Origin of the sequence: Massilia aquatica, assembly GCF_011682045.1 — a bacterium.
GTDB classification, from domain to species: Bacteria; Pseudomonadota; Gammaproteobacteria; order Burkholderiales; family Burkholderiaceae_D; genus Telluria_A; species Telluria_A aquatica.
Window position 1 is genome coordinate 1 of the sequence record NZ_VVIW01000015.1, and the last position, 112,849, is coordinate 112,849.

Annotated in this window: 107 protein-coding genes and 2 pseudogenes (1 of these 109 cut by a window edge); 69 read left to right on the forward strand and 40 right to left on the reverse strand. The window is 64.0% G+C overall.

Annotation, left to right across the window (positions count from 1 at the left end):
* On the forward strand, positions 1-245 hold a 245-nt coding region (locus F1609_RS34310), incomplete at its 5' end, for a hypothetical protein (protein ID WP_206752970.1).
* Here F1609_RS34310 and F1609_RS35560 read toward each other — a convergent pair.
* Both F1609_RS35560 and F1609_RS21910 read right to left on the reverse strand, forming a co-directional pair.
* Positions 237-551 (reverse strand): ScoMcrA-related endonuclease, encoded by a 315-nt coding sequence (locus F1609_RS35560; protein ID WP_502572663.1) that lies wholly within the window; start codon positions 549-551, stop codon positions 237-239. The two genes, F1609_RS34310 and F1609_RS35560, sit on opposite strands and share 9 nt — an antisense overlap.
* A gap of 3 nt (positions 552-554) precedes the next feature.
* A complete protein-coding gene (locus F1609_RS21910) occupies positions 555-848 on the reverse strand; it encodes an H-NS histone family protein (protein ID WP_167078790.1) in 294 nt (97 codons plus the stop codon).
* A gap of 103 nt (positions 849-951) precedes the next feature.
* Between F1609_RS21910 and F1609_RS21915 the strand changes: the two genes are divergently transcribed.
* The gene (locus tag F1609_RS21915) at positions 952-1,470 is read left to right on the forward strand and encodes an HNH endonuclease (RefSeq protein WP_196785477.1); all 519 of its coding nucleotides are present in this window, start codon (positions 952-954) and stop codon (positions 1,468-1,470) included.
* A 43-nt stretch (positions 1,471-1,513) separates the two neighbouring features.
* On the opposite strand, the gene F1609_RS21920 is transcribed toward F1609_RS21915, so the two are convergent.
* The 5 genes from F1609_RS21920 to F1609_RS21940 all read right to left on the reverse strand — a co-directional run bounded on the left by F1609_RS21920 (position 1,514) and on the right by F1609_RS21940 (position 9,233).
* The gene (locus F1609_RS21920; protein ID WP_167078792.1) at positions 1,514-2,743 is read right to left on the reverse strand and encodes a hypothetical protein; all 1,230 of its coding nucleotides are present in this window, start codon (positions 2,741-2,743) and stop codon (positions 1,514-1,516) included.
* 509 nt (positions 2,744-3,252) lie between these two features.
* Complete coding sequence (locus F1609_RS21925) at positions 3,253-3,870, reverse strand: hypothetical protein (protein WP_167078793.1); 618 nt, start codon at positions 3,868-3,870, stop codon at positions 3,253-3,255.
* Entirely contained in the window at positions 3,867-6,089 is a 2,223-nt protein-coding gene (locus F1609_RS21930) for a hypothetical protein (protein ID WP_167078794.1), read from the reverse strand. The genes F1609_RS21925 and F1609_RS21930 overlap by 4 nt, the downstream gene beginning before the upstream one ends.
* Positions 6,086-7,921, reverse strand: a complete 1,836-nt coding sequence (locus F1609_RS21935) for a phage integrase SAM-like domain-containing protein (RefSeq protein ID WP_167078795.1) — start codon at positions 7,919-7,921, stop codon at positions 6,086-6,088. Before F1609_RS21935 ends, F1609_RS21930 begins: the two co-directional genes overlap by 4 nt.
* Positions 7,914-9,233, reverse strand: coding sequence for a tyrosine-type recombinase/integrase (locus F1609_RS21940; RefSeq protein ID WP_167078796.1), 1,320 nt, complete (start codon positions 9,231-9,233; stop codon positions 7,914-7,916). The genes F1609_RS21935 and F1609_RS21940 overlap by 8 nt, the downstream gene beginning before the upstream one ends.
* Before the next feature lie 442 nt (positions 9,234-9,675).
* Between F1609_RS21940 and F1609_RS21945 the strand changes: the two are divergent.
* Positions 9,676-10,233 (forward strand): annotated as a pseudogene (locus F1609_RS21945) (3'-5' exonuclease); the annotation flags it as partial.
* A 33-nt stretch (positions 10,234-10,266) separates the two neighbouring features.
* On the opposite strand, the gene F1609_RS21950 reads toward F1609_RS21945, so the two are convergent.
* Together F1609_RS21950 and F1609_RS21955 are read right to left on the reverse strand one after the other, a co-directional pair.
* The gene (locus F1609_RS21950) at positions 10,267-11,157 is read right to left on the reverse strand and encodes a PAS domain-containing protein (RefSeq protein WP_167078797.1); all 891 of its coding nucleotides are present in this window, start codon (positions 11,155-11,157) and stop codon (positions 10,267-10,269) included.
* A gap of 276 nt (positions 11,158-11,433) precedes the next feature.
* Positions 11,434-12,045: a hydrolase gene (locus F1609_RS21955; RefSeq protein ID WP_167078798.1), complete on the reverse strand. Its 612-nt coding sequence runs from the start codon at positions 12,043-12,045 to the stop codon at positions 11,434-11,436.
* Positions 12,046-12,166: 121 nt separating this feature from the next.
* On the opposite strand from F1609_RS21955, the gene F1609_RS21960 reads away from it, so the two are divergent.
* Positions 12,167-12,577 (forward strand): Imm1 family immunity protein, encoded by a 411-nt coding sequence (locus tag F1609_RS21960; RefSeq protein WP_167078799.1) that lies wholly within the window; start codon positions 12,167-12,169, stop codon positions 12,575-12,577.
* Positions 12,574-12,705, forward strand: coding sequence for a hypothetical protein (locus tag F1609_RS35090; protein ID WP_267876804.1), 132 nt, complete (start codon positions 12,574-12,576; stop codon positions 12,703-12,705). Before F1609_RS21960 ends, F1609_RS35090 begins: the two co-directional genes overlap by 4 nt.
* On the opposite strand, the gene F1609_RS21965 is transcribed toward F1609_RS35090, so the two are convergent.
* Positions 12,692-13,891, reverse strand: a complete 1,200-nt coding sequence (locus tag F1609_RS21965; RefSeq protein WP_167078800.1) for an MFS transporter — start codon at positions 13,889-13,891, stop codon at positions 12,692-12,694. The two genes, F1609_RS35090 and F1609_RS21965, sit on opposite strands and share 14 nt — an antisense overlap.
* Before the next feature lie 58 nt (positions 13,892-13,949).
* Here F1609_RS21965 and F1609_RS21970 point away from each other — a divergent pair, with 58 nt between their 5' ends.
* The 3 genes from F1609_RS21970 to F1609_RS21980 all read left to right on the forward strand — a co-directional run bounded on the left by F1609_RS21970 (position 13,950) and on the right by F1609_RS21980 (position 15,756).
* On the forward strand, positions 13,950-14,918 hold the full coding sequence (locus tag F1609_RS21970) for a LysR family transcriptional regulator (RefSeq protein ID WP_187363100.1): 969 nt from the start codon (positions 13,950-13,952) through the stop codon (positions 14,916-14,918).
* Positions 14,919-15,039: 121 nt separating this feature from the next.
* On the forward strand, positions 15,040-15,327 hold the full coding sequence (locus tag F1609_RS21975; RefSeq protein ID WP_167078802.1) for a hypothetical protein: 288 nt from the start codon (positions 15,040-15,042) through the stop codon (positions 15,325-15,327).
* Between the two features lie 138 nt (positions 15,328-15,465).
* A complete protein-coding gene (locus F1609_RS21980; RefSeq protein ID WP_167078803.1) occupies positions 15,466-15,756 on the forward strand; it encodes a hypothetical protein in 291 nt (96 codons plus the stop codon).
* Positions 15,757-15,784: 28 nt separating this feature from the next.
* Here the strand turns inward: F1609_RS21980 and F1609_RS21985 are convergent, their stop codons facing one another.
* Positions 15,785-18,811 (reverse strand): bifunctional diguanylate cyclase/phosphodiesterase, encoded by a 3,027-nt coding sequence (locus F1609_RS21985; protein WP_167078804.1) that lies wholly within the window; start codon positions 18,809-18,811, stop codon positions 15,785-15,787.
* A gap of 233 nt (positions 18,812-19,044) precedes the next feature.
* Here F1609_RS21985 and F1609_RS21990 point away from each other — a divergent pair, with 233 nt between their 5' ends.
* Entirely contained in the window at positions 19,045-19,998 is a 954-nt protein-coding gene (locus F1609_RS21990; protein WP_167078805.1) for a sulfurtransferase, read from the forward strand.
* On the opposite strand, the gene F1609_RS21995 is transcribed toward F1609_RS21990, so the two are convergent.
* Both F1609_RS21995 and F1609_RS22000 read right to left on the reverse strand, forming a co-directional pair.
* Positions 19,910-20,596: a YceI family protein gene (locus F1609_RS21995; protein WP_167078806.1), complete on the reverse strand. Its 687-nt coding sequence runs from the start codon at positions 20,594-20,596 to the stop codon at positions 19,910-19,912. The two genes, F1609_RS21990 and F1609_RS21995, sit on opposite strands and share 89 nt — an antisense overlap.
* 36 nt (positions 20,597-20,632) lie before the next feature.
* Positions 20,633-21,613, reverse strand: a complete 981-nt coding sequence (locus tag F1609_RS22000) for a type II secretion system F family protein (protein WP_167078807.1) — start codon at positions 21,611-21,613, stop codon at positions 20,633-20,635.
* An 89-nt stretch (positions 21,614-21,702) separates the two neighbouring features.
* Between F1609_RS22000 and F1609_RS22005 the strand changes: the two genes are divergently transcribed.
* A complete protein-coding gene (locus F1609_RS22005; protein WP_167078808.1) occupies positions 21,703-22,407 on the forward strand; it encodes a glutathione S-transferase family protein in 705 nt (234 codons plus the stop codon).
* 17 nt (positions 22,408-22,424) lie between these two features.
* The gene (locus F1609_RS22010) at positions 22,425-23,045 is read left to right on the forward strand and encodes a glutathione S-transferase family protein (protein WP_167078809.1); all 621 of its coding nucleotides are present in this window, start codon (positions 22,425-22,427) and stop codon (positions 23,043-23,045) included.
* A gap of 73 nt (positions 23,046-23,118) precedes the next feature.
* On the opposite strand, the gene F1609_RS22015 is transcribed toward F1609_RS22010, so the two are convergent.
* The 3 genes from F1609_RS22015 to F1609_RS22025 form a co-directional block, all read right to left on the reverse strand.
* Positions 23,119-23,409, reverse strand: a complete 291-nt coding sequence (locus F1609_RS22015; protein ID WP_167078810.1) for a type II toxin-antitoxin system RelE/ParE family toxin — start codon at positions 23,407-23,409, stop codon at positions 23,119-23,121.
* The gene (gene relB, locus F1609_RS22020; protein ID WP_167078811.1) at positions 23,396-23,845 is read right to left on the reverse strand and encodes a type II toxin-antitoxin system RelB family antitoxin; all 450 of its coding nucleotides are present in this window, start codon (positions 23,843-23,845) and stop codon (positions 23,396-23,398) included. Before relB ends, F1609_RS22015 begins: the two co-directional genes overlap by 14 nt.
* Positions 23,846-24,103: 258 nt before the next feature.
* Positions 24,104-25,114 (reverse strand): GlxA family transcriptional regulator, encoded by a 1,011-nt coding sequence (locus F1609_RS22025; protein WP_167078812.1) that lies wholly within the window; start codon positions 25,112-25,114, stop codon positions 24,104-24,106.
* Positions 25,115-25,202: 88 nt separating this feature from the next.
* Between F1609_RS22025 and F1609_RS22030 the strand changes: the two genes are divergently transcribed.
* The gene (locus F1609_RS22030; RefSeq protein WP_167078813.1) at positions 25,203-26,351 is read left to right on the forward strand and encodes a M23 family metallopeptidase; all 1,149 of its coding nucleotides are present in this window, start codon (positions 25,203-25,205) and stop codon (positions 26,349-26,351) included.
* Positions 26,352-26,445: 94 nt separating this feature from the next.
* On the opposite strand, the gene F1609_RS22035 is transcribed toward F1609_RS22030, so the two are convergent.
* From F1609_RS22035 to F1609_RS35405, 3 genes are read right to left on the reverse strand one after another with little or no spacing between them, the layout of a single operon-like run.
* Positions 26,446-27,294 (reverse strand): CheR family methyltransferase, encoded by an 849-nt coding sequence (locus F1609_RS22035; RefSeq protein ID WP_370661658.1) that lies wholly within the window; start codon positions 27,292-27,294, stop codon positions 26,446-26,448.
* Complete coding sequence (locus F1609_RS22040) at positions 27,282-32,177, reverse strand: HAMP domain-containing protein (protein ID WP_167078815.1); 4,896 nt, start codon at positions 32,175-32,177, stop codon at positions 27,282-27,284. The genes F1609_RS22035 and F1609_RS22040 overlap by 13 nt, the downstream gene beginning before the upstream one ends.
* Positions 32,174-34,084 carry a putative bifunctional diguanylate cyclase/phosphodiesterase gene (locus F1609_RS35405; RefSeq protein ID WP_370661659.1) on the reverse strand — a complete coding sequence of 637 codons (1,911 nt, stop codon included), beginning with the start codon at positions 34,082-34,084 and terminating at the stop codon, positions 32,174-32,176. Before F1609_RS35405 ends, F1609_RS22040 begins: the two co-directional genes overlap by 4 nt.
* A gap of 506 nt (positions 34,085-34,590) precedes the next feature.
* On the opposite strand from F1609_RS35405, the gene F1609_RS22050 reads away from it, so the two are divergent.
* Positions 34,591-35,307: a helix-turn-helix transcriptional regulator gene (locus tag F1609_RS22050; protein WP_167078816.1), complete on the forward strand. Its 717-nt coding sequence runs from the start codon at positions 34,591-34,593 to the stop codon at positions 35,305-35,307.
* Here the strand turns inward: F1609_RS22050 and F1609_RS22055 are convergent.
* Positions 35,282-35,572 carry a helix-turn-helix domain-containing protein gene (locus F1609_RS22055; RefSeq protein ID WP_229421999.1) on the reverse strand — a complete coding sequence of 97 codons (291 nt, stop codon included), beginning with the start codon at positions 35,570-35,572 and terminating at the stop codon, positions 35,282-35,284. The genes F1609_RS22050 and F1609_RS22055 overlap by 26 nt on opposite strands.
* A 144-nt stretch (positions 35,573-35,716) precedes the next feature.
* Between F1609_RS22055 and F1609_RS22060 the strand changes: the two genes are divergently transcribed.
* Positions 35,717-36,304: an acyl-homoserine-lactone synthase gene (locus tag F1609_RS22060; RefSeq protein ID WP_167078817.1), complete on the forward strand. Its 588-nt coding sequence runs from the start codon at positions 35,717-35,719 to the stop codon at positions 36,302-36,304.
* A gap of 1 nt (position 36,305) precedes the next feature.
* Here F1609_RS22060 and F1609_RS22065 read toward each other — a convergent pair whose 3' ends face one another.
* The 3 genes from F1609_RS22065 to F1609_RS22075 all read right to left on the reverse strand — a co-directional run bounded on the left by F1609_RS22065 (position 36,306) and on the right by F1609_RS22075 (position 40,302).
* Entirely contained in the window at positions 36,306-37,334 is a 1,029-nt protein-coding gene (locus F1609_RS22065; RefSeq protein ID WP_167078818.1) for a hypothetical protein, read from the reverse strand.
* Positions 37,335-37,539: 205 nt separating this feature from the next.
* On the reverse strand, positions 37,540-38,220 hold the full coding sequence (locus F1609_RS22070) for a hypothetical protein (protein WP_167078819.1): 681 nt from the start codon (positions 38,218-38,220) through the stop codon (positions 37,540-37,542).
* 51 nt (positions 38,221-38,271) lie between these two features.
* The gene (locus F1609_RS22075) at positions 38,272-40,302 is read right to left on the reverse strand and encodes a prolyl oligopeptidase family serine peptidase (protein WP_229422000.1); all 2,031 of its coding nucleotides are present in this window, start codon (positions 40,300-40,302) and stop codon (positions 38,272-38,274) included.
* 255 nt (positions 40,303-40,557) lie between these two features.
* On the opposite strand from F1609_RS22075, the gene F1609_RS22080 reads away from it, so the two are divergent.
* The 4 genes from F1609_RS22080 (at position 40,558) to recD (ending at position 52,787) form a co-directional block, all read left to right on the forward strand.
* Complete coding sequence (locus F1609_RS22080) at positions 40,558-43,617, forward strand: CHASE domain-containing hybrid sensor histidine kinase/response regulator family protein (protein WP_229422001.1); 3,060 nt, start codon at positions 40,558-40,560, stop codon at positions 43,615-43,617.
* A 205-nt stretch (positions 43,618-43,822) separates the two neighbouring features.
* Positions 43,823-47,224, forward strand: a complete 3,402-nt coding sequence (gene recC, locus F1609_RS22085) for an exodeoxyribonuclease V subunit gamma (protein ID WP_167078821.1) — start codon at positions 43,823-43,825, stop codon at positions 47,222-47,224.
* On the forward strand, positions 47,221-50,862 hold the full coding sequence (gene recB, locus F1609_RS22090) for an exodeoxyribonuclease V subunit beta (RefSeq protein WP_167078822.1): 3,642 nt from the start codon (positions 47,221-47,223) through the stop codon (positions 50,860-50,862). The genes recC and recB overlap by 4 nt, the downstream gene beginning before the upstream one ends.
* Entirely contained in the window at positions 50,859-52,787 is a 1,929-nt protein-coding gene (recD, locus tag F1609_RS22095) for an exodeoxyribonuclease V subunit alpha (protein ID WP_167078823.1), read from the forward strand. Before recB ends, recD begins: the two co-directional genes overlap by 4 nt.
* A gap of 34 nt (positions 52,788-52,821) precedes the next feature.
* Here the strand turns inward: recD and F1609_RS22100 are convergent, their stop codons facing one another.
* Together F1609_RS22100 and F1609_RS22105 are read right to left on the reverse strand one after the other, a co-directional pair.
* Positions 52,822-53,850 carry a serine hydrolase gene (locus tag F1609_RS22100; RefSeq protein ID WP_167078824.1) on the reverse strand — a complete coding sequence of 343 codons (1,029 nt, stop codon included), beginning with the start codon at positions 53,848-53,850 and terminating at the stop codon, positions 52,822-52,824.
* A gap of 310 nt (positions 53,851-54,160) precedes the next feature.
* Positions 54,161-55,177: a sulfate ABC transporter substrate-binding protein gene (locus F1609_RS22105; RefSeq protein WP_167078825.1), complete on the reverse strand. Its 1,017-nt coding sequence runs from the start codon at positions 55,175-55,177 to the stop codon at positions 54,161-54,163.
* Positions 55,178-55,458: 281 nt separating this feature from the next.
* Between F1609_RS22105 and F1609_RS22110 the strand changes: the two genes are divergently transcribed.
* The 5 genes from F1609_RS22110 (at position 55,459) to F1609_RS22130 (ending at position 58,596) form a co-directional block, all read left to right on the forward strand.
* Positions 55,459-55,986: a GNAT family N-acetyltransferase gene (locus F1609_RS22110; protein ID WP_167078826.1), complete on the forward strand. Its 528-nt coding sequence runs from the start codon at positions 55,459-55,461 to the stop codon at positions 55,984-55,986.
* A 122-nt stretch (positions 55,987-56,108) separates the two neighbouring features.
* Positions 56,109-56,798 (forward strand): YcbK family protein, encoded by a 690-nt coding sequence (locus tag F1609_RS22115; protein WP_167078930.1) that lies wholly within the window; start codon positions 56,109-56,111, stop codon positions 56,796-56,798.
* A 67-nt stretch (positions 56,799-56,865) separates the two neighbouring features.
* Positions 56,866-57,348, forward strand: coding sequence for a hypothetical protein (locus tag F1609_RS22120; RefSeq protein WP_167078827.1), 483 nt, complete (start codon positions 56,866-56,868; stop codon positions 57,346-57,348).
* A 429-nt stretch (positions 57,349-57,777) separates the two neighbouring features.
* The gene (locus F1609_RS22125; protein WP_167078828.1) at positions 57,778-57,987 is read left to right on the forward strand and encodes an I78 family peptidase inhibitor; all 210 of its coding nucleotides are present in this window, start codon (positions 57,778-57,780) and stop codon (positions 57,985-57,987) included.
* Between the two features lie 81 nt (positions 57,988-58,068).
* The gene (locus F1609_RS22130) at positions 58,069-58,596 is read left to right on the forward strand and encodes a hypothetical protein (RefSeq protein WP_167078829.1); all 528 of its coding nucleotides are present in this window, start codon (positions 58,069-58,071) and stop codon (positions 58,594-58,596) included.
* A gap of 114 nt (positions 58,597-58,710) precedes the next feature.
* On the opposite strand, the gene F1609_RS22135 is transcribed toward F1609_RS22130, so the two are convergent.
* The 5 genes and pseudogenes from F1609_RS22135 to F1609_RS22155 form a co-directional block, all read right to left on the reverse strand.
* Positions 58,711-59,019: a hypothetical protein gene (locus F1609_RS22135; protein ID WP_167078830.1), complete on the reverse strand. Its 309-nt coding sequence runs from the start codon at positions 59,017-59,019 to the stop codon at positions 58,711-58,713.
* A gap of 69 nt (positions 59,020-59,088) precedes the next feature.
* On the reverse strand, positions 59,089-59,481 hold the full coding sequence (locus F1609_RS22140) for a hypothetical protein (RefSeq protein WP_167078831.1): 393 nt from the start codon (positions 59,479-59,481) through the stop codon (positions 59,089-59,091).
* A 245-nt stretch (positions 59,482-59,726) separates the two neighbouring features.
* A complete protein-coding gene (locus tag F1609_RS22145) occupies positions 59,727-60,062 on the reverse strand; it encodes a CCDC90 family protein (RefSeq protein ID WP_167078832.1) in 336 nt (111 codons plus the stop codon).
* A 127-nt stretch (positions 60,063-60,189) separates the two neighbouring features.
* Positions 60,190-60,277: pseudogene (locus F1609_RS22150) on the reverse strand.
* Between the two features lie 63 nt (positions 60,278-60,340).
* The gene (locus tag F1609_RS22155; RefSeq protein WP_229422002.1) at positions 60,341-60,553 is read right to left on the reverse strand and encodes a DUF3460 family protein; all 213 of its coding nucleotides are present in this window, start codon (positions 60,551-60,553) and stop codon (positions 60,341-60,343) included.
* 122 nt (positions 60,554-60,675) lie between these two features.
* Here F1609_RS22155 and F1609_RS22160 point away from each other — a divergent pair, with 122 nt between their 5' ends.
* From F1609_RS22160 to F1609_RS22175, 4 genes are all read left to right on the forward strand, one after another.
* Positions 60,676-61,104, forward strand: a complete 429-nt coding sequence (locus F1609_RS22160) for a hypothetical protein (RefSeq protein ID WP_167078833.1) — start codon at positions 60,676-60,678, stop codon at positions 61,102-61,104.
* Positions 61,105-61,137: 33 nt separating this feature from the next.
* Positions 61,138-61,944, forward strand: a complete 807-nt coding sequence (locus F1609_RS22165; RefSeq protein ID WP_167078834.1) for a transporter substrate-binding domain-containing protein — start codon at positions 61,138-61,140, stop codon at positions 61,942-61,944.
* 15 nt (positions 61,945-61,959) lie between these two features.
* Positions 61,960-62,625 carry an amino acid ABC transporter permease gene (locus tag F1609_RS22170; protein ID WP_167078835.1) on the forward strand — a complete coding sequence of 222 codons (666 nt, stop codon included), beginning with the start codon at positions 61,960-61,962 and terminating at the stop codon, positions 62,623-62,625.
* Between the two features lie 180 nt (positions 62,626-62,805).
* On the forward strand, positions 62,806-65,058 hold the full coding sequence (locus tag F1609_RS22175; protein ID WP_167078836.1) for a putative bifunctional diguanylate cyclase/phosphodiesterase: 2,253 nt from the start codon (positions 62,806-62,808) through the stop codon (positions 65,056-65,058).
* A 51-nt stretch (positions 65,059-65,109) separates the two neighbouring features.
* Here F1609_RS22175 and F1609_RS22180 read toward each other — a convergent pair whose 3' ends face one another.
* The gene (locus tag F1609_RS22180) at positions 65,110-66,786 is read right to left on the reverse strand and encodes an electron transfer flavoprotein-ubiquinone oxidoreductase (protein WP_187363101.1); all 1,677 of its coding nucleotides are present in this window, start codon (positions 66,784-66,786) and stop codon (positions 65,110-65,112) included.
* Between the two features lie 162 nt (positions 66,787-66,948).
* Here F1609_RS22180 and F1609_RS22185 point away from each other — a divergent pair, with 162 nt between their 5' ends.
* The 19 genes from F1609_RS22185 (at position 66,949) to F1609_RS22275 (ending at position 84,246) form a co-directional block, all read left to right on the forward strand.
* On the forward strand, positions 66,949-67,725 hold the full coding sequence (locus tag F1609_RS22185) for an SDR family oxidoreductase (RefSeq protein WP_126072629.1): 777 nt from the start codon (positions 66,949-66,951) through the stop codon (positions 67,723-67,725).
* 352 nt (positions 67,726-68,077) lie between these two features.
* Positions 68,078-68,812: a beta-ketoacyl synthase chain length factor gene (locus tag F1609_RS22190; protein WP_167078837.1), complete on the forward strand. Its 735-nt coding sequence runs from the start codon at positions 68,078-68,080 to the stop codon at positions 68,810-68,812.
* The gene (locus F1609_RS22195) at positions 68,805-69,578 is read left to right on the forward strand and encodes a lysophospholipid acyltransferase family protein (protein ID WP_167078838.1); all 774 of its coding nucleotides are present in this window, start codon (positions 68,805-68,807) and stop codon (positions 69,576-69,578) included. The genes F1609_RS22190 and F1609_RS22195 overlap by 8 nt, the downstream gene beginning before the upstream one ends.
* A complete protein-coding gene (locus F1609_RS22200) occupies positions 69,571-69,825 on the forward strand; it encodes a phosphopantetheine-binding protein (RefSeq protein ID WP_167078839.1) in 255 nt (84 codons plus the stop codon). Before F1609_RS22195 ends, F1609_RS22200 begins: the two co-directional genes overlap by 8 nt.
* 10 nt (positions 69,826-69,835) lie before the next feature.
* On the forward strand, positions 69,836-70,105 hold the full coding sequence (locus F1609_RS22205) for an acyl carrier protein (RefSeq protein ID WP_229422003.1): 270 nt from the start codon (positions 69,836-69,838) through the stop codon (positions 70,103-70,105).
* 5 nt (positions 70,106-70,110) lie between these two features.
* Positions 70,111-70,659 (forward strand): COG4648 family protein, encoded by a 549-nt coding sequence (locus F1609_RS22210; protein WP_167078840.1) that lies wholly within the window; start codon positions 70,111-70,113, stop codon positions 70,657-70,659.
* On the forward strand, positions 70,652-72,373 hold the full coding sequence (locus F1609_RS22215; protein ID WP_167078841.1) for an ApeI family dehydratase: 1,722 nt from the start codon (positions 70,652-70,654) through the stop codon (positions 72,371-72,373). The genes F1609_RS22210 and F1609_RS22215 overlap by 8 nt, the downstream gene beginning before the upstream one ends.
* Before the next feature lie 13 nt (positions 72,374-72,386).
* Positions 72,387-73,463: a class I SAM-dependent methyltransferase gene (locus tag F1609_RS22220; protein ID WP_167078842.1), complete on the forward strand. Its 1,077-nt coding sequence runs from the start codon at positions 72,387-72,389 to the stop codon at positions 73,461-73,463.
* 21 nt (positions 73,464-73,484) lie between these two features.
* Positions 73,485-74,210 (forward strand): glycosyltransferase family 2 protein, encoded by a 726-nt coding sequence (locus F1609_RS22225; RefSeq protein ID WP_167078934.1) that lies wholly within the window; start codon positions 73,485-73,487, stop codon positions 74,208-74,210.
* Positions 74,207-75,154: a lysophospholipid acyltransferase family protein gene (locus F1609_RS22230; RefSeq protein WP_167078843.1), complete on the forward strand. Its 948-nt coding sequence runs from the start codon at positions 74,207-74,209 to the stop codon at positions 75,152-75,154. The genes F1609_RS22225 and F1609_RS22230 overlap by 4 nt, the downstream gene beginning before the upstream one ends.
* The gene (locus F1609_RS22235; protein WP_167078844.1) at positions 75,144-76,697 is read left to right on the forward strand and encodes an HAL/PAL/TAL family ammonia-lyase; all 1,554 of its coding nucleotides are present in this window, start codon (positions 75,144-75,146) and stop codon (positions 76,695-76,697) included. Before F1609_RS22230 ends, F1609_RS22235 begins: the two co-directional genes overlap by 11 nt.
* Positions 76,690-77,124: an acyl-CoA thioesterase gene (locus F1609_RS22240; protein ID WP_167078845.1), complete on the forward strand. Its 435-nt coding sequence runs from the start codon at positions 76,690-76,692 to the stop codon at positions 77,122-77,124. Before F1609_RS22235 ends, F1609_RS22240 begins: the two co-directional genes overlap by 8 nt.
* Positions 77,121-77,723 carry an outer membrane lipoprotein carrier protein LolA gene (locus tag F1609_RS22245; protein WP_167078846.1) on the forward strand — a complete coding sequence of 201 codons (603 nt, stop codon included), beginning with the start codon at positions 77,121-77,123 and terminating at the stop codon, positions 77,721-77,723. Before F1609_RS22240 ends, F1609_RS22245 begins: the two co-directional genes overlap by 4 nt.
* Entirely contained in the window at positions 77,720-80,083 is a 2,364-nt protein-coding gene (locus F1609_RS22250; RefSeq protein ID WP_167078847.1) for an MMPL family transporter, read from the forward strand. Before F1609_RS22245 ends, F1609_RS22250 begins: the two co-directional genes overlap by 4 nt.
* Positions 80,076-80,618 carry a DUF3261 domain-containing protein gene (locus tag F1609_RS22255; RefSeq protein WP_167078848.1) on the forward strand — a complete coding sequence of 181 codons (543 nt, stop codon included), beginning with the start codon at positions 80,076-80,078 and terminating at the stop codon, positions 80,616-80,618. Before F1609_RS22250 ends, F1609_RS22255 begins: the two co-directional genes overlap by 8 nt.
* 3 nt (positions 80,619-80,621) lie before the next feature.
* Positions 80,622-81,803 carry a beta-ketoacyl-ACP synthase gene (locus tag F1609_RS22260; protein WP_167078849.1) on the forward strand — a complete coding sequence of 394 codons (1,182 nt, stop codon included), beginning with the start codon at positions 80,622-80,624 and terminating at the stop codon, positions 81,801-81,803.
* Positions 81,800-82,276, forward strand: coding sequence for an ApeP family dehydratase (locus F1609_RS22265; protein ID WP_167078850.1), 477 nt, complete (start codon positions 81,800-81,802; stop codon positions 82,274-82,276). The genes F1609_RS22260 and F1609_RS22265 overlap by 4 nt, the downstream gene beginning before the upstream one ends.
* Positions 82,277-83,020, forward strand: coding sequence for a 3-ketoacyl-ACP reductase FabG2 (locus F1609_RS22270; RefSeq protein ID WP_167078851.1), 744 nt, complete (start codon positions 82,277-82,279; stop codon positions 83,018-83,020). It begins immediately after the preceding gene.
* Positions 83,017-84,246 carry a beta-ketoacyl-ACP synthase gene (locus tag F1609_RS22275; protein WP_167078852.1) on the forward strand — a complete coding sequence of 410 codons (1,230 nt, stop codon included), beginning with the start codon at positions 83,017-83,019 and terminating at the stop codon, positions 84,244-84,246. The genes F1609_RS22270 and F1609_RS22275 overlap by 4 nt, the downstream gene beginning before the upstream one ends.
* Before the next feature lie 21 nt (positions 84,247-84,267).
* Here the strand turns inward: F1609_RS22275 and F1609_RS22280 are convergent, their stop codons facing one another.
* Positions 84,268-84,702 (reverse strand): Sbal_3080 family lipoprotein, encoded by a 435-nt coding sequence (locus F1609_RS22280; protein ID WP_167078853.1) that lies wholly within the window; start codon positions 84,700-84,702, stop codon positions 84,268-84,270.
* A 191-nt stretch (positions 84,703-84,893) separates the two neighbouring features.
* On the opposite strand from F1609_RS22280, the gene F1609_RS22285 reads away from it, so the two are divergent.
* Positions 84,894-86,489, forward strand: coding sequence for a methyl-accepting chemotaxis protein (locus tag F1609_RS22285; protein WP_167078854.1), 1,596 nt, complete (start codon positions 84,894-84,896; stop codon positions 86,487-86,489).
* 36 nt (positions 86,490-86,525) lie between these two features.
* On the forward strand, positions 86,526-87,587 hold the full coding sequence (locus tag F1609_RS22290) for a porin (RefSeq protein ID WP_167078855.1): 1,062 nt from the start codon (positions 86,526-86,528) through the stop codon (positions 87,585-87,587).
* 31 nt (positions 87,588-87,618) lie between these two features.
* Here the strand turns inward: F1609_RS22290 and F1609_RS22295 are convergent, their stop codons facing one another.
* Together F1609_RS22295 and F1609_RS22300 are read right to left on the reverse strand one after the other, a co-directional pair.
* Positions 87,619-88,911, reverse strand: a complete 1,293-nt coding sequence (locus tag F1609_RS22295) for a WD40 repeat domain-containing protein (protein ID WP_167078856.1) — start codon at positions 88,909-88,911, stop codon at positions 87,619-87,621.
* A gap of 100 nt (positions 88,912-89,011) precedes the next feature.
* Positions 89,012-89,572: a PAS and helix-turn-helix domain-containing protein gene (locus tag F1609_RS22300; RefSeq protein ID WP_167078857.1), complete on the reverse strand. Its 561-nt coding sequence runs from the start codon at positions 89,570-89,572 to the stop codon at positions 89,012-89,014.
* 153 nt (positions 89,573-89,725) lie between these two features.
* Here F1609_RS22300 and F1609_RS22305 point away from each other — a divergent pair, with 153 nt between their 5' ends.
* Positions 89,726-90,424 carry a CoA transferase subunit A gene (locus F1609_RS22305; protein ID WP_167078858.1) on the forward strand — a complete coding sequence of 233 codons (699 nt, stop codon included), beginning with the start codon at positions 89,726-89,728 and terminating at the stop codon, positions 90,422-90,424.
* 17 nt (positions 90,425-90,441) lie between these two features.
* Entirely contained in the window at positions 90,442-91,092 is a 651-nt protein-coding gene (locus tag F1609_RS22310; RefSeq protein WP_167078859.1) for a 3-oxoacid CoA-transferase subunit B, read from the forward strand.
* On the opposite strand, the gene F1609_RS22315 is transcribed toward F1609_RS22310, so the two are convergent.
* Complete coding sequence (locus tag F1609_RS22315; RefSeq protein WP_167078860.1) at positions 91,079-91,315, reverse strand: hypothetical protein; 237 nt, start codon at positions 91,313-91,315, stop codon at positions 91,079-91,081. The two genes, F1609_RS22310 and F1609_RS22315, sit on opposite strands and share 14 nt — an antisense overlap.
* A 62-nt stretch (positions 91,316-91,377) precedes the next feature.
* On the opposite strand from F1609_RS22315, the gene F1609_RS22320 reads away from it, so the two are divergent.
* The 13 genes from F1609_RS22320 (at position 91,378) to F1609_RS22380 (ending at position 104,194) form a co-directional block, all read left to right on the forward strand.
* Positions 91,378-92,019 carry a response regulator gene (locus F1609_RS22320; RefSeq protein ID WP_167078861.1) on the forward strand — a complete coding sequence of 214 codons (642 nt, stop codon included), beginning with the start codon at positions 91,378-91,380 and terminating at the stop codon, positions 92,017-92,019.
* A gap of 205 nt (positions 92,020-92,224) precedes the next feature.
* Positions 92,225-92,977: an alpha/beta fold hydrolase gene (locus tag F1609_RS22325; RefSeq protein WP_308609496.1), complete on the forward strand. Its 753-nt coding sequence runs from the start codon at positions 92,225-92,227 to the stop codon at positions 92,975-92,977.
* A complete protein-coding gene (locus F1609_RS22330) occupies positions 92,961-95,108 on the forward strand; it encodes an ATP-binding protein (RefSeq protein ID WP_167078863.1) in 2,148 nt (715 codons plus the stop codon). The genes F1609_RS22325 and F1609_RS22330 overlap by 17 nt, the downstream gene beginning before the upstream one ends.
* 17 nt (positions 95,109-95,125) lie before the next feature.
* The gene (locus F1609_RS22335; RefSeq protein WP_167078864.1) at positions 95,126-95,542 is read left to right on the forward strand and encodes a response regulator; all 417 of its coding nucleotides are present in this window, start codon (positions 95,126-95,128) and stop codon (positions 95,540-95,542) included.
* Positions 95,543-95,550: 8 nt separating this feature from the next.
* The gene (locus tag F1609_RS22340) at positions 95,551-96,699 is read left to right on the forward strand and encodes a methyl-accepting chemotaxis protein (RefSeq protein WP_167078865.1); all 1,149 of its coding nucleotides are present in this window, start codon (positions 95,551-95,553) and stop codon (positions 96,697-96,699) included.
* Between the two features lie 29 nt (positions 96,700-96,728).
* Positions 96,729-97,097, forward strand: coding sequence for a response regulator (locus F1609_RS22345; RefSeq protein WP_167078866.1), 369 nt, complete (start codon positions 96,729-96,731; stop codon positions 97,095-97,097).
* Positions 97,094-97,393, forward strand: a complete 300-nt coding sequence (locus F1609_RS22350; protein ID WP_167078867.1) for an STAS domain-containing protein — start codon at positions 97,094-97,096, stop codon at positions 97,391-97,393. The genes F1609_RS22345 and F1609_RS22350 overlap by 4 nt, the downstream gene beginning before the upstream one ends.
* Before the next feature lie 12 nt (positions 97,394-97,405).
* Positions 97,406-99,514: a chemotaxis protein CheA gene (locus F1609_RS22355; RefSeq protein ID WP_167078868.1), complete on the forward strand. Its 2,109-nt coding sequence runs from the start codon at positions 97,406-97,408 to the stop codon at positions 99,512-99,514.
* Positions 99,515-99,590: 76 nt separating this feature from the next.
* On the forward strand, positions 99,591-101,264 hold the full coding sequence (locus F1609_RS22360) for a methyl-accepting chemotaxis protein (RefSeq protein ID WP_167078869.1): 1,674 nt from the start codon (positions 99,591-99,593) through the stop codon (positions 101,262-101,264).
* A gap of 11 nt (positions 101,265-101,275) precedes the next feature.
* Complete coding sequence (locus F1609_RS22365; protein ID WP_167078870.1) at positions 101,276-101,806, forward strand: chemotaxis protein CheW; 531 nt, start codon at positions 101,276-101,278, stop codon at positions 101,804-101,806.
* A complete protein-coding gene (locus F1609_RS22370; RefSeq protein ID WP_167078871.1) occupies positions 101,807-102,637 on the forward strand; it encodes a CheR family methyltransferase in 831 nt (276 codons plus the stop codon).
* A 4-nt stretch (positions 102,638-102,641) separates the two neighbouring features.
* Positions 102,642-103,121 (forward strand): chemotaxis protein CheD, encoded by a 480-nt coding sequence (locus tag F1609_RS22375; RefSeq protein WP_187363102.1) that lies wholly within the window; start codon positions 102,642-102,644, stop codon positions 103,119-103,121.
* The gene (locus F1609_RS22380; RefSeq protein ID WP_167078872.1) at positions 103,118-104,194 is read left to right on the forward strand and encodes a protein-glutamate methylesterase/protein-glutamine glutaminase; all 1,077 of its coding nucleotides are present in this window, start codon (positions 103,118-103,120) and stop codon (positions 104,192-104,194) included. Before F1609_RS22375 ends, F1609_RS22380 begins: the two co-directional genes overlap by 4 nt.
* Here F1609_RS22380 and F1609_RS22385 read toward each other — a convergent pair whose 3' ends face one another.
* Together F1609_RS22385 and F1609_RS22390 are read right to left on the reverse strand one after the other, a co-directional pair.
* Positions 104,195-105,460: a M56 family metallopeptidase gene (locus F1609_RS22385; RefSeq protein ID WP_167078873.1), complete on the reverse strand. Its 1,266-nt coding sequence runs from the start codon at positions 105,458-105,460 to the stop codon at positions 104,195-104,197.
* Positions 105,457-105,840, reverse strand: a complete 384-nt coding sequence (locus F1609_RS22390; protein ID WP_167078874.1) for a BlaI/MecI/CopY family transcriptional regulator — start codon at positions 105,838-105,840, stop codon at positions 105,457-105,459. Before F1609_RS22390 ends, F1609_RS22385 begins: the two co-directional genes overlap by 4 nt.
* Positions 105,841-105,985: 145 nt before the next feature.
* Between F1609_RS22390 and F1609_RS22395 the strand changes: the two genes are divergently transcribed.
* Entirely contained in the window at positions 105,986-106,288 is a 303-nt protein-coding gene (locus F1609_RS22395) for a hypothetical protein (protein ID WP_167078875.1), read from the forward strand.
* Positions 106,289-106,308: 20 nt separating this feature from the next.
* Here F1609_RS22395 and F1609_RS22400 read toward each other — a convergent pair whose 3' ends face one another.
* Positions 106,309-106,641: an energy transducer TonB gene (locus F1609_RS22400; RefSeq protein WP_167078876.1), complete on the reverse strand. Its 333-nt coding sequence runs from the start codon at positions 106,639-106,641 to the stop codon at positions 106,309-106,311.
* Between the two features lie 203 nt (positions 106,642-106,844).
* Here F1609_RS22400 and F1609_RS22405 point away from each other — a divergent pair, with 203 nt between their 5' ends.
* Positions 106,845-107,567, forward strand: coding sequence for an SIMPL domain-containing protein (locus tag F1609_RS22405; protein ID WP_167078877.1), 723 nt, complete (start codon positions 106,845-106,847; stop codon positions 107,565-107,567).
* Between the two features lie 46 nt (positions 107,568-107,613).
* Here the strand turns inward: F1609_RS22405 and F1609_RS22410 are convergent, their stop codons facing one another.
* The gene (locus tag F1609_RS22410) at positions 107,614-108,915 is read right to left on the reverse strand and encodes a dicarboxylate/amino acid:cation symporter (RefSeq protein ID WP_167078878.1); all 1,302 of its coding nucleotides are present in this window, start codon (positions 108,913-108,915) and stop codon (positions 107,614-107,616) included.
* Positions 108,916-109,182: 267 nt separating this feature from the next.
* Between F1609_RS22410 and F1609_RS22415 the strand changes: the two genes are divergently transcribed.
* From F1609_RS22415 to F1609_RS22430, 4 genes are all read left to right on the forward strand, one after another.
* Complete coding sequence (locus F1609_RS22415; protein WP_167078879.1) at positions 109,183-109,506, forward strand: low molecular weight protein tyrosine phosphatase family protein; 324 nt, start codon at positions 109,183-109,185, stop codon at positions 109,504-109,506.
* An 85-nt stretch (positions 109,507-109,591) separates the two neighbouring features.
* The gene (locus tag F1609_RS22420; protein ID WP_167078880.1) at positions 109,592-110,779 is read left to right on the forward strand and encodes a hypothetical protein; all 1,188 of its coding nucleotides are present in this window, start codon (positions 109,592-109,594) and stop codon (positions 110,777-110,779) included.
* 72 nt (positions 110,780-110,851) lie between these two features.
* Entirely contained in the window at positions 110,852-111,361 is a 510-nt protein-coding gene (locus tag F1609_RS22425; RefSeq protein ID WP_167078881.1) for a hypothetical protein, read from the forward strand.
* Between the two features lie 20 nt (positions 111,362-111,381).
* Positions 111,382-112,563, forward strand: coding sequence for a hypothetical protein (locus tag F1609_RS22430; protein ID WP_167078882.1), 1,182 nt, complete (start codon positions 111,382-111,384; stop codon positions 112,561-112,563).
* 20 nt (positions 112,564-112,583) lie between these two features.
* Here F1609_RS22430 and F1609_RS22435 read toward each other — a convergent pair whose 3' ends face one another.
* On the reverse strand, positions 112,584-112,849 hold the 3' portion of the coding sequence (locus F1609_RS22435; protein WP_229422004.1) for a 3-hydroxybutyrate dehydrogenase. 517 nt of this gene lie beyond the right edge of the window; only the last 266 of its 783 coding nucleotides appear in the window; its start codon lies beyond the right edge, outside the window — the gene reads right to left on this strand; its stop codon occupies positions 112,584-112,586.

Consider the following 112,849-nt stretch of genomic DNA (forward strand, 5'->3'; position numbering starts at 1 on the left):
GATCATTCGAACCACTTCCAGCTTCAGGCTGGGATCGAATGTCTTCCGCTTTCTTGTTGCCATGTATTACTCCTCAGATGGTGGATTTTCCACCTATTGAGGTGTCCGAGCAAATTAGACCACAGCACCTTGAGTACCTGACGCAAGGCGGCGTTACGTTCCGACTTGTTGAATTTCTCCTGTTTTGCTTCCAGGAGCAGCATTTCGAAGTAAGCCGTAACGGTAGCGTCCACTTCTTACTGTGACCAGTCTTCGCCGATTCGGACGACGTCGAATCCGAGGCTCTGCAGTTTGGGCGCGACGGTGGCCTCGCCTCGGAAGAAATCTGCTGGTTTCAGTGGCCCCTCGCCTGGGTACTGGAATCCGAAAGCGGCTCCTACGATGGCCTTGGAATCGCAAAGCTCGCCGTTTGTCGGGTTTCGAACTAGGAAATCGCGCGACTTTCCAAACCCGTAGCGGGCAAGGAATCCAGTTCGGCCGAGTGACGAGAACTCATCCAAAGCACTTTGCACCGCCGATGGGCTCTGGAGGCGGGACAGGTCAGACGCCACGGCTTATTTCTTGATTCGGAACTGTTCCCTATCTTTGCCATCAAGCCAGCGCGGCGCGCGGCCACGGCCCGTCCAAGTCTCGCCCGATTCAGGGTTCTTAAATTGCGCGGCAACTGTGCCTTTGACTTTCGTGGCTTTCGCAGTGCGCGCGGAGGAGAGGTCGTCGACGGTTACGCCGTGCAGTTGCATCAGTTCCTTAATTTTCTTGATGGCGTCATCAATTTCATTTTTGCGGGCAGCTTCTGCCAACGATTGCAATTTTTCGATTTGTTCAACATACTCTGCGTAAGATGTCATGTTTTCTCCGAAAAATTGAATGGACTTAATTCTGCAAAAGAGTATATGTGCAATTTAACATGCCAGCGCCAAACCTATGCCAACGAAACGCCTTGAACGCCTTATGTTTGTCCAGGGCGGAAACTGCTTCTTCTGTAAATCATCGCTGGTCAAGGCCGACGCCAGTATTGAGCACCTCTTTGCCACCGCAAACGGTGGAGGCAATAATGAGGAAAACTGTGTTGTCTGCTGCAAATCGCTGAACGCAATCTTGGGGAGCATGTCGCTCAAAGAAAAAGTTCAGGTCGTCCTCAACCAGAAGGGCAACTTCAAGTGCCCAAGAGGTGTTGGCGCTGCCCAAGACGCGGCCGACGCAGCCATAGTCAAGGCCAAGTTGCCGCCCATCGTTTCGTCGAATGAGTCTGCCAGTAAGAGTGCCAGGCCCGACAACCTCGCACTTGTTGTCGCCAATCTTAAGCTGCGCGGCAACGCTAGACCCCGTACAATTAGAACGCTGACAACCAGCATTGCCACGATTTTTCCGAACGGGATAGCCGGAGACGAAATCGCAGCGATTATTCAGAAATTGCAGTCAACGGGGACGGTCACCCTCAACGAGGGCAAGCTCTCTTACGTACTTTGAGTCGCTGGTGTCAAGGTGGTGACCGCTTCAGGAACCAGGTTTCTCAGTCCGTCAACTGTCGGTTCAGAATTCTTAAAACGAAGTCGCCGCCGGTACCGCTGCCAGCAATCAACGCCCGCACATTCGCTTTCACCACGCTCTCATCCACTCCCGCATTGCCGGTCGCCGCCATCACGGCCGCGTAAGCGTCCAGCACGTCGATACCCGTAATGTCGTAACCCCAACCATTGGCGATACCACGTAGCGCTGTCATTCCGGCCGCCAGTGCAAACTCCGGCCGCTCCGCCGCATAGTCCCGCGCAGCCCGTATGAGCGTCCGCGGGTCTGACGGGCTTCGATTAGCTAGTTCGAGAGCAAGCTCAAAGAAGCCCGCATCCTTGGCTGCGGCAAACCATTTGCCTTCATTCCCCGGCTGGCTCGCCACCAGGTCACGCAAAATAGTCTCCCGTGGCTTACCCGGGTACTTCTTCACAATGGCCTTGAATGTCGCCAGATTGGTCGTCGCGTATGTTGCCTCGACTGCATAGCGCGCGTACGCCTCATCTGCAAACCCTGAGCCCAGCAAGATTCCCTCACAGAAGGCCGCAATGGCCGTGAGAGGCGCGTTCAGCCCCTTCGAGTCCTCGGCGTAACGGATGGCCTCTGCGTGCTTGCCGGCTGCGGTCAGGGCCTTGGCGCCCCACACTCGGTTGTGCCATGACTTGTGCCGGTACTCAGACTTTGCAATCAGCTCTAACAGCTCGTCGTGACGACCAGATGCGTACAACGCGCTCAGACAAGCTGCCGTACCTTTGTAGTATCCGTATTCTCCAGTGCGTGCGCAGTGGTCCCACATTGTTTCCAGCGTCGGCGACGTATAGTCAGCCCACTTGGAAGCAATCTCCGGCGTCGCGCAAAGGTCGCCCCAAAACTCCCCGAGGTACTCGAGGTAGGGCATGTCGTCTTCCTGGAGTGCGTCCCACAGACGCTCTAGCCATTTCTCGCGCACCGCGCGGGTGACGTCGGCCCTCGCGATGATAGGGACGAGCGTTTCGATGGCGCGGTTCACTGCGCTGCCTATGCCTCCCGAGGAACTGTCGACCTGCTCAATTGCCGGCGCTAGCTTCTCCAAGAACAGCACCGCGCCTTCGGCGGCCAGGACTGGTTCCTTCTTGGCGATGGGCTTGATTTCAGTGAGCGCTTCTTTGATGCGCTGGATGGGCGTGTCGGACTTCCAGCCGAAGGCGTTGCGACGGAAGCGCGGGGCGAACTGCCATTTGTGGGGTGTGGCCATTGTTCGAAAATTACCTTTGAAAATTGAGCTTTATACTCGCCTTGCGGGCATATCGTATAAACGATTTACTTTGTTTTATGCTCGGTGGCGCCATCGACCGTCCTCGGTGCAGTGAGAAGCTCTACGATGTCCCCAATCACTTTCTCCAGGCTCTTGTTGCCGAGCGATGTGGTCAGATACTCGGGCCGCCCGGGGTGTTGGCGCCGACGCCAAATTGGCCCACAGCGCCGATTATGCCTGACCCTAGCACTGCCGCCGGGAGTCGCGTGGCGCCTGCGTTTGCGCGCATTCGTCTGGGTCAGCGGATTTCGGCATCATGGGTCAATCTGGTGTCGGCGCCAACACTTGGTCCTCACTTCTCTATTTACGTCACTCACAGCAGGCATTATGGTCTTGGGAGCAACCGGAACTAATACAGCAAATTCTGATGCTGAGGCAAGCCATTCAGCATCCTGGATTTATTGAAAAAACCTGCATTCGGTCGGGCTCAAACTCCACTGGCGACATGCTCACTGCACTAGGGATAAAGCATTTATCCGCTCCTCTCGTGAAATCCGCTTCAGTCGCCGTCCATCCGTATGTCGGCCTTGCTCGTATGCTAAAGCTGTGATGACGATTTTTGCGTAGAGAGCATCTCTTCTTGCTATCGTCTTCTCAATGTTCTGGTTTAGCAGCCTAACCAATTTAATCTGAACTCTGAGCGGGCTGGCCGTTTTCGAGAGCGGTGTGGACCTAGTGATACGAATTGTAGACGCTCGTGGCAACAACGTTGGAGCATCTGGCGGGCGTGCTTTTTGTCCTAACTTTGAAAATAGGAGACCTAAGCTGTGCCTTTGAAGCTTAAGCGTAGTCAGCAACTGTTCATTTCGAAGAATCAAGCCATCTAAGGTTTGTACTAAAGGCGTTTTGCTAGGACGTAGTGCCGAGATTTCATCCCGAATGTGCGGGTACGTACAGTCATCGCCGCTTATCAGCGTGCGCGATACACCAGCTTCTTCAGCGACGGCTGAAGAACTAAATCTAAGCTTATTGACCGCAGCCAATTTTGCCAGTCTCTCATTCTTAGGACATCCGTTGTAGACCGCCTGAATCGCGGCCCGAAGAACTTCGTTTTTTGATTGGCTCATGGAGAAACCTCATTCAAAATTTCGTCAGAGCCTATGCGCGCGGATTCGTTATCAAACATTTTTAACACGTTTTTTGCCTGCTCTAACCTTACTTGGTGGACCCTAAACCCACGAGATTGTTGTTCAGTGCTCGCTGCATTTACAACCAATGTCATTTTATGAACCCGGTTTTCCCAAAAAGGACGATGCGTCGAGTCCATGGCGAAACATCCACAGCCAGCACATAATCCGGGAGACCTTGCTGAAAAGTCTGGCGTCGTCGCATCCCACGACACAGTGTCGGTGGCGGCTCTGCATCGGGAGTGCAATGGATTCGTTTTAATTAGACAATTTCCGTAGGAGGAGAAAAATATGCGCAAATCGTGCACCTGCACCAATTCTGTAACCTTATTCTCCAATTCGCGAAGCGACATGGTCTCTCTCCATTCCTTGCCACCAAAATACCGTTCCACTACATCCCCCATCCGACCGTACACCTTTTTACCTTGTGCCGCCTCAACGAAGAACGCAACTGATTGGGCAAAACGCATTGACTCCGCATCGCCTCTGAGCCTACTTACAGCAGGGAAGTAAGCGGCTTCCGTAATGGCGACGCTCATGTGCTTAAAGTGCTCACTAACTGGCCTAAGCAGTGAAGTCTTGGACTCAAGAACGTATGCGGCGAACGTCTTCCGTCCTTGATGAGTCCGGATACATAGGCCTTTTGAATCCCTATATGTTTCCAAATCTTCATCATGGATGTTGGTGTCGGGCAAATGCGAAAGGTCAACTTCTGAGAAGATAAATCGCTTGGTACCTCGCAGAAGAGCGCCGGACATTATCTTCGAGATAGACTCGGACGCCAGTGGGAGGCCTTTCTTCTGCGCAAAGCTTACAATCAGGTCGCCATTACTACCCAATTTTCGCCAAGGTCTATAGAGGCGCTCCAGTAGCATCAATGCCCTAACCGGCATAGGGAAGTAGGACGAGCCTACAGGCCTGCAGCCTAGTAACCATTCCTCGTCCCTAGGATGCGGCACGCCCTTGGATAAAATACCTTTGAAGAAAAACATTTCTACGATACCATTTTTGGAATAGCGTCGAATTACGCAATCTGGAAGGTCGTTTCCTGCAGCCCAGCCCCCCTTGGCTGAACATATTTCGCTGGCACGTAGCCCTACCATATACTGCAACGCGATGACGCTTGCGTCCCTTGCCCTCATAACCATGTTTCGGAGATTTTGTGTAGAGTCATACTCCATTTCCGCTTTCGCTGGATGACTAACCCTTTCTAATTTAGGTAGGGGTTCTCTCCACGGGAATTCGTTGTTCTCAGCCTTAGAAAACTCAAAACTTTGCAATATTTTGTTGGTCCGGTTTATCGCTCTGCTGTTACTGAGGCCAGCGGCAATTGCGTCGTTGCGACAGGTGACAAATTCGGTCTGCAGATGTAATATGTCCTTTGCTTTAAAATCAATCCAGATTAATGCTTTTTTTAAGAGCGGAAGGGCAACTTCATCTGGCAGCGGCGGAATCCTTTTTACTAAATACTTTGAGATTTTCGAGGTAACACTACCGACCAATTTTCCTTCGAAGGGTGAGGCGAGCAGAGCCGACAATCCGCAAGACAACAAAGCCTTCTGTTGATAAAATATATGGTAGAACGTGTTGATACGATACACCACTTGGCTGTAGCTAAATGTCTCCTCATCATCTGCATCATTCGGTACGTCGAAATCTGATGTCGCTGACGCTCCGGTAACGAGGGCGGTATCACCGTAATCGTTAACATCGACGATGCTAGAGCCGTAGAACCTTCGACGATTGGCTAAGATGATTGGTAAGTCTAAAAGAAAGTCTGCCTGAGCCGCCGCGTCAAGCTCCGCAAAGCTTGAATAATTACAGTGAACCATCCACCTAAACAGTTCCCGCATTCCGACGCCCATAGAAATAACACTTCCGGGTTTAAGAGATTTACCGTAGGTGCCACCATGAGAAAGCATACCCCAGATTACTACCTTGAAACATTCGAGCAGCATTGCGTTGCATTCGTGGGTTGAATACGTCCCGTCGGGCAGTTGAAATTTCCAGCCGATAGAGTACCGTTGTCCCGGAGTCTTCGTGTCCAGCCGCCACACTTCGTCCGGCCATAAGGATATGCTCGATATCGCGAACGTCGCACGGCCAGTCTTAGGACGGGGCAACTTTTGTGCAAACTCGTCTACTTTTGTTTTCTTCATTCCAATACTCCTATGGGTCCAAGGTTTGCGAGAGATGCATCGTCGAGAACCGCAGGATTAGTAAAAGATGGTATCCACTTGTTTATCAAGATTGCCATGACAGGCTCGTACACTACCCGCCATCGGGTTGCGTCGAGATAGAAGCGGGCGTGGCGAATCTCATCGGCTAGCTGTAGCGTTCTCGCAAGGGCATACCCAGACTCCCTGTCTATACCTCCCAGTGGGCAGCCGGGACACTGCCCGAACGCCTGGCATAGCCTGCCTGTTTTCTCGCCCGGAATCGGAGAGTCGTATGGGTCCAAACAATTCCACCCCGGTGTAGCTGCGTGCATGTCTGCGGTGTCCGGGCTCGCCCTGATGTCGCGGATGCCACCGGTGTCGACCCATCTTTCCTGCGTCGACATCACCTCCGAGAGGCCCTCGGTTCCTCGGCGTTTTGCACCCGGGCCGTTATAGTGCAAGTCGATGGTGCCCTCAGCTGTTTGACCGCCCGCGGCCATGACTGCTCTGATATCGTTGCCGTTTTGTTCCCGAACGATGTCGAGTCCCGTCATCCTCAATATCTTTATGGTTGTGTACGGAAGTCCGTGGCATTTGCAGAATGTTTTAAGCACGCTATTCCACGTGTTGTCCGAGTCGTCTCCGTTATCTTGCGATGAGAAAAAACCGCGTACCGTTTGGGTGAACGTTTTAAATATGTAGATGTTGTCAGCGAAGAGCCCTGCGTGGGCTCGGATTGAAGAAGTCCACTTCTTCAAAAACTGATGCAGCTCATAGGGCGAAAAGATTTCACCGACCTGAATCGGGAAACTTCGTTTATACGTAAGGTGAGCCCGCGGTTTTACAAACGTGTACCGTACCCGTCGCGACTCAAGTATTTCAACGAGCTCGACATTTCCCCATTTCAGCGCCCGGAGGGCGCCAGTATTTGCCGACGTGTAAACTGAATGAAGTACGACGAATGGAATAATGTCTTCTGCCCTAGGATAGAAAGCGCGAGTTATCGCGTCCTTTCCGTGGGTGTGCTGAATGGCGTCCGCTAGCGCCGGATTGATTTTTCGGATGTCGACCATACTGGGAATAGTGGCGCCAAATGTACGCTTCACCTCCCAGAGTGTAGCTTCCAGTGACGAGTATTGACCCCGGCCTCGACGAGTAAGGTCGGGAAAAATCTCGTGTCCCCCTAGAGTTTTCCATCCTGCCAACACTTGCGAGATAATCTCAATAATGGCGTCACGACAAGCTAAGATAATCCTAGTCCAATCGATATCGTCGATTACCTCCGTCTGCTTGGTTGAGCCATGCGCCCCTAAATAAAAATTCTGGGGGTAGCTCAAGTCAGCCGACATCAACTTTTTGCTTTCTTTGTTTTCAGCTAATATGTCAAGTAGAGCTTTCAGTACACCGAACTGCTTCCTTTGCGTATTTTCGCTTGAGATTTTCCCAGTAGCTGGATTTGGTGAGGCGAGGCCGTTGCGGAATGAAGTGATAAAATCTGAATCGATTTGATTTAAAATTACTGCGGTATGTTTTTTTGCCAAAATAAAGCGCGCAAAGCCGTTTACGAAATTTGTGGCGCCTGTTGCTATCGTCCTGGGCGACTCTCTCTCTTCGTTATTACACCAAGTCGCAAAGGCTTGCGTGAAATATTGCTGGGTGGCCCACCCCTCTGTGACTGCGCGAACTTTCGACAGAGCTTTCTGGAAAGCTTTTACATTTTTCGCTTTTCCTAGGTACGAGTTTAATTCTTCACGTATGACGACATTCTTGCCGCTGTCAGTGATTTCGATTCGCTGCTCTTTAGTAAGCTGCGTGTAACGTGACTTACGCATTTGGCTTCACTAATTTCAAATATCGGTCGGAAATGTCAGGTTCAAAATCGCTTGCGAGCTTTAGATATCTCTGTAGCGTAGTTTTTAAGTCGACGTGACCAAGTCGTGCTTGGATATAAAGCCATGGTTCCGGGTCGGTTTTTTTGCGCGTATAGTAGGTCCAAACGGCATATGTATGACGCGTATCGTGATAGTTAAAAAGCGGTGTATCGACGTGGTGAACGGTCAGAACACCCGACGAATCAAACTTCTGTATTTTCTCGACTTTAGTCTCTCCAGCGCTCCGACAAGCGTTTAAAAATGCACGTTGGAGTGTCCTAACCTGAAGGGGCTTCCCGGCATGAGTACCCGCTGATAGGGGATTAATAAAAAGCGCTTGTGGTTCGTTGGACCCATTCAACGCTGTCAATATCTCTTGACTCTCGCAACGGATATAGTTTTTTATTTCCAGAATTAACCAACCCGGAAAGTCGACGCGTCGGCTTTTATTGCCTTTGCCGATGATTTTTATGTGTACGTCAACAGTATCGCTCGCTGGGTCTGCGAGACGGGCAAACTTTTTTAGCGGTAATCCGCAGACTTCCGATATGCGCATTCCGGTTTCTAAGGAAACCTGCGTAGCAATCCGGTCGCGTGACGATTTCGGCTTAGGAATAATTTCACCAGTAACAGGAGGTGCTGAATTTTGATTAAAATCTCTTTGAGCGGTACGCTCACTCGGCAGAGGCCCTAATGCTTTCAGAATCTTTTGGGATTGCGTGGCCTGTATTACCGATACCTCTTTGTTTTCGTCTGCTGCCACTTTCAACGGTTTTCTGATGCGTGCGTTGACTGCGGTGAAATCCAATTCAGGGTCAAGCAGGGAATCGGCGGGAGGTGCTTTACGATACATCTTATTACCACGGGCCCAGACATAGAATTGACGGATGGTTGTTTTTCGTCGATTAATAGTTGCAGTTTTGTATCGTTGTCCCGTTAAAGGCGATATAGTTGCGCGCATAGCTTTATTGAACGCAGTAATGTCACTTTCAGATGCGAAAGTCCACGGAAGTCCGAACTCTTCACAGAAGCGGAACCATTCCTTTAAATCTTCAGCGGAAGCATCTAGCGTATTTTCAACAATCTTATTTGAATTATTCTTGACGAACTTTTCGTATAAATATAGAAGGGCCGGCTCGCATACAACTCGAGTTAGTTCGTCAACAATGATGGGAAACCTTTCTGGCAAAACCGAGCTTGCCGGTGCATGGCTGATAACCCAATATATCGAATCATCTGGTGCATGTGCTTCTGTTGAATTAAGTTCAGACATATTAGTAGTGTTGTCACACGGAACGGGTCAAAAAATGAATATCTTAACCCGCCGCTCGAAGAATTGCAAGTATGATAATAATGCTATATTAAACAAAACTGGTGGACTCCCTATTGCATAAAGTTTAGGTTAGCGGAATTTATATGGCCTTAATGAAGATAAAGTTAGTTCGAAACCGCCGCTGAACGTTTTTTAGAGCTATCCGCCGTAAGTCGGGCCTAATGCACACTGTAGGCCCAAGCTTTAGAGGGGTGGTTTGTGACCCTTTTGGTGGTGATTAGTGTATTATTTTGATTAATGAGTCAACCACTTGCTACGCTATTTCTTATTAAGCGAATTACGTAGGAGGCGAAGTCCTTTATGTTTTTTGCGTTGCAAGGTTTCAAAAATGGCGTCGTCGCGGCCAACACAGAGAGTGAACAGTTTTTCGTGTCGTATAACGCACCTGGAACGCATGCATGACGATGCACAGGTGCGCGTGGCCGACGTGGAACAGCTGGCGCGCCTCGCCTCTGGCCATGGCTCGCGCGAAACCTTTCTGGCCGAAATTACCCTCGACCCGCCCGAAGCGACCAGCGACCGCGCCGGGCCGCCCCATCTGGACGAGGATTACCTGATTCTCTCGACCATCCATTCTTCCAAAGGGCAGGAATGGAAATCGGTCCATGTGCTCAACGTGGTCGACGGCTGCATCCCCTCGGATATGAGCACCGGCAATTCGGACGATATCGAGGAAGAGCGCCGCCTCTTGTACGTGGCCATGACGCGCGCCAAGGAGCATCTGCACCTGGTGGTGCCGAACCGGTTTTTCATCAAGCAGCAGGCGCAGATGGGCGACCGCCATGTGTATGCGGCGCGCTCGCGCTTCATCAGTCCGGCCATGCTCAAGCATTTCGAGGAATCGGTGTGGATGACGGCCGACACCCGGCAAAGCCGCAAACCCATGCCCGAGAGCGTGCGCATGCTGGTGCGCGACCGTGCCCGCAATGCCTGGAAGTAAGGTGCGAAGCAAGCGCGCGCCGCCGGCCCGCCGTTACACCAGCACGGTCGCGACCGCCACGTACTCGTAGGGCGCACCGCCCGGTTCGCTCAGCGCCTGCACGGAGCAGCGCAAGTGCAGGGCGCCGCCATCGGCCGCTTGCGTATGGATATCACCCGACCAGGCCCCATCGTAAGCCAGCGCCAGGCGGATCTGGCTGGTGAGCGGCTCTGGAAACGGTGCCGCGTGCAAGGCATCCAGCTCCCGCCCGATGAGTTGATCGCGCTGCTTTCCGCTCAGCTCGCACACACGTTCGCTCGCGTCGCGTAGGCGCCCCTGTGGATCGAAGGTGATCACCAGGGCTTGCTGCCCCAACAGTTCCTGCACCTTGCGCGCCTCGGCCAGCTGGATTTGCAGCGCAGCCCGGTCGGCAGCGGCCGCCTGCAGGCTGGCATAGGCGCGCAGCGAGGCGATCACGGTGGTGAACAATTTGCGCGTGGTCAGGTCGGCCTTGCACCAGAAGTCGTTGATGTCGTAATCGCAAATGATGCTGTGTTCCAGCGTCTGGCCCGGCTGGCCGGTGCGCAGGACGATGCGCACCAGTTGGTTGTGCAGTTCCGAGCGCACCTTGTGCGCAACTTGCAGACCAGCATCTTCGGTTTCCATGATGACGTCGAGCAGCACCAGCGCGATATCGGGCATGGCGCGCAGGGTGTCGAGCGCTTCCTTCCCGCTGTAGGCGTGCAGGAAGCTCAGGCGCCGTCCCTGGAACTGGGTATTGCTGAGCGCGAACTTGGTGACCACGTGCACGTCGACATCGTCGTCCACGATCAGGATGCGCCAGGGCGGCTTTTCTTGCGCCGGGGACGCAAGCGGATCGGACGGGTCGTCGTCCTCGATGATCAGGAGGCCAAGATTTGCGTCGTCGGAAGCGGGAGCGGACATGCAGCTACACTATGTCAGCCGGGGCACTTTGTCAAAGACCACACGAGTTATCCCCTGTTTTGCCCGTTTGTAGGAATTTGCCGAATGGACAGTTTATAGTGGCGCTACCGCCAGTTTTAAGTGACTGATTTCATTCATGATTTTTTTTGCCTTTTGAACGGGCATTTTGTAGAAACCCGCTTGAATGCAGGCCTTAAGGGCTGCCGGGGGAGGCTTATCCACAATGTTATCCACACTTCTTGTGGATATCCTCAAAAAGCCTGAAAAATCCGGGGCTTAGCCGATACCGGACGGCTGGGCAGCAGCACTGCGCCTGATTTTTTTGCGACTCGGCAACTGCGCCAGGTGTTTCAATTCCTCGAAGCGGTCGAGAAACAGCGTGTAGGCGCGATCCGGGCCGACGGGGATGATTCTGGCAGGGTGGGGCGGCGGCAGGTGGCCCCAGTCGATCCAGGCGGCCGGCAGCAAGTCGCGCAGTTCGGTGGCCATGCAGACCAGATCGGCCTCCTTGATCGCAGGCACATCGTCGTTGAAGCCGAATTGCTGCCGCAGTGCATTCTTGATGGGATGGACCCGTTGCTTCACATAATCTCGCCCCAGCATGACCTTGACCGGCGACGGCCAGTCGCCCAGGAATTCTTCGCAGTCGTGCATCAGCGCGGCGTATGCCAGCGCTGGCGGCACCAGGCGCGAACTCATCACCGAATGCTCGGCCACCGAATACCAGGGCCGCGCGGCACCGCCCCAGCGCGGTTGCGACGCCAGGCACAGGGCGATGTCGGTAATCGGCAGTCCGGTCGCGTCGGGCGTGAGCAGGTCGAGCACGAAGCCCGACGGCAGCAGGATCGCCGTGCGTCCGTCCGGCTTGTTGAGTAAATCGAATTGCATGATGACAGTGATCGCGACAAGAGTTGGTCCTCCTGAAGTGTACTGTTTTTGCTCCCAAGGCGGCGTTTCGGACAGCCGGCGCCGCATAATAGGGGCTGGGAATGTGCTTGGCGGGAAGTCGATGAACAAGAGAATGCTCAGTGAAGAAGCGTGGACCGGCAGCGCTCTCAAGCCCGTCGTGCATGAGGACTGGAACCCGGCGCTGGCACAAGCTGCCCTGGCGCGGCTGGATGGACGACGGCTGACGCAATTGCAACTCGATGTGGGGCAGGAGCGCAGCATGCTCATCGGGGGCGGGGCCGGCCGTTTTTCGGTGATGATCTGCATCGATGTCGATCGGGAACTGCATACCTTGCTCGACCCCGGCAAGGCGGACACGGCGCACGAGGATTTGCTGGTCGGCGCCCAGCTGGGCAGTTTTCCGGCCAACCAGATCGTGTCCACGGCCGTAGCACTGGCTGCGATACACTATTTTCACGCTGCGGGAGAGGCCTCGCCGCAGTTGTCCTGGCAAACCGAAGGAGCACGATGACGCGGCTGAAACGACTGACCTTCTGGGGCGCGCATGACGATGTGCGCTGCCTGCCGCATCTGGACTTGCATGACCGCTTCGAATTCGTCACCCTGCATTTCGCGCTGGTCGATATCATCTTGCCGTAGCCGGACGCGCGCGCGCCATCGCCAGCGCCAGCACGATCGCCAGCACGGCAATCCCGGCGGCAAGGAAGCTCAGCGACGGCAGGCCGATCTGGTGGATGGCCGCACCGCCGGCAATCGCGCCCAGTCCGGTGCCGGCATTTGCCGCCGAAATGTTCATGCTCGCCGCCAATGCCTGCGCCGACGAGCCGGCTTTCATCACGCGCACCTGGCAGATCGGGAACAGCGCGGTGTACGCCAGTCCCCATACCGCCAGCGCCAGTGCCAGCCAGGCGTGGCTGCCCACCGCCAGCAAGGTCGCGAGCATGCCGCCGATTAACAGCAGCAGGAACACCACGGTCGAGCCGAGCGGGCTGCCGTCGACCACCCTCCCGCCGATCCAGTTGCCGATCATGCCGACCGCGCCGAATCCCATCAGCCACCAGCCGACCTGGGCTGCGGGAATGCCGGCCAGGCGTTCGAGCATGTCGGCCAGGTAAGTGTAGGCGGTGAACATGGCGGTAAACACCAGCACCGACAGGGCCACGTGCGCCAAAAAGCGGCGGTCCTTGAAAATCGCGGTCTGCTGTTCACCGGCTTTCGTGGCCGGCGCCGGCAGGGTTGGCATGAAGGTCTGGATCATGGCCGCCATCAGCACCGACAAGCCGCACAGGATCCAGAAGGTGTTGCGCCAGCCAAAGGTGTCGGCCGCGAGTGTGCCCAGCGGAATGCCGAACACCAGGGCGGCGGATATGCCCAGGTACACCTTGGCCACGGCGCGGCCCGCGTTCTTGGGGCCGGCCAGTTGCCCGGCGGTTTCGCTGGCAGTGCCCCAGAACACGGGCAGCATCAGTGCCGGGATGAAGCGCGCCAGCGCCAGCACCCAGATGTTGGCGGACAGGGCCGCCAGCGCATTCGAGGCGCCGAACACCAGCAGGATCGCCACGAACAGTCCCTTGCGCCCGACATGCGACAGGCGCGCCGTGAGGAAGGGGCCGAACAGCATGACCGTGAATGCGAACAGGGTCACCAGTTGCCCGGCGGCCGAAATGGAAATTTTCAGGTCTTGCGCCAGGGCCGGCAACAGGCCCAGGATCAGGTATTCGGTGGTGACGATGACAAACGCCGCCACCGCCATGATGGCAATCTGCAGGCCGGAGCGCGGCTTGTCCAGCTCGGCCGTACCGGCGGTCAGTGTTGATGTATTCATATGATTCTATGCGAAAGGAACAAGGCCGTCAGTGTATTGGGGAATCACGTTCGTATTGATGGTAAGATTTACCAATATCAATGAATTGGATTCATTAATCGTGTTCTCTTCGGAACGCCTCAAAGGCATCGACGTCTTCGTCAGCGTGGTCGAGCGCGGCAGCTTTGCCTCGGCCGCCGGTCGCCTCAACCTGACCAGCTCCGCTGTCAGCAAGAGCATTGCGCGGCTCGAAAGCCGGCTGGGCACGCGCCTGTTCACCCGCACCACGCGGCGCCTGGCGCTGACCGACGCCGGCAGCCTGTTCTACCAGACCTGCCTGCGCGTGCTGGCCGACCTGGAAGAAGCCGAGACCCTGATCGGCGCCGAATACGTGGAACCGACGGGAAGAGTGCGCATCGACCTGCCGGCCTCGTACGGACGCCTGCACGCCTTGCCGGTGATCCTGCGCTGCCTGGCCGGCCACGAACGCTTGCTGCCGCACATTTCCTTTTCCGACCATTTCATCGACCTGGTCGAGGAGCGGGTTGACATCGTGGTGCGCATCGGCGGCTCGAACGTGTGGCCGGCGGCGCTGGGACATCGCTATCTCGGCTCGGAGCGCCTGGTGTTCTGCGCTTCACCAGCCTATCTGGAGCGCAAGGGCGTGCCGCTGACCGACGCCGACCTCGACCAGCACGAGCGGGTGGTGTACGGCCGCGCGGACGGGCTGGTCAATTCATGGTTGTTCGCGGGCAGCGAGCAGGGCGCGATGGAGCAGCGCTTCATGCCGGGACGCATTGCCGTGGGTGATGGGGAAGGGCAGACTGCCGCCGTGCTCGCCGGCCTGGGCATCGCCCAGTTGCCGACCTGGCTGGTCCGGCAGCCGATCGAGCGCGGCTTGCTGGTCGAGGTCTTGCCGCAGCTGGCGACCGACGGTTTGCCGATGAACGTGGTCTGGCTCAAGGCGCGCCAGCATCTTCCCAAGGTCAAATTGCTGCTCGATGTGCTGGGCAGCGCGCTGACGCCGGCCGGGGCCGTGCCGGCCTGAGCGCCTGCCGTTGTTGATGGTTGTCACCGAAAACGGCCGTTGCGCTGGCACTTGCGTAGCCATTCAATTACTGTGAATGCGGCAACTTCATTGCCATCCCCCTTACTCCGGAGAATCCAGCATGGAATCACACGATCTGGCGTTAACGATGTTCCTCATGTTCATGTGCGCTCTGTACATGATGTACTTGAAGCAGGAAGAGCAGTACAAGAAGCTCACCCGCCTCGAGAACATGCTCAGCTCGGTTCCTGGCGTTGGCGACGGCTACAAGGATATTCACCCGCGGGTCATGGCCAAGATTGTCGCCGGCGAGATCAGCGCGGCCATCATCCTGCATCGGAGCATCGAGGCGATTTCGTTCGGCGAGGCCGAGTCCGTTATCAGAAGCTACATCGCGCACCGCGATTGATCGGCGGTGCCTGGTCCGCAGCCAGCAGGGCCATGAACTCCTCGGCATCGGCCGGCTGGACGGCCAAATAGACAATTACCTTGCCGGCAAGGGGCAGCGCCACCTCGTTCCCCTGGCCGACACCACAAGGAGTAAAGAATGGACACTTTAGATACGGGTTGGATATTAAATTTCGCAATTTTGGCAGGTGTTATTTTTTTAATCTCCAAGGCCGGTACGCAATCCGAGAGATTGAAAAAAATCGAGATGCTGTTAATGTCGCACCCGGATATCGATACCTCGGTCCTTGACCTCTCTGCGCAAGCCAAGAAAATGATCATGGATGGGCATAAATACCGCGCGATGGCACTGCATCGAGAGCAAACCGATTCGACTGCGCGTAGCGCCGAGCTGGCGGTTGAAAAATTCATTGCGCAACAGAGCTCATGAAGACGTCTCCGCTCGTCTCACCAGTCCACTAGCCCATCTTTTCGGGTGCCTCCAGCAGGGCCACGAACTCCCCGGCCGGCACCGGCCGGCTGAAGAAATAGCCCTGCACTTCATCGCAGCCCGCGTCGTCCAGATAATCGAGCTGTTCGCGGGTTTCCACGCCTTCCGCCACCACCGTGATGCCAAGGCCATGCGCCAGCGCAATGGTGGCCTTGGCGATCGCCGCGCTTTTCGCATCGTCGGTAATATTGCGCACGAAACTCTGGTCGATCTTCAGCTTGTCCAGCGCGAAGCGGCTCAGGTAGCTGAGCGACGAATAACCGGTGCCGAAGTCGTCCAGCGCCACCGCCACCCCCATCCCGCGCAACTCGGCGATCTGGGCCATGGCCAGCTCCGCTTCCTGCATCAGCACGCTTTCGGTCAGTTCAATGGCCAGGTAGCGCGCCTTCATGCCGCTGGTGCGCAGCGCGCTACGCACGATCGCGGGCAGGGTGCCGGCCGTGATCTGGTGCGCCGACACGTTCACCGCCACTGGCAGCGCGCACAGGCCGGCATCCTGCCACGCCTTGTTCTGCGCGCAGGCGGTGCGGATCACCCATTCGCCGATTTCGATGATCAGGCCAGAATCTTCCGCCAGCGGAATGAACTCGGCCGGCGAAATCATGCCCAGCTCGGCGCTGCGCCAGCGGATCAACGCTTCCGCGCCGCATACCCGCTTGTCGGCCAGCCGCACCTGGGGCTGGTAGAACAGCGAAAACTCGGCGCGCCCCAGGGCATTGCGCAGCCGGTGCTCCAGCGCCATCCAGTGCAAGGCCCGCGTGTTCATTTCGGATGTGAAATAGCGGAAACTGTTGCGGCCGCTGTTCTTGACGTGCGACAGGGCCGTATCCGCATTCCTGATCAGGTCGCCGGGAGTAACGCCGTCGAGCGGGAACAGCGCAATCCCCACGCTGGCCGTGACCACCACCTCGTGTCCCAGCAGCTGGCAGGGCGCGGCCACCGTGTCGAGCATTTGCTGGGCGGCGGCGTTGATGTCGTCGTTGTCGTCCATGTGCGAAAGCACCAGCACGAACTCGTCGCTGCCGATGCGCGCCAGGGTGTCGCCCGGACGCAGGCGCGCCAGCAGGCGCTGCGCCATTTCGCGCAGCAGCAGGTCGCCGGCGTCGTGGCCGATGCTGTCGTTGACCCGCTGCAAGCGGTCGATATTGAGCAGCAGCACGGCGATCGCCCGCTGCCCCTGGTGCGCGGCCTCGATCGCCTGTTCCAGCCGGTCGTTCAGCAGCGAGCGGTTCGGCAAGCGCGTCAGGGGATCGTGGTTGACCATGAACTGCAACTGTTCATTGGCTTCAGTGATATCGCTCAGGTCGGTGAACACGCCCACATAGCCGGCCGCGCCGTGTTCCGCGCTCGCCACCGCGCTCACCGTCAGCCACTCGGGAAACACTTCGCCATTCTTGCGCCGGTTCCAGATTTCGCCGCGCCAATGCCCGTCGCGCGCCACGGTGTTCCATAGTTGCCGGTAGAAATCCATATCGTGCAGGTTCGAGCGCAGCATACGGATATTGCGTCCCAGCACGTCGGCCTCGCTGTACAGGGTGATGCGCTCGAACGCCGCGTTGACGGCCACGATGTTGCCGGCCGCATCGGTCACCACGATGCCGTCGTGCGTGTACTCGAACACGCGCGCGGCCAGTGCCAGCTTGTCGTCGGACTGGCGGCGCTCGGTGACATCCTGCAAGGTGCCCATCAGCGCGATCACGTTGCCGGCCGCGTCATGCACGCCCGTGCTGCGCGAATGAAAGTAGCGCTGCGGACCGAGCGCGGGATTGCTGCGCAGTTCGCCCGACCAGTTCATGCCATGCTGCACCGCCGACTCGACCAGATGGCGGTCGTCCGGGTGGATTTTTTGCAGGAACACGTCGAGCGGCGGCGGCTGCTCCGCCAGCGGCAGTCCCAGCAGCCGATACATTTCCTGCGACCAGTGCCCGCTGCGGGTCGTCAGATCGAGCCGCCAGCTGCCGATCAGCGCCAGTTGCTGGGCCGCCCGCAGGGCATCGTCGCTGTTGCGCAGCGCCTGGTTCAGGCTGTAGCGCTTGTGCAACTCGCGCAGGGCCAGGGTGCTCATGCCCGCCAGCACCGCCAAAAAGGCCAGCGACACGCCGATGTAGGCGCCGGCCATGCCGTACCAGTCGGCCAGCAGTTCAGCCTCGCCCAGCCCGACCACCACCACCAGCGGACGCCCGCTGACGCGCTGGTAGAAATACAGGCGCCGGATCCCGTCGATGCCGCTGTCGGCCGTGTAGCTGCCGGCGTCGGGCGCGCCGGGCGTATCGTGGAAATTCGGAAAGAAAGTCAGTCGCTTGCCTTCGGCCATGGTGGCCACCGGCATGCGCAGCACCAGCACGCCATCGGTGCGCACCAGCGCCACCACGCCATCCTTGCCGACCTTGATCGCATCGTAAAAGCGGCGCAGATACTTCGGCTCCAGCGCGGCCACGATGACCCCGCCAAAGCTGCCGTCGGGCCGGTTGATGCGGCGGCTGAAACTGATGAAGGGCACGCCCAGCTTGCTGATGATCGGCCCTTCGATGTGCATGCCGTAGCTCGGCTGGTCGCGGTGCACGCGGAAATATGCGCGGTCCGACAGGTTGTAGCTACCTGGCAATTTCTGGCTGTCGTGAATCATCTTGCCGTCCGCATCGAGCAGCCAGATGGCGCGGATGAAGGGCAGGTTGGTGATACTGCTGTCGAGCAATTCATCGACCAGGCGGTCGCGCTCGGCAGGTCCCTGCGGCACCATCTGCACCGCCTTGATGGTGGTCTGCATGGCCAGGTCGACCGCGAAAATGCTGTCGACCGCCTGTTCCTCGAGCACCTTGACCAGCACGCGCGCGCTGTTGCTTTTTTGGGTGATGAGGTTGTCGCGCGACTGGACCAGCTCGAACACGAGATTGACGACGATGCCGACGAAGATCAGTCCGGCAAAGCCGAGCACCAGCAACGTGACCCCGCGCTCGCCGCGGCTGGCGAGCCGGAGAGAAAAAAAGGGGTTCATTGAATTGCACCTTGATCGATTGAGCGGGCCTGCGCGGCGCCTGCCATGGCATTCTTGACCCTGTTTTCACGTCTGTTATATCAGATCGGGCAGGAGTAATAAAGCGCGAATTGTTGTGTTCGATGAAAGTGTTGGCAGGCTGTTCCGGGGCAGCCGGCGCCCGACCATTTAAAATAGCGGGTTTGCTCCCTGAAAAGTCCGCCGTGAATGCCCGCCCGCCCATCTGCCCGCCCATGCCCGCCGCCCGCCGCGCACTGGCCCGCGCACGCGCGCTGGTCGCACCAGGCGAACTGGCCGGCTTGCTGCGCGATCCGGCGCTGCGCCTGCTGGAAGCCGGCTGCGCCGGCGCTGCCGTCTTCGAGCAGGCCCACATCGACGGCGCCGGCTACCTCGACACGCGCGAGCTGGAAGCGGCGCCGCTGTTCAACAAGGTCGACGACGCCGCCCTGCTGCGGGTGCTGCTCGCACACGGCGTGCGCCATGACACCACCGTCGTCGTCTACAGCCGTAATCCGCTGGCGGCCGCGCGCGCGGCGCACCTGATGCTGTACGCCGGCGTGACCGACGTGCGCATGCTCGACGGCGGCTTTGCGGCATGGGGCGCGGCCGGCCTGCCGGGCGTCGCGGGCCCTGCCGCGGTAGCGCTGGCGGCGACCGACTTCGGCGCGCCGTTTCCCGGCCGTCCCGACTACCTGACCGGCATGGCGCAGGCGCGCGCGATGCAGGCGCGGCCCGATTGCGCCCTGGTCAGCATCCGCACCTGGAACGAATACACCGGCGCCACCTCGGGCTACAGCTACATAGAGGCGCGCGGCGAGATTCCGGGCGCGTTGTGGGGCAGGGCCGGGCGCGAGGGGGATGTGAACAGCATGAGCCACTTCCAGCACCCGGACGGGCGCATGCTCGACGGCGCGGCGATCGAGGCACTGTGGCGCGCCGGCGGCATCCATCGCGCCAGCCACAATGCCTTTTACTGCGGTACCGGCTGGCGCGCCTCGCTGGCCTTCTTTTACGCGTGGGTGATGGGCTGGGAGCGCATCAGCGTGTACGACGGCGGCTGGTACGAGTGGAGCACCGACCCGGGCAATCCGATCGCCATCAACCCTGCGGCGCCGCCACGATGCGGAACGCCAGTTCCATCGGGTCTTGCACCGTCAGCGCCCCACCCATCACCGACATCGGCGTGATCCCGAAATCGCTCTGGTTCAGGATGAATGTGCCGCTGGCGGTCAGGCCGCCGGCGCCGCGTTCGATCGTGGTCGGCACGTCGAGCGTGCGCGAGACGCCATGCAGCGTCACGGTCAGGCGCAAGGTTTGAACCTTGTCGCCCTTGCCGGCGGCGCGTTCGGCGTGCAGTTCCACCAGCGGAAAGCGCTCTGCGTCGAGCACCCGCGTGAGCATGTTGGTGCGGGTGCCGGCGATAGCGTCAGGGTCGGGCTGGGTGGCCAGGCCGGCCTTGGTGCGCAAGTCGGTCTCGTCGACCGTCATCTGGTCGAGCCGGAAGCGAAAGTCGGCGCGCCCTGCATCGGGTGCGACAAAGCCCTCGATGCTGCGGCTGGCGACAACGTGGTCATGGCCCATGCGCGCAAACGTGCCGCCGCGCCGTACCGTCACGGTGATGAGCGAGAGCGCCGCATCGATGCGCAGCACCTGCTGCGCGCGCGCGGCGTCCCGGTACCAGCCAAAAGCCGGGGCGGCGGGCGTGGGCGCCGGCGGCGGCGCGGTCGTGCTGGCGCATCCGGCGACGAGGACCAGCAGCGCAAGGTAGGTTCGGATCGGTTTCATGGCACGATTGTGGCACGAATCGGGCCACTGCGCGGCTCACAAGGGCGCCACCGGACCCGGCGAACTGCCGAGGATGCCCAGCGCCATCCACAGCGCCACCAGCGCGTAGAACACGCGCGGCAGCCAGGCCATCATCTCGAGCTGGAAGCGGTTGATGGTGTCGCTCTCGCTGGCGGCGTGGCGGCGCAGCATCTCGGGCAGGGTGCCGCTTTGTTCGCCGGTGAGCGCCAACGCGTGCCACTGGCCGGTATCGGCCAGGCGCAGCGTCCGGATGGCCTGCGCCAGGGTCGCGCCGGCGATCAGCTGCGGCAGCATCGCCGCCAGGTCGGCGCGCACCAGGCGGTTGTCGACCGTGTCCAGCGCCACCGGCATGGCGTCGAACAGCGGCAGGCCGGCGTCGAGCAGCAGCGCCAGGCTGTCGACGAAGTCGCGCATGTTGCGGCGCACATGCATCGGGCCGAAGACCGGGAGCGCCATCAGCGCGCGTTCGACCGTCGCGCGCGGCGGCGACGCGCCGCCGCCGAACCATTCGATTGCCCGCGCCGCCAGCAGCGCCGCGCCGCCGAGCACCAGCAAGGGCGCCAGCACGCGCCACAAGTAGCCGCCCACTGACAGCGTGCCGCCCGCCAGCGCCGGCAGCGGCTGGACCAACAGGGCGAGCGTCAGGATCGCCACCGGCAGCACCATGCGCGAGCGCAGCGTGGACAGTTGGCGCGCCCTGGCGGCATGAAAATCGGCCAGCCGCTGATAGGTCGGCAGCGGGCTGCCGGCGGCGAACGCCGCGCGCAGCAGGCGCGCTTCGAACTGGGTGAACAAGCCGCTTGCCAGGCCGGCGCCGGCCGGCTCGTTGCGGCGCGCCGCCAGCTTGCGAAAAGCCGCCACCCGTGCGCTCCCGGCGCGGCCCAGGTCGAGCAGCGCATATGCCCGGTCGGGCGGCAGGCCGGCCTTTTCCATCGCCGCCAGGTGCTGGTAAAGCTGCGCGCGCAGCAGGGCGGGAAGAGGGCGGTGGCGGGTCATGCGGCGATTGTGGCACAGCGTGAGCATGGCCGCCAAATTGGCGCTATGATGCGACTTGCTGTTTCGTCATCAACCACGAAAGGAATGCCATGATCGACCTGTATTCGGCGCCCACGCCGAACGGCCACAAAGTCTCCATCGCGCTCGAAGAACTGGCTTTGCCGTACAGCTTGCACGCCCTGGAACTCAATCAGAACCAGCAGAAGGAAGACTGGTTCCTGGCGATTAATCCGAACGGCCGGATTCCGGCGATCGTCGACCGCGCCGAAGACAACTTCGCGGTGTTCGAGTCGGGCGCCATCCTGGTCTACCTGGCCGAAAAGACCGGACAGCTGATGCCGGCGGACGCCAAGGGCCGTTCGCAGGTCATGCAGTGGCTGATGTTCCAGATGGGCGGGGTCGGTCCGATGATGGGGCAGGCCAATGTGTTCTTCCGCTACTTCCCCGAAAAGATCCAGCCCGCGATCGACCGTTACCAGGGGGAGAGCCGGCGCCTGTTCAAGGTGCTCGACGGCCGCTTGCGCGATCACGAATTCTTGGCCGGCGATTATTCGATTGCCGATATCGCCAACTGGGCCTGGGTGCGCACGCACAAATGGTCGGGTGTCTCGATCGAGGAACTGCCGCACCTGGCGCGCTGGATCGAGGCCATCCGCGCCCGCCCGGCCGTGGAAAAGGGCTTGCAGATGCCGCCATCGCCACGCGAACTGAATTCGTCGAACGAAGAAGAAGCCGCCAAATTTTCCGCCGCCGCCCGCACCATGCTCGAAACCGGCCAGTCGCGCAACAACTAACCACTCGCAAGGATGCCATGAAACTGTACGTCAGCACGTTTGCGCCCAACCCACGCCGGGTCACCATGTTCATCGCCGAAAAAGGCATCGCCGGGATCGAACAGGTGATGATCGACCTGGCCGCCAATGAACACAAGAGCGAGGCGTTCGTGGCCAAGAACCCGCTGGCGCGCGTGCCGGCGCTGGAACTGGCCGACGGCCGCGTGCTGTGCGAAACGCGCGCCATCTGCACCTATCTGGAAGGGCTGCATCCGGAACCGAACCTGATGGGCGAGGGTTTCGAGGAGCGCGCCTTTATCGAGATGGCCGACCGCCGCGTGGAGATGCATCTGTTCCTCGGCATCGCCAACAGCGTGCGCCACACGCATCCGGGGCTGGCGGTGCTGGAGCAGCCGCAGTTTCCCGAGTTTGGCGCGTCGCAGGGCGAGAAGATGCGCGAGCACGCGCGCTGGCTCGATGGCGAACTGGCCAGGCATTCGTTCGTGGCCGGCGCGCGCTTCACGGTGGCCGATATCACGGCCTGGTGCGCGCTCGAATTTGCGCGCGGGCTGATGAAATTCAGGCCGGGCGCGGAAGGCATGCCGCACTTGCAGGCCTGGCGCGACCGGATGGCCGAGCGGCCGTCGGCGGGGCGGTAGGTCCGAATTGCTGCGGCCCCCTTCAATCGCGAGCAGGTGTGCGGCGTATGGATAGTGCGCCACCGTTAGTTCGTCATGTCGGCGGTTTAGGCGGCCAGCGTTGCGCCGTGTGTTTTACTCGCAGGATCTCAACCATCTCTTTCCTTATTCGGTAGACGACAAGGTAGTGAGGATGGACAACCATCTCGCGGGTACCACGCTGGCGGCCAGTCCGATACAACTGAGGTCGACCAAGCAGCTTTTCGGCTTTGCTTTCTATTAATTTGACAAATTGCTCAGCAGCGTGCTCGTTATTTTCCGCAATATATTCAACGATCTCGAGCAGATCGTTCTTGGCCTGCTTTTTCCATTCAAGCCGGTACACGTTTCGACCTTACCGCCTTGATGGCTGCGCGAACACTACGCATTACCTCATCATGGGGGATTGTCGGACTAGTATCATTGATGGCTTCTTGCACTTCAGCTCTAAGCCACTTGTCGTAGGCGGCCGCTTCATGCGCCTGTTTCATGGCGACGGATGTATCCGGACGTTGTCGGGTCGTGAGGGTGTCAGCATTCCAGTTGGCGGCGTCAACATCGAAGTGAACGATTCCAACTGACTTGAGATAGCCGACCAGTGTTTCGAATTTCCGGAAAAGGCGAATCTCTTGACTGCGTTGGGTCGTCAGAACGTGTTCCGTTGTGCCTTGCTTGATGACGATCCCCCAGCCGCCAGGCTGACCTACAATGCGAGCTCGGCGCACACTTTTGGTTCCCACCAGCATAAATAAGGTGGCGTGATCAATGGGTTCCTGTGTCATACATTGCTCCTTTCCAACGACAGCGTGTATGCCTTCACTGCTATTCTTGTCGCAAATTGTAGATCATTGCAAGGGATTTTGTCAGGCGGGGGTGCTGGTGCGACGGGCCGACACTAACTTTGCCCTGGGCATGGCGACAAAGGCGATACGGCGCTCCCGGAAAAGGACGGGACTGATGGAGAGGGGGGCTGATTGCCTGATTGCCTGATCGATGACGATGCGGAAAAGCTTGAAAATTGACTGGCGTCGCGCGATTGCTCACCCGCCGCTCGCCCCGGTGCACGCAAAGCGCGCCTTATATTCGCTGGGCAGCACCCCCAGCTGCGCCGCAAACGCCCGCCGCAGATTGTATTGCGTGCCGTGGCCGCTCTCGCGTGCCACCTGCTTGACCATCATTCCCGGCTGTTCCAGCAGCATGCAGGCTACCTCCAGCCGCAGGCGCGCCAGCAGTTGCGCCGGCGTCAGGCCGGCTTCCTCGCGCAGCTTGCGGTACAGCGAGCGTACCGACAGCGCGCAGGCGCTGGCCATCTGGCCGATATCGAGCGATTGCGCCAGCCGTGGGCGCAGCCATGCGGTCAGCTGCGCGCTCACGCCCTGAGCCTGCGACTGCGCCAGCAGCTCGGAACTGAACTGGCGCTGCCCGCCCGGTCGCTTCAGAAATAACACCATCCGCTTGGCGACGGCCAGCGCCGCCGCACGTCCCAGGTCTTCTTCGACCAGGCTCAGTGCGAGGTCCATGCCCGCGCTGATGCCGGCTGACGTATAAAACTTGCCGTCCCTGACGTGCAGCGCATCGTCCAGCACCGACAGGCAGGGATGCTCGGCGCGCAGCGCCGCCACGTCGGCCCAGTGTGTCACTACCAGCTCACTGTCAAGCAGGCCTGCCCGCGCCAGCACAAAACTGCCCGTACAGACGGAGCAGCAGCGCGCAACCGTAGCGCCCGCATCTGCGACCCAGGCCAGCGTCGCGCTGCCATTCGCCTGCGCGGCCGCCGGCAGCGCCTCGATTCGGCCGCCGGACACGATCAAGGTCGCGCCATGCAAGTCCGGATCCGGCAAGGGAGACGTGAGCAGGCTCACACCGGACGACGACGCGACCGCGCCGCCACCGGCAGCGACCAGATGGAGCCGATACGGTGGCGCCAGGCCGGCATCGCGCGCCTCGTCATTCGCGCTCGAAAAAACCTGGACAGGACCGGTGGCGTCGAGCAGCAAGAAATCAGGAAAAACCAGGAGCCAGATGTCAATCGTGGCAGTAGATGCGTTCATATTGGCAAATATTCAACCATGACAGACATTTCTGTCAAGGCCAATTCCTATAAGCTGCCGGCTTGTGCAACCAGAGAAACGCTCTTCCATGTCCACCACCGTTTTCAAGCCAGCCGCGCGCCATAGCGTCTTTCGCTACCTCGTCGCAGCCGTCGCCTGCGCGCTGGCCGGCACCGCGGCGGCGGCCAAGGTGCCGCTTCCCGCTGGATGCAACAGCGCTGGCACGAGCAAGCCCGCGCCAACGGCGGTAGCGCTTGTCCAGTCGGTGTTCCCGCCGGTTCAGGTGCAGGTACGCACGCCGGTCCAGCCGACTGTGCTGCCCAGCGGCGGTCGCAATTATCTGCTCTACGAACTACATGTGCAGAATTTTTCGATGGAAGCCGTGACCGTGCGCGGCATCGAGGTCCTCGACGCCGGCCAGCCTGACTCGGCCCCCATCGCCGAAATCAGGGATGGACAGATAGGCGCGCAATTGCGCCAGGTAAGCATCGGCGACAACCCGGCCATTCTGCAGCGCCTGGGTGTGGGCCAGGGCGCCGTTGCCTTCCTGTGCCTGGCGTTCGACGACAAGGTGGCGGTGCCAGCGACACTGCGCCATCGCGTGCTGCTCGACAAAGCGGTGGCCGACGGTCCCGTGATCGGCACGCATGCCACGCCGCTGCTGGTACTGGGACGGCCGCTGGTCGGTACCAACTGGACGCCAGGTAACAACCCGAGCCTGCATTCGCATCATCGGATGGGCTTGTGGGTGGTCGATGGCAGCGCGCAGATTTCGCGCCGCTATGCGATCGACTGGAAGAAGTTCGACGCCGGGCGCAAACCGTATTCCGGCGACGCGCGTGATGTGCGCGCCTACTACGCCTACGGCCAGAAGGTGCTGGCCGTGGCCGACGGCACCGTGGTCAGCGCACGCGACGGCTTTCCGGACAATATTCCAAAGACCGAAGCCGGGTTCGAGACAGCGCTCCCGGTCACCCTGGATACCATCGGCGGCAACCAGGTCATCATCGACCTGGGCAACGGGCAGTTCGCGGCGTATTACCATCTCCAGCCCGGCAGCGTCGGCGTCAAGGCCGGCGACCGGGTGCGGCGAGGGCAGTTGCTGGCGCGCGTCGGCAATTCGGGCGATGCTCGCTGGCCGCACCTGCACTTTCAGGTGACGGACAAGCCGGACGTCATGGCCAGCGAGGGCTTGCCGCAACTGTTCGAGAGCTACCGCGCCAAAAGCGGCGACTAAGCGTGGGAGACGCGCGGCGGCGAATATCCGATGGGCGATGTGGTGCTCGACTTCGGGCCAGATACTTAGTAGACGTAGCCTGCGACACTTTTCGCTACGCGACGCGCTTGTACCAAGCCTGGTGCGCAAACACCGGCCGGTAGCTGGCCGCCAGCGTGTCGCCCGGCGCCAGTTCGCGGTCGATGCCCAGCACCCCGAACAGCGCCAGGCTGTCATGGAACAGGCGCAGGGCGCGCTGGCGCAGCAGCGGCCCGAAATCGGCCAGCGCGTGCCGGCACACGATCAGCTGGAATTCGTTGAACGAGGCATCCGTCACCAGGTTGTACTGCGCCCACGTGATGCGGCTGCGCAGCGCCGGCAGCAGCACCGCGTGCTTGCCGCGCACCTCGAAATAGTCGGCCAGCTTGGCCGTGCCGCCGCTTTTCAGGTAATTCTCCTGGTACTGCGCCATGCGCTCCATCGGAATGCTGGCCTCCAGCGCTTCCGCCAGCAGTTCCTCGTTGGCGACCGTGGCAAAAATCTCGGTCCGATGGTGCATCCGCTGCTCGGCCAGCAGAATCGCCAGCGACCACGCTTGCTCCGCATGCGCGCATTCGGCCAGCCACACTTTCGGCAGCGCCGACGCGCCGAGGCATGCGAGCACCTCGCGCGTCTGGCGCACCTGCTCCGGGTCGTCGAACAAGAGCGCCGGGCGCACGCTCAGCGCGCGCAGCAGGGCCGCCGCCGTTGGCGGGTCGTGCAGCACCCGGTCCTGCAGCAGCGACACCGTCGCCAGTGCGCGCTCGCCCATCAGCCCCAGCACCCGCCGTGTCAGGCCGGGCCGGTCGTAGGCGCGGAAGTCGAAGCCGTAGCGCTGGAACACGCCTTCGAGCAGCAGCGCGATTTCCAGCTCCTCGACGGCCGGCGCACTGGCCTGCCGAACGGGCCCGTTCAATGCAGCCACACCCGCATCAGCGACAGCAGCTGGGCCACGTCGACCGGCTTGGTGATGTAGTCCGAGGCCCCGGCGGCGATGCACTTGTCGCGGTCGCCCTTCATCGCCTTGGCGGTCAGGGTGATGATCGGCAGCGACTTGAACTTCGGTATGCGCCGGATCGCGCGCATGGTGTCGTAGCCGTCCATCTCGGGCATCATGATGTCCATCAAAACGATCTCGATGGTGGGATCCTTTTCCAGCACCTCGATGCCGTCGCGGCCGTTTTCGGCGAACGAGACCTGCATCTGCTGGCGTTCCAGCAGCGACGACAGGGCGAAGATGTTGCGCAGGTCATCGTCGACGATCAAGACCTTGCGCCCTGCCAGGCCCCCATCGGCCGCGTGGATTTCTTCCAGCATGCGGCGCTGCAGTTCCGGCAGCGAGGCGTGCGAGCGGTGCAGGAACAGGGCCGTTTCGTCGAGCAGGCGTTCGGGCGAACGCGCATCCTTGATGACGATGGTCTTGGCGTAGCGTTTGAGCTTGGTCACCTCCTTGCGGCTCAATTCCTTGGCGGTGTAGATCACGATCGGCAGGTCGCGCAGGGCAGGGTCCTTGCCGATCACGTCGAGCAAATCAAAACCGCTGATGTCGGGCAGGGTCAGGTCGAGCACCATGCAGTCGAAGTGCGAGCCGCGCAGCGCTTCAAGGGCCGCTTCGCCGGTTTCCACGGCCACGATGCGCAGGTCGCTGTCGCCGATCAGGGCCACGATCGAGTCGCGTTGCATTTTTTCGTCATCGACCACCAGCAGGCTGCGTTTGCCGCCCAACAGGAATTTCTGGATGCGCGTGAATTCTTCCTGCAGCGCGTCGCGTTCGACCGGTTTGCCGATGTATGAAATGGCGCCCTGGCGCAGCGCCCGTTCGCGTTCGCGCATGGTGGACATGACGTGCACCGGAATGTGGCGCGTGCTCGGGTCGCGTTTCAGGCGGTCGAGCACCGTGAAGCCGTCGATATGCGGCAGGTCGAGGTCGAGCAGGATGGCTGACGGCAGGTAGTCGCGCGCCAGCGACAGCGCCGAATCGCCCTGGTGCGTCACGATCGCCTTGAAGTTCTTCTCGCGCGCGAACTCCATCAGTTCCTTGGCGAAGGCTTCGTCGTCTTCGATGATCAGCACCGACGGGTCGCCCGGGGCGATCAGCCCGCGGTCGTCCAGCACCGAGGCGTAGTCGACCAGTTGCGCCTGCGCCGCCGCTTCCGGCGCCACGCTGCTGTCGTATGGCGTCACCGTGCTGGCAACGACCACGGTCGATGGCGGCGGCGCCAGGCGCGCAGGCTGCGGCTGGCGCGCCTGGTCGTAGTTGATGAAGCCGGCCCGGTTGTAAGGCAGGAACAGGGTAAAGGTGGAGCCGGCGTTGACCACCGATTCGACCCGGATCTCGCCGCCCAGGAGGCGCGCCAGTTCGCGCGAGATCGACAGGCCAAGGCCGGTGCCGCCGTACTTGCGGGCGGTCGAGCCGTCGGCCTGCTGGAAGGCTTCGAAAATCAGTTGCAGCTTGTCGGCCGCGATGCCCACGCCGGTGTCGCGCACCGAGAACGCCAGCACCGCGTCGGCGTGCACCAGGTTCGGGTGGTCGCTGGTCCAGCCGCTCGTCACCAGCGAAATGTCGAGCGACACCTCGCCATGGCTGGTGAACTTGAAGGCGTTCGACAGCAGGTTTTTCAGCACCTGCTGCAAGCGCGTGGTGTCGGTCATGACGGCCGTCGGCAGGGCGTCTGCCAGCAGCACCGTGAAGCCCAGGTGCTTGGCTTCGGCCATGTGGCGGAAGGTGCGGTCGACGTAGTTACGCAAGTTCGAGAAGCGGTATTCCGACACGTCGAGTGTCACGGTTCCGGATTCGATCTTGGACAGGTCGAGAATGTCATTAATCAGAGTCAGCAGGTCCGATCCGGAACCGTGGATCGTCTTTGCGAACTCTACTTGCTTTCCCGAGAGGTTGCCCTCCGGGTTATCCGACAGCTGCTGCGCGAGAATGAGCAGGGAGTTGAGCGGGGTGCGCAACTCGTGCGACATGTTCGCCAGGAACTCGGATTTGTACTTGGACGACAGCGCCAGCTGGGTCGCCTTTTCTTCCAGCGCCAGCTTTGCCTGTTCCACCTCGCGGTTCTTGCGTTCGACCTCGATGTTCTGTTCGGACAGCAGGCGCGCTTTTTCGGCCAGTTCCTGGTTGGTCTGCTGCAGTTCCTGCGCCAGCGACTGCGACTGGGTCAGCAGCGACTCGGTGCGGCTGTTCGCTTCGATCGTGTTGAGCACCACGCCGATCGACTCCATCAACTGGTCGAGGAAGGAGAGGTGGGTTTCGGTGAAGCGATCGAGCGAGGCGATTTCGATCACCGCCTTGACCTGCTGCTCGAACAGGATCGGCAGCACCACGATGTTGGTCGGTGGCGCCGCGCCCAGGCCCGACGAGACCACGATGTAATCGCGCGGCACGTCGGTCAGCCAGATGCGGGTTTTTTCGAGCGCGCACTGGCCGACCAGCCCTTCGCCGGGCAGGAAGGAGGTGGCCAGCTTGCGGCTGGAACGGTAGCCGTAGCTGGCGATCATGCGCAGGCGCGCGTCGAGCTCCTGCGAGTCCATCATGTAGAACACGCCGTGGTGGGCCGACACCAGCGGCGCCAGTTCGGACAGGATCAGTTTCGTCACCGCCTGCAAGTCGCGCTGGCCTTGCAGCAGGCGCGTAAAGCGCGCCAGGTTGGTCTTGAGCCAATCCTGCTGCGCATTCTTCTGCGTGGTTTCCTTGAGATTGCGGATCATCTCGTTGATGTTGTCCTTCAGGTAGGACACCTCGCCGCGCGCTTCCACCTGGATCGAGCGCGACAAGTCGCCGCGCGTCACGGCCGTCGCCACCTCGGCAATCGCGCGCACCTGGTTGGTCAGGTTCGCGGCCAGCTGGTTGACGTTCTCGGTCAAGTCCTTCCAGGTGCCGGCCACGCCGGACACGTTGGCCTGTCCACCGAGTTTACCTTCCGTGCCCACCTCGCGCGCCACGCGCGTCACTTCCGAGGCGAACGAAGACAACTGGTCGACCATCACGTTGATGGTGTCTTTCAGTTCCAGGATCTCGCCCTTGACGTCCACCGTGATCTTTTTAGAGAGGTCGCCGCGCGCCACGGCGGTGGTCACCGCAGCGATGTTCCTCACCTGGCCGGTCAGGTTCGACGCCATGAAGTTGACGTTGTCGGTCAAGTCCTTCCAGGTGCCGCCCACGCCCGGCACATAGGCCTGGCCGCCGAGTTTTCCTTCGGTGCCGACTTCGCGCGCCACGCGCGTCACTTCCGATGCGAAGGAGGACAATTGGTCCACCATCACGTTGATCGTGTTTTTCAGTTCCAGGATTTCTCCCTTGACGTCCACCGTGATCTTTTTAGAGAGGTCGCCGTTCGCCACGGCGGTGGTCACGTCGGCGATGTTACGCACCTGGCCCGTGAGGTTACCCGCCATCGAGTTCACGCCGTCGGTCAAGTCTTTCCAGGTGCCGGCCACGCCGGGCACGTTGGCCTGGCCGCCGAGTTTACCTTCGGTGCCCACCTCGCGCGCCACGCGCGTGACTTCCGAGGCGAAGGAGTTCAACTGGTCGACCATCACGTTGATGGTGTTTTTCAGCTCCAGGATCTCGCCCTTGACGTCGACCGTGATCTTTTTAGAGAGGTCGCCGTTCGCCACGGCCGTGGTCACGTCGGCGATGTTACGTACCTGGCCGGTGAGGTTGCCCGCCATCGAGTTGACCGAGTCGGTCAAGTCCTTCCAGGTGCCGGCCACGCCTTTCACCTGCGCCTGGCCACCGAGTTTGCCTTCGGTGCCCACCTCGCGCGCCACCCGCGTGACCTCCGAGGCGAAAGAAGACAACTGGTCCACCATCACGTTGATGGTGTTTTTCAGCTCTAAAATTTCACCCTTGACGTCCACCGTGATCTTTTTCGACAGGTCGCCGTTCGCCACGGCGGTGGTCACCGCCGCGATGTTCCTCACCTGGCCGGTCAGGTTCGACGCCATGAAGTTCACGTTGTCGGTCAAGTCCTTCCAGGTGCCGCCCACGCCCGGCACGTAGGCCTGGCCGCCGAGCTTTCCTTCGGTGCCCACCTCGCGCGCCACGCGCGTGACTTCCGAGGCAAAGGAGCGCAGCTGGTCCACCATGACGTTGATGGTGTCTTTCAGTTGCAGGATCTCGCCGCGCACGTCCACCGTGATTTTCTTGGACAAGTCGCCGTTGGCCACCGCGGTGGTCACTTCGGCGATGTTACGTACCTGCGAGGTCAGGTTGCCCGCCATCGAGTTGACCGAGTCGGTCAAGTCCTTCCAGGTGCCGGCCACGCCCTTGACCTGCGCCTGGCCGCCGAGTTTACCTTCGGTGCCGACTTCGCGCGCCACGCGCGTGACTTCCGACGAGAACGAGGAGAGCTGTTCGACCATCGTATTGGCGGTGGTGGCCGCGCGCAGGTACTGGCCCATGAGCGGATGGCCGTCCACTTCCAGCGCCATGGTCTGCGACAGGTCGCCCTTGGCCACGGCGCCGATCACGCGCGCCATTTCCGTGGTCGGGCGCACCAGGTCGTCGATCAGGGTGTTGACGGAACTGATGATGGTGGCCCAGCCGCCCACCACGTTCGGGACCGAGGCGCGCTTTTCCAGCCGGCCTTCGGCGCCGACCACGCGCGAGACTTCGGTGACGGCTTCCACCATCTTTTCCTTGGTCTCGATGATGTCGTTCAGGGTATCGGCGATCTTGCCCGAAATGCCGCTCCAGTCGGATGGCATGCGCGCCGTAAAGTCGCCTTTCTTGAGCGCCATCAGGGTCGATAGCAGGAGCTTGATGTCCAGTTCTTCGGCCATGTCGGTCATGTTGTTCATCGGCTTTGTCCTCGTTTTTTGGGAGTTGAAAGAGCGGCTTGATGCGGGTTCAAGCTCGTTATCTGGTGGGTTGTCCGGGCCTGCAGCAGTGCCAGCATGGCCGCTGCGGGCAGGGGAGGGCTGAGCAGTTCGCCCTGGTATTCGTCGCAGCCGAGCGACTTTAAAACGGCCAGCTGTTCGGTGGTATGCACGCCCTGGGCCAGCACGCGCAGGCCGAGCGCGCGCCCGAGATGGACGATGGCGGCAGCCATGTCCGTGCCGCGATCGATGCCGATGGCGCGCACGAAGGCGCGGTCGATCTTGATGGCGTCGAGCGGCAGGTCGCGCAGCATGGCCAGGGCTGCGCCGGCGCTGCCGAAGTCGTCGACCGTCAGGCGCACCCCGGCCGCTTTCAGCTCGTGCAGCACGGCGGCGCTGTCGCGCGTGTCGAACAGCAGGTGCTCGGGAATTTCGAGTTCCAGCCAGCCGGCCAACAGCTTGCAGCCGCGCAGGTGCGCCAGCACGCGCGCGGCCAGTTCGGGGCGGATCTGGAGCAGCGCCAGGTCGACCGCCATGACTACCTGCGCCACTTGCGCCGCTGCCGGGGATGAAGCGGCGCGCCAGGCCGCCACTTCGGCGCAGGCCGCGCCCAGCATCCATTCGCACACCTGTTCGAGCAGCAGGTTGTCGGCCACGTCGGGCAAGAAGCGCGCGGCGGCGATCAGGCCGTGGCGTGGATGGCGCCAGTACAGCAGCGCTTCGACCGCTACGACCGCGCCATCGGGCAGGGCGGCGCGCGGCTGGAACAGCAGTTCGAATTGCCTGCCTTCGAGCGCGGCGTGCAGTTCGGCCACCCACTGGGCGCGCTCGCGTTCGCGCGTGTTGAGCTCTTCGCGGAAGAATTCGATGCTGCCGCGCCGGTGCTGCTTGGCGTGGTACATGGCGGTGTCGGCGTTTTTCATCAGCTGCGCGGCGCTGTTGGCATCCTGCGGATACAGGCCGATGCCGATGCTGGTGGAAGTGGCGATGCGCTGGCCATTGATTTCGAAGGGGCGCGTGTGGGCCTGCTCGATCTTGCGCGCCACCCGGGCCGCGTTGGCCCCCGCCCCGCGCCCCTCCAGCAGCACCACGAATTCGTCGCCGCCCAGGCGCGCCACCACGTCCGATACGCGCACCGCCGCCAGCAGGCGCGCGGCCACCTGGCGCAGCAATTCGTCGCCGACTTCGTGCCCCAGGGTGTCGTTGATCTGCTTGAAGCGGTCCAGGTCGAGGAACAGCAGCGCGAATTCGCCGCCGTGGCGGTCGGCCGCAGCGACCGCGTGTTCGAGCTGGGCGATCAGCGAGCGCCGGTTGACCAGGTTGGTCAGCGGATCGCGGATCGAGAGCGCCTGCGCGCGCTGCTCGGCCACCTTGCGTTCGGCGACTTCCTGCTCCAGGGCGCGGTTGATGCGCTCGAGGTCCTGCACGCGCTGCACGCGCAGGTCCTGGTTGAGCAGCGACAGTTCGCGCGTTTTCGCTTGCAGTTCCAGGTTCTTGCGGGTCAGGTCGACGAACACCGCCACCTTCGTTTGCAGCACCTGCGGGATCACCGGCGTAAACAAATAGTCGGCCGCGCCCTTGCTGTAGGCTTCCAGCCGGTGGCGTTCGTCGCCGTAGTGGGCGGTGATGAAGATGATCGGCACGGCGCAGGAGCGCGGGTGCGAATGAATCGCCTCGGCGGTCTCGAAGCCGTCCATGCCGGGCATGTTCGCGTCCAGCAGGATCACGGCGAAATCGTGGGTCAGCACCATGCGCAGCGCTTCATGGCCGGAACTGGCCTTGAGCAGCTGGTAGTGCTGCGCGCGCGTGGCCTCGGAGAGCAGGCTTTCGAGCGCCAGCAGGCTGGCTGCGTCATCGTTGACTAGTAATACTTTCGGAATGATCTGCACGGTGCGGTAGGTCTGGTTGTCATTGGCTGCCGATCACATTCTTTACGACGGGAACAGCAACTGTATACCAGTGCGCCAGCCAGTCAAGGGGCCGGGATATCGCAGCCTCATCAGCGTCCCGGACGGGCACGTCCCGGACGGGCATGTCCCGGTCGGGTAGCTTACCCTATTCGAATACTATGGTAACGTTGAGTTGCCAGAGCCTACCTGAGAATAAATTTCCACGACGCACAGTTCATTGCCATTCAATGCAATGTTGTGATTGCGCTACGGGTTTGGCCGCATGGCTGAAGTCAACCCGACGTAACTGTTAGTTTCATTTCCTCTTGGAATCGTGAAGCAAATTTGTCCAACACAGCCATGGTGAACAGCCTAAAATGCTAACAAATGGTTACATTCTTCAGCGTTTTAGTTAATCACAAAGCACCCGCTAGTGTCATTACGCGATATTTGTGTAAAATGGGCAACAAAAGGGAGTGACGGCAATGGTGAAAATGGGACAACTGATGACGCTTTTGAAAAGCGACCAGGAGAATGGCTGGAGTTCGGCCCTGTTTTCGCTGGCACACGACCAGGGATTCGACCAGGTATTGTATGGCGCGGTCGGGTCCAAGCATGTCAAGCTCGAGACCGCTTTTCTGCACAGCAATTACGCGCCTGCCTGGCGCACCCGCTACGACGCCGACAAGCTCCACTACGTCGATCCGACCGTCGCCCACTGCATGACCAGCTCGCTGCCGATCGTGTGGGAACCGGATACCTTCCACGCGCCCGGCCAGCGCGAGATGTACGAGGAAGCCTGCGGCTACGGCATCCGCTCCGGCATTACCTTCCCGATCCACGGGCCGAGCGGGGAGTTCGGGGTGGTCAGCTTTGCTTCCGACGCCCCGCCCAACGGCGAGTTCGACAGTACCATCAGCCAGCTGATGCCGTCGCTGTCGCTGATCCGCGACTATGCCTTCGAGTCCTCGCTCAAATTCGTCGCGCCCAAGCCGGGCGCCGAAGCGCTGCCGCGCCTGACCAAGCGCGAGCTGGAGGTGCTCAACTGGGTCATGGTCGGCAAGTCGTCATGGGAAATCTCGAAGATCGTGCTCTGCTCCGAGGCGACGGTGAATTTTCACATCGGTAACATCCGCGTGAAATTCAACGTCAACACCCGGCAGCAGGCACTGGTCAAGGCGATCAGCATGGGCATCATCAGCCCGGAAGATCCCCATCGCTGAGCTTACCCTTCACATACAGCTTGACCAGGATGGCCACCGGCGCTGGAATACCCAGCCCGGTTTCGAAGCGGCTGCCGCTCGACTGCGTCACGCCGAAGCGTCCCCAGAATTTTTCCTGGCTTTCGCGCTTGCTGATCCTGAACCGTTTTAACTCGCTGTGGGGCGTGCTGGCCATGGTACCTGCAAGCGCAGCGCCGCCATCGTGATCGATCTCACCGCGCTGTTCTGCCACGGCCGTCGTCTGGTAGTTGAAATCCTGAGCCATACCGTTCCTCGCAAACAAAAGGGCAGTATTCCATTCACTGTCCTTACAAGCCACCTAGCAACTCTACTAGTTATGCTAATGCAATTTTTGCATGATTCTTCATGCAAGCAGCATAACTTTTATATATAAAGCGAGGTACCTAAGATGGCTCTGCATATTCGAATCGCTGCACGGCGCGAATTCAAGTCGCGCGACCTGTGGGAGATGCACAAACTGCGCGCCAAGGTCTTCAAGGACCGGCTGGGCTGGGAAGTGCCGATCATGAGCGGCATGGAGATTGACGGTTACGACGCCCTCGAGCCGCTGTACATGATGATCCGCGAGCCGGGCGGCGGACCCCTGCGCGGCTGCTGGCGCATCTTGCCGACCGAAGGCCCGTACATGCTCAAGGATTCCTTTGCGCAGCTCCTGCATGGCCAGGACGCGCCCGAGAACGCCCGTATCTGGGAACTGTCGCGCTTCGCCATCGAAACCGACGGCAACCCGCGCTTCGGCTTTTCCGAGATTACCATGGAATCGATTGGCGAAATCATCAGTTATGGCCATCACGCCGGGCTCGACCAGTATGTGACGGTCACCACGGTCGCCATCGAGCGCCTGCTGCGCCGCGCCGGGGTGCTGACCACGCGCTTCGGCGATCCGGTCCAGATCGGCGTGGAGCGCGCGGTGGCCCTGTATGTGGACATCGCGGGCACCTACGAAGCGATGTTCGAGTCGCGCCTGGCGTCCTGAGTCACGCGCCGCCCACGGCCGGGGCGGACGGAAAGGCGGCAATGCGCGCCGCCAGCATGCGCCAGGACGGCAGGGCCGCCTGCAACTGGGCGTGCGCGCTGCCGCTCGCTGCGGGCCCGGCCAGCAACACGTTTTTCAGGTCGTCGAGCCCGGCGCGCAGGGTGCGCGTGCCGGCGGCGGCGATGCGGATGCCGGCGCCGATGCGGTCCATGCCGCTCAAGTAGGCCGACAGTGTCGGCAGCAAGCCCTGCAGATACACCGCTTCGGCCATCATCGCGCTCTGGCCCTCGCGGATATGGTCGAGCTGGCGCATGACGCTGTCGAGTGCCCTGCCGTGCTTGTCGATATCGGCGCGCGCTTCCCCGGCATCCGGCCCGGCCAGCCAGTGGCTGTGGCAACGCGCATGCGCTTCGGCCAGCCGTCCCTGCAAGGTATTGACCTGTTGCGCCAGGATGAATGCGTGCACATGGTCGGCCTGCAGGCGCTGGGTCACCACCACGGTGTCCGTTTCCAGGTCGCCCGAGGCGCGCCCCATCTGCGCTAGATAGCTGCCGACATCCTGCTCAAGGTCCGACAGGGCATCTGCCGGGGCGGCCAGGCGCCGCACCAGGCCGTCGATCAGGCGCACCGCGCCGCTGCCGTCCGAGGGGCGCCCGTGGAACATGTTCAGCAGCGCCGTGGCCAGCAGCGCGGCATCCTGCGCAAGCAGGGTCTCGCCCAGGTGGCGCAGGCCGTCGAGGGCGGTGTGCAGGCCGGGCCGGCTGCGCGTGGCCCAGGCCGCCGCCAGGGTCTTGACCATGAACAGGTACTGGGTGACCATCGGCCGGCCCCGTCCGGCACGCTCCGGCAACTGGGCGATGCGCTGCGACAGGCTGTCGATATCGCCCGCCAGTTCGAGGATTATGCCCGCGCCGAGGCCGATGCCGGGACTCCAGAACATGCCGCCGCCGGCCATGTGCGGGGACGGTTCGCGCAGGGCGGCCGGCTGGGCGGGAGAGAGCTGGGGAGAAAATGTTGCCAGGTGTGCCATGGTGCTGGCTCCAGTCGTGGTTGGATTGATCGGCGGGTGGACAAGTTCGCTTGACGAACTATTACAAACCCGTCCGTCCAGTGCGGAAAGCTGGCAGGATTGTCAGGGTGGGCGGGTGCGCAGCGGGGCGGGACGGGCGTCGTGGCGCCGCCGGGCACGCTGGCCTGGCGCAAACAATCGCGTGGAAGTTTGCGCCAGTCGATATTCAGGAAGGATTTTTTTGCGCTGACGCGACAGCGGCGGGGTCATCCAGCCCCGCGGAGGCATGGACCAGCGCCACGAATCCCTGTTCGAAAGCGCGCACGATGGATGCTGGCGTGAGCACGGTCACGGCCGTGGCGCCGTCAATGCGCTTTGCGGGGCCATAACCGTCGAACGACCAGGGCAGGTAGCCTGCGGCGGTGACGAGAAAAGCAGCCGCGTCGAACTCGAACATTGTTCCTTTTGGCAACTCGCCGAGGGTCGCCGCGAACCTCGTTTTTCCCCCGCCGCGCACGCAACGCTCGGCGTGGAGTACGATGTCGACATCGTCCATTGATAGTGCCGAACGCAATTGCGCATCCACATTGGCGGCGAGCCATTTTTCTTTGAAATCCAGGTGACGTGCCTTCTGGCAGTCACCGCACGGCCGGTGTCCGGCGGCAAAGGCAGTTGCTTCATCGAGGAAAAAGAGCTCCGAATAATTCCCTCGAGAAAAGGGTTTGGGGCGCTTGATTTGCTTAAACTCGAGCATGCACGTGACCCACCGCTTGTGCTTCCACGGCCGCACGATCTGATTGGCGTCGTTATGCAAGATGCCGCGGTTCCCCATCCGCGTCCCCCTGCTTGCAACGGTGCGCAATTGGCCCCATGGGTCGACGCGATTTTGCAGATGTTGTGTGACCATTATATGATTCTAAAAAAGTGAAGGTGGCGCCGGGTCTGCCCTGATTGCCGCTCAGCGCAACTGCTCCAGCAAGAACGTGTAGGTCAACGCCCACATCTGCGCCTGCTGATCGTTGTTGGCCGCCCCCGCGTGCCCGCCCTCCAGGTTCTCCCAATACAGCACGTCATGGCCCTGCGCCTCCATCAGCGCCACCATTTTGCGCGCGTGCCCCGGGTGCACCCGGTCGTCCCTGGTCGAGGTGGTCAGCAGCATGCGCGGATAGCGCTTGTCCTCGGCCACATTGTGATACGGCGAATAGCGCGCAATATACTCCCACTCGCTAGCGACGTCCGGATCGCCGTATTCGTCCATCCAGGAGCTGCCGGCCAGCAGCTTGTGATAGCGCCGCATGTCGAGCAGCGGCACCTGGCACACCACCGCGTTGAACAGGTCCGGCCGCTGCGTCATGGCCGCCCCGACCAGCAAGCCGCCATTGCTGCCGCCCATGATGCCCAGATGGCGCGCACTGGTCACCTTGCGCTCGATCAGGTCTTGCGCCACCGCCAAAAAATCGTCGAAAGCGCGCTGGCGCTGGTCCTTCAGCGCCGCCTGGTGCCAGCGCGGGCCGAATTCGCCGCCACCGCGGATATTGGCCAGCACGTACACGCCGCCCTTGGCCAGCCAGGCTTCCCCGGTCACGCCGCTATAGAACGGCTTCATGGCGATCTCAAAACCGCCATAGCCGTACAAGACGGTGGGATTGCGCCCGTCCATGGGCGTGTTGCGATCCATGACCACGAAATACGGCACCCGCGTGCCATCGGTCGATACCGCCTCGAACTGCTTGACGACGTAGTGGGCGGCCTCGAAAAACGCCGGCATCGCCTTGAGCGGCTGGCGCTCGTCGCTGCCGGCCTGGCCCAGGTACAGGCTGGTCGGGGTCAGGAAGTCGGTCACGGTCAGAAAATACTGGTCCGAAGCGGCCGGATCGAGCGCGCTCACGGCCAGCGCGCCGAAGGCGGGCGCGGCCACCTCACGGCGCAGCCACTGGCCGTCCGCATGGCGCAGCTCGACGATGCGGTTTTTCACATTATCGAGCTCGGTCAGGAGCAGGGCGCTGGCCGTCATCGCCACCCCGTCCAGCGAACTGGTGGCGCTCGGCGCGAACAGCACGGCAAGATCGCGTTCGCCGGCCATGAAGCGGGCGAAATCGGTGGCCACCAGCGACCCTTGCGCATAGGTGCGCCCGCCCACCCGCCAGTCCGAGCGCAGTTCGATCACCAGCTGGTCGCGCACGGTGTAGGCGTTGGCGTCGTCGGGCTTGTCGACCCGCGCCAGCCGGTCCCCGCTGCGCAGGAACAGTTCGCTGCTGTAAAAACCGGTCTGGCGCTCGACGAATTCGTGCTCGAACCCCGGCGTGAAGTCCTTGTAGGCCGATACGCTCAGGTCGTCGGCGCGCGCTTCGAACAGGGTCACGGCGTCGGCCAGCGCCGTGCCGCGCCGCCATTCCTTGACGATGCGCGGATAGCCGGATGTGGTCATGCTGCCCTCGCCAAAGTCGGTGGCCACGGCCAGGCGGTCGATGTCGAGCCAGCGCGCGCTGCATTTGGACTCGGGCAGCGCAAAGCCGCCGGCCACGAAGGCCCTGGCGGCCAGGTCGAATTCGCGCACCACGTGGGCGTCGCCGCCGCCGCGCGAGAGCAACAGCAAACAGCGCATGCCGGCCGGCGGCAGCGAAGAAGCGCCGGCCCAGACCCAGTTTTCGCCTTCGTCGATGGCCAGCCGGTCGAGGTCGAGCACCGTTTCCCATTCCGGCGCCTCGGCGCGGTAACGCTCCAGGGTGGTGCGCCGCCAGACCCCGCGCACATGCACGGCGTCGCGCCAGAAGTTGTAGACCAGCCCGGCGTGCTCGCTGATATAGGGAATCCGGGCCTTGTCGTTGAGGATGGTGCCGAGGCGCGCGCGCAGCGCCGCAAAGCCGCCGCGGCCTTCGAGTTCGCGCTCGCACACGGCGTTGCGCGCGCGCACCCAGTCCAGCGCCGCGCCGGAGCTGGTGTCTTCCAGCCACAGATGGGGATCGTCGGCGCCATCGCTGCGCGCCATTGTGCTCGTTTCCGATATAGTTTCACCAATCAATTGCCGCATTCCTGCTCCTGTAGTGTGTCTGTATTGACGTTCTGCCATGGCGCGGACGCGACAGTAAAATTTATCAATTGCATGTTCTCTTGCTGCAAAGTACCCTTGCGTTAGTGATGCATGCGTGCGGCCGGGCCGCGCGCGCCTTCTGTTTCGTCAATAGTATGCCGCCTGCCGGGGTGTTTCGACCCACCGGCGAGCGAAAATTAACGGGGTTGGACAATGACGCAAGCGATCAAGCGCAGCATGACGGGCACCGTCGGCGGCCGTCCTGTTTCGCGCCTGGTGTGGTGGGGCGTGGGACTGTCGCTGTCGACGCTGGTCGCGGCGCTGCTGCACGTGGGCGCGACCAGGCTGGTCGATGCCGATGCGCGCCAGCGTTTCGACGCGCTCGCGCGCAGCGCGCAATCGAGCCTGTCGACCCGCATCAAGTCGTATTCCGACCTGGCGCGCGGCTTGTCGGCCCTGTTCCAGAGCACCGAGGCGCCCAACCGCCTGCATTTTCACCGCTACGTGCAGGCCCTGGGCATGCGCACCCATTATCCGGCCATCGAAAGCGTTACCTTTGCCCGTCACGTGACGGCGGCCGGGCGCGCTGAACTGGTCGCGACGGTAGCCGCCGACCGCAGCGTCGACGCCGGCGGCTACCCCGGCTTCCGCATCCATCCCGAAGGCGAGCGCCCCGGCTACACGGTGCTGACCTATATCGAGCCGCAGGCCGCGCGCGCCAACGGCCGCCTGGGCCTGGACATCGGCGCCAATCCGCTCGCCGCGATCCACCTCGACCAGGCACGCGACAGCGGCAAGATCAGCGCCTCCGGCCTGCCGATCCTGGTCAACGAACCGCGCCCGCACCTGGCGCTGGGCATGCGCATGCCGGTGTACCGCAGCGGCGCGCTGCTCTATAGCGTGGAGGCGCGCCGCGCGGCCTACATCGGCAGCGTGGGCGTGGGGTTTTCGGTGCCGGCGCTGGTCGGCAGCGCGCTCGAAGAAATGCCGCAGCGGCGCCTGCGGCTTGCCCTGTTCGCCGACGGCGCCAGCGACCCCGAGCGCCGTACCCTGGCCCTGGGCAGCGACGACCGCCAGCTGTACAACGACCATGATCCGGTGGCCGTCGGCGAGACCGAGGACGATCGCTTCGACACCGTGCTCCCGGTGGACTACAACGGCAGCCTGTGGAAGGCCCATTTCCGCATCGCCCGCGCAGACCTGTACAGCGAGTTCGACGTGATCCTGCCGCCGGCCGCCTTCGCCGCCGGCTTCCTGGTGACGATGCTGGCCTACGCCTACTTCTTTACCCTGTACCGCTCGCGCCGCACCGCCATCGAACAGCGCGTGCTGCTCGATTCGGTCCTCGACAGCATCGACGCCCACGTGTACATGAAGGACCGCGAGCGCCGCTACATCTACGTCAACGCGCGCACCGCCGAAGCGATGGGCCAGCCGGCCGAAGACATCATCGGCAAGCTCGATCGCGAGGTGATGACGCCGGAGCAGGCCGATTTCTACTGGCGCCAGGACAGCCGGATCTTCGTCGACGGCGCGCGCCACGCCAGCCAGGTCGAATTCGCCCAGCCCGACGGCGAGGTGCGCCAGCTCTGGACCGTCAAGGTGCCGGTGCTGCTCGATGGGGAGGTGAGCGCCGTGATCGGCCTGTCGACCGACGTGACCGAACTGCACAAGCTCAAGGCGCAGGCCGACGCCGCCAACCAGGCCAAGAGCAACTTCCTGTCCAACATGAGCCACGAGATCCGCACGCCGATGAACAGCATCATCGGCATGTCGCACCTGGCGCTGCGCACCGTGGCCAATCCGAAGCAGCGCGATTACCTGGAAAAGATCCATCATTCGAGCCAGCACCTGCTCGGCATCATCAACGACATTCTCGATTTTTCCAAGATCGAAGCGGGCAAGCTGGAACTCGAAGTGCTCGATTTCGGCTTGAACGCGCTGATGCAGAACATCGCCAACCAGCTTGGCGACGCTGCCGCCAACAAGCACCTGGCGCTCGAATTCGAGATCGACCCGGCGCTGGCGCAGCAGTTGCGGGGCGACCCGCTGCGGCTCGAACAGGTGCTGCTCAACTTCACGTCGAACGCGATCAAGTTCTCGGAAAACGGCCGTATCCGCGTGCGCGCGCTGGCCGGCGGCGAGAGCGGGAGCGCAAGCGGGAGCGAAAGTGAGATCATGGTGCGCTTCGAAGTCGAAGACGCCGGCATCGGCATGAGCGAGGCCGAAATCGCCGACCTGTTCAAGTCCTTCCACCAGGCCGACCCCTCGACCACGCGCAAGTACGGCGGCACGGGCCTGGGCCTGGTGATCAGCAAGCAGCTGGCGGAGCTGATGGGCGGCACCGTCGGCGTCGATTCCATTCCCGGCCACGGCAGCTGCTTCTGGTTCACCGCGCGCCTGGGCAAGGCGGTCAACTTCCTGCAGGGCGGCGGCAGTGCGGTCGACCCGGCGGTGCTCGACCAGCTGCGCGGCGCCTATATCCTTCTGGTCGAAGACAATATCTTCAGCCAGCAGGTGGGCCAGGAATTGCTCGAAGAAGCCGGGTCCACGGTGGTGGTGGCCAATAACGGCAAGGAAGCGATCGACCTGATGCTCAAAGAGCGCTTCGACTGCGTTCTGATGGACGTGCAGATGCCGGTGATGGACGGTTTTGAAGCGACCCGCATGATCCGCTCCGACCCGCGCCTGCGCGACGCGCTGGTGATCGCCATGACCGCCAACGCCGGCCGCGACGACCAGGCGCGCTGCCTGGAGGCGGGCATGAACGAGTTCGTGACCAAGCCGATTTCGCCCAAGCTGCTGTTCGAAGTCATCGCCCGCTGGCTGGCCACGCGCCCTGCGCGCAACGGGCGGCGGCGGGTGGCGGTGGCGGCCGACCAGGCGCCGACCCGCATGTCGGCCGCGCCGGTGGTCTCGACCGACGCCGGCCTGCTCGACATGAGCGCGCTGTCGCTCACGTTCGGGGCCAATCCGGTCAAGATGCGCAAATACGCGTTCATGTTCCTCGACTCGGCGCGCGACGGCCTGGCCGACGTGAGCGAAGCGCTCGACCGCGCCGATGTGGAGCGCATGGCGGACCTGGGGCACCGCATCAAGGCCTCGGCCAAGGCGGTGGGGGCGATGCGGTTTGCGGGCCTGTGCCAGGACCTGGAGCGCCTGCGCGACGGCGGCACGATGGACCAGGCGCGCACCCTGGTGGCGAACATGTATACATTGCTCGACCAGCTGAACGAGCACATCGCGCACGAACTGACCGAATCGGCAAGCTGAGCCCGCTTGCCGTAGAGCCGTCATTTCTGCCATTGGCAGAAATGACTTCCCGCGCCAAGGCGGCCTCGGCGGGAATTCAAGGCACTTTTCCGTCGAAAAAAAAGCAAACTTGCGGTATTCGCAACCCGAAGCCGAGCCCGCTTTGAACCGTTGACCGCACGTATCACCCTACCGCGCCCAGCCCAAAGCTAGTATGCTGTGCGCCATGTCTTCCTCTGTCACACCCGGCCTCCTTATCCTTCACGGAAACCAGATGGAGCAACTGCGCGCCGCGCTGTTTGCCTGGCTGCGCAACCACCCGCTCGACCCGCTCGAAACCGAAATCATCCTGGTGCAATCGAACGGCGTGGCCGAGTGGCTGAAAATCGCCCTGGCCGAAGAAATGGGCGTGTGCGCGGCCACCCGCGTGGCGCTGCCGGCGCGGTTTTTGTGGGAAGCCTACCGTGGCATGCTTGGCCGCGAACGGGTGCCAACCCGCTCCCCGTACGACAAGGGCCCGCTCACCTGGCGCCTGATGCGCCTCTTGCCGCAGCTGCTGGCCGACGACGCCTTCGCCCCGCTGCGCCACTTCCTGGGCGACGGCGACCCCGAACGGCGCCTGCAACTGGCCGAACGCCTGGCCGACCTGTACGACCAGTACCAGGTGTACCGCGCCGACTGGCTCGACGACTGGAGCGCGGGGCGCGACCGCCTGCGCAGCGCGCGCGGCGAGCTGATTCCCCTCACGCCCGACCAGCGCTGGCAGGGCTGCCTGTGGCGCGCCGTGAACGACAGCCTGCCGCCCCAGTTGCGCGACTCGGGCCGCGCCACCATCCACCAGCAGTTCGTGCGCGCGGCCGACAGCGGCGAAGCGCCGGCCGGGCGCCTGCCGCGCCGCGTGGTGCTGTTCGGGATGTCGGCCTTGCCGTACCAGACCTTGCAGGCGATTGCCTCGCTCTCGCACCACACCCAGGTGCTGCTGGCGGTCCCGAACCCATGCCAGTTCTACTGGGGCGACATCATCGAAGGGCGCGAACTGCTCAAGGCCGCCCACAAACGCCAGCGCCAGCGCGGCGGCATCGACTTATCAGGCGTGCCGCTCGAAGAACTGCACGCGCACAGCCATCCGCTGCTGGCCAGCTGGGGCAGGCAAGGGCGCGACTTCATCCGCATGCTCGACGAATTCGACACCGAGTCCGCCGAGCGCGCCGACAAGCTGCGCATCGACCTGTTCAGCGAAGGCGAGGGCGACACGCTGCTGGCGCAGGTGCAGGCGGCCGTGCGCGACATGCTGCCGCTGCGCGAGCACCCGTGCGCGCGCGGACAGGCGGAACCCGACTGCGCGCCCAAAGACGACTCGATCGAATTCCACGTCGCCCATAGTGTGCAGCGCGAAGTCGAAGTCCTGCACGACCAGTTGCTGTCGTGGTTCGGTACGCCCGGCGCCAGACTGCGTCCGCGCGACGTGGTGGTCATGGTGCCCGACATCGATACCTTTTCGGCCGCCATCCACGCCGTCTTCGACCAGCACAAGCGCAGCGATGCGCGCTTCATCCCGTTCGAAATCGGGGATGTGAAGGACCGCAGCGTCAACCCGCTGCTGGTGGCGCTCGAATGGCTCCTGCGGCTGCCGCAGCAGCGCTGCCGCCAGAGCGAAGTGCGCGACCTGCTCGACGTACCGGCGCTGGCCGCGCGCTTTGGCCTGACCGAGGACGAACTGCCGATCCTCGGCAACTGGATCGAAGGCGCCAGCGTGCGCTGGGGCCTCGACCAGCAGCACCGCGACGGCCTCGGTCTCGGTTCGGCGGGCGAACAGAATGCCTGGATTTTCGGGGTGCGGCGCATGCTGCTCGGTTACGCCAGCGGCGCCGGCGGCAGCTTCCAGCAAATCGAACCGTACGCCGAAGTGGGCGGACTGGACGCCGCCCTGGCCGGCTCGCTGGCGCAGCTGATCGAAACCCTGCTGGCCTGGCGCGCCACCCTGGCCGAGACGCGCACGCCGGCGCAGTGGGGCGAGCAGGCACGCGCGCTGCTGGCGGCGTTTTTCGCCGCCTCCGAAGAAAGCGACCGCCTCACCCTGGTGCAACTGATTGATGCCCTGCAAAGCTGGCTCGAGACCTGCGACAGCGCCGGTTTTGACGAAGCGGTGCCGCTCGCGGTGCTGCGCGAAGCGTGGCTGGGCGCGCTTGATGAACCGACCCTGAACCACCAGTTCGTCTCCGGCGGCGTGACCTTCTGCACCCTGATGCCGATGCGCGCCGTGCCGTTCCGGGTAGTGTGCCTGCTCGGCATGAACGATGGCGACTTCCCGCGCCGCGCGCGCCAGGCCGATTTTGATTTGCTGGCGCTGCCCGGCATGGCGCGCCCGGGCGACCGCTCGCGCCGCGACGACGACCGTTACCTCATGTTAGAGGCCGTGCTGGCCGCGCGCGACAAGCTGTATGTGAGCTGGGTCGGGCGCAATGTGCGCGACAACAGCGAGCAGCCGGCGTCGGTGCTGGTCTCGCAACTGCGCGACTACCTGGCCGAAGGCTGGGACCTGGACCTGGCCGCCATGACCACCGAGCACGCGCTGCAACCGTTCAGCCGGCGCTACTTCGAGCAGGGCGGCATGCTCACGTATGCGGCCGAATGGCGCGCCGCGCACGGCGCCGGCGACACATTGGACGACGCGGTGCTGCCGCCGTTCGAGCTCGAAGCCGAATACCGCCTCAAGCTGGGCGAACTGGCGAATTTTTTACGCCAGCCGGCGCGCTACTTCTTCCGGCGCCGTCTTGGCGTGGCCTTCGGCGACGCCCAGGCCGTGGGCGAGGACGAAGAACCGTTCTCGCTCGACGCGCTGGAACGCTATTTTTTGGAAGACAGCCTGCTCGACGACGCCGCCACCCCCGAGGAACTGCACGAAGTGCGCGACAGCCTGACGGCGCGCGCCGAACGCCTCAAGCGCGAAGGCGTACTGCCGATTGGCCTGGTCGGCAAGCAGTGGCAGGAGCAGCTGGTCGAGGGCCTGGTGCCGGTGCGTACCGCCTGGCTGACCCTGGGCGCGCGCTTCGGCGACATCGCGCCCAAGCTGGCGGTGAGCCTGGACCTGAACGGCGTGCACCTTGACGACTGGGTCGACAAACTGCGCAGCAACGCCAGCGAAACGGCGTGGCTGCTGCAAATCTCGTCCAAGGTGCTCGATAAAAAAGGCGCGCCGCGCGGCGACAAACTGATCGCCCCGTGGCTGCGCCAGCTGGCGGCGGCGGCAGTCGGCCAGCCGGTCACCGGCTATCTGGTGGCGCGCGACGCCATCGTCATGCTGGCGCCGCTCGATCGCGACGAATCGCTGGCGCAGTTGACCGCACTGGTGGCACTGTGGCGCCGCAACATGGATCAGCCGCTGCCGGTGGCTTGCAAGACTGCGCTGGCCTTGTTGCAGCAGGGCGAACCGCGCAGCACCTACGATGGCGGCTTCGAGCTGTCCGGCGAAGTGCTGGACCAGTGCCTGGCGCGCCTGTGGCCCGACTACGCGGCCTTGAGCGCCAGCGGCGAGTTTCCGGCGGTGGCCGAAGCGCTGTACGGGCCATTGGCGAGCTGGCTCGGCCAGCACATCGAAGTCGCGCCCATGGACAGGGATGCGCCATGAGCCAGCTGCTCGACGCCCTGCATTTTCCGCTGTTCGGCACGCGCCTGATCGAGGCGTCGGCCGGCACCGGAAAAACCTGGACCATCGCCGCCCTGTACCTGCGCCTGGTGCTCGGCCACGGCGGCGAGAACGGCTTTGCGCGCGCGCTGCTGCCGTCCGAAATCCTGGTGATGACCTTCACCCGCGCCGCCACGCGCGAGCTGTCGAACCGGGTGCGCGAGCGCCTGGTCGAAGCCGCGGGATTTTTCCGGGGCGAGCTCGATCTGGATGACCCTTACCTGAACGACCTGGCCGGCGCCTGCGGCAGCGAAGGCGAACGCATGGTCGCCGCGCACCGCCTGATGCTGGCCGCCGACACCATGGACGAAGCGGCGATCTTCACCATCGACGCCTGGTGCCAGCGCATGCTGCGCGAGCACGCGTTCGATAGCGGCAGCCTGTTCGACGAAGAACTGGTCAGCGACGAACACGCGCTGTTCGAAGACGCCGCGCACGATTACTGGCGCCAGAACGTGTACCCGCTCGACAGTGGTGCGCTCGGCGCGCTGCTGGCGTGCTGGCCCGACGTGCGCGCCCTCAAGAACACCGTGCGCGAACTGGTGCGCCGGGTGGCCGTGCTGGGCGAGGCGCCCGACGAATCGCTGGAAGAAGCCATCGACCGGGTCGAGCGCACGCAGGCGGCCGAACTGGCCAAACTCAAAGCCGGTTGGGTAGAACGCGCCGACGCCATGGAGCAGTGGATCGCCGGCCAGCGCGAGATTGCCGCCAAGTGCTTCAACGGCAACAAGCTGCGCGCCGATTCGCTGGTGAAGTGGTTCGACGCGCTGCGCAGCTGGGCGCGCGCACCGGCCATGCTGATGCCGGCCCTGACCGACACGGCCTGGCACCGCTTGACGCCCGACGGCATCACGGACGCTTTCAGCAAGGGCTTTAGCGCCGAGATTCCGCCCTGTTTCGAGGCCACCACCGACCTGTGGGAAGCGCTCAAGGCGATCGACCCGCTGGCGCACGCGCTGTACCGGCACGCCGCCTTTCATATCGCGCGGCGCATGATGGAACTGAAACGCCGCAAGCGCCAGTTCGGCTTTGCCGACATGCTCGAGCGCCTGAAAAGCGCCCTCGAAGGCGCCAACGGCGAAGCGCTGCGCCAGCGCATCGTCGACCAGTTCCCGGTGGCGATGGTCGACGAATTCCAGGATACTTCGCCCGACCAGTATGCGATCTTCAACCTGCTGTACCGGGTGGCCGACAACGATCCGTCGCGCGGCCTGTTCCTGATCGGCGACCCGAAGCAGTCGATCTACGGCTTTCGCGGCGCCGACATCCACAGCTACCTGGACGCGCGCAGCGCCACCGAAGGGCGCCACTACCAGCTCGGCACCAATTACCGCTCGACGGCGGCGCTGGTCGAAGCGGTCAACCAGCTGTTCCTGCACGCCGAAGGGCGCGACGGCCATCCTGGATTTCCCGCCGGCGCCTTCCGCTTCCGCAAAGGCGCGCTCAATCCGCTGCCGTTCGACGCGGTGGCGGCCAGGGGCCGCGACCAGCAACTGGTGGGCGTCGACGGGCCGTACCAGGCGCTGGCCATTTGCAGCACCGACCGCGACGACCTGAAAGCCGACGATTACCGCGAATTTTTTGCCCACCACAGCGCCGAGCATATCGTCGGCCTGCTGAACGACCCGCAGGCGGGCTTTGTCGAAAACGGCGCCTTCACGCGCCTGGTGCCGGCCGATATCGCCATCCTGGTGCGCGACCGGCGCGAGGCGACCGCGATCCGGCGCGCGCTGGCGCAGCGCAAGATCCCGAGCGTGTACCTGTCGGACAAGGACTCGGTGATCGAAAGCGAAGAAGCGGCCGACGTGCTGCGCTGGCTGCAGGCGGTGGCCAATCCGCTCGACGGGGCGCTGGCGCGGGCGGCATTCGCCACCCGCACCTCCGGCCTGTCGCTGGGCGAACTGGCGCGCCTCTCATCCGACGAACTGGCCTGGGAAGTGCGGGTCGAGCAGTTGAAGGGTTTGCACATCGTGTGGCAGCGCCAGGGCGTGCTGGCCATGCTGCGCCGCTTCATCCACGACATGCGCCTGCCCGCCGCGCTGCTGCGTCAGGCCGGTGGCGAGCGGCGCCTGACCAACCTGCTGCACCTGGCCGAACTGCTGCAAAGCGCCAGCAGCCAGCTCGAAGGCGAGCAGGCCCTGATCCGCTGGTTCGCCGAACAGCTGGCCGGGGTGGGCGAGGGCGGCGACGAACGCGTGCTTCGCCTCGAAAGCGACGCGGAGCTGGTCAAGGTGGTCACCGTGCACAAGTCCAAGGGACTGGAGTATCCACTGGTGTACCTGCCGTTCGCGGTCACGGCGCGCACCACCGACCGGCGCAACCGCAGCTTTTTCGAATTCGTCGGCCGCGACGGCGTGCGCCGCATCGACCTGGCGCTGTCGGACGAAGCGATGCATGCCGTCGACCGCGCCCGTATCGAAGAAGACCTGCGCCTGCTGTACGTGGCGCTCACGCGTGCGCGCCATTTCCTGTGGCTGGGCGTGGCGGCGGTCACGGCGCGCAAGGCGGGCGACAACAAGCTGCACGAATCGGCGCTCGGTTACCTGCTCACCGGCGGGCAGCCGATCGGCGCGGCCGACATCGCCCCGCGCTGGGAGGCGCTGCGCGGCGGCTCGCAGGCGATCGACCTGCAAGCGCTCGACACGCCGCAGCACATCACCATGCTGGCGCGCGATGAAGCCCGCCCGGCGCTGGTGGACGCCGCCGCCTTTGGCGCCAGTTTCGAGCGTAATTGGGCGGTGGGGTCGTTTACGTCCCTCACGCGCCAGACCAACGCGGCGCCCATGCGCGCGCAGGAAGAGACGCTGTTCGACGAAGAACAGCAGCAACAGGCGCCGCGCACCGACGACGCGCCCTGGCACCGCTTCCCGCGCGGTTCCGTGCCCGGTAATTTTTTGCACGAACAGCTTGAGTGGATGGGGCAGGAAGGGTTTTCGATCGCCGACGACGAGCAGTTCAGCGTCCGTCTTGGCCAGCGCTGCGAGCGCGCCGGCTGGGGCCATCGCCAGGAAGATGCCGTGACCTGGCTGCACGCGGTGGCGACCACGCCATTGCCGCAGCTGGGCGCGCCGCTGGCGGCGATCGGGCGCGTGATCCCCGAGATGGAATTCTGGTTCCCCAGCGAGCACTTGAACAGCGCCGCGCTGGACCGGCTGTGCAGCGCCAACCTGCTCGGCAAGACAGCGCGCCCGTCGCTGCCGGAGCGCTACCTGCACGGCATGCTCAAGGGCTTTGCCGACCTGGTATTCGAGCACGAGGGGCGCTACTGGGTAATCGACTACAAATCGAACGCGCTCGGCACCGGTGACGCCGCCTACAGCAAGGCCGGGATGGCGCTGGGGATGGCGGCGCACCGCTACGATATCCAGGGCGCCATCTACATGCTGGCCCTGCATCGCCTGCTCAAGAGCCGCCTCGGCGACGCTTACCAGCCGGCGCGCCAGCTCGGTGGCGCGATCTTCCTATTCCTGCGCGGGATCGCCAACACCAGCACGCGCGGCTGCTACCTGCTGGAGCCGGACGTGATGCTGCTCGACGCCCTGGATGCGCTGCTTGGCGTCTCAAAGCGGGGTGACGCATGAAACCGGCGATCACCCTCGACGCCCTGTGGATCCAGGTCGCCGCGCTGACCGAAGACGGCCAGTTGCGGCGCCTGTCCGGCACCTTTGCGCGCTTCGTCGGCTCGCTCGGCACGGCCACGCCGGCGCTGATGGTCGCCTGCGTGCTGCTGTCGGAACTGGAGGGGCGCGGCCACAGCTGCCTGATGCTCGACCAGCTGGCGCTCGACCCGGCCACCCTGATGGCCTGGGACAAGGAGCAGTGGGATGCGCTGGCCAGGTCGGCCGGGGCACTGCCGAAGAACCGCAAGGGCTGGATCGACCAGTTGACGGCCTCCGACCAGGTGTGGCGCGTGGGCGACCTCGATTTCGACCAGCCTTTGGTGCTCGACGGCGAGCGCCTGTACCTGCGCCGCTACTGGCGCGACGAAACGCTGGTCGCGCACACCATCCGCGCGCGCGCCGGGCAAGTGCGCGAGGTCGATGCGCCGGCGGTGCGCATCTGGCTCGATGTGCTGTTTGCGTCCGAGCGCCGTACCAAGGGGCCGGACTGGCAAAAGCTGGCCTGCGCGATCGCGCTGCGCGGTTCGATCGCCATCATCACCGGCGGGCCGGGCACCGGCAAGACCTACACCGTGGCGCGCCTGCTGGCATTGCTGTTCGCGATGGCGCCGGACGCCGGACGCCAGCGCATCGCCCTGGCCGCGCCGACCGGCAAGGCGGCGGCGCGCCTCAAGCAATCGATCGACAAGGCGCTCACCGAGCTGGCCGACAAGGTCGGCACCACCTTGCCGCTGCGCGACCTGACTGCCCGCATGGGCGCGGCGCGCACCCTGCATAGTTTGCTCGGTGCGCGTCCCGACACCCGCACCTTCGCGCACAACAAGGGTAATCCGCTCGATATCGATGTGCTCATTGTCGACGAAGCGTCGATGGTGCATCTGGAGATGATGGCGTCGCTGCTGGACGCGCTGCCCGCCGGCGCGACCTTGATCCTGCTTGGCGACAAAGACCAGCTGGCGTCGGTGGAAGCGGGTGCGGTGCTGGGCGACTTGTGCCGCGACGCCCAGGCCGGCGGCTACTCGGCGGCCACCATGGCGTATGCGCTGGCGGCCAGCGGCGAGACCATTCCGGCCGACTATGGCGGCACGGGCGGAGCGCTGGCGCAGCAGACCGTCATGCTGCGCAGCAGCCGCCGTTTCAGTGGCCCGATCGGGCAACTGGCGCTGGCGGTGAATGCGGGCGACGTGGCGCGCGCCGAGGAAGTGCTGCGCGCTGGCGACGGCACGGTGCGCTGGATCGAGCAGGGCCACCAGCAGCATGTGGTGCAGCTGGCCTTCGACGGCTATGCGCCGTATCTGTCGCTGTTGAAAGAGGGCGATGGCGGCGCCGCGCACGAGACCTGGGTGCGCGCGGTGCTGCACCGTTTCGAGGCATTCCGCGTGCTGTGCGCGGTGCGCGAGGGTGAGTGGGGCGTGGGCGGCCTGAACGAGGCGATCGAACAGCGGCTCGACGGCGCGGGACTGATCCGGCGCCGCGGCGAGTGGTATGTGGGGCGGCCGGTCATGATTACCCGGAACGACTACGGCACCGGCGTATTCAATGGCGATATCGGGCTGACCCTGGGCGACCCGGCGCGTCCGGGATCGCTGCGCGTGTACTTCCTGGAGGGCGACAAGGTGCGCAGCGTGCTGGCGACCAGGTTGCGGCATGTGGAAACGGCGTTCGCGATGACGGTGCACAAATCGCAGGGCTCGGAGTTTGCCCACACGGTGCTGGTGCTGCCGCGCGAGCGCGGGGCGATGATTGCGCGCGAGCTGATTTATACGGGGATTACGCGGGCCAGCGCGCAGTTCACGCTGGTGTCGCCGGGGACGGCGATTCTGGGTGAGTCGATTGCGCAGCGCACGCAGCGGGCCAGCGGACTCAGGGAGATGATTGCAGGGTGATCGCTTGCGCGAGCACCCCGGAGCCGTGCCGTGTCTATCGAGCGCGGCGGTGAACGTGGATGACGGGCTTGTTCTGCTTTAACTTCGCGCGGCTGGTCAGGCGCGCCTTGACCACCGGGGTTTTGGCCGAGGCCACCAGTCGCGGCTGATGGCGTCCGTGACCGCGCAGGCTGGCCTTGATCACCGGCGCACGCGCCGCCGACGCCAGCACGATCACCGGCGCGTTGCTGCGCTGGCGCGTCCTGGCGCGCGCAATCACCGGCGCCGGCGCTTCATCGCCGGCGATAAAACGGCGAATACTCAGCGCATCGACGATGCGCGCCGAACTGGCTTTGGCATTGAGCAGCACCAACGTCGCATTCTTGCCCGCCGATTTGATTTTCATGATCAGGCAGCGGCCCGCTTCTTCAGTATACCCGGTCTTCGACAGGCCGATTTCCCAGCCCTTGGCGCCGACCAGGCGGTTGGTGTTGCGGTACTCCACATCGCGCCCGCTGATATTGATCGTGTCGCTCGACTCGGTCGTGATGCGCGCAATTTCCGGATACGCCGACGCCGCCCGGGCCATTTTGACCAAATCCAGCGCCGTCGACTTGTTGTTCGGCGACAGGCCGGTCGGCTCCTCGATGACCGTCTGCGTCATGCCCAGCGCAGCCACCTTGGCGCGCACGGCCGACTTGAAGGCGACCACGCCGCCCGGAAAGGTGCGGCCCAGGGCGGCGGCGGCACGGTTGTCGGAGCTCATCAGGGCCAGGGTGAGCACGTCCTGGCGGCTGATCACGCCACCGACCGGCACGCGCGAGCTGCTGTGCTTGACGATGTCGACATCGCGCTCGTCGATGGCGATCAGCTCGTTCATGTTCTGCTTTGCGTCGAGCACGACCATGGCGGTCATCAGCTTGGTCAGCGAGGCGATCGAGACGACCTGGTTTGAATTCTTTTCGAGGAGCACCTTGCCGGTGGCGTCCTCAATCACCAGTACCGATTGCGAGCCGAAAGGCACGGCCACGGCGGCCGCGGCCGACATCGACATCAGTAGGGTGACAAGCAATTTCTTGATCATGTGGTGGGTCTTTGCAGTAGGGCTTGGGTCAAGGGCGGCGCGAGGTGCGCGGCAGTTGCTGAATGGATTAATTCTATGCGGCAACTACTATAGGGGCACGATAGCATCAAAGGCGCGGACATGTCTAGCGTGCACGCGGCAAAACGAGCGCGAGCGCAATAAACACCTTAATAAAGTCGCGTAAGTGACTGAATTATTTCAAGAAAGCAAAGTTTCTCGTATGCTATTCGGGTGGTAAAAATGCTACCGGAAGGGGGAAGAGGGGTGTTGAAAACCGCTTCCGCGCCGATGGCGGAAGCGGTGGCCATGCTTACTTGGCCTGGTAGATTTTGTCGAACTCGCCACCGTCGTCGAAGTGGGTTTTCTGGGCTTTTTTCCAGCCGCCGAAGACGTCGTCCACGGTGAACAGCGAGATCGGCTTGTAGTTGGCGGCGAACTTCCTGGCCACCGCTTCCGAGCGTGGACGCAGGAAGTGCCTGGCGCCGATGGTCTGGCCCGCATCGGAGTACAGGAAGTTCAGGTAGGCGGTGGCCTGCTTGCGCAAGCCGCGCTTGTCGACCACCTTGTCCACCACCGCCACCGGCGACTCGGCCAGGATCGACACGGGCGGATAGACCACCTCGAAGTTGTCGCCGAATTCGGTGCGCACCATCTGCACTTCGCTCTCGAACGTCACCAGGGCGTCGCCAATGTCGCGCTGGGTAAAGGTGGTGGTGGCCGCGCGCCCGCCGCCGTCGAGTACCGGGACGTTCTTGAAGATGCGCGTGACCAGTTCGCGCGCCTGCGCTTCGGTGCCGCCCTTTTTGATGGTGGCGCCCCAGGCGGCCAGATAGGTATAGCGGCCGTTGCCCGCCGTTTTCGGGTTCGGAATCACCACTTTGACGCCCGGCTTGGCCAGGTCGTCCCAGTTCTTGATCTGTTTCGGGTTGCCTTTACGCACCAAAAAAATCATCGTGGAATAAAACGGTGCCGCATTGTGGGGAAATTTCTTGGCCCAGTCGGGCGACACGGCGCCGCGGTCGGCCAGCATGTCGATGTCGTTGGCCTGGTTCATGGTCACGACCGACGCTTCTAGGCCGTCCGCGACCGAGCGCGCCTGCTTGCTCGAACCGCCGTGCGACATGTTGATGCTGACCGTTTCGCCGGTGGTCTTTTTATAGTCGGCAATGAAGGCCGGATTGATTTCCTTGTACAGCTCGCGGGCCACGTCGTAGGACACGTTGAGCAACTGGGCGTCGGCGGCGCTGGCGCCGAGCGGCAGGATGGCCAGGCCGGCCGCCAGCGCCAGCAGGGCGCGGCGGGTACGCAAATTGCATGTTGTTTTCATGGTGTTCTCTTGGGCTTTCTATTGTAGGAACCAAGACGCATGGTCTAAAATCCGCAGCCAAAACGGAAGGATTGTTTTGTCATATGCTTAGACAGCACGATGCGGGTAGTGTCGCATAAGCTTCCTTGATTTTCTTCGTTGGGTTCGGCCGCGGGTCGGGGTAGGCTGATTGGATTGGGCTGATTCGCAACAGGCCACTTCGTCGATTCTTGGTATAGTTGGTGAGTTGCGCTTGAGTATTGGCAACAATTATTTCTTCTTGTTATTGGTTATGACTGCACATGGGTATTGAGATTCGCATAGCTGGGCCGGATGACGCGTTCGCCGCGTGCGATGTGTTGCGCCGCTCGATTGCCGAGTGCTGCGTGGCGGATCATCGCAACGATCCCGAGCGGCTCAAGGCGTGGCTGGGCAACAAGACGCCGCAGAATGTGGCGAGCTGGTTCGTGTCGCCCGCCAACCACGTCCTCATCGCCGAGCGCGACGGGGTGGTGGTGGGCGTGGCCCTGCTGACCCAGGCCGGCAAATTGTCTCTGTGCTACGTGCTGCCCGAAGCGCTGTACTGCGGCGTCGGCAAGGCGCTGTTGCAAGGCGTGGAAGCCCAGGCCCGCGCCTGGGGCGTGAGCGTGTTGCGCCTGAATAGCACGGTCACCGCCAGCAAGTTTTACGAGCGCAATGGCTACATCCTCGCGGGCAAGGAAATGAGCTGTTACGGGCTGGAATGCGACTTCTTCTGGAAGAAGCTGAACGTGACCGACGCCTGCAACCCGGCCCCGAGCAAGCGTTTTTGTCAATGTAGCGGTCAATAAGGCGCGTGCGCCCTGTGCGCAAGGCAAGCTTGCGCTATAGTGTGCGCCTTGTTTACTGAGTATTCGACATGGCCACGCGCAGAGATTTTTTACATCAAGGTTTATGCCTGTCCACCATGGGCATGATTTCCGTTCCACTGATTGGCTGCGGCAGCGCAAGCGCTGCGCCGTCGGCGGCGGACAAACCCAAACGCCCGGTCCAGGCCAGCAAAGCGGGCAAGAGCGCCCCGCTGGCCCCGGCGTCCCGTGCGGCGGTGCCGGGCGCGGCGTCCGCGTCGACCGAACTGGCGCCGCCTCCCGACATTTTCGATGCGCAAGCACTCGATCTCGATTTCTGGCTCAAGCCGCGCGTGCTGACGATGATTCGTCCGCAAAGCGGCGAAAAAACCAAGGTGCTGTACTGGAAGGATGGCCATGTCATCGATGCCGCCTATCAGGAGTTGTGCCACTTGATGCGTGACGTCAATGGCAAGGAAACCGCGCCGATCGATCCCAAGCTGTTCGAAACCTTGTGGGGCACCCAGGCTTTCCTGGAACGCTACGGGATCGAGCAGCCGCTGGAGATTTTGTCTGGCTACCGCACCTCCAGGTCGAACGACAAGCTGCGCGAAGCGGGTGTACCGGCGGCGCGCCAGTCGCTGCATATCGAAGGCAAAGCGGCCGATATCCGCATCGCCAACCTCAACAGCGAAGTGCTCGGCGGGCTGGTGCGCAGCTTCCGCCAGGGCGGCGTGGGCTACTACTACCGTTCCGGACCGCGCGGCGGCTGGATTCATGCCGATACCGGGCTGAAACGGACCTGGAAAGGTTAATTGCCGCGCCGCTTTCCATTCGGCTGTATTTATGTCACTATGGATTTTTAATTGCCGAGTGACAATCATGCGTCTGTTTTTCGCCATCGTTGCGTTGAGTGCAGCATCCGGCTTGGCTACCCTGGCCTGGTCGGCTGACAAGGCTCGGCAGGCCACGCCTGCGGCTGGCCAGTCCGCCCCCGACCCGGAAGTGACAAAGCGCGCCGGGGAAGGGGAGCGCGATGCGCGCATGGCGATTGCCCAAGGCAAGGACCGGTTGCAACTGAGTGCGGGTGGCGGGCCACCGCCGCGTCCGGAAGAAGTGGAGCCCATGCGGCTGCACGCCGAGATTCCGGTGCAGGTCATGAAAAAGCATGGCATCGAGGCGGTCGTCAGCTCCACCGGCTGCGATATGCAGGCGGCGAGCCGGCAGGCGGCCTATGCTACGGCTTACAACGCTGTCATGGACGCGCATTTGCGCAAAAAGCGCGGCCCCGACTACCGCAAGGACATCGACGCCGAGATCGCGGCGCAGTTGAGCACGGCACTTGCCGCGTTGGACAAGCGCTAAGTGTCACACCCGGCCGGCGCCATGCGTAGCGCGGGCGCCGGCCGGGCAAGCGTTACTTCGTGCCGTTCAGCATGATGGTTTTGGTTTCGCCAGCAGCAACATCTTCCTTCGAGGTCAACAAGCCGCCCTGAACGCCGTGAAATGGCACGGTCCAGGTCAATTCGCTACGCATGTACTATGAGCCCGCAGGCAACTTGGTGAATGTGAAGTGGCCGTCCGCATCCGCAGTGGCGCTGCGGCGCGCTTTGGTAAAACCTTCGGAGGGCGGCAGGCAAGCGCGGTGCATCCATACGCACGGTTGAGCACAGGATGCGGCCGACTGCGCAGATCGTTGATGTGCTCGCTATGCCGGAGTCGCCACGCCGCTATGATCGTTAAACAGCCTTGCTGGCTGCCGCAGTCCAACCATATCAATGAATGGAGAACGACATGGATCATCACACCTGGCCTTGGAAACTTCCGGAAAGCGTGCCGCTTTCGCTGCGCGATTTGATCGGCCGGCCTGTCCGCACGGTGCGGCCTGATGACGTGATTACGCTGGAATATATGGTTGGCCGGATTACCTTCTTCCTTGATGACGCCGGCCTGGTGACCGAGATCGGCTTCGAGCCGGAAGGGCCGGCCACGCGCATGGCTTAAGACGTTTGCTTTCAGCACAGGCCGCCTCCAGTGGCCTGTTTGCCAGAGTGAGGACGCCAGCCCAGGCGCCAACATGCGCGCATGACAATTCCCAAACGCCTGTATTTATGCCAAGATGCATTTTTACTTGCTGATAGATTAAATATGCGCTCATTTTTCGCTCTCCTCGCGCTCAGCGCCGCGGCGTGGACCGCCACCCCGGCCTGCGCTGCCGACCGCGCCACATCGCCCGCCGAACAAGCGCTTGAGGAAATTGGACGCTTCTCGACCAAGCGCGGCGAGCGCGATGCCCGCATCGCGATTGCCCAAGGGGCGGAACGCCTGTACCAGTATAACGGCGGGGGCGCGCCGCGACCGCAGGAAGAACTGGAGAAAGAGCGGTTTGAACTGACGGTGAGACAGCGGGTCATGAAAGCCCGTGGCATCGCGTACGAGCCGAGCGGCGCCGGCTGCGACCCGAGGGATGCCGCTTCCGCGTATAACTACACGATGGCCTTCAATGCGGTGATGGACGCGCATTTGCAGCAAAAATTGGGGCCAGATTACCGCAGGCGGATTGCCGCTCAGATCCAGGCCGAACTGGCGGTCGCGCGGATGCCTGGCCGCTGAGTTAGCCCTGGCCGAGCCCTTGCAAATGGCTTCAACCGCAAGCGCCACCCGGCCTGACGCGCCAGCCAGGACGGGTGGTGTCTCGACATCAGGACCATTTCTTTCAGGAAATGCTCAGGCGATGCTGTCCAGAATTCCTTTCATCACAAGTACGTCGGATGCGATCGCTTTGTCCGGCTTGCCTTTCTTCATGGAAGCGACCTTTACCGACAGGATCTCTTGCATCCTTTCCCTGGCCGGCGCATACACCCTGCCCAATAATCCCCACGCCTGGAAGCCGCACGCCCGCCGGAACACTTCCGAGATGGGTTCGTCCGGCACCGGGTTGTCGTGCAGCCAGACGAATGCTTCCAGTGCGTCAGGGTAGTTGCCTTGCACGACTAACTGACATGCCCTGATATACGTTTCCTTCAGCTGCTCCATATGCCATCTCCACGTTAGGGAAATGGATTGGACCGGGCAAGGGAACCGGGAGTTCGCGAGCGGCTTCTTTTAATAGGGCCCGCGATAGCTGTCCAGCCAGGTCCAGTCGCCGCTATGGCAGCTCGCCGCGCAATTTCGCAGGAAATCGTTGATCACCATCCTGCAGTTGTAGCGGCCCTCGCTGTCGCGCGCGGTGGTCAGCTCGCACACCACATCCAGATTGATCGAGGCGGGTATGCAAATCGATACCTTGCAGCGCTGCGGATCTTTGTGCGCGTCGCGCAGGTTGGCCAGCGGGTCGCCTCCGGCCACGTTGCGGATCAGGCCGGGAGGGGCGCACATCGGCCGCTGAGCGCCAAATGCCGGCTCCGTACGCCCAATGGTCGCCGGTCCGGCGCTTGCCCGTGAAGCGCCGGGCGCCATCAACACCAGCATCACGCCAAGCGCGAGTTTGTTCTTCATAGCATCCCTGTCAAAATTGTTGAGCTCGAGACACAAGCGAAATGGACGCACGCCGGCGGCCAGGCCCTGTGGGTGGGAGCTGGAATTGGATGTAACCGGGAGTTAATATACTGTATGAATGTACAGTAGTAAACTGGAAAAAACATGAGGGCGGCGGGTCAGGGGCGAAGTGCTACCTGAGACGATATGGTGTAGACCAGGCTGCCAGTGTGAAGATCGGAGCGGAGCGAATCGGGCGGCGGGTGTCAGTGGCGTTCGTCAGGCGTGTGCGAAGTCGAGCTGGCGGGGGAATCGCCTGGCATTGAGTGTGGAGCTGTCGGGATCGTAATCACGATCAGCGGCATCGCCGACGGGGCCTTTGGCGGCACCTTATTGAAAAGAAATGTCATGATAGCGAGTCCAATCGTCCCGAGTAACAGGACGATGCCGACAAGCCATTTGAGGGTGTCGGCCTGCGATTTGTGCAATGACGCCTCGAACCGCGCAAACTGCGCGTCCATATTGGTTTTTAGCGACGAGAGGCCGCTTTCAAGGGTGAGTTCGATCGAAGCGAGCCTGCCGTCGACTTTCGTCTCGAGCACTTTCAGCTTTGCATCGACTTCTTCTCGGCTTGGGCTTTGTCATCATGCGACCTTCAGTCGCGCCGTGGCGATTGCCAGCCGGGGCGCGCAATGACTCCGCGATTGGCTGCGTGAACGCTGTCGAATCTGGTGCGTGGTCCAGGAATCGAACCTGGTTATCAGTCATTCGGCCTGAGACCTTCCCGACTGGGCTTTACCGGATAAGCGAACCGCGCACTTTCATCATAGTCAGAAAATTCAAAAATGCAATTAAAATTTACGTTTGTCAATAAACTGATTCAATCGTACACATAGGGCTTGACCGGCAGCGCATTCTCGCGCTGCTTGTCGAGCTCATCGAGATCGACGCGCTGATCCCACCAGATATCCCAGCCGCGCCGGCGCTCCTGTTCCACTTCCGGATGGCGCGCCAGGAAGTCATGGATGAATCGATCGAATTCGGACACGTAGCCCCTGCCCGCAGGACGGTATTTCTCGCTGTGCTTCATCATCAGTCCTCCGGTTAACGCTACTATGACCACCCATGCGCGCAATGGTTCCACGCTGGTTCCATGTACGCGCGGCTGAAAATGCCGTACGATACGCGCCGTTATCGCTTAACTGTCAGGACGCAATGAACTCAGAAACATCCGGCCCAGCGCCAGCGCCGGCGCCGCGCTTTCGCCCCCGTCCCTGGACCGCCCTGGAAACCGCGCAAGACGTCGAGCTGTGGATCGACGAGCACAACCAGAGCCTGACCGAACACATCGCCCCGCACGAAACCGGCTACGGCGTCTGCTTCACCCTGGCCGTGGGCGGCAATATCTATATGCAGACCAGCGCTGACGCCGTCATCCTCGATGTCGACGACGATGCCGCGTGGATCGCGCCGCTGATCATGGCCGCCACCGGCGTCGAGGCGCCGCAGGGCCAGCTATGGATCCTGCCGGACGACAAACTGGTCCAGCTCATCATTGGCCTGTCGACCCTGGTTGAGAGCACCACCCTGGTGGTCGGACACAATTTTGGCGGACGCCACCGTAAGGCGAGCTATTCGCGCTAAACTGTTTTTCTTTTCCATAACATTGCCGCTTCCATGCCCATTCGCTCCCGCCGCTTTGCCTTGACCCTGATCCTCGGACTGATTGGCGCCGCCCTGGCCATGCCGGCTGGCGCTGCCGACCTGCTCGCCACCGTCAAGGCGCGCGGCACCTTGAAGATCGCCATGGAAGGCACTTATCCGCCCTTCAATTTCAAGGACTTGAAGGCCAACCAGCTGGCCGGCTACGATGTCGATGTCGCCACCTTGCTGGCGGCGCGCATGGGCCTCAAGCCCGAGTTCGTCACGACCGAGTGGAGCGCCATCCTGGCCGGTCTGGCCGCCGGCAAGTTCGATGTGGTGATCAGCCAGGTCGGCATCAATCCCAAGCGCGAGCAAACCTTCGATTTTTCCGAGCCGTACACCTATTCCAACCCGCAACTGATCGTGCGCAAGAACGAAAAGGCGACCTACGCCGGCCTGGCCGAACTCAAGGGCAAGAAACTGGGCGTGGGGCAGGGCAGCGTGTACGAACAGCAGGCCAAGGCCGTGCCCGGCATCGAGGTGCGCAGCTACCCCGCCGCGCCGGAAGCGCTGCAGGACCTGGCGTTCGGCCGCATCGACGCCGCCCTCAACGACAGCCTGATGGTGGCTTACCTGTTAAATCATTCCAAGCTGCCGATCCAGGCCGGCGCGCGCGTCGGCAATGTCGAGCGCATGGGCATTCCTCTCCGCAAAGGCAACCCGCAGCTCAAGGCCGCCTTGAACCGCGCGCTGGCCGAAGCCCAGGCCGACGGCAGCCTGAAAAAGATCTCGGTCAAGTGGTTCGGCAGCGACGTCAGCCGCCCGGCCGCACAGCCCTGATCCGGGGCGCTGCCGATGGATTGGGCGGGACTGGCCGAACTGCTGCGCGATGCCGCGCCGTCGATGCTCAAGGGCACCGGCTACACGGTACTGTTTGCGCTGGCCTCGATGCTCGGCGGCCTGTTGCTGGGCTTTCCCACGGCGCTGATGCGCCTGTCGCGCTGGAAACTGGTGCGCGCCCCGGCCGAACTGTACGTCAGCGCCATGCGCGGCACGCCGCTGCTGGTGCAGTTGTACGTGATCTATTACTGGCTGCCCAGCATCGGCATTGACTTCCCGCCGGTGGTGGCGGGCGTGCTGGCGCTCTCGCTCAATGCCGGCGCGTTCCTGTCCGAGAGCATCCGCGGTGCCGTGCTCGGCGTGAGCCAGGGCCAGTGGCGCGCCAGCTTCAGCCTCGGCCTCGGTTACTGGCCGACCCTGTATCACGTGGTGCTGCCGCAAGCCTTGCGCGTGGCCGTGCCGTCGATGAGCAACACCTTGATCAGCCTGATCAAGGATACCTCGCTGGTCTCGGTCGTCACCATTAGCGAGCTCATGCTTGCGACCAAGGAAGCGGTCGCCGGCAGCGCCAATCCCTTGCCGCTGTATATGACAGCGGCCCTGATTTACTGGTGCCTGAGCCTGCTGTTCGAAGCGCTGCAGCGCCATCTGGAACGGCGCCTGAACCGCGCGCACCGCTAACGTTTCCAGCGCCCCGCGCGAATCTGCGGCGCGATCGCGGCTGTCGCTCGACATCGCGCTCGACATCGCGCCTTTGCCCATGCTAGTCTAGTCGACAGTGCTTCCACTCTCCGTTGTGCGCTGCTTGCGTGCCGCTGCGTGGCAGCTGTCCGCTGGCGTGTGCAATGTGTGCGAGGTGAGATGGACAACGATCACGATCCGGCGGCACAAAGCAACTCCCCGCTAGCGCGCGCCCGCCGCGCCGACCATGCCTTGCCCGGCGGCGCTTTCGCTTTTCACGCCGGCCAGCCTGCGCCCGGTCCCGCCGATGCCGTCAGCGGCGTGCGCGCCGGCGCGCCGGCGCCGGCCCTCGATATCAGCACAGGCGTGACCGTCGAGCGCCTGCGTCACGAGCAAGACCTGGCGCGCTCGGGCGACCTGTACCTGCTGGCCCCGGTCGGCTACTTCCTGCTCGCCTTTGATACGACCATGCTGCAGGTCAACCTGGCTGGCGCCACCATGCTCGGGGTGGCGCGCGCCAATCCCGGCCTGCATCATTTCCGCTCGTTCGTGGCAGCCGCCTTCCTGGCCGATTTCGACGGCTTTTTTGCCCGTTCCCTCAACAGCGGCAAGGGCGAAACCTGCCGCATGCGGCTGCGTACGCCGGACAATGGCGGGCTTGATGTCACCCTGCACGGCAGCGCCGACGGCAGCGGCCAGGCCTGCCGCCTGATCGTCGAGCGCGCCGAAGGCCGCCAGGCTGCGCTCGAACGCAGCGAAGAACGCTTCCGCCGCATCGTCCACAGCGCCGGTGAAGGCATCTGGGAGATCGACGCGGCCGCCCGCACCACCTTTGTCAACCCGCGCATGGCGCAGATCCTTGGCTACAGCATCGAAGAGATGCTGGCGCGACCCTTGCTCTCGTTCATGGACGACGCCGGCATGGCCATGCTCGAGCAGTGCATCGCCGAACGCGCCCAGGGCGTACCGGTGTCCTGCGAATACCGATTCATCGGCAAGGATGGCAGGGAAGTCTGGACCACCATGTCGACCAGCCCCATCCTCGACGCCGACGGCGCCTGCCTCGGCGTACTGGCGCTGGTCACCGACATCACCGAGCGCAAGCAGTCAACCGAGCTGATCTGGCATCAAGCCAATTACGATACCCTCACCGGCCTGCCCAACCGCCACATGTTCATGGACCGGCTCGGGCACGAGACGCGCAAGGCCGATCGCGGCGCCGCCTTCCTGGCGCTGCTGTTCATCGACCTCGACGACTTCAGGCAAATCAACGGCCGCCTGGGCCATGCGCGCGGCGACCTGATCCTGATCGAGGCCAGCCGCCGCATCGCCAGCTGCGTGCGCTCGAGCGACACCCTGGCGCGCTTCGGCGGCGACGCGTTTACGGTGATCTTGTCCGGCCTCGACCATATCGGCAGCGTCGAGCGCATCGCCCACGCCATGGTGGCCGCGCTGGCCTTGCCGTTCGAGGCGGGCGGCGAAAAAGCGTACCTCACGGCCAGCATCGGCATTGCCCTGTATCCGCCGGATGCGCGCGACACCGGCCAGCTGGTCGCGCGCGCCGACCGCGCCATGCTCGCCGCCAAAGAAGCCGGCGGCCACCAGTTCAGCTATTTCACCCCGAATCTGCAGCAGGCGGCGCAGGCGCGCCAGAGCATTGCCGACGACTTGCGCGCGGCCATCGCGCTACGCCAGTTCGAGATCGTGTACCAGCCGATCGTGTCGCTCCGGACGGGCGCCGTGCACAAGGCCGAGGCGCTGCTGCGCTGGCGCCATCCCACCCGTGGATTGCTGGGGCCGGCCGAGTTCATCCCGTTTGCCGAGTCGAACGGGCTGATCGTCGAGATCGGCGACTGGGTGTTCCGCGAGGTGGCGCAGCAGGTGCGGCGCTGGCAGCACAGCATCGACCCGTCGTTCCAGATCAGCGTCAACAAGTCGCCCGTGCAATTCCGGCGCGATGCCGACCTGTATTTAAGCTGGCTCGATTACCTCAACGAGCTCGGTTTGCCGCCGCACAGCATTGTCATCGAGATTACCGAAGGGGTGCTGTTCGAAGGGACAACCCAGGTCATCGAGCGCCTGCGCCAGTTCCGCGCCATGGGCCTGCAGGTGGCGCTGGACGACTTCGGCACCGGCTATTCCTCGCTGTCGCACCTGAAACGTTTCGATATCGATTACGTGAAGATCGACCAGTCGTTCGTCGCCACCTTAGAGAACGACGTCGGCGACCTGGCGCTGTGCGAAGCGATCATCGTCATGGCGCACAAGCTGGGCCTGAAAGTGGTGGCGGAAGGGGTGGAGACCAAGGTGCAGCGCGCGCTGCTGGTCGATGCCGGCTGCGACTACGCGCAGGGCTATGTGTTTGCCAGGCCGATGCCGGCGCAGGAATTCGAAGCGATGGCGGCAGCCGGCGTGCCGCGCTTGCCGCACTGACGCTGCGCCACTGGTTGCGGCGCCTGCGGGCGCAACCAGTGGGGGGCAGGCTTACATGCCCGGATAGTTCGGACCACCGCCGCCTTCCGGCGTGACCCAGACGATATTCTGGGTCGGATCTTTAATATCGCAGGTCTTGCAATGCACGCAGTTCTGCGCATTGATCTGCAAACGGTCCTTGCCATCGTCGGTCTTCACATACTCATACACGCCCGCCGGGCAATACCGCGACTCCGGACCGGCATACTGCGCCAGGTTGACCGACACCGGAATGCTGTCGTTCTTGAGCGTCAGGTGAATCGGCTGGTCTTCCGCATGGTTGGTGTTCGAAATGAACACCGATGACAGGCGGTCGAAGGTCAGCTTGCCATCCGGCTTCGGATAGGCGATCGGCGCATAATTGGCCGCCGGCTTGAGGCACTCATGGTCGCCATAATCGCGGTGCAAGGTCCACGGCGCCTTGCCGCGCAAGATCAACTGGTCGATGCCGGTCATGATCGAGCCGAGGTACAGCCCTTTCGACAGCCACGGCTTCACATTGCGCGCCACGTGCAATTCCTCGTGCAGCCAGGATTGCTCGAAGGCGGTCGGGAAGGTCGACAATTCATCGTGCTGGCGCTGCTCGCCCAGCGCCGCGAAGGCCGATTCGGCCGCCAGCATGCCGGTCTTGATCGCCGCGTGGCTGCCCTTGATGCGGCTCATGTTCAGGAAGCCCGCCTCGCAACCGATCAGCGCGCCACCCGGGAACACCAGCTTCGGCAAGGCTTGCAGGCCGCCTGCCGTGATCGCGCGCGCGCCGTACGAAATGCGCTTGCCGCCTTCGAAGAAGGTGCGGATTTCCGGGTGCGTCTTGTAGCGCTGGAATTCTTCGTAGGGCGACAGGTACGGGTTCTCGTACGACAGGCCGATCACATAGCCGACCATGACCTGATTGTTTTCCATGTGGTACAGGAAAGAACCGCCATACGTATCTGATTTAAGCGGCCAGCCGGTGGTGTGGATCACCAGGCCCGGCTTGTGTTTGGCCGGATCGATTTCCCACAGTTCCTTGATGCCGATACTGTACGACTGCGGATCCTTGCCCTTGTTCAAGTCGTACTTGACCATGAGCTGCTTGCCGAGGTGACCGCGCGAACCTTCGGCGAACAAGGTGTACTTGGCATGGAGTTCCATGCCGAGCTGAAAGGCTGCGGTCGGCTTGCCATGGCGGTCGACGCCCATATTGCCAGTCGCTACGCCCTTGACCGAGCCGTTCTCGTTGTACAGGATTTCGGCGGCGGGGAAGCCCGGGAAGATTTCCACGCCCAGCGCTTCGGCCTGCTGGCCCATCCAGCGCACCACATTGCCCAGCGAAATCACGTAATTACCGTGGTTTTCGAAGCAGGCAGGCACCATGAAGCCCGGCGTCTGATAGGCCTTGCTTTCGGTCAGGAACAGGATGCGGTCTTCGGTGACGGCGGTATTCAGCGGCGCGCCGAGTTCTTTCCAGTTAGGAATAAGTTCAGTCAATGCGCGCGGGTCCATTACGGCGCCGGACAGGATATGGGCGCCGATTTCGCCGCCTTTTTCCAGTACGCACACGGAAACTTCCTGGCCCTTGTCGGCCGCCATCTGTTTCAGGCGGATGGCGGCGGCCAGGCCGGCGGGGCCGCCGCCGACGACGACAACGTCGTACTCCATTGCTTCGCGCGGACCGTATTGTTCGAGGATATTAATAGGCTCTGTCATGGTCTCTTCATGGGATAGAAAAATTTAAGCACGAGTGTGCGGCTTTTTGTCGAGGATTGCAAACGTTGCGCCATTTTACGGACAATATTAGACGCTGCCATCTAATACTGGCAATTTGTGACATCATTATGCTTTCGCAAGACCACCGCACAGGAGCCGATCGTGGGTATTGAAGTAAATTTCGAAGGAAAAATCGCACTCATTACCGGCGCCTCGAGCGGGCTGGGCGCGCGTTTCGCCAAGGCCCTGGCCGGCGCCGGGGCCCAGGTTGTGCTGGCCTCGCGCCGTACCGACCGCCTCAAAGAGCTGCGCGCCGAGATCGAAGCCGACGGCGGCGCCGCGCACGTGGTCACGCTCGACGTGACCGACCTGGCCAGCATCAAGTCGGCCATTGCGCACGCCGAGACCGAAGCCGGCCCGATCGATATTCTGGTCAACAACTCGGGCGTATCGACCACCCAGCGCCTGGTCGACGTGACCCCGGAAGACTACTCCTACGTCATGGACACCAATCTGCGCGGCGCGTTTTTTGTGGCGCAACAAGCCGCCAAACGCATGATCCAGCGCGCCAAGGGCGATCCGAAAAAACAGCACCGCATCATCAATATTGCCTCGGTAGCCGGCCTGCGCGTGCTGCCGCAAATCGGCGTGTACTGCATGAGCAAAGCCGGCGTGGTGCAGATGACCAAGGCGATGGCGGTCGAGTGGGGCAAATACGGCATTAACACCAACGCCATCTGCCCCGGCTACATCTCGACCGAAATCAACGAAGATTACTTTGCCACCGAACAAGGCCAGAAACTGATCGACATGCTGCCGCGCAAGCGCCCTGGCAAGCCGGAAGACCTCGACGGCCTGCTGCTCCTGCTTGCCGCCGAAGAAAGCCACTTCATCAACGGCGCCATCATCACCGCCGATGATGGTATGACCGCGCAGTAATGTAAAAGTTCGTGATCCCCCAGCCGGTGTCCCCCAACTGGTGTCAGACCTGACACCGAGGGGCGGGGCTGGATTTTGCAGCTCGCTATTTTGCAACACCCACTATCCTGCTAGTATTTTCCGCCTTCACACAGGCCGAGAATCGTCTTTGTTGCTCCCCAGTCCCTCTCAAGCCCTTCCTTCTGTTGTTTATCAGATATTTGTTTGCATATAATCCGGTAACAGTGGGACAATTCGCACTTGTGTTGCTTGGCGCTACTTTAGTTTCTCGGATGGAAGTATTCCTCTAGGAGCCAGTATTACCGGCAGTTTATAATTTAGGCTGTACGTACCTTAGAGAAATTACTACCCAATGCGAGTAGACGGGCTGACGTTTTCCATTGCTGCGCATTCGGCGTGGGCGCCCGGTCTGGCAACCGCCGAGGAATGGGCCGCATGGGCGCAGGCACCGACCCGGATCGGCACCGGCGCCGACCCGGCGGTGGCGGCGATGCCGCCCATGCTGCGCCGCCGCGCCGGCTTCCTGGGCAAGATGGCGCTCGAAGTGGCTTACCGCTGCCTGGACGGACGCACCGATATTCCGGCGGTCTTCTGCTCGCGCCACGGCGAAGTGTCGCGCGCTGTGGACCTGCTGGGCGAGCTTGCGCGCGGCGAGCCGATGTCGCCGACCGGTTTCGGCCTGGCCGTGCACAACGCCAGCGCGGGTCTGTTCTCGATCGCGCGCACCGACCGCGCCAATCACATGGCCCTCTCGGCCGGCACGGCGACCGTTGAACATGGCGTGGTCGAAGCCTGCGGCCTGCTGGCCGACGGCGCGTCGATGGTCCTGCTGGTGGCGTACGATTGCGCGCTGCCGCCGGCGCTGGCGCACTTTGAAGATTGCGACGAACAGCCGCACGCGTGGGCATGGCTGGTGACCGCGCCCGGCCATGATGCCATCAGCCTGGCCTGCGATGGCAGCGATGGCGACGCCGCATCGTCCACCCAGCCCGGTGGCCTGGATGTGCTGCGTTTTCAGTTGAGTGGCGCGCCACGCCTGGTGCGCCACTCCGGCCCGCAAAGATGGACCTGGACGCGCAATGGTTAACCGGATCGGCCGGTACTGGCGCGTGCTCGCCACCGGCCTGAGTTTTCTCGCTTTCGGGATCGGCGGGCTGCTGCTGCGCATCCTGGTGTTCCCGCTGCTGCAGCTGGTGGTGCGCGAGCGCAGCGCAAGGGTGACCGCGGCGCGCGCCATCCTGCGCCTGACGTTCCGCGCCTTTGTGGGCCTGATGCGCGGCCTGGGCGTGCTGCGCTACGAATTCATCGGCCTCGAAAAACTCGAACGCGGCGGCCTGCTGATTCTGGCGAACCACCCATCGCTGATCGACACCGTGTTCCTGATGGCCTTCGTCAAGCGCGCCGACTGCATCGTCAAGAGCCACTTGTGGAACAACCCGTTCACGCGCGGCCCGGTACGCGCCGCCGGCTACATCAGCAACGACAGCGGGGAGCAATTGGTCGAGGCGTGCATCGCCTCCCTGCGCGCCGGGAACAACCTGATCATCTTCCCGGAAGGGACGCGCACCCCGGCCGGCGGCGCCATCAGCCTCAAACGCGGCGCCGCCAACATCGCCGTGCGCGGCGCGCGCGACGTGACGCCGGTCGTCATCGACTGCCAGCCGCCCACGCTCGGCAAGGGCGACAGGTGGTGGCGCGTGCCGGAGCGCTTCGTGCAGTTCCGGCTTGAAGTGAAAGACGATATTGCGATCGACGCCTTCCTGGGCGCCGGCGCGAGCGACGTGATGGCGGTGCGTCATCTGACGGATCACCTGCAACGATTTTTTACTGGAGAGTACCAAGGCCATGCTTGAAACAGAAGTGAAACAACTGATCATCGACGTCCTGCAACTGGAAGATATTGGCGTCGACGACATCGACAGTGCCGCGCCGCTGTTCGTCGAAGGCCTGGGACTGGACTCGATCGACGCGCTGGAACTGGGCGTCGCGCTGCAAAAGCGTTACGGCATTTCGCTGTCGGCCGATTCGGACGACACGCGCAGCCATTTCGCGTCGGTGCACGCGCTGGCGGCGCTGATTGAAACCCACCGCAAAAAGTAATGGAGGTTGTATGGTAGACGTAAACAAGATGAGCCGCGACGAGCTGCAAGCGTGGGTCGTCGATCTGCTGGCCGAGATGTTCGAACTCGATAAATCGGCACTGACGGCCGACTCGAACCTGTACGCCGATCTCGATATCGACAGCATCGATGCGGTCGACCTGGCGGTCAAGCTCAAGCAGCTGACCGGCAAGCGCCTGCAGCCGGAAGTCTTCAAGACCATCCGCACCATCGGTGACGTGGTCAATGCGCTCGACGGCCTCGCCTTGGAGCAGGCGTAGTCGGCATGCGCCTGTTGGCCGCGCTGTCGGTGGTCCTCACGCTGTGCTATCCGCTGGCCATTTGGTATGGGCAGGGGAGGGTGGAGCCGCGCTGGCTGGCACTGCTGCTGGTGCTGGCCGCTTGCGCGCGCCTGCCGGCCATGAAAGCCAGCGTGAGCGCGCGCTGGTCGGCCGCTGGCGCCCTGCTGCTGGCGGCGCTGACGGTGCTGGGCAACGGCATGCTGCCCCTGAAGCTGTACCCGGTGCTGGTCAACGCCGGCCTGCTGGCGGCCTTCGGGTACACCTTGAGCACCCCGGTATCGATGGTCGAACGCTTTGCGCGCATGCGCGAGCCGGACCTGCCGCCGGCGGCGGTGGCGTACACGCGCACCGTCACCAAGGTATGGTGCGGGTTTTTCGTGGTGAACGGCGCCGTTGCGCTGGGCACCGCGCTGTGGGCTTCGCAAGAGGTTTGGTCGCTGTACAACGGCGTGATTTCGTACGGCCTGATGGGCGTGCTGTTCGCCGCCGAATTTTTGGTACGCCTGCGCTTTAAGCGATTGCATCATGGTTGATTTTTTTTCTGTTCTGGGCGCGCGCGATGGCGCCGCCATCGCCGGTTGGCGCGACGGCGCACCTGTCAGCGTGGCCGCCTTGCGCGCGCGGGCAGGCGCATGGCGCGCGCTAGCCCTGCGCACGGCCGGCGTCAACGCCGCCCTGTACATCGAAGACAGCCTGGAATTTTGCGCCGCGCTGCTTGGCGCCTGGCAGGCCGGCAAAACCGTCTGGCTCAGCGCCGACACGCTCGACGCCAGCTGCGCCGCACTGGCGCGCTCGGTCGACTGTTTCCTGGGCGAGTTCCCGGCGCGCTGGGCTGCACTGCACCCAAGCGACGACGACGCCTGCGCGCTGCCATGGAGCGGGCCCGATGCCGGCTTCCCCGCGCTGGTGGTCCACACCTCCGGCAGCACCGGCGAGCCGCAGGCGATCCCCAAAAAACTGTCGCAGCTGACCTGCGAAGTGGCTACGCTCGAAGCCCTGTTCGGCCCCGCCATGATCGATGCCGACATCGTCGCCACGGTCTCGCACCAGCACATCTACGGCCTGCTGTTCAAGGTCCTGTGGCCGCTCGCGGCCGGCCGCGCCATCCACGCGGCCAGCCTGGCCTTCCCCGAACAACTGGCGCTTCTGCTGGGCCAGCGCCCGTGCGTGCTGGTGGCCAGCCCGGCCCACCTGAAACGCCTGCCGTCCCACCTGGACTGGAGCGCCGCCGCGGCCTGCCTGCGCGCGGTGTTCTCGTCCGGCGGCCCGCTGGCGCCCGAGGCCTCGGTGGCGGCCGGCCACCTGCTCGGCCACGTGCCGACCGAAATCTACGGCAGTTCGGAGACCGGCGGCGTGGCCTGGCGCCGCCACCATCCCGGCTCGCCCGGCGCATGGGAGCTGCTTCCCGGAGTCGGCTGGCGCATCGCGCCGGACAGCGGCCGCCTCGAAGTGCGCTCGCGCCACCTGGGCGACGACGGCTGGCTGGAACTGGAAGACCGCGTCAGTCCCGCCGCGGACGGACGCTTCCTGCTGCTCGGACGCGGCGACCGCCTGGTCAAGATCGAAGAAAAGCGCATCTCGCTCGACGCCATCGAAGCGGCCTTGCTGGCCTCCGGCTTTGCCAGCGAAGCGCGCGTGATCGTCTGCCCCGAGCGCGCCGGCGAGCGCCAGGTGCTGGCCGCCTTTGTCATTCCATCGGCTAGCGGCCGCGCGCTGCTCGATGCCGAGGGCAAGCAGGCACTCAATGCGCTGCTGCGCGCCCACCTTGGGCGCGTGGTGGAGGCGGTCGCACTGCCGCGCCGCTGGCGCTATCTCGACCAACTGCCGTTCAACGCCCAGGGCAAGACCACGCAGGCGCAGCTGCTTGCCTTGCTTGGCGTGGGCGACGCCCGTCCGCGCCTGCCGCAGGTGCGCCTGATCGAGCGTGATGACAAGCATGACCAGCAGCGCGTCCTGCTCGAACTGGTGGTCCCATCGACCCTGTTCTACTTCGACGGCCACTTCACGCAGGCGCCGGTGCTGCCCGGCGTGGTGCAGGTCGACTGGGCGATCCGCTATGGACGCGAATACTTCGCGCTGGCGCCGGCCTTCCGCGGCATCAACGCGCTCAAGTTCCAGCAAGTGGTGCGGCCCGACGTGCCGTTCCACCTGGAGCTCAAATACGACAGCGCAAGCTGCACCCTGCATTTCCGTTACTTCTCCGACGCCGGGCAGCATGCCGGCGGCCGTATTCTGTTTGGTCCTTAACCTGAAGCGTCGCATGCTAGATAAAAAATTCTCCCCTGAACGCCAGACTGCCTTTGACGCCCGTTTCGAAGCGCAGAAAATCGCCTTCGGACCGGTGGTCTTCCAGTGCGTGCGCTACGCCTGGAAGCGCGGCATGCTGCAAACGCTGGCCGACGCCGGCGAAACGGGGCTGACTGTGACCGAGATGGCGGCCAGCGGGCGCTGGACCGAGTACGCGCTCAAGGTGGTGCTGGAAACCTGCCTGTCGGCCGGGGTGGTGTTCGTGCATGGCGGGCGCTATGCGCTCGACAAGGCGGGCTTTTGCGTCCTTACCGACAGCATCACCCAGATCAATATCGACTTCAATCACGACGTCTGCTACCAGGGCCTGTTCAAGCTGGACCAATCGCTCGACGCCGAAAAGCCGATCGGCTTAAAAGCTTTAGGCGAGTGGCCCACCCTGTACCAGGGCTTGTCGGAACTGTCTGAGCCGGCCAAGACCAGCTGGTTCGCGTTCGACCACTATTATTCGGACACCTCGTTCCCGTCGATCATGCCCGACGTCTTCGCCACCGCGCCGCGCAAGGTGATGGACGTGGGCGCCAACACCGGCAAATTCAGCTGCGTCGCGCTGGACTACAACGCCAGCGTCGAACTGCACCTGGTCGACCTGCCGCGCCAGTTATCGGTCGCCGCCACCGCGCTCGAGGCGGCCGGCGTGCGCCAACGCGCGCACCTGCATCCGACCGACCTGCTCGACCCGGCCCTGGCGCTGCCGTCCGGGATGGACGTGATCTGGATGAGCCAGTTCCTGAGCTGCTTCTCGGAGCCGGCCATCGCCACCATCCTGCAACGCGCCGCCGCCGCCCTGGCGCCGCAGGGCCAGCTGCTGGTGATGGACACCTTCTGGGACCGCCAGCGCTACGACATTGCCTCCTACTGCCTGATCAACACCTCGCCGTACTTCACCGCCATGGCCAGCGGGAACAGCAAGATCTACGAGAGCGGCGACTACGTGCGCCTGGCCGAAGCGGCCGGCCTCACCCTGCTCACCGCGCGCGACGGCATCGGCTACTGCCACTCGCTGCTGCGCTTTGGCCGCGCGGAGTAAGCCGTGTTCAAGCCCTGCGTGATGATCCCCGTGTATGACCACGAACACGCCATCGGCGCCGTGGTCGAGGCGGTGCTCGCGCACGGCCTGCCTTGCATGCTGGTCGACGATGGCAGCAAGAACTCGTGCGCCCTCGTGCTCGACCAGCTGGCGGCAAAGCATCCGGACAAGGTGATGCTGGTGCGCCACGCCGTCAACCAGGGCAAGGGCGGGGCGGTGCTGACCGGTTTTCGCAGCGCCGCGCAAGCCGGCTACACCCACCTGCTGCAAGTCGATGCCGACGGCCAGCACGCCACCTCCGACATTCCGCGCTTCATCGCGCTCTCGCGCCTGCATCCGCACGCGGTGATTGCCGGCTGTCCGGTATACGATGAATCGGTGCCGAAGCTGCGCCTGTATGCGCGCTACCTGACCCACGTCTGGATCTGGATTAACACGCTCTCGTTCGCGATCCGCGATTCGATGTGCGGCTTTCGCATTTACCCGGTGGCGCCGGTGCTCTCGTTGGCAAGCCGCTGCACGCTGGGCAAGCGCATGAACTTCGACCCCGAAATCCTGGTGCGCCTGTTCTGGGACGGCGTACAGGTGGTGAACCTGCCCACCCGCGTCACCTACCCGAGCGACGGCGTGTCGCACTTCAACGCCTTTCGCGACAATGTGCTCATTTCGCGCATGCACACGGTGCTGTTCTTCGGCATGCTGATCCGCCTGCCCAAGCTGTTGGCGCGCAAATGGCGGAGCGCATGACGCGCCTGCACGCCAGCCACTGGGCCTCGATCTCGGAATCGAGCTTCGTGGGCGGCATGCGCCTGCTGTTCTGGGTGTGCCGCGTGTTCGGGCGCTGGCCGTTCCGCGTGGTGCTCTATCCGGTGCTGGCCTGGTATGTGCTCACCAAACCGGCCGCGCGGCGCGCCTCGATGACCTACCTGGAGCGCGTGCGCGCCTTTGCCCCGGTACCCACCGGCTGGTACGGCGTGCTGCGCCACTTCGGCAGCTTTGCCGAAGCCATTCTCGACAAGATGCTGCTGTGGGGCGGCCTGTTCGACACCGCCTCGGTCGGCCACGTCGGCATGGCGCCGATGCGGCGCCTGCTCGATGAAGGACGCGGCGCGGTGCTGGTCTGCTCGCACCTTGGCAACGCCGACTTGTGCCGCGTGCTGTCGAACGACGTGCCGGGCCTTAAACTGACGGTGCTGGTGCACACGCGCCACGCGCAGGCCTTCAACAACATGCTCGCTTCGCTCGATCCGCGCAGCCAGACCAACCTGCTGCAGGTAACCGAGATGAACCCGGCCACGGCGATGATGCTGGCCGAGCGGGTAGGGCGCGGCGAATTCGTCGTCATCGCCGGCGACCGCGTTCCGGTCTCGCCCGATCCGCGCGTAGCAACGGCCCCGTTCATGGGCAAGCAGGCCGCATTCCCGGTCGGCCCCTACGTGCTGGCCTCGATCCTGCAATGCCCGCTCTACACCATGTTCTCCACCCGCGTTGGCGGCGGCTACGAAGTCCACTTCGAACTGCTGCGCGAATCAGTACGCCTGCCGCGCAAGGGCCGCGACGACGCGGTGGCGGCCATTGCCGCCGATTATGCGGCGCGCCTGCAGCACCACTGCATCCGTTCCCCGCTCGAGTGGTTCAACTTTTACGATTTCTGGCACTTACCCCATCTGGACAAGCACGATGCACCCTGAACCGAGCACCACCCGCCGCGCCGTCATTTTCGACCGCGAGCGCCTCACCATCGAGGATATCGTCGACATCGCGCGCGGCAGCGCCAGCGCCCAACTGTCGCCTGATCCGGTGTTCCGCGCGGCGATCGCGCGCGGCGCCGACTTCCTCGACCGCCTGCTGCGCGAGGACGGCACCATCTACGGCGTGACCACCGGCTACGGCGACTCGTGCACGGTCTCGATTCCGCCCGAGCTGGTGGCCGAACTGCCGCACCACCTGTATACCTACCACGGCTGCGGCCTGGGCGACTACCTGACGCCTGCGCAAACGCGCGCGGTGATGGCCACGCGCCTGGCGTCGCTCTCGAAAGGCTTTTCGGGCGTGAGCGTGGAACTGCTGGAGCAGATCGCGCGCCTGCTCGATGCGGACCTGCTGCCGCTGATCCCGAGCGAAGGCTCGGTCGGCGCCAGCGGCGACCTGACCCCGCTGTCCTATCTGGCGGCGGTGTTGTGCGGCGAGCGCGAAGTCTGGCGCGACGGCGTGCAGGTCCCGGCCGCGCAAGCCTTGCAGGACGCTGGGATTGCGCCGCTGCGCCTGCGCCCGAAAGAAGGGCTGGCGATCATGAACGGCACCGCCGTCATGACCGCGCTGGCCTGCCTGGCGTACGAGCGCGCCGGGTACCTGACGCGCATGTGCACGCGCATCACCGCCATGGCCTCGTTTGCGCTGGACGGCAACGCTCACCATTTTGATGAAACCCTGTTCTCGGTCAAGCCGCACGCCGGCATGCAGGGCGTGGCCGCGTGGCTCCGCGCGGACCTGGACGTGGGCCAGGCCGAACGCAACGGCAAACGCCTGCAGGACCGCTACTCGATCCGCTGCGCGCCGCACGTCATCGGCGTGCTGGCCGACGCGTTGCCGTTCTTCCGCCAGTCGATCGAAAATGAACTCAATAGCGCCAACGACAACCCGATCATCGACGCCGAAGGCGAACGCGTGCTGCATGGCGGCCATTTCTATGGCGGCCATATCGCCTTTGCCATGGACGGCATGAAGAACGCGGTCGCCAACCTGGCCGACCTGCTGGACCGCCAGATGGCGCTGCTGGTCGACAGCCGCTACAACCACGGCCTGCCGGCCAACCTGTCCGGCGCCGAAGGGCCGCGCGCGGCCATCAACCACGGCCTGAAAGCCTTGCAGATCAGTTCTTCGGCGTGGACCGCCGAAGCGCTGAAACTGACCATGCCAGCCTCGGTGTTTTCGCGTTCGACCGAATGCCACAACCAGGACAAGGTCAGCATGGGCACCATCGCCGCGCGCGACTGCCTGCGCGTGCTCGATTTGACCGAGCAGGTCGTCGCCGCGCTCCTGATCACGGTGCGTCAGGGTATGTGGCTGCGCCTGCGCGTCAATCCCGAGCATCGCGCGCCGCAGGCGTTGATGGAGATGATGGAAAAAATCGGCCTGGACGTGGCGCCGGTGGTGGAAGACCGCCGCCTGGAGCCCGAGCTGCGCGTGCTCATTGCGCGCCTGCGCGAGCAAGCCTGGAGCCTGTATGCGTAGGGGCGCGCCGCCCAGCCCCTGGTTCGCCGAGACCGAGATGCAGGTCCAGTTCTTCGACCTGGACCCGATGCAGATCGTCTGGCACGGTAACTACGTCAAGTATCTCGAAGTGGTGCGCTGCGCGCTGCTCGACAAGATCGGCTACAACTACGAGCAGATGAAGGCCTCCGGTTTTGCCTGGCCGGTGATCGACATGAATCTGCGCTACATCGGCCCGGCCGTGTTCGGCCAGCGCCTGACCCTGCGCGCCGAAATCGTCGAATACGAAAACCGCCTCAAGATCGATTACCTGATCACCGACACGGCGACCGGCAAGCGCCTGAACCGCGCCAGCACCACCCAGGTGGCGGTCGATATCGCCACGGGCGACATGTGCTTCATGTCGCCGCCCGTGCTGTTTGAAAAATTAGGAGTCACCCCGCAATGAAACGCCTGATCCTGGCATTCGCCATCGCCGCCTCGTGCGCCGCCGCCAACGCCGCCGCGCCGATCGCCAACATACAGTCGCTGCTGGCCAAACCGGCCATGCTGTGCGGCCGCTTCGACCAGACCAAGCACCTGGCCGGCATGAAAAAGCCGCTTGCTTCGAACGGGCGTTTTTGCGTCGTTGCCGGCAAGGGCGTCCTGTGGCGCACCCTGAAGCCATTTCCGAACACCCTGCGCCTCACGCGCGACGAAATCGTCAGCTTCCAGGGTGAGCGCGTGGCGATGCGCCTCGAAGCGAAGCAGGAGCCGACCGTACGCATGATTAACAGCGTGCTGTTCTCGCTGCTGTCGGGCGACCTGGGGCAGCTGGAAACCCTGTTCGAGGTCGATGGCAATGTCGACGGCGGCAACTGGAACGTCGCCCTCAAGGCGCGCCAGCCGGCGCTGGCCAAAGCCATCGGCGCCATCTCGCTCGATGGCGGCGCGTACGTGAAGAATATCCAGATTGCCGAAGCATCGGGCGATAAAACCCTGATCGTTTTTTCCGAGATCAAAACGGGCGAGGGCGTCATGACGGCTGAAGAGGCGGCGCTGCTGTGAACACGGAAGTAAAGCGCCACAAGTGGCTGGCCTGGATCTGGGCCCTGGTGGTATGCGCCCTGCTGGGGCATAACGCCTACCTGTGGATCGTGCAGCGCATCGTGCCGGACACCGATATCCTGGCCCTGCTGCCGGTGCAGGAGCGCGACCGCGTCCTGCAGGAATCGTTTACCCACATGGTGGACGCGGCGCAGCAGCGCGTGATCGTGCTGGTCGGCGCCGCCGACTGGAACGACGCCAGGCGCGCCGCCGACGCCTACAACGCGGTGCTGGCGACCAGGCCCGGCGTGCTGGAAGCGGTCAAACTGTCCGACGAAACCCAGGGCGACTGGCTGGCGCCATTCCAGAAGCACAGCGTGGCTTTGCTGACCGCGCAGCAGGAAGCGCAGCTGCGCAGCGAAAGTCCGCAGTTCTGGACCGAAGCGGCGCTGGCCAAACTTTACTCCGCTTTCTCCGGCCCCAAATTGGGCGCCTTCCGCGACGATCCGTTCGGCCTGTTTTCCGGCTGGGTCCAGGAACGCGCGCAGGAAACGCCGGTGCGCCCGCGCGACGACAAGCTGTTCGTGGCCGACGCCGAACGCCAGTATGTATTGATGCCGCTGACGATGCGCGCCCCGGCGTTCTCGATGACGGCCCAGCAAACCGTGGTGCCGCTGCTCGAACAGGCCAGACAGGCCGCGCTGAAGGCTGCGCCGCAGGCCAGGGTCATCACCGCCGGCGTGGTGCTGCATGCCTCCGCCGCCAGCAGCCAGGCCGAAGGCGAAATGTCGACCATTGGCGTCGGTTCGCTGGCCGGCATCGTGCTGCTGACGTGGTTTACCTTTCGCTCGCTGCGCCCGATCGCGCTGGTGCTGCTCTCGATCGGGATCGGTTTTCTCGGTTCGCTCTCCGTGTGCTGGCTGCTGTTCGGCCGCATCCACCTGCTGACCCTCGTTTTTGGGGCGAGCCTGATCGGGGTGGCCCAGGATTACGGCATCTATTACCTATGCAACCGCCTCAGCGCCGACCCAGGCGAAAACTCGGTGCGCCTGCTCAAACGCCTGCTGCCTGGCCTGTGCCTGACCTTGCTGGCGGCGGTAATCGGCTACACCGGCCTCGGTTTCACGCCGTTTCCCGGCCTGCGCCACATGGCGGTGTTCTCCGCCGTGGGCCTGGTGTTCGCGTGGCTGACGGTGGCCTGCTGGTTCCCGCTGCTGGTCTCCGGCGGTACCCTCAAGAGCGGGGCGCTGGCACGGCGCTACGGCGCCGCACTGGCGCACTGGCCGCGCGCGCGCATGAACGCGCCGACCCTGGGCATCGCGGCGCTGTTCGTGCTGGTGGCCGGTTTCGGCTGGTCGCGCCTGGGCGTCAATGACGACATCCGCTCGCTGCAAACGCCGCCCAGGCATCTGATCGAGGACCAGATCAAACTGGGCAAGCTGCTCGATGCGCCGACGCCGGTACAGTACTTCCTGGTGCGCGGCGCCAGCGCCGAAGTGGTGCTGCAGCGCGAAGAAGCGCTCAAGCGGCGCCTCGATCCTTTGATCGCGGCCAGGCGCATCGGCGGCTACCAGGCCATGTCGAACTGGGTGCCCTCGATCCGCACCCAGCTGGAACGGCGCGCCCTGGTCGAGACCAAATTGCTTTCGCCCGGCGGCCCGCTCGACGCGGTGGCCAAGGCCATCGACGAAGACAGCGCCTGGGTGGCCGCCACGCGCGCGCACCTGATGGCGCCGCGCACCCCGCTCACGCCCGGGGAATTCCTCAAGACGCCGCCGAGCGAGCCATGGCGCCATCTGTGGCTGGGCGATATTGACGGCACCCACGCCAGCATCGTCGCGCTGCGCGGCATGAGCATGGCCGCGCTGCCCGAGCTGCGCCGCGCGGGCGAGGGCATGGACGGCGTGCAGTGGGTCGACAAGGTCGCCGAGATTTCATCGGTGCTGGGCCGCTACCGCCAGTACATGGGCTGGGTGGTGCTGGCCGCCTACGCGGTGGTGCTGGTGCTGCTGTACCCGCGCTATCGCGGCAACGCATGGCGCGTGGTGGCGCCGACCGCGGTGGCGACCATCGCCACCCTGGGCGTGCTTGGCCTGGCCGGCCAGTCGCTGCAACTGTTCCATGTCCTGGCGCTGATGCTGCTGCTGGGGGTGGGCGTCGATTACGGCATCTTCATGCAGGAACACCCGGACCGGCGCGATACCACGCCGTGGCTGGCGGTGGGCCTGTCGGCAGCGAACACCATTCTGTCTTTCGGACTGCTGGGCCTGAGCGGCACCCCGGCCCTGCACGCATTCGGACTGACGATGCTGATCGGGACCGCGCTCGCGTGGCTGCTGGTCCCCTGTTTTACCAACGCCAAGGACACCAACCATGCCTAACGCCCGCCTTCTTCCGGCCCTGCTGGCCGCGGCGCTGCTGGCCGCCTGCGCCACACCGCCGGCACCGCTGGCGCGCCTCGGCATCAAACTCGCCCCGAGCGCGCTGGAGGCAAGCATCAGCGTGCAGCAGCACCTGAAAGTCGAGCGCAAGGGTCGTATCGACGAACTCGATGCCGCCGTCGAAGTCGATCCGCAGCAGGTGCAGATGGTCGGCCTGGCGTTCGGCCAGCGCGTCTTGAGCCTGAATTACGACGGCAAGGAACTGACCTCCTGGCGCCACATGATGCTGCCCAGGCAGGTGCGCGCCGACGACGTGCTGGAAGACATGCAGCTCACCTTGTGGCCGGCCGAGGCGATTGCGCGCAGCCTGCCGCCGGGCTGGCGCATCGAAGACGCCGGCCTTTCCCGCACCCTGTACCTCGATGGCGCGGTGGTGGCCACGATTACCTACACGCAGATGCCGCGCTGGAGCGGCACTGTGACCCTCGATAACCTGCGTTACGATTACCGCCTGACCATCGAGTCGGCGCCTTAAACTATGAAGCTGTTTCTGAACGAATGCGGAATCGTGTGCGCGCTGGGCGACTCGCATGAGGAGATCAAGCGCCGCCTGTTTGCCGGCGAGAGCGGCATCGCTCCGACCGACGCCTGGTCGCCGGGACGCGTGCTGCCGCTCGGGCGCGTCATGAGCGCGCTGCCGGACGGCGCCGCGCTCCCGCTTGGCCAGCGCAGCCGCAACAACCGGCTGGCCCTGGCCGCGCTGGCCCAGATCCGCCCGGCCGTCGACGCCGCCGTGGCGCGCTACGGCGCCAACCGCATCGGCATCGTGATCGGCACCAGCACCTCGGGCATCGCCGAAACCGAAGCGGCGCTGCAGGCGCACTTCGCCGGTGCGGCGCTGCCGCTTGACTTTCACTATGCGCAGCAGGAGATGGGTTCGCCCGCCGCCATGCTGGCCCATGAACTGAAGGTTACGGGTCCGGCCTACGCCCATTCGAGCGCCTGCGCGTCCGGCGCCAAGGCGATCGCCAGCGCCGCGCGCCTGATCCGCATGGGCCTGTGCGACGCCGTCGTCACCGGCGGCGTGGACACCTTGTGCGGCTTTACGGTGGCCGGCTTTTCGGCGCTCGAATCGGTCAGCGCGGCGCGCTGCAACCCCCTGAGCGCCAACCGCGCCGGTATCAACATTGGCGAGGGCGCGGCCCTGTTCCTGATGACGCGCGAGCCGGCCGCGGTCGCCCTGTGCGGCTGGGGCGAAGCCTCCGACGGTCACCACATGTCGGCGCCCGATCCGGCCGGCAGCGGCGCGCGCCTGGCGATTGCCGAAGCGCTCGGGCGCGCCGGCCTCAAACCTGCGCAGATCGACTACATCAACCTGCACGGCACCGCCACCATCCAGAACGATGCGATGGAGTCGCGCGTGGTGCACGACCTGTTCGGCCCTGAGGTGGCGGTCAGTTCGACCAAGGGTTTTACCGGCCACGCGCTGGGCGCGGCCGCCGCACTGGAAGCGGCGCTGATCTGGCTGGCCATGCAGGCTGACAATCCGGAAGGCCTGCTGCCGCCGCAGTTGTGGGACGGCGTGCCGGATGCGGCGCTGCCGGTCCTGAACGTGGCCGCGCCGGGTGCGCGCCTGGGCCGCCCGCTCGACTGGGCGCTGAGTAACTCGTTTGCCTTCGGCGGTTCGAACGCCACCTTGATCCTGGGACGGACCCGATGAACAGCGACAGCTTCCCCGATATCCGCGCGCTGGTCCCGCACGAAGGCGAGATGGTGTTCCTCGACCGCGTGCTCACGGCCGGCACCAGCACCCTGTGCGCGGAAGTGACGATCGGCCAGCACAGCGTGTTCTTCGACGCGGCAGGTCCCGAACCCGGTGTGGGTTCATGGGTCGGCATCGAATACATGGCGCAGGCGATTGCCGCCCACGCCGGCTTTTTGGCGCGCCTGCGCGGCGACGCGGTGCGGGTGGGCTTTTTGCTCGGTGCGCGCCGCTACACGGCCAATGTGCCCCTGTTCACGCTGGGCAGCGTGCTGCATGTGCACGTCCAGCACGTGCTCCAGGGCGAGAATGGCCTGGGCGCGTTCGACTGCCGCATCGACGATGGCGCTACGGCGGCGAACCTGGCCAACGCCACCATCACGGTGTTCCAGCCCGATAACGTTAACGAATTTTTGCAGCGGAGTTTTTAGATGGATAAGCAGAGCAGTATCAACCAGACAGTATTGGTGACCGGTTCCTCGCGCGGCATCGGCAAGGCCATCGCGCTGCGCCTGGCGCGCGACGGCTACGATATCGTCGTCCATTGCCGCAGCCAGCGCGCCGAAGCCGACGCGGTCGCGCGCGAGATCGAGGCCATGGGCCGCCGCGCGCGCGTGCTGCAATTCGATATCGGCGAGCGCGATGTGGCGTCCGGCGCGCTGCTGGCCGACATCGAACAGCATGGCTGCTACTACGGCGTGGTGTGCAACGCCGGCGTGGCGCGCGACAATGCCTTCCCGGCCATGAGCGGCGAGGACTGGGACATCGTCCTCAAGACCAATCTCGATGGCTTCTACAACGTGCTCAATCCCCTGGTCATGCCGATGGTCCAGCGCCGCAAACCTGGCCGCATCGTCACCATGGCCTCGGTGTCCGGCCTGGCCGGCAACCGCGGGCAGGTCAATTACAGCGCGGCCAAGGCCGGCATCATCGGCGCCACCAAGGCGCTGGCGATCGAACTGGCCAAGCGCGCCATCACCGTCAACTGCGTAGCCCCCGGCCTGATCGAAACCGACATGATCGGCGACGTCCCGCTGGACGAAGCGCTCAAGATGATTCCCGCCAGGCGGATCGGCAAACCGGAGGAAGTGGCGGCGGCGGTGAGTTTTCTGGTCGGCGCCGATGCCTCGTACATCACGCGCCAGGTTATCTCGGTCAATGGAGGCATGGTATGACGCGCCGCGTGGTCGTCACCGGCATGGCCGGCATCAGCCCGTTGGGCAACGACTGGACCGCGATCCGCGCGCGCCTGGGCGAGTACCGCAACGCCATCGTGCAGATGCCCGACTGGGCCGGCTACGAAGGCCTGAATACCAACCTGGGCGCGCCGGCCGCGCCGTTCGCACTGGGTGAACGCTTTCACCGCAAGGCCATCCGCAGCATGGGGCGGGTGGCGCTGATGGCCACGCGCGCGAGCGAAATGGCGCTCGGACACGCCGGCCTGCTCGACCATCCGCTGCTCAAGAGCGGGCGCATGGGCGTCTCGTTCGGTTCCTCGGCCGGCACCCCGAGCGCGATCGGCGACTTTGGCCGCATGATGGAAGAGCGCAGCACGCGCGGCATCAACGCCACCACCTACATCAAGATGATGGCGCATACGGCGCCGGTCAACATCGGCGTGTTTTTCGGCCTGACCGGGCGCGTGATCACCACCTCGTCGGCCTGCACCTCGGGCAGCCAGGGCATCGGCTACGCGTACGAAGCGATCCGCAACGGCCAGCAGACCGCCATGGTCGCCGGCGGCGCCGAGGAGCTGTGCGCCACCGAAGCGGCGGTGTTCGATACCCTGTTCGCCACCAGCACGCGCAACGACGCGCCAGGCAGCACGCCACGCCCGTTCGACGGCGCGCGCGACGGCCTGGTGATCGGCGAGGGCGCCGGTTGCCTGATCCTGGAAGAGCGGGAGCATGCGCTCGCGCGCGGCGCCACCATCCATGCGGAGCTGGTGGGCTTCGGCACCAACAGCGACGGCTGCCACGTGACCCAGCCGAATGCGGCGACCATGAAGATTGCGATGGAACTGGCCCTGGCCGACGCCGCCCTGGCGCCCGCCGCCATCGGCTATGTCAATGCGCACGGCACCGCCACCGAGCAGGGCGACATCGCCGAATCGCACGCCACCCACGCCATGTTCGGCGCGCGCATGCCGATCAGTTCACTGAAAAGCTACATGGGCCACACCCTGGGCGCCTGCGGCGCGCTGGAGGCGTGGATCAGCATCGAGATGATGCGCGAGGGCTGGTTTGCGCCGACCATCAACCTGGAGCAGGTCGATGAACGCTGCGCGCCGCTCGACTACATCCGCAGCGAGGGCAGGCGCATCGACACCGACTACATCATGACCAACAACTTTGCGTTCGGCGGCATTAACACCTCGCTCATTTTCAAGCGGGCCGGCTGAAGCGCAGCATGCCGCACTCCGTCACGATCCGGCCGTGCCCGGGAACAGCTGGTCGACCAGCTCGGTGATTTTCTTTTCCGCACCGATGAACTTGCCCATATTGCCGCCGCCGCGCGTGGCGTCGTAGGTCGCCTTGCCGGCCTGCTTGCCGTCCTTGTAGACGATGATCTCGGCATACGCCATGTACATCGCCATGTCCCATCGCCAGTTGGCTGTGTAGGTCGAGGTGACCGGGCAGGCGATCAGCGAGGCGCCGCTCTCGAGGCGCTTGACCTCGTAGCCTCTGTTGCTCAGCGCGCGCTCGTAGGCATCGAGGAAGGTGGCGCGCACATTCCCATTCTGGGAAATACAGACCGTTTTGCTGTCGAGCCGGGCGACAGGCTTGACGTTTTGATGGATCGCGCAGCCGCTCAAGGCGAACAGGGCGAGGGAAGCACAGGCGAGTCTGGACATCATATAATTTCTTATTGGAAATAATTGGCTTTGAACTATAGCATTGCATTTCCACGTAAACATAGTGTGTTCATCTGAAACTAAAAGTTTGTTAGCGAACACTTAAAAAGCAACGCTTATCTGCGAATAGTTCGACATGGATCAAGCCGAGGCATAGAATCGACAGTTGTACAACGGAAACTAAAGAGGTCTCCATGTCCTGGTTCTACAATCTGAAGATTGCCCGCAAGCTGATGCTGGTGTTTGCGCTGGTCGTTGCGATGGCCTGTGGCCTGGGCGTGTTTTCGATCAGCCAGCTGGTCAAGGTGCGCGACGCCTCGAACGATATTGCCACCAACTGGCTGCCGTCGGTACGCTACCTGGGGCAGGTGCAGGCCTCGCTGTCGCGCTACCGGATCTCGGAAGCGACCCACGTCCTGCTGCCCGATGAAGCCGACATGCTGGCCACCGACAAGTCGATGGCCACGCGCCTGGAAACCCTGCGCAAGCAGCAGGAATCGTACGCCGCCCTGATGACCGAAGCGGAGGAAACGCGGCTCTACAAGGAACTGACGGTGGCGCTCGACAACTACCTTGTTGAAAGCACGAAGGTGACGGCCCTGTCGCACGCCGGCAAGAAGGATGAGGCGCGCGCCGCCTTCCGTGGCCCGTCCAACAAGCTGTTCCGCCAGATTAACGAAGCGCTCGACGCCATCATCAAGATCAACGACAGCGGCAGTGCGGCCTCGGCGGCCTCGGCCATGCAGACTTACCAGATGGCGCGCAAGCTGATCATCGGCAGCCTGGTGGCGCTGGCGCTCATCGGTTTGCTGCTGGCCGTGGGCCTGGCGCGCATCGTGGCGCGCCCCTTGCAGGAAGCGGTGGCGATCGCCGGACGGGTAGCCGGCGGCGACCTGAGCGGCGTGATCGTGTCCTCCAGCAGCGACGAAACCGGCCAGCTGATGACGTCCCTGCGCAGCATGAACGACAGCCTGCTGGGCGTGGTCCAGCAAGTGCGCAGCGGCACCGATACGATTGCGCTGGCCTCGGCCGAAATTGCCAGCGGCAACCTGGACCTGTCGAGCCGCACCGAGGAGCAGGCCAGCTCGCTCGAAGAAACTGCCTCCGCCATGGAGGAACTGACCGCCACCGTGCGCCAGAACGCCGACAACGCGCGCCAGGCCAACCAGCTGGCATTGAGCGCCTCGACCATCGCCAGCGACGGCGGCGCCGTGGTCAACGACGTGATCAACACCATGGAATCGATCAGCGCTTCCTCGCGCAAGATCGTCGACATCATCAGTGTCATCGACGGCATCGCCTTCCAGACCAATATTCTGGCGCTCAACGCCGCCGTCGAAGCGGCGCGCGCGGGCGAGCAGGGCAGGGGTTTCGCGGTGGTCGCCTCTGAAGTGCGCAACCTGGCCCAGCGCAGCGCCGCCGCCGCCAAGGAAATCAAGCAGTTGATCGACAACTCCGTGTTCCAGGTCGACGCCGGCACCGCGCTGGTGCAGCGCGCCGGCAGCACCATGACCGAGGTGGTAGTCAGCGTGCGCCGCGTGAGCGACGTGGTGGCCGAAATCTCGGCCGCCAGCCACGAGCAGAGCAGCGGCATCGATGAAGTCAACAAGGCCATCGTGCAGATGGATGAAGTGACCCAGCAGAACGCCGCGCTGGTCGAACAGGCGGCCGCCGCGGCGGGCGCCTTGCAGGAGCAGGCCGATCACCTGGCGCGCGTGGTCAGCGTGTTCCGGCTCGACAGCGCGGGTGCGCCGGCAGCGGGCCGTCCGGGCGCGCGCGCCGTTCATTAAACGCCGCAAGGCCCCGTATCCTCTACCGGAGAACCAATGAAACCTATCTCGTTCGCAGTTGCCATCCTGGCCCTCGGCGCCGGCGCCGCGGCCCAGGCCCAGTCCAGCGTGCAAATCTACGGACTGCTCGATGCGGGCGTCGATTATGCGTCCGATGCGGGCGCGGGCGGCAAGTCGGCCACCCGGGTCAGTTCGGGCGGCATGAACACCTCGCGCTGGGGCTTGCGCGGCAGCGAAGACATCGGGGCCGGCCTGAAAGCGGTGTGGAATCTGGAAGGCGGGGTGCTGATGGATAGCGGCGGGGCCGATGGCGCGCTGTTCCGGCGCCAGGCCTACGTGGGCCTGGACGGCAAGTTCGGCCGCGTGGTGTTGGGGCGCTCGTTTACCAGCGTGTACGACACCGTGATCCAGTTCGACCCGATGGGCTTTGCGCCTTTCTATTCCTGGGCCACCAGCGGACCGGCCACCGGGCCGTCCAAGTACGGCATGACGACCGGCTTCGACAACATGGTCAAGTATTCTGGAACGAGCGGCGCCTTCAAGTACGGCGCGACCTACGGCTTCGGCGAACAGAGTAGCGGGGCGCGCGACAGCGCAAAAATCGCCACCGCGGTCAGCTACAGCGCCAATGGCCTGGGCTTGATGGGCACCTGGGAGCGGGTCAACGGCAACACGCTGGCGGCCAGCGGGCGGCGCGACGAAACCACCGTCATCCATGCCGGCGCGACCTTTGAAACCGGCGCCTTCAAACTGTATCTGGTCGGGCGCGATTACCAGGCCGAACCGGGCAACCGCACCCTGCGCGATGTGGAAGGCAAGACCGTGTGGGCCGGCGTGGCCTGGAAGGGCTTGCCGAACACCACCATCACCGGCGCGGTCTACAAGATCGATGTCGGCAATGTGGGCGGCGGCACCGATGCCGATCCGGTTTTATATGTTGCGCGCTATCGCTATGCGCTCTCGAAACGTACCGATGTCTACGTGGCGGCGGCGTATGCCAAGGCCAGGAATGCACGTTTGACTGGCCTCTCGCGCGACGATGCCGGCTTTGCCGATACCCAGCGCGGCGTCATCACTGGGGTGCAGCACCGCTTCTGAGCGGGCGGCCGCAGCGGCCGACCGGATTCTTTTACCAGAGCAGCGGCCGCCCGAAACTGGCCCAGAACAGCCAGCGCTGCGTCTCGCGGTGTCCGCCGGTGCCGATCTGCCACGGCGCGGCCTTGCCGGCGTCGAGGCGGATGGTGGAAATGAAGCCGGCGCATGTCGACACCACCAGGGTGTTGCCGTCGGCCGAGATATCCATCGCCATGATGCTCGAGCCGACGAAGTGGAACCAGTGCTTGCGGCCGGTCGGACCGAAGGCGCGCAGATAGCCATTCGCATCGCCGATGATGAACTCGCCCTGGCGGTGCACCGCCGCATACACGCGCGCGCCTTCCTGCACGGTGGGGGTGCGCGGGTCGTTGCCGTAGAAATCGGTATCCAGGCCCGGGAAATCCTTGACGTTCACGGCCAGGGTGGCGCCTTCATAAAAATGGCAGGCGTTGAAGATGGCCATCTGGCTGTCGCCGCTGAAAGCGGCGTAGTGCGGATACTCGCTCACCCGGCCGATGCTCGACACCATGTTCAGTTCAGCATCGAACACCTGGTGCGCGCCATCCTGCCCACCCACCGCGATCCACTTGCCGTCCGGCGAAATGGCGCCGTGCTCCATGTCCAGCCGCACCGGCAAGCCATCTTCTTCCAGCGACTCGGCGTTCGGCCACAGGCGCCGCGCACCCCCGGCCGCCAGTACATAGATGCCGACTGCGCTCACCAGCAGCACGCGCCGGCCGTCCGGGAAGGGGATCAGGCGGGTCGGGCGCGGGCGGTCTTCCAGGTCCTCTCCCTCCATGCCTTCGGGCAGGTCTTCATGTCCGGTCGGCCAGGCCAGCCCGGCAACCTTGGGGCCGAGCCAGCCGTCGGTGACGGTCACGCCTTCGTCATTGCAGGTGGCAAAATAGCGGCGCTGCGGGCAGCGCCCGATGAAGTCGATGCCCTCGACATCGGTGCAGGTGCTGCCTTGCAGATGCAGCACCGGGCCATCCTGGTAGGGGGCGCCGGCGCGCAGCAGCATGCTGCCGTCGTCCAGCAACAGCAGTTCCGAACTCTTGATGCCTTGCGAATCGAGCAGGTCGGCCAGCGGCGCGTGGGCCGGCGGCCATGCCTTGCGGAAGGCGTCGTGCGCGGCCTGGTCCTTGCCCGGCTGGTTGACTTCATGCAGCGCTTCCAGCCAGTGCGGCACCAGATGCGCCATCGGCGGCATGGACGGCTCTACGCCGGCCTGGTCCCAGCCGTCGGCCAGGCCGATGCGCACGAAGTCGTTAATGGCGTCGGCATAGCCGATCACCTCTTTTTGCCATTCTGCCTGGGGAGAAGTCATGCTGTTATTCCTGATTGTGAGCGGGTAAGATGAGCTGAAAATATTGGCAAGAAAATATTGCCGGAAATATATTAACAGAAATCCTGGCGCAACAGAAATCTCAGCGGCTGACCCCAAGCAGTTTATGCACCAGCTCGGACGAGGTGGAGGCGGAGAATTTGCGCATCAGCTTGGCGCGATGCATTTCCACGGTGCGGGGGCTGAGGTCGGTTTCGCGGGCGATCACCTTGCTGGTCTTGCCCTCGACCAGCAGGGCGGCGATTTCGCGTTCGCGCGGGGTCAGTTCGGCCGTGACCGGGCGCTTTTCGCTGACATCTTCGAACGTCCAGACCCCGGCGCCGAGCGGCTCGCGCGCATCGAGGGCGCGCCCGCTCACATGGCACCAGAACAGTTCGCCGCCGGCGCGGCGCATGATGCGCTCGTCCGAATACACGCCGCGCGCGTTCATCACCGGAATGATGCGGTCGCCCGTGCGCAGGAATTCATCCATGGTCGGATACAGCACCCGGAACGACTCGCCATCGAGCGCGCCGTGCAGATAGCCGAACATCGAGGTCAGTGCATCGTTGCTGGACTGGATCACGCGATCGATCGAAATGCACATGCCCACCGGCGCGTGGCGAAAAATGGTTTCGTAATCGATGGCGTATGATGCGGTCATTGGCGGTGTTCAGGGGTTACGCGGCAGTCAACATGACGGAAAGCAGCCCGTAGTTCTACGGTATTGTGCTTTTGATGCGCGTATTTTATGCTGAGAATCCACTATGCAGTGGAGTATGGAAGATTTTAGCTTAACTATAAAAAGGGACAGGGAATGAACAAAGTTTATCCTGACGCGGCATCGGCGTTGGCCGGCATCGTGAGCGATGGCCAGACCATCGCAGTCGGCGGCTTCGGCCTGTGCGGCATACCGGAAGCGCTGATCCTGGCCTTGCGCAACAGCGCCGTCAAGCAGCTCACGGTGATCTCGAATAATGCCGGCGTGGACGACTTCGGCCTCGGCCAGTTGCTCACCACGCGCCAGATCAAGAAAATGATTTCGTCCTACGTGGGCGAGAACAAGGAATTCGCGCGCCAGTACCTGGCCGGCGAACTGGAACTTGAATTCACGCCGCAAGGCACGCTGGCCGAAAAGCTGCGCGCCGGTGGCTCGGGCATTCCCGCGTTTTTTACCAAAACCGGGGTCGGCACCATTGTCGCCGACGGTAAAGAAGTGCGCGAGTTTGACGGAGAACAATACGTGATGGAGCGCAGCCTGGTAGCCGATGTGTCGCTGGTCAAGGCCTACATGGCCGACCGCGCCGGCAATCTGGTGTACCGCAAGACGGCGCGCAACTTCAACCCGAACGTGGCGCAAGCCGGCAAGATCACCATCGTCGAAGTCGAAAAACTGGTGGAAGTGGGCGAGCTCGATCCCGACCAGGTGCATACGCCGAGCATTTTCGTGCACCGCATCGTGGTCAACGCCACGCCGGAAAAGCGCATCGAACAGCGCACCGTGCGCACCAACTAAGAGCACAGGAGAAGAAGATGGCATGGACTCGTGATGAAATGGCCGCGCGCGCGGCGAAAGAATTGCAGGATGGTTTTTATGTGAACCTGGGCATCGGCCTGCCGACCCTGGTGGCCAACTATGTGCCGGCCGACATGGAAGTATTCCTGCAGTCCGAAAACGGTTTGCTCGGCATCGGCCCGTTCCCGCTGGACGCCGACGTCGACGCCGACCTGATCAACGCCGGCAAGCAGACCGTGACGGCCTTGCCGGGCGCTGCCTACTTCAGCTCGGCCGATTCCTTCGGCATGATTCGCGGCGGCAAGATCAACCTGGCGATCCTGGGCGCGATGCAGGTCTCGGCCAAGGGCGACCTGGCCAACTGGATGATCCCCGGCAAGATGGTCAAGGGCATGGGCGGCGCGATGGACCTGGTGGCCGGCGTCAAGCGCGTGGTGGTGGTGATGGAACACGTGGCCACGGCCAAGGATGGTTCGACCTCGCATAAAATCCTGCCGGCATGCGACCTGCCGCTGACCGGCGTTGGCGTGGTCGACCTGATCATTACCGACCTGGGCGTGATCGACGTTACCCCGGCCGGCTTGACACTGGTGGAACTGGCGCCCGGCGTGACCAAGGAGCAAGTACTGGCCGCCACTGGCGCCGAACTCGACGTCAGCGCGCTATAACATACAGCGCCCGCGCGGCGCAATTGCGGTTCAAACGAAACAGCACCGGCGTGAACACCGGTGCTTTTTTTTCGTCTGTATGCACGGAATGATCGTAGAATTGCCCAACGGGTTTTGATTGCATTTCTTTAAGGTTTTGTCGCCAAAGAAATGTAAGTACTGGTTCGTCACCGTGCATTGCACTGGAGAAAACATTACTTACCCACTCATCACGCACGATCACGCTTCGCCACGCCGCAGGTCCGGCGGGCGAAACTGCGCGCTCAGCCGTCCATGGCTTCGCCCATGACCCGGCCGGTCCGCATCCTCCTGATCGACGACCACACGGTGGCGCGTTACGGCCTGCGCCTGATGCTCGCCGGCGCCGCCGAGCTGCAAGTGAGCGGCGAAGCCGACAGCGCCGCCGCCGCCCTGCACCTGCTGCGCAGCGAATCCTTTGACGTGGCCCTGCTCGACATCAACTTGCCCGACAAAAATGGCCTGGAACTGCTCAAGCAGTTGCGCGAACTGCATGGGGGCCTGGCGGTGCTGATTGTGAGCATGTATGGAGAGGATATTTACGCGCTGCGCGCCCTCAAGCTGGGCGCGGCCGGCTACCTGACCAAGACCTGCAGCGCCGACAGCCTGGTCGAGGCGGTGCGCAAGGCGGCCGGCGGCGGCAAGTACGTCACGCCCTCGCTGCTGCAAAAGCTGGCCGGCATGCTCGGCGGCGGCCCGGGCGGGGTACTGCACGACGCGCTCACCGACCGCGAGCTGGAAATCTTCCGCATGATCGCCTCGGGCGAAAGCCTGGTCGGCATCGCCGCCGCCCTGCATCTGAGCCCGAGCACGGTCACCACCTACCGCGCGCGTATCCTCGACAAGATGGACCTGAAGAGCAATGCCGAACTGACACGCTACGGCCTCGATCACGGCTTGTTAGGCTAACAAGCAAGCGACAGCGTGTAGTCGATCCACTACAGCGCCCCCGGACAAAGCCCCGACATACGATCACACAGATCCACGATAGCTAGTTTTTTACCCAGCAGCAATACTTGAACCCAAGGCGTAATTACACGCAGTATGAACCGGGGGCAGGATGTCTGCATTGAGGAAAAACAATGTTCGTGTTGATGGGGCGGGGCAGCAAGCCATGCTGTTCGCCCACGGCTTCGGCTGCGACCAGGGCATGTGGCGTTTCGTCGAACCATCCTTCCGCGCCGGATACCGCACGGTGCTGTTCGACCATGTTGGTTCCGGCGGCGCCGACCTGGCCTGCTACGACCCGCAGCGTTACGATTCGCTGGTCCAGTACGCCGACGACGTGCTCGACATCTGCGCCGAACTCCAGCTCGAACAAGCCGTGTTCGTCGGCCATTCCGTGTCCGCCATGATCGGCGTGCTGGCCGCGATCAAGCAGCCGCAACTGTTTTCGCGGCTGGTGCTGGTGTGCCCGTCGCCGTGCTACATCAACGACAGCGACGACGGCGCAACCGGCTACGTGGGCGGCTTTTCGCGCGGCGACATCGCCGGCCTGATCGACTTTTTGGACGATAACTTCGTCGCCTGGTCGGGCGCCATGGCCCCCACCATCATGGGCAACCCCGAGCGGCCCGAACTGGGCCAGGAGCTCGAGAGCAGCTTTTGCCGCACCGACCCGACTTGCGCGCGCCAGTTCGCCCGCGTCACGTTCTTGTCCGACAACCGGCCCGACCTGGCCCTGCTGCGCACGCCCGCCCTGATTTTGCAGGCCAGCGAGGACGCGATCGCGCCGCCCTGCGTGGGAGACTATCTGCATCAGGCGCTGCGCGGCAGCACCCTGGTCCGGATGGCGGCGCGCGGCCACTGCCCGAACCTGAGCGCGCCCCAGGAAACCGTGGCGGCGATCCATGACTACCTGCGCTGAGGACACCGCCATGAACCCGTCCGATTGCGCAATCGCACCCGCCCTGCTGTCCCTCATGGAGCAGGGCGCCGTCGACCAGTACCAGCAGGCGCCGGTCGGTTTCGTGTGCCTGTCGGTCGACGGCTGGATCGGCACGCTCAACCAGACCATGCTCGACTGGACCGGCTACCGGCGCGAGGAACTGGTGGGCCAGATCCGCTTCCAGGACCTGATCGGCGCGGGCGCCCGCATCTTCTTCGACACCCACCACGCGCCGCTGCTGTTGATGCAGGGTTTTGTCAACGAAATCGCAATCAACCTGCGCGGCAAGGACGGCGCCCTGATTCCGGTGCTGGTCAACTCGGTGCTCAGGCGCGACGCCGACGACCGCCCGTTGATGATCCAGATGTCGATCTTCAACGCCAGCGAGCGGCGCCGTTACGAACGCGAACTGCTGCAGGCCAAGCGCGCTGCCGAGCAGGCCGCCATCACCCTGGAGCACCGGGTCGAGGAGCGTACCAGCCTCCTGGCCGGTGCCCTGGCCCACGCCGAAGCGGCGGTGCAGGCCAAGAACGACTTCCTGGCCAACATGAGCCACGAAATCCGCACGCCGCTCAACTGCATCCTCGGCATGGCGGCGCTGGCGCTGGAAGGCGCGCCGGACGCGCGCCAGCGCAATTACCTCGACAAGATCGGCCAGTCGGGCCAGCACGTGCTCTCCATCGTCAGCGAGATCCTCGATTTCTGCAAGATGGAAGCGGGCAAGCTGCAGATCGAGCAGCTGCCGCTGAACATGAAGAGCGTGATCGCCGAAGCGGCCGCCGGCTTCGCGTCGATGGCGCGCGAGAAGGGACTGGCGCTCAAGGTACACATCGAGGACAACGTGCCCGAACGCGCCGTGGGCGACGCGCTGCGCATCGCCCAGATCCTCGGTAACTACATCGGCAACGCCATCAAGTTTACCGAGCGCGGCGAAATCATTATCGACGCCTGCCTGATGGGCACCGAACGCGAACGCATGCGGGTGCGGGTCGAAGTGCGCGACAGCGGCATCGGCATCTCGCCCGAAGAGCAGCAGAATCTGTTCCAGCCCTTCCACCAGGCCGACAGTTCGACCACCCGCAAATACGGCGGTACGGGCCTGGGGTTGGCCATCTGCCGCCAGCTGGCCGACATGATGGACGGTACCGTGGGCGTGACCAGCGCACGCGGCGTGGGCAGCCTGTTCTGGTTCGAGGTGCGCCTGGCCGCGCCGGCCCCGGCCATGCTGCCGCAACTGTCGCGCAACAGCGATCAGGTCGGCCGCTACGAGCCGGTCGAGCGCACCATGGCGCGCCTGGCGGGCAAGCGCCTGCTGCTGGCCGAAGACAATCCGCTCAACCAGGAGCTGACCCGGATCCTGGTCGAACGCGCCGGCGCCACCATGGCGCTGGCCGGCAACGGCGCCGAAGCGCTGGTGGCGCTGGCCGGCGGCGACTTCGACTGCGTGCTGATGGACGTGCAGATGCCGGTGATGGACGGCCAGTGCGCGGCGCGCCACATCCGCGCCGACGCCCGCCTGAACCACCTGCCGATCATCGCCATGACCGCGAATGCCTTCAACAGCAACCGCGATGACTGCCTGGCGGCCGGGATGGACGACTTCCTGGTCAAGCCGATCGAATCGGGCCTGTTTTACCGCACGGTGGCGCACTGGATCGACGGCGGCGATGCGCGCCTGGCGCCGGCGCCGGTGGACGACGGCGAAGGCGCCGGCGCGCCCACCCCCGGCGAGTCGGGCGAGACCATGTCGCTCAGCGTGCTCGCCGCGCTGGTCGACAACGACCCCGACACCATGAGCCGCCTGCTGCGCATCTTCCTCGACAACGCGCTCAGCACTGCGGGCGAACTCGAAGCGGCGGTCAAGGCCGGCGCGCTGGATGAGATGAAAACGCTCGGGCACCGCCTCAAGTCGTCGGCGCGCGCGGTCGGCGCCATGCGCCTGGCCGACACCTGCCAGGCGCTCGAACAGGCCGGCGGCATCGAGCAAGCCGCGGCGCTGGTGGGACAACTGCCGGCCATGCTCGAGACGCTGCGGCGCGAGCTGGCGGCGAGCCACCTGGTCCCGCCCGACACCGGCGCCGAAGCACGATCGCCACATCAATTCAACTAAAAAAGCGAGCCCAGAACATGACCGCCACCTCCACCCCGACCACGCTCGCCGCGCTGCACGTCCTGCTGGTCGACGACGACCCCTTCATGCTCGAACTGCTGGGCAGCATGCTCAACAAACTGGGCGTCACGCGCGTCTCGCAGGCCGCCGACGGCGAACGCGGCGTGGCGGCCCTGGCCAGTGGGCGCGGCATGCCCGACGTGGTCATCTGCGACATCCACATGCCCGGCAAGGACGGCTTCCAGGTGATGGAGGCGATGGCCGCCGGCGGCTACAAGGGCGCGGTGGTGCTGCTGTCGGGGATGGACGCGCGCACCCTCAATTCGGCCGCGCTGATGGCGCGCTTCCACCACCTGAATGTGCTCGGCGTGATGACCAAGCCGGTTTCCAGGGCCGCGCTGGCGGACCTGCTGGCCAGGGTCCGGTCCCTGTAGGAGCGATGATGCAAACCTCGACCCTCGATTTTTCCGATTCCCCCGCGCGGCGCCTGCTGGCCTGGCGCCACCTGCCGGCGCTGGCCGCCTGCGCCGCGGCCGCCTTGCCGCTGCTGGGCGAGTCGGGCTGGCTGAAACTGGCGGCCCTGGCCGGCGTGGTGGCCGCCTGCGCCTGGGGCGCCGCGCGCGCGCCGGCGCCGCCGGCAGCCGGTGACGTCGCCGTCGCCGCCGCCGCGCCGGCCCCGGATGGCGCGCAGATGGCGGCGCTGCTGGCCGACGTGCTGCCGGTATGGGAACACCACGTGGCCTCGGTGCGCAGCCAGTCCGAAGAAGCGATCGGCCAGTTGATTACCTCGTTCTCGTCGATCCTGGCGCGCTTCGACGCCGCCGGCTTCCAGGGCGCGCATGGCGACACCGGCGGCGCCGGCTCCGGTTCCGCCATCAGCCTGCTGACCCTGTGCCAGCGCGAACTGGGACCGGTGATCGCGGTGCTCCAGAGCGTCATCGACAGCAAGGCGGGCCTGTTGGGCCACGTGCGCTCGCTGTCGGACACCATCGCCGAACTGAAGGAACTGTCGACCGAGGTGAGCCTGATCGCCGCCCAGACCAACATGCTGGCGATTAACGCTTCGATCGAGGCCGCGCGCGCCGGCACCGCGGGACGCGGCTTTGCCGTGATCGCGGCCGAAGTGCGGCGCCTGTCGTCGTCCTCGTCGGACATCGGCAAGCGCATCACCGAGCGCATGAACCTGGCCTCGAGCACCATGTGCACCACCCTCGAAGTGGCGGGGCGCGCCGACGAGAGCGACCGCGAAGCGATGGTGTCGTCGGGCCACGTGATGGAAGACGTGCTCTCGCACGTGCGCGAACTGGCCGCCTCCACCGAATCGATGAAAAGCAACGGCGGCGCCCTGCGCGGCGACGTCGCCGAACTGCTGGTGGCGCTGCAGTTCCAGGACCGCATCCGCCAGATCCTCGAAGTGGTCAGCGCCGACATGCTGCGCATGCAGCAGGCCCTGGGCGAGGGCGCGGCGCTGCCGGGCGCGCAGCAGTGGCTGGGCGAACTGGGTACGCGCTACACCATGGCCGAGGAACACCACGCGCACGCCGCGCCGGCCGCCGCTGCGGCGGCTGACGATGAAGTCACGTTTTTCTGAAATCACCAACGACATAACAAGAGGGAACCATGGCAAAGACAATCATGATCGTCGACGATTCGAGCTCGGTGCGCCAGGTGATTGGCATCACCCTGCGCGGCGCGGGCTACGAAGTGCTCGAGGGCTGCGACGGCAAGGATGCGCTGACCAAGCTCGATGGGCGCAAGGTGCACCTGATCATCAGCGACGTCAACATGCCGAACATGGACGGCATCAGCTTCGTCAAGCAGGTCAAGCAGCTGGCCAATTACAAGTTCACGCCGGTGATCATGCTCACCACCGAGTCGGCCGAGGAAAAGAAGCGCGAAGGCCAGGCCGCCGGCGCCAAGGCCTGGGTGGTCAAGCCGTTCAAGCCGGACGTGCTGCTCAATGCCGTGCAAAAGCTGATCCTGCCATGAGCGCTGCACTGGCCCGCGTGCTGCGGCTCGAGCCCGAACTGACCATCTACAGCGCGGCCCAGGTCAGGCAGACGCTGCTCGACGCGCTGGTGGCGCGCGATGCGCTCACGCTCGACCTGACCGACGTGTGCGAAGTCGACAGCGCCGGCGTGCAGCTGCTGCTGGCGGCTGTGCGCCATGCCGGCGCGCAGGGCGTGGCGCTGCAGCTGGCCGGCCACAGCGACGCCGTGCGGGAAGCGTTTGCGCTGCTCGGGCTCGATGCGCAGCTCGCGCCCCGTTTCATCAACGCCAACTGACGCGAGGTCCGCATGACACTCGATGACGCCCTGGTCACCTTTATCGCCGAATGCGGCGAGCTGCTGCAGGACATGGAGGCGGCGCTGCTTTCGATCGCCGATAGGGGAGCGGGAGCCGATGGCGAAGCGGTCAACGCCATCTTCCGCGCCGCCCACACCATCAAGGGCTCGGCCGGCCTGTTCGGACTCGATCATATCGTCGCCTTTACCCACGTGGCCGAAAGCGTGCTCGATGTGGTGCGCACCGGCGACTGCCCGCTCGATGCGGACCTGGTGGCGCTGCTGCTGTCCTGCCGCGACCATCTGGGCCTGTTGATGGCCACCGTGCAAAGCGAGGGCCTGGCCGAAGACCTGTCCCTGACCGAAGCCGGCCAACCCTTGCTGGCGCGCCTGCAGCGCTATCTGCAGCCGTGCGCCAGTGCGCCGCAGCCGGCCAGCGACCTGTGGCACATTGCCTTGCGTTTCGGTCCGCCGGTGCTGTGCAACGGCATGGACCCGATGTCCTTCCTGCGCTACCTCGGCACGCTGGGCACGATCGAACGCATCGAGACGCTGGCCGACACCTTGCCGCCGCTGGCCGAGATGGACCCCGAGTGCTGCTACCTCGGCTTCGAGATCGGCCTGCGCAGCGTTGCCAGCAAGGCCGACATCGAAGGCGTGTTCGAATTCGTGCGCGACGACTGCCACATCGCGATCACGCCGCCGGCCAGCACCATGACCGACGCGATCCGCCAGATCGAAGCGAGCCCGGACACGCCGGAGCGCCTGGGCGACACGCTGGTGCGCACCGGCAGCGTCACGCGCGCCGAACTGGCCAGCGCGCTGCACGAGCAGGCCAGCGGCGACGGCAACCGCCCGATCGGCGAAATCCTGATCGCCCAGGGCGCCGCCGCCGCACCGGTGGTCGAAGCGGCGCTGGCGCGCCAGGGCAAGGCGCGCGACGCCCGTGGCCTGGACGGCAGCAGCATCCGGGTCGACGCCGAAAAACTCGACCGCCTGATCAACCTGGTCGGGGAACTGATCATCACCACCGCCAGCGCCAACCTGATTGCGCGGCGCGCCCGCAACGTGCAGTTCCAGGAATGCAGTTCGACCCTGTCGGCGCTGGTGGAAGAGGTGCGCAACAGCGCGCTGCAACTGCGCATGGTGAAAATCGGCGCCACCTTCAACCGCTTCCAGCGCGTGGTGCACGACGTGGCGCGCGAACTGGGCAAGGACATCGCCCTGCATGTCAGCGGCGAAGACACCGAACTCGATAAAACCGTGGTCGAAAAAATCGGCGACCCGCTTACCCACCTGGTGCGCAACGCCATGGACCACGGCATCGAAGCGGCCGAGGTGCGCACTGCGCGCGGAAAGCCGGCGGCCGGCGCCATCGCCCTGCATGCCTACCACGACTCGGGCACGATCGTGATCGAAGTGGCCGACGATGGCGGCGGCTTGAACCGCGAGCGCATCCTGGCCAAGGCGCTCGAGCGCGGGCTGGTCGAGCCGGGCCGCCTGCTGTCCGATGCGGAAGTGTTCGCACTGGTGTTCGAGCCGGGCTTTTCGACCGCCGAAAAAGTCACCAACCTGTCCGGGCGCGGGGTCGGCATGGATGTCGTCAAGCGCAACATCACGGCGCTGCGCGGCACGGTCGGCATCGACAGCATCGAAGGCATGGGCACCACCGTTACGGTGCGCCTGCCATTGACGCTGGCGATCATCAACGGCTTCCAGGTCGGGGTGGGGCGCTCGGTGTTCGTGATCCCGCTCGACATGGTCGACGAATGCGTGGAACTGCGCGCCGAAGCGGGCCACGATTTCGCCGACCTGCGCGGCCAGATTTTGCCGCTGCTGCGCCTGCGCCAGCTGTTCGCGGTCGATGGCGTGCCCGGTGCGCGCCAGAGCGTGGTGGTGGTCAAGTACGCCGGCCAGCGGGTCGGGCTGGTGATCGACACCTTGCTGGGCGAATCGCAGACGGTCATCAAACCGCTCGGCAAACTCTTTCAAAAGCTCGACTGCATCAGCGGCTCGAGCATCCTGGGCAGCGGCGAAGTGGCGCTGATCCTCGACGTGCCGGCGCTGCTGCGCGCGGCTCCCGCAGCGGCGGCGCCCCGGCCCGAGGCGCTTATGAACTGAGCCACGCCAGCCGCGTCAACGTGCACTGCGTGTTGTTTCAAGCGACACCGGAATCATCTAAACAAGGAGTGAGATTATGAAATTTGGAAACCTGAACATCGGCGTGCGCCTGGCCGCCGGATTTGGCCTGGTACTGGCCCTGCTGATCGGCTGCGTGCTGCTGGCAATGACCCGCATGGCGGGCGTGCAGGGGAGCCTGGAGCGCATCGTGGAAGTCAATAACGTCGAGATGGCACTGGCCACCGCGATGCGGGTGACCGTCACCGACCGCATGCTGGCACTGCGTAACGTGGCCTTGCTCACCGATCCCAACGAGATGGCGCCGGAAATCGAGCGTGTCAAGCGCCAGAAGGACAAGTACGACGAGAACGAAGCGAAACTGGCCAAGATGTTTAACGACCTGGCCGAAACCACGCTTGAAGAAAAGGCTTTTTTGACGCGTATCAAGGAAGCCGAGTCGGTCATCCTGCCGGTGATGGCGAAGGCGCTCGGGCTGGGCCAGGCCAACAAGAGCGAGGAAGCGATCAAGGTGCTGATTCATGAGGTGCGGCCTTTGCAAAACAAGTGGCTCGGCGAGCTGACCGGCCTGATCGAACTGGAACAGCGACGCAGCGACCAGGCGTCGATCGATGCGCGCAAGAGCTATGAAGGTGCGCGCACCGAGCTGATCTCGATGGGTTGCGTGGCGACCGTGCTCGGACTGCTGTTCGCCTTCATGATTACCCGCTCGATCACGCGGCCGATCAATGTGGCGGTGGCGCTGGCCGAAAAAGTCGCCAGCGGCGACCTGACCAGCGAAATCGAAGTCACCACCAGCGACGAAACCGGCAAGCTGCTGCGCGCCATGAAGACCATGAACGAGAGCCTGGTGCGCATCGTCACGGAAGCGAACAGCTCGGCCGAAGCGGTGGCCAGCGCTTCCGAGGAAGTGAGCGCCACCGCGCAGGCGCTGTCGCAATCGGCCAGCGAGCAGGCCGCCGGGGTCGAGCAAACCAGCGCCTCGATCGAACAGATGACCGCGTCGATCAGCCAGAACACCGAAAACGCCAAGGTCACCGACGGCATGGCCTCGCGCTCGGCCGAAGGCGCGGTCGAAGGCGGCGAAGCGGTGAAAGCGACCGCCGGCGCGATGAACCAGATCGCCCAGAAGATCGGCATCATTGACGATATCGCCTACCAGACCAACCTGCTGGCGCTGAACGCGGCGATCGAAGCGGCGCGCGCCGGTGAACACGGCAAGGGCTTTGCGGTGGTGGCGGCCGAAGTGCGCAAGCTGGCCGAACGCAGCCAGGTGGCGGCGCAGGAAATCAGCAGCGTGGCCGGCAGCAGCGTGGAACTGGCGCAGCGCGCCGGCAAGCTGCTCGACGAAATGGTCCCGAACATCAAGAAAACCTCCGACCTGGTGCAGGAAATCACGGCCGCCTCGGAAGAGCAGTCGACCGGCGTGAGCCAGATCAATGCGGCCATCGGTCAACTGAGCATGGCAACCCAGCAGAACGCATCGAGTTCGGAAGAACTGGCCGCCACCGCTGAAGAACTGAGCGGCCAGGCCGAGCAGCTGCAGCAGACCATGAGCTTCTTCCGCCTGGCGCGCGACGCCGGGGCCGCCCCGCGCAGCAAACCGGTCAAGCCGGCCGCGCCAGGCCGGCGCGCCGCGGCCAAGGCGGCGCCGACCCGCTTCGCCTCAGGCCTGACCCTGGCGCCGGCGCCGGCCGGTGCGCCTGACGAAGCCGATTTCACCAAGTTCTGAGCGGGGGCAGCATGAATCAACTGATCCAGAATCGGGCCAGGGCCGCAGCCAGCGCGGCGCCCGCGGCGCCTGCGCCGACCCAGTACCTGACCTTCACCCTGGGCGGCGAGACCTTCGCCATCGGCATCCTGGGCGTCAAGGAGATTATCGAGTACACCAGCCTGACCGACGTGCCGATGATGTCGGACTGCATTCGCGGGGTGATCAACCTGCGCGGCTCGGTGGTGACGGTGATGGACCTGTCGGTGCGTTTCGGGCGCCCGTCCACGCCGGTCACCAAGCGCACCTGCATCATCATCGTCGAGATCGAAGAGGACGGCGAGCGCCAGGTGATCGGGGTGGTGGTCGACGCCGTCAACGCGGTGCTGGAGATTGCCGCCAGCGACATCGAACCGCCGCCGGCCTTCGGCGCCCATATCCGCAACGACTACATCGCCGGCATGGGCAAGATCAACGGCCGTTTCGTGATCCTGCTCGAAATCGGCCAGGTCTTCGCCGGCCTGCAAACCGACGATGCGGCACTGGCCGCGCCGGACCAATAGATGGCGGCGCACCCGCACCAGCTTGCGCGGCCCGGCATCAGCCAGGCCGAATTCGTCCAGTTCCAGCGGTTTATCTACAACGCCGCCGGCATCACCCTGTCGGACGCGAAAAAGGCGCTGGTCAGCGGACGCCTGGCCAAGCGCCTGGCGCACTGCGGCGTGGCCAGCTACGGCGAGTATTTTCGCCTGCTCGACAGCGGGGCGCACAAGGACGAGGTGCAGGAAGCAATCGACCTCCTGACCACCAACGAAACCTATTTTTTCCGGGAAGCGAAGCACTTCGACCTGCTGCGCGAACGGGCCTTAGGCGCGCAGCGTCCGCGCGGCGAGACGTTCCGGGTGTGGAGCGCGGCCTGTTCCAGCGGCGAGGAATGCTACAGCATCGCCATGGTGCTGGCCGAGTGCCTGGGTGAGCGGCCGTGGGAAATCATGGGCTCGGACATCTGCACCAAGGTGCTGCACAAGGCCCGCATCGGCCACTATCCGATGGAGCGCGCGCGCCATATTCCGCAGCCGCTGCTGCGCAAATACTGCCTGAAAGGCCAGGACGCGCAGGAAGGCACCATGCTGGTCGAATCGAGCCTGCGCCGGCGCGTGCAGTTCGGCCAGATCAACCTGAACACGGCGCTGCCGCAACTGGGCCAGTTCGACATGGTCTTTTTACGCAACGTGATGATCTATTTTAACGGCGACACCAAGCGCCAGGTGGTCGACCGCATCGGCGCGCAGCTCAAACCGCACGGCTGCCTGGTGATCGGGCTTGCCGAGTCGCTCAGCGACAGCGGCGCCATGGTCAAGTCGGTCGCGCCCTCGGTCTACGTGAGGGCCTGAATGCATGCCGCATGCGAGCGTGATCGACATCTTTTTGCAGCCCGGTGACTATTTCGTCGGCGATGCGGAGTTTCGCGTACGGACCCTGCTCGGGTCGTGCGTGTCGATCACCCTGTGGCATCCTGGCTCGCGGGTCGGGGCGATGTCGCACTTTTTGCTCCCTGGCCGCAGCAAGGATGGGCATCCCGACGCCCGCTACGGCAACGATGCGCTCGACCTGATGGCGGCCGGCTTGCGCGCACTCGGCGTCGACGCTTGCGAGTGCGAGGCCAAGGTGTTCGGCGGCGGCAACATGTTCCCCAGCCACCGCTCGCACCATCCCGCCATCGGCAGCCAGAACGGCGCCGCCGCGCGCGCGCTGCTGGCCGGGTATCCGATTCCGGTACGCTCGGCCTGCCTGTACGGCGACGGCCATCGCCAGATCATCTTCGACATCGCGCGCGGCGACGTCTGGTCGCGCCAATTCAAGAAAGTAAAGCCATGAACCGCATCAAGGTGTTGATCGTCGACGATTCGGCGGTGGTGCGCCAGGTGGTGGCCGGGGTGCTCGGCGCCGACCCGCGCATCGAGGTCATGGGCGCGGCGGCCGATCCGATCCTGGCGATCGAATACATGCGGCGCCAGTGGCCGGACGTGATCGTGCTGGACCTGGAAATGCCGAAGATGGATGGCCTGACTTTTCTGCGCAAGATCATGACCGAGCGCCCCACGCCGGTGATCATCTGCTCGACCCTGACCGAGGCCGGCGCGCGCGTGACCATCGACGCGCTGGCCGCCGGCGCGGTGGCGATCATCCAGAAACCCAAACTGGGCCTCAAGTCCTTCCTGAGCGCGGCGTCGGAGGACCTGACCAGCGCGGTGCTCAGCGCGGCGCGCGCAAACGTGGCGGTGCTGGCCGGACGCCGTCCGCCAGCGTCGGCACCCTTGCAGCCGGTGGCCAAGTTCAATGCCGATGCGGTGATCGCGCCCGGCGCCTCGGGCACGCTGATCCAGACCACCGAGCGGGTGGTGGCGATCGGCACCTCAACCGGCGGCACCCAGGCGCTGGAAGTGGTGCTGGCGGCGCTGCCGCGCACCGCGCCCGGCATCGTGGTGGTCCAGCACATGCCCGAAAAATTCACGGCGGCCTTCGCCGAGCGCTTGAACAGCGTGTGCCGCATCACGGTGGTGGAGGCGGCCCACCATATGCGGGTGCTGCCGGGGCAGGCCCTGATCGCGCCCGGCGGCAAGCACATGCTGATGCGGCGCAGCGGCGCGCAGTACGTGGTCGATGTGGTGGACGGGCCGCTGGTGAACCGGCACCGGCCTTCGGTCGATGTGCTGTTCCGCTCAGTGGCCAAGTGCGCCGGGCCGAATGCGACCGGGATCATCATGACCGGCATGGGCGACGATGGCGCGGCCGGCATGCTGGAGATGCGCACTGCCGGGGCGCGCACCATCGCCCAGGACGAGGCCAGCTGCGTGGTGTACGGCATGCCCAAGGAAGCGGTCAAGCGCGGCGGCGTGCAGCACACGGTGGCGCTGGACGCGATCGCGCGCGCGATCACGGCCGTTTAATTAGTCCAGGCTCCACACGTACTGCATGTCCATCCAGGATGGCACCGGCTTGCCCTTGTGCGTGCCGGCGCTGAACCGGCATTTCACGATGCCCTCGCGCGCGGCTTCGTCGAGCAGCACGTGGCCGCTCGATTGCTTCACACGCGAGGCGGCCACGCGGCCATCGGTGCCGATCTTGAAGGAGAGCGTGACCGTGCCCGTATGTTCAGCCAGGAGCGAGGCCTGCGGCCAGAGCGGCTTGGCGCAGCTGGAAAAATCGGCTACCGGCTTGACGCTGGCCAGCAGCGGTTCGAGGCTGGCGCGCCCGGCGCCGGCATGCGCGACCAGGCTGACACAGGCGGCGGCCAGGCCCAGCGCGGGCAGGGCGGCTTTCCAGTCGAGCGCCTGGCGGCCCGGTTTCACCAGGCGCCGCACGCGCGCCACCAGGTCGCCGCCGGCTGCTGGCACGGCCAGGTGGTGCGACGAGAACTGAAAGCGTTCGAGTTCCGACAGCGCGCGCGCCAGCCGGCGCGGCTCGCCCAGGTGGCGCGCTGCCAGGTCGTCGGCGATCTGTTCGCGTTCGATGCGGATGCGGCCCGAAATCCACCATACCGCCGGGTGGTAGAACAGCAGGATCTCGGCCGCGTTCTGGCCCAGGTTGACCAGGTAGTCGAAGCGCCTGACGTGCGCCATTTCGTGCGCCAGCAGCGCTTCGAGCAGCTCGGCCGGCATGCCGCTCATGAGCGAGGCCGGCATGAGTACCAGCGGACGGAGCGCGCCGATGGTCAGCGGGCTGTCCAGGTTCTCGATCACGCGCACGCGCACCGGGCGCGTGACGCCGAAGGCGGCGGCCATGCGGGCGGCGCGCGCCTGCCATTCGGGGCCCGCCAGCGGCGCGCCGCTGGCCTGGCCGATCCATGCCAGCCCGGCCGCCATGCGCAGCGCCAGCAGCGCCGCGCACACCGACCAGAAACCGACGATCCATAGCAGCTGATCCTGCAGCCATGCGGCCAGACCGGCGTCGGCGCCACGCGCGGCAGCGCTCATGCGGTCGCTGAAACGCATGGCGGCCGCGCCGGCGCCGCCGTCGTGCAGGCGCAGCGCCAGTTCGGCGGCGGGCCACAGCACGCAGGCCAGCAGCGCCGCGCAGGCCAGGTTGTAGCGGTATTCGGGGCGGGTGTTGCGCATCAGGGCCAGCAGGACGGCGCAGGTAGAGCCGATCAGCAAGCCTTGCCAGCTGAAGTGAAGCAGGGTCCAGCCGATGCTGTCGACCAGGGACGCCGTCATTTGTCTTCTTCCTTGAGCATGGTTTCGATCTCTTCGCGCTCCTTTTTGCTGATGCCGCTGCGCAGGGCGGCCATGACCAGGGCCTTGGCCGAGCCGGAAAAGGCTTTCTGGATCAGGTCCTTGAGCAGATTGGTCTGCAGGCAATCCTGCGCCTGCGCCGGCGCGTACACGTGCGAGCGTTCGCTCTCGTCGCGGATCAGCAGGCCCTTGGTATGCATGATCTGCATCAGCCGCAGCACGGTCGCGTAGGTGACCTCGGGCCGCTCCTTGAGGATGGCCTGGTGCACCTGCTTGGCGGTGGCCGCGCCGAGTGGCCACAGGGTTTGCAGCAGATCGAGTTCGGCCGCGGTCGGCTTGGGCGGGGCGGGAAGTGTCGGCATGGCGCGTTTTCGGTTGATGACAGAGCTCAGGTTAACGCAAATAGACAGAATTGTCTATGATGGGGGCAGGTTTGGCTTTGCCAGCGGCGGGCATCGGCAGTACCATCGCTGTGCAGTCCATGCAAACGACACGATGGAGGATTCATTGAAGAGTGCTCAACTTGCGTTGGCGGGCATCGGCGTCGCCGTGCTGGCTTACGCGCTGGCGGTCCTGGTCACGCGCGGTACGTTTTCGGGATGGACCGGCGGCTGCGGTGACTTTGGCATGCGCTGCGTGGGGCAGGGCGTCATTGTGCTCGGCCTGGGATGCCTGGCCGGCGCGCTGTTGGCCGTGGCCGCGCTCGCACCTGCCGATACGCGCAGCTGGCTTGGCTGGATGGCGCTGCTGATGAATGGCTTGCCGCTGGCCGCGATCGGGGTCGCGGCGCTGCTGATCGCGCTGCGCTAGGCAGCGCGAGGCGCGCCTGATTACAGTTTCCAGACATAGGCGACGCGCGCCCAGCCTTCCACCGGCTTGCCCTTGGCGCTGGCCGGGCGGAACGTGCACAGCTTGAGCGCCTGGTGCGCCGCGTCGTCGAGCGCCGCGTGGCCGCTCGAGCTTTCCACCTTGCTGTCGGCCAGCTTGCCGTCGGCGCCGACCAGGAAGGCCAGCTTCACCGTGCCGTCATGCTTTGCGGCGCGCGCGTCGGCCGGGTAGGCCGGCTTGGCGCAGGATGCCAGGTCGACCTTGGGGTGGCTGGCGCCGGCCGGCGCGGCATGCGCGCTGAAGGCGGCGCAGGCCGCAACTGCCAGTACGGCCATCGAATTGATAAATGGGGTAATGCGGTCTCCTTTGAGGGCGTCGTGCGCCTTGGTTTGGGCGGTGTCCGATGTATAGATTAATCTGTCTAGACAGAGTTGTCTATTAATTTCTTCCCGGTTTACTGGCGCTGAAATTTATATAGACAACATTGTCTACAATGCGTATTCTGGGGTTTTCATTTCAGATCATCTGCGGAGAACCCATGCTCAAATCGATCGCCACCGCCGGCGCCCTGTTGCTGTTGCCGATGGCCGCGCAAGCGTCCGGCTTGCCCGACTATCCCTTCATTCATGTCAGCGGCATGGGCACCGCGGTCGCCATGCCGGACCTGGGGCAGATCGATTTCGAGATCGCCGCCTTCGACGCCGATCCGGCCGTGGCGGTGGGCGTGGTCGAGGCGCGCGCCACCGAGATCCGCGCGGCCATGGCGCAGGCGGGCGTGCCGCTGGAAGATGTGCAGATTCGCGATGTGCGCAAGGACTTCCGCAAGCAGGACCCGGCGGGGGCGAGCACGCCGGTGCAGTACGATATCCGCGCCGGGGTGCGCGTCAACGTGCGCAACCTGGCCCAATGGCGCGCCGCCGCCACGCCGCTGCTGACCATGCCCAACCTGGACGGTTTCATGATCGTGTTCGATACGACCCAGCGCGAAAAAATCGAGATGGAACTGGCGGGCGACGCGCTGAAAATCGCGCGCCGCAAGGCGGAGGGGATTGCGGCCGGACTGGGAAGAAAGCTGGGAGCGGCGAGCGCGGTCAGTACGGGAGACTTGAAGAACCTCACGCGGGCCATGGGGCTGGCGCCGAGCGAGGCCGGTGCACGTTCGTCGTTGGACCAGAGAATCGGCACCGAGCGCGCCGACCTGCTGACGGTGATGTCGCTGAAATTCGCGCAGCCGGTCGACGTGCTCTATCGTTTGAAGTAGCCGGGTTCCCGCAGGGTGGGTGGTTCCCTGCGGGAGAGGGCGAGGGTCAGGCGGCTTTGCGAACCGGGTACAGTTCGCTGTCGTCGTCCATATGGGTTGGATTGGCCAGTTCGCGTTTCATGCGCTCGTGATCGAGTTCTTTTTCCCAGTGCGAGACCACCACGGTGGCCACGCCGTTGCCGACAAAGTTGGTCAGTGCGCGGCATTCGCTCATGAAGCGGTCGATGCCGAGAATGAGCGCCATGCCGGCCACCGGGATGGTCGGCACAACGGCCAGGGTGGCGGCCAGGGTGATGAAGCCGGCGCCGGTGATGCCGGACGCGCCCTTGGAGGTCAGCATCGCCACGCCCAAAATGGTGAGCTGCTGGCTGAGGGTCAGGTCGGTGTTGGTGGCCTGCGCCACGAACAGGGCCGCCATGGTCATGTAGATGTTGGTGCCATCGAGGTTGAACGAGTAACCGGTCGGCACCACCAGGCCGACGACCGATTTGGAGCAGCCGAGTTTTTCGAGCTTGCGCATCAGGGCGGGCAGGGCGCTTTCCGAGGAGCTGGTGCCGAGCACGATCAGCAGTTCTTCCTTGATGTAGGCGATGAAGCGGAAGATCGAAAAGCCGGTCATGCGGGCGATGGTGCCGAGCACGATGAACACGAACAGGGCGCAGGTGAGGTAGAAGGAGCCCATCAGCTTGGCCAGCGGCAGCAGCGAGGCCAGGCCGAATTTACCGATGGTGAAGGCCATCGCGCCAAAGGCGCCGATGGGAGCTACTTTCATGACGATGCCGACCACGCCGAAAATCACATGCGACAGGTCGTCGATCAGTTTCGTGACCGGACGTCCGCGCTCGCCCAGCATCGACAGCGCGAAGCCGAACAGGATCGCAAACAGCAGCACTTGCAGGATGTCGCCCTTGGCGAAGGCGTCGACGACGGTGTTCGGGATGATGTTCATCACGAAGTCGAGCGTGCTCTGGTTCTTGGCCTTGGCGGTGTATTCGGCGATGGCCTTGGTGTCGAGCGTGGCCGGATCGGCGTTGAAGCCGTCGCCCGGACGCACCACGTTGGCGACGACCAGGCCGATGGCCAGCGCGAAGGTGGAGACAACCTCGAAGTACAGCAGCGCCTTGCCGCCGACGCGGCCGATCTTCTTCATGTCCTGCATGCCGGCGATACCGGCGACCACGGTACAGAAAATCACGGGGGCGATGATCATCTTGATCAGCTTGATGAAGCCGTCGCCCAGCGGTTTCATGTCGACCCCGAGTTTCGGGTAGAACACGCCGAGCAGCACGCCGCACACGATGGCGATCAGCACCTGGACATACAGGATCTTGTAGAAGGGTTGTTTCATGACGGTGTCTCCGTTCGATATTTGATTATCTGTATCTTTATCGAAATCCGGGACGTCATCTATTGTGGATATCCGCAGAGTGCGAAGTTTCCAGATGTAAATATATAATGCTTGATTATCGGCAATATTTAACGCTGTCACCGGAATCGGAAAACAACAGCCTCGACTTTCGCGGCCCCTGTTTCATGCAATGCCCGATGGTCGATTCAAGCCCTTCGCAACGACCTTGCGCGTGGGATAATGCCGGATTGGCATTCAAGGAACAGCATGCACCGAGCACTATTTATCTGTAGCCAGAACCGGCTGCGCAGTCCGACCGCCGAACAGCTCTTCGCCAGCTGGCCCGGGGTCGAGACCGACTCGGCCGGCTTGGGTGGCGACGCCTCGGTGCCGCTCTCGCCCGAGCAGATCGCCTGGGCCAGCATCGTGTTCGTGATGGAAAAGGCGCACCGGCGGCGCCTGGGCGAGCGCTTCCGCGCCCATCTGAACGGCAAGAAAGTGATTTGCCTCGATATTGCCGACAACTACACGTACATGCAACCCGAGCTGATCGCTATCCTGGAAAGCAAGGCCGGCAAGTTTTTGCGCTGAACGTCCGCGCGTCTCGCGTATAATTTCCTATTTGAAACTCTTGCTCCCCACGCAGACCTCTGCGCTGCCTCCTGCCCTGTCACCGATGAAAAATCGCCTGTCGCACGGCGCCGCCTGCGCCTTCTTGCTGTTGGCGAACGCCGTCCATGGTGCGCCCGTGAAGGCGCCGCCGCGCTCCAACCCCATCCATGCCGCCAGTGAGGCGGCGTTCGAGGCCGCCAGCAAGGCCATCGACGCGCAAGTCGCGCAGCAAGCCGCCATCGACGAGCACACCAGGGCGCTGTGGGATTTGATGGCGGTGCTGCACTACGAACGGCGCCTGCACGCGCTGATCGACAGCGCCGCCGGCGCCAACCCCGGCCAGCGCGCCAATGCCCACTATTTTATCGAGCATGCGGGCGGCGGTGGGGTGGCTCAGATGGTGATGATCCTGCGCAGCCAGATCGACGCCGCGCAGGCGCGCGCGCTGGCCCTTGCCTACGCCACCCCGGTCGGACAACAGGCGCTGGACGGGGTACGCAGCGCCGCTGTCGATGCCTTCAACGCCGGTCCGCAGGCACGCCTGCTCGCCGGCGCCGAACAGGCCAACCGGGCGCGCATGCAAGAGGTGCTGCTGGGCTGGGCGGATTTTGCGCTGGTGCAGCTGGCCGGCACCGCTACGGCGCGCACGGCCGGGTACAACGCGCAGTTGAACGACCCGGCCAGGCGCGGCACCGTACCGCCGGAGCCGCAGCCGACCGGCCACGCCGGCATCGACCGCATGATGGCCGCCTCGCGCAGCATGGTGCGCGACAGCGCGCTGCTGGCCTGGCGCCTCGACGAAGAACTCGACCGTCTCGGCAGCGCCGACCTGCTCAGCCCCGCGACCATGACCAGCGCCGATGCGGCGGCGCGCGCGCGGCGCCAGGTGGCGCTGATGCGGGCGCCATCGCAAGCGTTCATCGTGTCCGCCAGGGCCGTGGTGGCGGCGTCGCGCGCGCAGCTGGCGACCAATGGCGTGGCGGCGCACGACCGCTTGATCGCCGCCTTGCACCGCGCCTTCGACCGGCGCCTGGCGCAGCTGGCCAAACTGGAAATCCTGCAGCGCCGCCAGTACGACATCCACGATCGCATGCTCGCTTTCGCCAGCGAGCGCCCGGGCCAGTTCATCGTCACCGCCAACGGCGTCGAGGCCTCCGACAGCGCCGGGCGCTCGCGCTGGCTGGGCATGCTGGGCGAGATGCAGGACACCCTGGACCAGATAGTCGCCAACTCGGCGCCGGCGCTGCCCTAATTGTGCATGCGGCCGTGCCGCACGCGGTATAGTTGTGCTTTCGACCCTGCGTCGGCCATTCGGGAACCCGCCATGAGACTACTCCGCCATTTACTGCTCGCCGCCGCCATCGCCCCGGCCATCGCGTACGCCGCACCGAAAGCGAAGCCGGCGCCAAAGCAGGTGACTTCGTTCTTCCCCCAGCTCGACCTGGGCCGCTTTTTGGCCGATAACTTCGACCTGGCGTCGGTGCGCAGTTCGCTGGCCGCGCGCCGCACGCCGGAGCTGCGCACCTTTGCCGATTTCGGCATGCTACCGACCAATAGCGGCGACGATGGCGTCACCTTCGACGGCGAACGCTGGCTGTACCAGCTGCGCGTGGTGCGCCGCGCCGACATCAACAACGACGGCATCGAAGACCTGGAAGTGTGCTTCACCGACCGCGCCAAGGGGGCCAGCTACGACTCCTCGCAAAGCTTGCTGGTGAGCCGCTACTCCGACGAAACCTACGCCGTCGCGCTGCGCTACGAGTCCGATGCCTGCGGCCCGGCCAAACGCGATAAGACCAGTACCACGCTGACCGTCCCGTCCAGCAAACAATAATAACTACCATCAACACCATCTTGCACACCACAACCACGATGATCCACGCTGTTACCCGCACGGCGCTGCGCGCGCCGCTGCTGCTTGCCCTGCTGTCGCCGCTGCAGATGGCCGCTGCCGCCACTCCCGCCACTCGCGCCATTCCCGCCGCGCCGGTGAAAGCGGCCATGCCCGCACCGCTGCCTGCGGCCCACGTCGAGGCGGTGCGCCAGATGCTGTCGGTCGTCAAGGGCGAAACCCTGCTCCAGGCGGCGGTCAGGGACAACCCCGCATTGCGCCCGTCCCAGCAAGCGCTGTTCAAGCACCTGTTTGCCACCACCACGCCGCAGCGCCAGCAGGAACTGATCTTGCGCGCGCTGGCGCGCCACCTGACCCTGGAGGAGGCGCGCAGTATCGCCGAAGCCTACGCCACTGCGCCCGGACAACGGGCCCTGGCGCTGCCGGCCGGCGCCGCGCAGTCCGACGATGTGGCGGCGTTCAACGCCTTGCCGCCGGCGCTGCTGCTGTCCGGAGCCGTCAAGGCGGCCCGGCCCGCCATCGAGCAGGCCGCCAACGAATGGGGAGCCGATGCGCTCCACAAGCTGACCGAAACCGCGGTCGCGGTGGCGCGGCTGACAATCGGCGACATCAATAGGGTCGACGAATACAGCGCGCCGGTGTCGATTCAATACTGGTCGACCAATACCGGCGTAGCCGCGGCCGACGAACTGGCCCTCGCCATGGTGGTCTGCGCGGTGAAGTCGGCCCATGCGAACCGGGAGCTGCTGCGCACGGTCAAGGAAATGGCATGGGGAGAAATGCTCTGGCCCGCCAACCTCGCGTCACCGGAGAAGGTCGCATCCAGCCTGCGCAGGCTCGATCTGGTCGAAGTGGCTGCGGGCCGCTTCGTGACCGAACAGCGCGCCAGCGTCCAGCAAGCGAACGACAGCTTCGACAAGATCGACATGCCGTTCGACACGGGCCACGTGGCGGACGCCGCGAAGTCGGTGCTGCCCGTCGTCGCGATGGTGGACCGTTTCGAGAAGGCCCAGGATGCGATCATCCCGGCCCAGCGCGCCATCCTGGCGTTCGCCGCCGAGCGCCCGGGCCAGTTCAGCGTCAAGAACGACAAGCTGGTCATCGCCAACAAGGCCGACGAACGCACCTTCGCGGCGCTCAACAAGAAGCTGGTCGCGGCGCGCGCCCTGCAGAGCGCCAAATAGCCGCTGGCGCTGACGGGCGCTTACTGCGCAGCCCAGCCGCCATCCATGTTCCAGGCCACGCCGCGCACCTGGTTGCCGGCCGCGCTGCACAGGAACACGGCCAGCGCGCCCAGTTCTTCGGGCGTGACGAATTCGCCGGACGGCTGCTTTTCGCCCAAGAGGGCCTTCTTGGCGTCCTCGTTGCCGATGCCGTCGCGCGCGGCGCGGTCGTCCACCTGTTTTTGCACCAGCGGCGTGAGCACCCAGCCCGGGCAGATGGCGTTGCAGGTTACGCCGGTGCCGGCCG

Excerpts from the sequence above, each read along its gene's own strand:
- F1609_RS22415 (WP_167078879.1), top strand. The coding sequence starts at position 109,183 with ATGCACCGAGCACTATTTATCTGTAGCCAGAACCGGCTGCGCAGTCCG.
- F1609_RS22000 (WP_167078807.1), bottom strand. The coding sequence starts at position 21,613 with ATGACCCGCCACCGCCCTCTTCCCGCCCTGCTGCGCGCGCAGCTTTAC.
- F1609_RS22135 (WP_167078830.1), bottom strand. The coding sequence starts at position 59,019 with ATGGAGCAGCTGAAGGAAACGTATATCAGGGCATGTCAGTTAGTCGTG.
- F1609_RS21955 (WP_167078798.1), bottom strand. The coding sequence starts at position 12,045 with ATGCAATTCGATTTACTCAACAAGCCGGACGGACGCACGGCGATCCTG.
- F1609_RS22160 (WP_167078833.1), top strand. The coding sequence starts at position 60,676 with ATGAACTCAGAAACATCCGGCCCAGCGCCAGCGCCGGCGCCGCGCTTT.
- F1609_RS22350 (WP_167078867.1), top strand. The coding sequence starts at position 97,094 with ATGAGCGCTGCACTGGCCCGCGTGCTGCGGCTCGAGCCCGAACTGACC.
- F1609_RS21980 (WP_167078803.1), top strand. The coding sequence starts at position 15,466 with ATGGACACTTTAGATACGGGTTGGATATTAAATTTCGCAATTTTGGCA.
- F1609_RS22165 (WP_167078834.1), top strand. The coding sequence starts at position 61,138 with ATGCCCATTCGCTCCCGCCGCTTTGCCTTGACCCTGATCCTCGGACTG.
- F1609_RS35090 (WP_267876804.1), top strand. The coding sequence starts at position 12,574 with ATGACGCGGCTGAAACGACTGACCTTCTGGGGCGCGCATGACGATGTG.
- F1609_RS21910 (WP_167078790.1), bottom strand. The coding sequence starts at position 848 with ATGACATCTTACGCAGAGTATGTTGAACAAATCGAAAAATTGCAATCG.
- F1609_RS22375 (WP_187363102.1), top strand. The coding sequence starts at position 102,642 with ATGCCGCATGCGAGCGTGATCGACATCTTTTTGCAGCCCGGTGACTAT.
- F1609_RS21975 (WP_167078802.1), top strand. The coding sequence starts at position 15,040 with ATGGAATCACACGATCTGGCGTTAACGATGTTCCTCATGTTCATGTGC.
- F1609_RS22420 (WP_167078880.1), top strand. The coding sequence starts at position 109,592 with ATGAAAAATCGCCTGTCGCACGGCGCCGCCTGCGCCTTCTTGCTGTTG.
- F1609_RS22255 (WP_167078848.1), top strand. The coding sequence starts at position 80,076 with ATGCCTAACGCCCGCCTTCTTCCGGCCCTGCTGGCCGCGGCGCTGCTG.
- F1609_RS22270 (WP_167078851.1), top strand. The coding sequence starts at position 82,277 with ATGGATAAGCAGAGCAGTATCAACCAGACAGTATTGGTGACCGGTTCC.
- F1609_RS22390 (WP_167078874.1), bottom strand. The coding sequence starts at position 105,840 with ATGCCGACACTTCCCGCCCCGCCCAAGCCGACCGCGGCCGAACTCGAT.
- F1609_RS22355 (WP_167078868.1), top strand. The coding sequence starts at position 97,406 with ATGACACTCGATGACGCCCTGGTCACCTTTATCGCCGAATGCGGCGAG.
- F1609_RS22190 (WP_167078837.1), top strand. The coding sequence starts at position 68,078 with ATGCGAGTAGACGGGCTGACGTTTTCCATTGCTGCGCATTCGGCGTGG.
- F1609_RS21935 (WP_167078795.1), bottom strand. The coding sequence starts at position 7,921 with ATGCGTAAGTCACGTTACACGCAGCTTACTAAAGAGCAGCGAATCGAA.
- F1609_RS22220 (WP_167078842.1), top strand. The coding sequence starts at position 72,387 with ATGCTAGATAAAAAATTCTCCCCTGAACGCCAGACTGCCTTTGACGCC.
- F1609_RS22025 (WP_167078812.1), bottom strand. The coding sequence starts at position 25,114 with ATGAACGCATCTACTGCCACGATTGACATCTGGCTCCTGGTTTTTCCT.
- F1609_RS22205 (WP_229422003.1), top strand. The coding sequence starts at position 69,836 with ATGGTAGACGTAAACAAGATGAGCCGCGACGAGCTGCAAGCGTGGGTC.
- F1609_RS22005 (WP_167078808.1), top strand. The coding sequence starts at position 21,703 with ATGATCGACCTGTATTCGGCGCCCACGCCGAACGGCCACAAAGTCTCC.
- F1609_RS22175 (WP_167078836.1), top strand. The coding sequence starts at position 62,806 with ATGGACAACGATCACGATCCGGCGGCACAAAGCAACTCCCCGCTAGCG.
- F1609_RS22370 (WP_167078871.1), top strand. The coding sequence starts at position 101,807 with ATGGCGGCGCACCCGCACCAGCTTGCGCGGCCCGGCATCAGCCAGGCC.
- F1609_RS21930 (WP_167078794.1), bottom strand. The coding sequence starts at position 6,089 with ATGAAGAAAACAAAAGTAGACGAGTTTGCACAAAAGTTGCCCCGTCCT.
- F1609_RS22060 (WP_167078817.1), top strand. The coding sequence starts at position 35,717 with ATGGCTCTGCATATTCGAATCGCTGCACGGCGCGAATTCAAGTCGCGC.
- F1609_RS22010 (WP_167078809.1), top strand. The coding sequence starts at position 22,425 with ATGAAACTGTACGTCAGCACGTTTGCGCCCAACCCACGCCGGGTCACC.
- F1609_RS22260 (WP_167078849.1), top strand. The coding sequence starts at position 80,622 with ATGAAGCTGTTTCTGAACGAATGCGGAATCGTGTGCGCGCTGGGCGAC.
- F1609_RS22235 (WP_167078844.1), top strand. The coding sequence starts at position 75,144 with ATGCACCCTGAACCGAGCACCACCCGCCGCGCCGTCATTTTCGACCGC.
- F1609_RS22310 (WP_167078859.1), top strand. The coding sequence starts at position 90,442 with ATGGCATGGACTCGTGATGAAATGGCCGCGCGCGCGGCGAAAGAATTG.
- F1609_RS22110 (WP_167078826.1), top strand. The coding sequence starts at position 55,459 with ATGGGTATTGAGATTCGCATAGCTGGGCCGGATGACGCGTTCGCCGCG.
- F1609_RS22305 (WP_167078858.1), top strand. The coding sequence starts at position 89,726 with ATGAACAAAGTTTATCCTGACGCGGCATCGGCGTTGGCCGGCATCGTG.
- F1609_RS22240 (WP_167078845.1), top strand. The coding sequence starts at position 76,690 with ATGCGTAGGGGCGCGCCGCCCAGCCCCTGGTTCGCCGAGACCGAGATG.
- F1609_RS22115 (WP_167078930.1), top strand. The coding sequence starts at position 56,109 with ATGATTTCCGTTCCACTGATTGGCTGCGGCAGCGCAAGCGCTGCGCCG.
- F1609_RS22325 (WP_308609496.1), top strand. The coding sequence starts at position 92,225 with ATGCTGTTCGCCCACGGCTTCGGCTGCGACCAGGGCATGTGGCGTTTC.
- F1609_RS21970 (WP_187363100.1), top strand. The coding sequence starts at position 13,950 with ATGGTAAGATTTACCAATATCAATGAATTGGATTCATTAATCGTGTTC.
- relB (WP_167078811.1), bottom strand. The coding sequence starts at position 23,845 with ATGACACAGGAACCCATTGATCACGCCACCTTATTTATGCTGGTGGGA.
- F1609_RS22030 (WP_167078813.1), top strand. The coding sequence starts at position 25,203 with ATGTCCACCACCGTTTTCAAGCCAGCCGCGCGCCATAGCGTCTTTCGC.
- F1609_RS22295 (WP_167078856.1), bottom strand. The coding sequence starts at position 88,911 with ATGACTTCTCCCCAGGCAGAATGGCAAAAAGAGGTGATCGGCTATGCC.
- recB (WP_167078822.1), top strand. The coding sequence starts at position 47,221 with ATGAGCCAGCTGCTCGACGCCCTGCATTTTCCGCTGTTCGGCACGCGC.
- F1609_RS22265 (WP_167078850.1), top strand. The coding sequence starts at position 81,800 with ATGAACAGCGACAGCTTCCCCGATATCCGCGCGCTGGTCCCGCACGAA.
- F1609_RS22340 (WP_167078865.1), top strand. The coding sequence starts at position 95,551 with ATGCAAACCTCGACCCTCGATTTTTCCGATTCCCCCGCGCGGCGCCTG.
- F1609_RS21985 (WP_167078804.1), bottom strand. The coding sequence starts at position 18,811 with ATGAACCCCTTTTTTTCTCTCCGGCTCGCCAGCCGCGGCGAGCGCGGG.
- F1609_RS22125 (WP_167078828.1), top strand. The coding sequence starts at position 57,778 with ATGGATCATCACACCTGGCCTTGGAAACTTCCGGAAAGCGTGCCGCTT.
- F1609_RS22280 (WP_167078853.1), bottom strand. The coding sequence starts at position 84,702 with ATGATGTCCAGACTCGCCTGTGCTTCCCTCGCCCTGTTCGCCTTGAGC.
- F1609_RS22410 (WP_167078878.1), bottom strand. The coding sequence starts at position 108,915 with ATGAAACAACCCTTCTACAAGATCCTGTATGTCCAGGTGCTGATCGCC.
- F1609_RS22275 (WP_167078852.1), top strand. The coding sequence starts at position 83,017 with ATGACGCGCCGCGTGGTCGTCACCGGCATGGCCGGCATCAGCCCGTTG.
- F1609_RS21990 (WP_167078805.1), top strand. The coding sequence starts at position 19,045 with ATGCCCGCCGCCCGCCGCGCACTGGCCCGCGCACGCGCGCTGGTCGCA.
- F1609_RS22230 (WP_167078843.1), top strand. The coding sequence starts at position 74,207 with ATGACGCGCCTGCACGCCAGCCACTGGGCCTCGATCTCGGAATCGAGC.
- F1609_RS21940 (WP_167078796.1), bottom strand. The coding sequence starts at position 9,233 with ATGTCTGAACTTAATTCAACAGAAGCACATGCACCAGATGATTCGATA.
- F1609_RS22285 (WP_167078854.1), top strand. The coding sequence starts at position 84,894 with ATGTCCTGGTTCTACAATCTGAAGATTGCCCGCAAGCTGATGCTGGTG.
- F1609_RS22225 (WP_167078934.1), top strand. The coding sequence starts at position 73,485 with ATGATCCCCGTGTATGACCACGAACACGCCATCGGCGCCGTGGTCGAG.
- F1609_RS22345 (WP_167078866.1), top strand. The coding sequence starts at position 96,729 with ATGGCAAAGACAATCATGATCGTCGACGATTCGAGCTCGGTGCGCCAG.
- F1609_RS22335 (WP_167078864.1), top strand. The coding sequence starts at position 95,126 with ATGACCGCCACCTCCACCCCGACCACGCTCGCCGCGCTGCACGTCCTG.
- F1609_RS22040 (WP_167078815.1), bottom strand. The coding sequence starts at position 32,177 with ATGAACAACATGACCGACATGGCCGAAGAACTGGACATCAAGCTCCTG.
- recC (WP_167078821.1), top strand. The coding sequence starts at position 43,823 with ATGTCTTCCTCTGTCACACCCGGCCTCCTTATCCTTCACGGAAACCAG.
- F1609_RS22070 (WP_167078819.1), bottom strand. The coding sequence starts at position 38,220 with ATGGTCACACAACATCTGCAAAATCGCGTCGACCCATGGGGCCAATTG.
- F1609_RS22105 (WP_167078825.1), bottom strand. The coding sequence starts at position 55,177 with ATGAAAACAACATGCAATTTGCGTACCCGCCGCGCCCTGCTGGCGCTG.
- F1609_RS22380 (WP_167078872.1), top strand. The coding sequence starts at position 103,118 with ATGAACCGCATCAAGGTGTTGATCGTCGACGATTCGGCGGTGGTGCGC.
- F1609_RS22400 (WP_167078876.1), bottom strand. The coding sequence starts at position 106,641 with ATGGCCGTACTGGCAGTTGCGGCCTGCGCCGCCTTCAGCGCGCATGCC.
- F1609_RS22075 (WP_229422000.1), bottom strand. The coding sequence starts at position 40,302 with ATGGCGCGCAGCGATGGCGCCGACGATCCCCATCTGTGGCTGGAAGAC.
- F1609_RS21920 (WP_167078792.1), bottom strand. The coding sequence starts at position 2,743 with ATGGCCACACCCCACAAATGGCAGTTCGCCCCGCGCTTCCGTCGCAAC.
- F1609_RS22330 (WP_167078863.1), top strand. The coding sequence starts at position 92,961 with ATGACTACCTGCGCTGAGGACACCGCCATGAACCCGTCCGATTGCGCA.
- F1609_RS22320 (WP_167078861.1), top strand. The coding sequence starts at position 91,378 with ATGACCCGGCCGGTCCGCATCCTCCTGATCGACGACCACACGGTGGCG.
- F1609_RS22405 (WP_167078877.1), top strand. The coding sequence starts at position 106,845 with ATGCTCAAATCGATCGCCACCGCCGGCGCCCTGTTGCTGTTGCCGATG.
- F1609_RS22290 (WP_167078855.1), top strand. The coding sequence starts at position 86,526 with ATGAAACCTATCTCGTTCGCAGTTGCCATCCTGGCCCTCGGCGCCGGC.
- F1609_RS22245 (WP_167078846.1), top strand. The coding sequence starts at position 77,121 with ATGAAACGCCTGATCCTGGCATTCGCCATCGCCGCCTCGTGCGCCGCC.
- F1609_RS22360 (WP_167078869.1), top strand. The coding sequence starts at position 99,591 with ATGAAATTTGGAAACCTGAACATCGGCGTGCGCCTGGCCGCCGGATTT.
- F1609_RS22365 (WP_167078870.1), top strand. The coding sequence starts at position 101,276 with ATGAATCAACTGATCCAGAATCGGGCCAGGGCCGCAGCCAGCGCGGCG.
- F1609_RS21965 (WP_167078800.1), bottom strand. The coding sequence starts at position 13,891 with ATGAATACATCAACACTGACCGCCGGTACGGCCGAGCTGGACAAGCCG.
- F1609_RS22300 (WP_167078857.1), bottom strand. The coding sequence starts at position 89,572 with ATGACCGCATCATACGCCATCGATTACGAAACCATTTTTCGCCACGCG.
- F1609_RS22215 (WP_167078841.1), top strand. The coding sequence starts at position 70,652 with ATGGTTGATTTTTTTTCTGTTCTGGGCGCGCGCGATGGCGCCGCCATC.
- F1609_RS22130 (WP_167078829.1), top strand. The coding sequence starts at position 58,069 with ATGACAATTCCCAAACGCCTGTATTTATGCCAAGATGCATTTTTACTT.
- F1609_RS22050 (WP_167078816.1), top strand. The coding sequence starts at position 34,591 with ATGACGCTTTTGAAAAGCGACCAGGAGAATGGCTGGAGTTCGGCCCTG.
- F1609_RS22210 (WP_167078840.1), top strand. The coding sequence starts at position 70,111 with ATGCGCCTGTTGGCCGCGCTGTCGGTGGTCCTCACGCTGTGCTATCCG.
- F1609_RS22100 (WP_167078824.1), bottom strand. The coding sequence starts at position 53,850 with ATGATCAAGAAATTGCTTGTCACCCTACTGATGTCGATGTCGGCCGCG.
- F1609_RS22170 (WP_167078835.1), top strand. The coding sequence starts at position 61,960 with ATGGATTGGGCGGGACTGGCCGAACTGCTGCGCGATGCCGCGCCGTCG.
- F1609_RS22120 (WP_167078827.1), top strand. The coding sequence starts at position 56,866 with ATGCGTCTGTTTTTCGCCATCGTTGCGTTGAGTGCAGCATCCGGCTTG.
- F1609_RS22425 (WP_167078881.1), top strand. The coding sequence starts at position 110,852 with ATGAGACTACTCCGCCATTTACTGCTCGCCGCCGCCATCGCCCCGGCC.
- F1609_RS22155 (WP_229422002.1), bottom strand. The coding sequence starts at position 60,553 with ATGATGAAGCACAGCGAGAAATACCGTCCTGCGGGCAGGGGCTACGTG.
- F1609_RS22180 (WP_187363101.1), bottom strand. The coding sequence starts at position 66,786 with ATGACAGAGCCTATTAATATCCTCGAACAATACGGTCCGCGCGAAGCA.
- F1609_RS21960 (WP_167078799.1), top strand. The coding sequence starts at position 12,167 with ATGAACAAGAGAATGCTCAGTGAAGAAGCGTGGACCGGCAGCGCTCTC.
- F1609_RS22055 (WP_229421999.1), bottom strand. The coding sequence starts at position 35,572 with ATGGCTCAGGATTTCAACTACCAGACGACGGCCGTGGCAGAACAGCGC.
- F1609_RS22385 (WP_167078873.1), bottom strand. The coding sequence starts at position 105,460 with ATGACGGCGTCCCTGGTCGACAGCATCGGCTGGACCCTGCTTCACTTC.
- F1609_RS22140 (WP_167078831.1), bottom strand. The coding sequence starts at position 59,481 with ATGAAGAACAAACTCGCGCTTGGCGTGATGCTGGTGTTGATGGCGCCC.
- F1609_RS21950 (WP_167078797.1), bottom strand. The coding sequence starts at position 11,157 with ATGTCCGCTCCCGCTTCCGACGACGCAAATCTTGGCCTCCTGATCATC.
- F1609_RS21915 (WP_196785477.1), top strand. The coding sequence starts at position 952 with ATGTTTGTCCAGGGCGGAAACTGCTTCTTCTGTAAATCATCGCTGGTC.
- F1609_RS22195 (WP_167078838.1), top strand. The coding sequence starts at position 68,805 with ATGGTTAACCGGATCGGCCGGTACTGGCGCGTGCTCGCCACCGGCCTG.
- F1609_RS22200 (WP_167078839.1), top strand. The coding sequence starts at position 69,571 with ATGCTTGAAACAGAAGTGAAACAACTGATCATCGACGTCCTGCAACTG.
- recD (WP_167078823.1), top strand. The coding sequence starts at position 50,859 with ATGAAACCGGCGATCACCCTCGACGCCCTGTGGATCCAGGTCGCCGCG.
- F1609_RS22065 (WP_167078818.1), bottom strand. The coding sequence starts at position 37,334 with ATGGCACACCTGGCAACATTTTCTCCCCAGCTCTCTCCCGCCCAGCCG.
- F1609_RS21925 (WP_167078793.1), bottom strand. The coding sequence starts at position 3,870 with ATGAGCCAATCAAAAAACGAAGTTCTTCGGGCCGCGATTCAGGCGGTC.
- F1609_RS21995 (WP_167078806.1), bottom strand. The coding sequence starts at position 20,596 with ATGAAACCGATCCGAACCTACCTTGCGCTGCTGGTCCTCGTCGCCGGA.
- F1609_RS22080 (WP_229422001.1), top strand. The coding sequence starts at position 40,558 with ATGACGCAAGCGATCAAGCGCAGCATGACGGGCACCGTCGGCGGCCGT.